Origin of the sequence: Pseudomonas hefeiensis (assembly GCF_030687835.1) — a bacterium.
Lineage (GTDB): Bacteria > Pseudomonadota > Gammaproteobacteria > Pseudomonadales > Pseudomonadaceae > Aquipseudomonas > Aquipseudomonas hefeiensis.
The window spans coordinates 3,560,637-3,675,979 of the sequence record NZ_CP117449.1; the positions used below are offsets into that span (position 1 = coordinate 3,560,637).

Sequence of the window (115,343 nt, forward strand, 5' to 3'; positions counted from 1 at the left end):
TGCGGTGTGCTTGGGTGCGTTGGCCAGGCGATGGCCTTCGTCATCCGGATCGTCGAGAATTTCCGTGTGGGTGTAGGCGTAGGTGCCGATCAGGTCCCAACGCTCGGCCAGGCGCCCGGTGATGTCGAGTTCCAGGCCTTGGGAGCCGACCTTACCGGCGGCTTCTGCCAACGTCACACCATTGACCGTGGAGGACGTTACGACGTTCTTCTTCACGATGTCATACAGCGCAAGATTGATGTTCAAGCCCGGTAGCGGGTCGTATTTGGCGCCGATTTCATAGCTGCGGCCCTCCTCTGGATCAAAGGTGTTACCAGCGTCATCCACGTCATCGTTGGGCTTGAAGGAGCGACTGTAGTTACCGTACAGCGACAGGGCATCGGTGGCCTTGTAAACCAGCCCCATAAACGGTACGAAAGCGTCGCCGTTGTCATCGCGGTTGACTACATAACGGCTGCCCAGGCCTTGATCGCTGTACTGATCGTAATGCTGGTAGCGGCCGCCCAAGACCATGATCCAGCGATCATCGAGGTGCCAGTTGTCCTTGAGGTAAACGGAACTGGAGGTCAACTGGTTACTCAGGTCGCTTTGGGGAGCACTGATCTGGCTTGGCTCTGGCAGGTTGCCGTAGACCGGCGAAGTGATGTCGAAACCACCCTGAGCGGTATTGCGGTAGGTCTTGCCACGAAACTGGTCAGACACCTGATTATCAACCCCAACCAGCAGGTCATGACGCTGACCGAACAATTGCTGCTTGCCTATGAAATCCCAACTGGCGTAGCGGGTTTCATCGTCGTAGTGAGCACCGTTGGCGGCACGGCGCAAATTATTACCCGTCAGCGAGTTGGGTTGGGCAATCGAAAGGCTGTACCGATCATTGTTCCAACCATAGATCACGCGGGTCTTCCACGCCTCACTCAGCTCATACTCAAACCGCGCTGTCGCCGTTTCGCGAATCCCCACGCTTTTGGCCCACGGCTCATCCAGGCGCTTGTTGTAGTCAATGTCGGCCGGATGCCCATCGGTGAACACTGTACCCCGGTCAAACGGATTGGAATATTCGTTGTACTCATAACTCAGGTTCAATGAGGCCCGCTCGCCCGTCCAGGCCAGGGACGGCGCCACCAGCGTGCTCTCGTTGACGCCATAGTTGCGCCAATAATCCTCATGCCCACGCTCGGCAATCAACCGATACGCCAGGCCGGTATCGCCCAGCGGCCCGGTGGTGTCCAGGGCCATGGTGCCGCCGCCTTCGCTGTAGGCCGAACCGCTCAGCGTCGTGCTCTGGGTGTATTCGGGCTTCTTGCTGATGATATTGACCAGGCCACCGGGCTCCAGCGCGCCGTACAACATCGAGGCCGGGCCCTTGAGCACTTCGACCCGCTCGGTGGTGGCGCTGAAGTTGCGCCCCAGGTTCGAACGCACGCCATCGCGCAGGATCGAGCCGTCATCGTTGGTGCCAAAGCCGCGTTTGACCAGCGAATCCCGCGAACCGCCCAGGGTGTTGCCCTGGCTGACGCCGCTGACAAACTTCATCGCATCGCCCAGCGAGCGCACCTGATAGTCCGCCAGGGTCTGCTGGGTCACCACGTTGATCGACTGCGCCTCTTCCTTGATCGGTACATCGCTTTTGCTCGCCGTGCTGGCTTGCGACGCCGTATATCCTTCGTCCTGAGTGATGCGACTGCCCTGAATGTCCGTGGTTGGCAGTTCGAGGATGTCCTGCGCCCATAAAGGGTTTGCGATAAAACAGCAGGACAGCGTTGGCAACACGCGTTTGAAAAGGGCTTTGCGGATAGCGAGAGAGGTGGAACGATTCAAGACGCAGCACTCACAGAGGGATGTTAATGAGAGAGAATATACTTTGAGAATGATTCCCAGTAAATATTTCTCACGCTTTCCCGCTTGACCCGCGCAAAAAAAAGACGCCGGATTGCTCCGGCGCCTTCATCGTTGCCCCCTTTTATCAGGGGTTACCGCACATCAATGATCGACGGCCGCACCAGCCCCCCTAGGAACCCGGATATCTTCTACCAAGTGCTGGATATGCTCCGGCGGTGGCGCGGTAAAGCGTGACACCACCAGCGCGGCCGCAAAATTGAAGAGCATCCCCAGGGTACCGATGCCCTCCGGCGATACGCCCAGCCACCAGTGATCGGCGGTGTTCATCGCCGGATTGATGAATTTGAAGTAGACGATGTAGCTGAACGTGAAGGTCAGCCCGACGATCATCCCGGCGATCGCGCCTTCGCGGTTCATGCGTTTGGAGAAGATCCCCATGACAATTACCGGGAAGAACGAGGACGCCGCCAGTCCAAAGGCGAACGCCACCACCTGGGCCACGAATGCCGGCGGATAGATGCCGAACAACCCGGCGATCAGTACCGCTACGCCAGCGGCCATCCGGGCGGCCAGCAACTCTTGTCTTTCGCTGATCCGGGGCATGATGTTGCATTTAAGCAGGTCATGGGAAACCGATGTGGAAATCACCAGCAGCAAGCCCGCTGCTGTCGACAGCGCCGCCGCCAGGCCGCCAGCGGCAATCAGGGCGATCACCCAGCCTGGCAACCCGGCAATCTCCGGGTTGGCCAGAACCATGATGTCGTTGTCGACATACAGTTCGTTGGCCACTGGTGAAACCTGGTTGCTCAGCAGCCGCTGCTCGTTCGCCCCGCGTTCACCCGTGAAGCTCGGCGCGCCGACCAGGGCCGCCCCCGGGCCATACTGGATGATGCCGTCATTGTTCTTATCTGCCCAGGCGATCAGACCCGAGTTTTCCCACGTCTTGAGCCAGGCCGGCGCGGTGGCGTAGCTGACGTTGGGGATCGAGGTCAGCAGATTGGTGCGCGCGAAAGCCGCCACGGCCGGCGCTGTAGTGTAGAGAATGGCGATGAACAGCAGTGCGTAGCCTGCTGACTTGCGCGCATCACGCACGGTCGGCGTAGTGAAGAAGCGCACAATCACATGAGGCAGGCCCGCGGTCCCGACCATCAACGCCATGGTGATGAAAAACACGTCGATGGTCGATTTGGTGCCGTCGGTATAGGCCGTGAAGCCCAGCTCCGCACCCAGCCCGTTGAGCCGCTCGATCACACTTTGGCCGGAGCCGGTGACCTCGCTGATGAAGCCCAGTTGCGGGATCGGATTGCCGGTGATCATCATCGAGATATAAATCGCCGGCACCATGTAGGCAAAAATCATTACGCAGTACTGCGCCACCTGGGTGTAGGTGATGCCCTTCATGCCGCCCAGCACGGAGTAGAAGAACACGATGGCCATACCGATCATCACGCCGGTATTGATATCCACCTCCAGGTAACGGGAGAACACGATGCCCACGCCACGCATTTGCCCCGCCACATACGTGAAGGAAATGAAGATCACGCAGATCACCGCCACCACCCGCGCCGTCTGCGAGTAGTAACGCGCACCAACGAACTCCGGCACGGTGAACTTGCCGAACTTGCGCAGATACGGCGCCAGACACATCGCCAGCAGCACATAGCCACCGGTCCAGCCCATCAGGTAGACCGAGCCGTCATAGCCGGCGAAGGCGATGATCCCGGCCATGGAGATGAATGAGGCGGCCGACATCCAGTCGGCCCCGGTGGCCATGCCGTTGAGTACCGGGTGCACGCCTTTGCTGGCCACGTAGTACTCGCTGGTGGAGCCGGCGCGCGTCCAGATGGCAATGCCGATATAGAGCGCAAAGGACGCACCGACGAACAGGTAGATCAGGGTTTGGGTATCCATGCTCGTCGGCCTCAGTCTTCGTGGACGTCATACTTGCGATCGAGCTGATTCATCTTCCAGACATAGAAGAAAATCTCGAGCACAAAGACATAGATGGACCCCTGCTGGGCGAACCAGAATCCCAGGGGCGTACCGAAGAAGCTGATGGTGTTGAGCTGGTCAACCAGCAAAATGCCAAAGCCGAACGACACCAAGAACCAGATTGCCAGCAACATCAGCATCCAGCGCAGGTTTTCCGTCCAGTAGGCACGCGCAGCCTGTTGTTTTTGAGCGGACATGAAATCAACTCCCGTTGTTTTTATTGTTTTCCACTCAAACCGTAGCAGTCACCGGGCAGAGCGCTAGTACGACTTTCGTCTAACCTCCCTCCCCTGAATATTGACATTCGCCTTCCCCCCTTAACGGGACGGGTTAAAGACCGCGGAAACCCTCGTCGTGATATCAAATCGCCCATTATCCTAAAGCTTTGCCGTACGCGGTCGAATGTATGCCATCGAAGTATTTTTTACCCGGGAGCAACGGATGCAGACGCTAAAGGCCTTGTACGAGTCTATCGAGATGCAGTTTTTCGATACGCTCACCAAAAAGCTGTCGAGCCTTTTCCTGCTGGTCGTGGTCAGTGGGCTGCTTTATTGGGTGGCGGTCAGTGCCCGCGCCGACATTGTGCTGCAGTTGCACACAGCTCAACTGGACCCCGTGCTACTGGGGCAAGTCGAGGGCCGGCTCGACAGCCTCACCCATGCCCTGCTCTTCGGCGCGCTGCTGACGCTGTGCATGATCAGCTTCATGGTCTGGTACTTTCGCCACCTCATCGTGCGCCCCGTCACGGCCATGACCAAGGCCCTCGAGGAGATCGCCAGCGGTGAAGGCGACCTGTCCAAAGACCTGCCCCTGGTGACCCACGACGAAATCCGCGTGCTGGCCGACACCTGCAACCGTTTCCTGGCCAAGCAGCGGGAGATCATCAGTAATGTCCAGGCGCTGACCGTGCACATTGCGGTCGAATCGGCGCGCTCGTTGAAAAACATCAGCGACTCCAGCGACAGCGCTACCCACCAGGCCCGCTTCGCCAAGGAAGTGATGGACCAGAGCAACACCGCCGTGGGCCGCATCGAAGAAGTTTCACGCCAGACCCAGGGCATCTCCAGCACCACCGCCCAGAACCTGAGCATGGCCCGCGACTCCTATGCCGAGCTGCTGGAGGTGACGGGTAACATCAGCGAAATATCCAGCAGCCTCAATGAGTTCGCCACGCTGGTAGGCGCCCTGAACCAACGCTCTTCCAGCATCAAGTCCATCGTTGGGCTGATCCAGCAGATCTCTGCCCAAACCAACCTGCTGGCCCTCAATGCGGCCATCGAAGCCGCCCGGGCCGGTGAAAGCGGCCGGGGTTTTGCCGTGGTGGCCGATGAGGTGCGCACGCTGGCGCAGAATGTCAGCCGGGCCACGGACGATATCTCGCGCAACATCGACGCCATGCTCGAAGAAGTCAGTTCCACACATGAACAGACCAACCAGATCAGCCACAGCGCCCGGGAAACCCAGAAAGTCGTGGAGCGCGCCTCGGGCCATTTCGAAAGCATGATCGGCGACTTCGAATCCACCAATGGCAAATTGGCCGATATCGCTTCCCATATCCAGTTGTTCGCCGAATCCAACACAGGCATCAACGAACGGGTCACGCAGATCCATGCCGACAGCCAGTCGATAGACCAACGCATGCAGCATTCGGCAACGGCGACCCGCGACCTGTCCGGTGTCGCTGAAAAGGTCCAGGCATTGTTGGGCCGGTTCGTGCTCGGTCATGGCAAGCTGGATGCCGCCATCACCCGGGCCAGCCAGTGCCGCGATAGCCTCCAGGTCCAGCTGGAGGCGCTGCAGCAGGATGGTCTCAACCTGTTCGATCAGAACTACCAACTGATTCCCGGCACCGATCCCAAGCAATACATGACCAGCTACACCGAACGCTTTGCCCAGGTGTGCCAGGAGCAATGCGACAAACTCACCCGCAGCACCCCGGGCGGTAAAGTCTCATTCATCGTCGACACCAAGGGTTATTGCCCGGTGAACAACAGCTGGGTTTCCAAACAGCCGACGGGCGAGCGTGCCGTCGACCTGCCGGTGTGCCGCAACAAACGGATCTTCAACGACCCGATCGGCCTGCGCGCGGCGGGCAACACCCAGCGCTTCCTGCTCCAGACCTACCTGCGCGATACCGGGGAAATCATGACCGAGATCGACGTCCCGTTTTTCTTCGGCGGCCGCCATTGGGGCAACTTGCGGGTCGGGTTCGATGCGGCGGTGTTGTTGGCAGAGTGATGCATTGCAACTGGTTCGGTGGTGAAGCAAATCCCGAGGCTATCCTAAAACAACTGTGGGAGCGGGCTTGCTCGCGATAGCGGTGTGTCAGCAAACATCAATGCTGCTGACCTGACGCCTTCGCGAGCAGGCTCGCTCCCACAAGGGGATCGGTGGTGTTTCCGAATCCCGAGGCCACTGCAAAACAACTGTGGGAGCGAGCCTGCTCGCGATAGCGGTGGATCAGCAAACATCAATGCTGCTGACCTGACGCCTTCGCGAGCAGGCTCGCTCCCACAAGGGTTCTGTGGTGATGCAAATCCCGAGGCCACCGCAAAACAACTGTGGGAGCGGGCCTGCTCGCGATAGCGGTGGGTCAGCAAACATCAATGCTGCTGACCTGACGCCTTCGCGAGCAAGCCCGCTCCCACAGGGGTACCTCAACCCAAGCGGTGCTTCAACAGCACTTGGGCCCCGCCTTGCCGCCGTAACGGGCTTCCTGGCGTTCGCGGAAGAACGCCTCGTAGTCCATCAGCGGTTTGTCCGGGTGTTTGCTTTGCATGTGCTCGACGTAGTTGTCGTAGTCGGGCATGCCGACCATCAGGCGGGCGGCCTGACCGAGGTATTTACCGAGGCGACTCAAGTCATTGAACATCGTTGCAATCCTCTATTCAGGCGTCCGGCAGGGCCTGGAAGGGCGCTTCTTTATCCGTGCGTTCCTTGTGACCCCAGGCGGCGATACCGACCTTGAGCGCGTAGAACAGGATGCTGAAGACCACCAGCAGGAACAACACCGTCAGCGTTGCGTTGGTGTAGGCGTTGTACACCACATGCTGCATCTGCTCGATGCTCTTGGCCGGGGCCAGGATCTGGCCGGCGGCCAGGGCATCGTTGTATTTGCGCGCCAGGGCCAGGAAGCCGATCGCGGGTTAGCATCGAACAGCTTGATCAGGCCCGCCGTGGTGGTGCAGATCAACACCAGACCGCCGGCAGCATGGTCACCCAGACGTAGCGCTGGCGCTTCATCTTGATCAGTACCACGGTGCCGAGCATCAGGGCGATACCGGCCAGCATCTGGTTGGAGATGCCGAACAGCGGCCACAAGGTGTTGATGCCGCCCAGCGGATCGATCACGCCCTGGTACAACAGGTAACCCCACAGCCACGCAGCCGGCGGTGGCGATCAGGTTGGCGGCCCAGGATTCGGTGCTTGAGGGCCGGACGAACGACCAGCATCCTGCAGCATGAAGCGCCCGGCACGGGTGCCGGCGTCGACCGCGGTGAGAATGAACAGCGCTTCGAACAGGATCGCAAAGTGGTACCAGAACGCCATGGTGTTCTCACCCGGCAGCACCGAATGCAGGATCTGCGCGATCCCCACCGCCAGCGTTGGCGCCCCGCCGGCACGGGCCAGCACGGTGGTCTCGCCGATGTCATTGGCCACCGCCTGCAGTGCTTCGGGGGTGATTGCAAAGCCCCAACTGCTGACGGTCTGCGCCACGCTCACCACATCGCTGCCGACGATCGCCGCCGGACTGTTCATGGCGAAGTACACGCCTGGCTCGATCACCGAAGCGGCCACCATCGCCATGATCGCCACGAACGACTCCATCAGCATGCCGCCGTAACCGATGTAGCGGGCGTTGACTTCGTTATCGAGCATCTTCGGCGTAGTGCCCGAAGAGATCAGTGCGTGGAAACCCGAGACCGCGCCACAGGCGATGGTGATGAACAGGAACGGAAACAGCCCGCCCTTCCACACCGGCCCCGTGCCGTCGGTGAACTGGGTCAGTGCCGGCATTTTCAGCTCGGGCATGGTGACCAGAATGCCGATCGCCAGGGCGACGATGGTGCCGATCTTCAAGAAGGTGGACAGGTAATCGCGCGGCGCCAGGATCAGCCAATCGGCAACACGGCGGCAACGAAACCGTAGCCGATCAGCATCCAGGTGATTTGCACACCGGTGAACGTGAAGGCCTCGGCCCAGACCGGGTCGGCGGCCACTTGTCCGCCGAGCCAGATCGAGCCCAGCAGCAACAGCACGCCGATGAGCGAGATTTCACCGATGCGGCCCGGGCGGATGTAGCGCATGTAGATGCCCATGAACATCGCGATCGGGATGGTCGCCATCACCGTGAAGATCCCCCACGGGCTCTCGGCCAGGGCCTTGACCACGATCAGCGCCAGCACCGCGAGGATGATGATCATGATCAGGAAGCAACCAAACAGCGCGATGGTGCCGGGGACGCGGCCCATCTCTTCACGGACCATGTCGCCCAAAGAGCGACCGTTGCGACGGGTGGACAGGAACAGGACCATGAAGTCCTGCACGGCACCGGCCAGCACCACCCCGGCGATCAGCCAGAGCGTACCGGGCAGGTAACCCATCTGCGCCGCCAGCACCGGCCCGACCAGCGGCCCGGCACCGGCAATGGCCGCGAAGTGGTGGCCGAAAAGGATGTGTTTGTTGGTCGGGACAAAGTCCAGGCCATCGTTGTTGAGCACGGCGGGGGTGGCCCGGCGCGCATCGAGTTGCATCACGTTATTGGCGATGAACAGGCTGTAGTAGCGGTAGGCGACCAGGTAGATGGCCACGGCTGCGACGACGATCCAGAGGGCGTTGATCGGTTCGCCGCGGCGCAAGGCCACGACACTCAACGCACAAGCTCCCAGAACAGCCACGGCAAACCAGGCAAGGTGTTTAACCAGACGGGTTGTCATTGCGTGTCTCCTGCCGATATCCAGTGGATTGCGGCGATTGTTTTTATAGTGTGCCCCGACTATTCGGAGCCGGCTCAATATCCGTGGAAGCCGTCAATAAATAAATCCGCAGTACTACGTACGGGCCATCTACGTAGTTCTACGTAGACTCTTGTCGGATCCCTCTGTGAGAGCCCATGCAAACCCAATGCAGGCCAACGACTGTGGGAGCCGATGCAAACCCCATGCAGGCCAACGACTGTGGGAGCAAAGCTTGCTCGCGATAGCGGTGGGTCTGTCAGCAACAGCAGGCTATCCGACGCGATCGCGAGCAAGCTTTGCTCCCACAGCGTTATGATGCCGACCATTCGCCTCCCACCATTGAGTCTGGCCAGGAGTACACATGCTGCTCAAACACAAAATCGTCGCCCTGGGAATTCTGCCCCTGGTCCTGGCGATTGCTGTCATCTGCGCCTTGGTGATCTCGCTCAATCGCCAGTTGGGTGATCAACAGGCGCAACTGATCGAAGACAGCATCCTGGCCAGCAAGCGCGCCGAGCTTAAAAACTATGTCGAGATGGCGCAAAGCCTGATCGCCCCGCTGTATAACAACGGCCAGGGGGATGCGCGCGCGCAGCAGCAGGTGCTGGAGGAGCTGCGCAAGCTGAGTTTCGGCATCAATGGCTATTTTTTCGTCTACGATCGCCAAGGCCGCAGCCTGATGCACGCCCGGCAGTCCGAACTGGTGGGCCAATACCTCTGGGACATGAAAGATCCTCAGGGTCTGCCGGTGATCCAGGCACTGCTCAAGAGCGCCGAATCCGGCGAAGGTTTCCAGCGCTACGCCTGGAACAAGCCCTCCTCCGGCCAGGTGACCGACAAGCTCGCCTATGTGGTGATGCTCGATCGCTGGGGCTGGATGCTCGGAACCGGGATTTACCTGGAGGATGTCGAGCGTGCCACCCAGCAAGCCCGCGCGGAAGTGGCCCGGGGCATCCACACCACCATGCAGGCCATCGCCGCCATCGCGCTGGTGGCAGTGCTGCTGGTGTTTGCCGGCGGCATGACCCTCAACGTCAGCGAACACCGCCTGGCCGACAAAAAGCTGCAACGGCTGAACCAGCGCATCGTCAGCTTGCAGGAAGAGGAACGCTCGCGAGTGTCACGCGAGCTGCACGACGGCATCAGCCAATTACTGGTGTCGATAAAATTCCAGTTCGAACTGGCCAGTCATGTCCTCGAAAAGGGGCAGGAAAACGGCCTGGGCATCCTGAAAAACGCGACAGATCGGCTGGGGGAAGCCATTGGCGAGATCCGCAGCATCTCCCACGACTTGCGCTCTTCCCTGCTCGACACCCTGGGCCTGTCCGCCGCCATCGGTCAGCTCGCGGCCGAATTCCAGCAACGCAGCGGGCTTGAAGTGTCATACAAAAGCAACGAATTCGATTGCCGCCTGGAAAATGGAGCGCCCGTTTCGCTATTTCGCATTGCTCAGGAAGCCTTGACCAATATCGAGCGTCACGCCGGAGCGAAAAGTGTCGGCATCACCCTGTTCGGCTCCGGCGAGTCTTTGCGCCTGACGGTGGTGGATGACGGGATGGGGTTCAACGTGCCGCAGGTCGAACGTGGCCACGCCGGCATCGGCCTGCGTAATATCCGCGAGCGGGTCGAGCATTTCGGCGGACGGCTGGAAATGACCTCGGCGCCGGGACGAAGCGAGCTGGATATCCTGCTGCCCATGAACATGCCGGCGATACAAAGCTGATGCGCGCCCAACCTGACAAGAGCACCTGCCGATGAACCTGCCCCCTGTGATCCGCGTCGCGCTGGTCGACGATCATTCCCTGGTCCGCGATGGCATCAGGGCCCTGCTGTCCGTCATGCCCCAACTGGACGTGGTGGGCGAAGCCGAGAATGGCGCACAAGCTATCGAGATGGTCGGACGCTGCCAGCCGGACCTGCTGCTGATGGACATCAGCCTCAAGGACATGAACGGGCTTGAACTGACCCGCCTGCTGGGCAAGCAATACCCCAGCCTCAAGATCCTCATCCTGAGCATGTATGACAATTATGAGTATGTGAGCGAGTCCGTGCGCTCCGGCGCCAGTGGCTACGTGCTCAAGAACGCCCCTTCGCGGGAAATCATCGCGGCCATCGAAGCCATCATCAGCGGCGGCACCTTCTACAGCGCCGAGATCGCCCAACGGCTCGCCACCGACCAGACCACCGACAACGAGCTGACGCCGCGCGAGAGTCAGGTGCTGTACAAAATGGTCCAGGGATTGAACAACAAGGAAATGGCCCGGGAACTGGACATCAGCGTGCGCACCGTCGAAACCCATCGCCTGAGCATCCGCCGCAAGCTCAACATCGACAAACCCGCGGCCCTGGTGAAATACGCGATCGATCACGGGATCATTTCGCGCTAGGGACCCGGCTCGCGCTCGCGTTTTATGATTGAACCTCAGTCTGTCTATCGATCCGACTCGGCAGATCATCGGCGACCGTTCGATTGCGCCCGGTTCGCTTTGCCTGGTAAAGCAGCAGATCCACACGCTTGTAGAGCCCCTTCCAGGTTTCCTTGGGGCCCAGACTGCCGACACCGAAACTAGCGGTGACCGGCCCGACAGCGTCCAGCGTGACAGGCGTACCGTTCTCGATAGCCGCTCTCAAGCGCTCGGCGCATTCGTGGGCTTCCCGGGCATCGGTATCCGGCAGGAGCACAGCAAACTCTTCACCGCCGAGCCGACCGACGATGTCCCGTTTGCGCGCCGAGGTGCGCAGCAGGTGGCCAACTTCGCGCAAGACGTTATCGCCTACATCATGGCCATAGGTGTCGTTGATGCTCTTGAACTTGTCGATATCGCACAGGGCCAGGGACGTCGTTCCACACCGGTTCTTCATCAACATCGTCACCCGGTCTTCAAAGCCGCGCCGGTTCAAGACGCCGGTCAACGGGTCGAAATCGCGCTCGCGTCGCAAGTCATCGATCACATCGGCAATGGCGGCGGCCAGAATCGCAAAAGCGAGCCCAACGCCGAGCACCGCCAGGGACAACTGCAGGGCCTGCCAGAACACCGAGTTGGCGAAAGCAACCCGGTCGACGGGCGCCGAAAGCCCGACGGTCAACAGTGTCCGCGGAAAGAAATGCAGCGCGAAGGCCAGCAACACCCAGAACAATGCCTTGTCGACGAGCCGGCCGCGCACCAGCGATCTCAACTTGAGCGCCGCCACAAGCAGAATCGCGCCATAACCGAAGTTCTGGATGTAAATGCGCACGAGAAGGTTACGATCGATATAGAAGAACCAGGCCAGCGCCAGGGTAATGGCGCACACCACAACAACGTCCAGTCGCCAGCCGAGCCGTTGATGCGAGCGCAGCAAAACGCCTTCGGCCACCGCCAGGACCGCTGCGGTATACAGCGCGCCGGACACCACGGCATTGGGCCCGTGCCCAGGGGGCAGGCCGAAAATCTGCGATGTCGCGCCACACGCGAACAGAGCGCAGCCACCGGCCAGCAGCAGCAAATAATCGCGTTTTTTGTCGATAAACCACGCGCAGACGAACGCAACCCCAAAGACCGAGAGGATCCCGGGGACCATCAACATAAGTGTGATTCTGACGACTGATGGGTCCATCTGAAACTGGCTTCTCGCCGATCAAGGTCTGCAATGGCCCATGATGACAGAGCCGGGGACAGGAAACCTGCGAAGTTTGTCCGACCCACTGATGGCATAGCCTAAAGTGACAGCCTGCAAACACTTTTACTACACTGGCCCGCGTTGACTCTTTCCCACCCGAGACGTCCCATCCCATGAAAAACATAACAAGCACGATGACGTTCTGTGGCCTGCTGGCCTTGTGCGGCAGCGCGTTGGCCGAGCCAGCCCCTTCGCATCTGGATCAGGTCCTGCAACGCGGCGAACTGAAAGTATGCACGACGGGCGACTACAAGCCCTACACCTACAAAGCCGAAACGGGCGAATACGAAGGCATCGACATCGACATGGCGCGCTCGCTTGCCGCCAGCCTGGGCGTCAAGGTGCAGTGGGTACAAACCACCTGGAAAACCCTCATGCCGGATATGGTCGCGGGCAAATGCGACATCGGCATGGGCGGGATTTCCGTGACCCTGGAGCGCCAGAAGAAAGCCTACTTCAGCACCACCCTGGACGTGGATGGCAAGATCCCGCTGGTACGTTGCGAGGACCAGGCGCGCTACCAGACCATCGAGCAGCTCAACCAGCCTTCGGTGCGCCTGGTGGAACCGGCCGGTGGCACCAACGAAGCCTTCGTCCGGGCGTTCTTGCCCAAGGGACAACTCAAGTTCCACGACAACGTGACCATCTTCCAGGAGCTGCTGGACAAACGAGCCGACGTGATGATCACCGATGCGTCAGAAGCGCTCTATCAGCAGAAACTCAAGCCCGGTCTTTGCGCCGTCAACCCCAGTCGCTACTTGCAGTATGGCGAGAAGGCTTACCTGCTGCCACGCGATGACACCACCTGGAAAATGTACGTCGACCAGTGGCTGCACCTGAGCAAAGCAAATGGCAGCTACCAGAAGGTCATCGGCCAATGGCTGGCGGTTCCCCAGCAACAGTGACAGCACCTGCGCCGCACACGACTCACTCACCCAGGGTTTGTGTGCGGCCCCTGGAACTGGCATGTTGGTCGCTCAATTGATCAGCCACGAGGTTCCATGCAGATCGAGTTACTGGAAATCAGCGAACACCTGCATCGCTTTCCGCCTTTCGATGCCCTGCCCCAGCAAACCCTGGAGGCCATAGCGCAGCGCGTCGAGGTCAGCTACTTCAAGGCCGGCAGCGATATTCTCGAAACGGGCGCCATCGTCCACGACCTGCACTATGTACGCAGTGGCGCGGTCGAGATCTACCGGCGTAACGGCCAGCTATACAACCGTCTGGTGGAAGGCGACATCTTCGGTCAGGCCAGCCTGTTGCGCAGCAACAAAGTGCGCTTTCCCGCACGAGCCCTTGAAGACAGCCTGATCTACTTCATCCCGGCCGATGTGTTTGCCCAACTGTGCGAGCGGCATGACAGCTTCGCCGACTTTGTCGAGGCCGAAGGACACTCCAGGCTCAAGTCCGCCGTCGAGGCCCAGGGCCGCGCCAGCGAACTGATCCAACTGAAATCCCGCGCGCTGATTTCCCGGGACCTGGTCTGGGTCACCCCACAAACCAGCGTTCACGAAGCGGCACGGTTGATGTCCCAGGAAAGCGTTTCCTGCATCGTCGTCCTGGAACCAGCCGGACATCACCCGGAAAAAATGCTCGGCATCGTCACCGACCGCGACTTGCGCACCCGGGTAGTGGCCGCCAACCGCAGTGGCGATACCTGCATCGGTGAAGTGATGTCGACCGATCCGGTGGTCATCCAGGCGGATGACTCGTTGTTCGAAGCCATGTTGTGCATGCTTCGCAGCAACATCCACCACCTGCCGGTGATTCATAAGGGGCGCACGCTGGGGTTGATCAACCTGTCGGACATCATCCGGCACGAGTCCCAGAGCAGTCTGTACCTGGTCAACAGTATCTCCAACCAGACGTCTGTCGACGGCTTGCGATCATTGTTGCGGGATCTGCGCGGCACCTACATTCGCATGGTGCGCGACGGTGCGACAGCTCACATGATCGGCAGCGCCATCTCGGGTATTGGCCGCGCCTTCACCCAGCGGCTGCTCGAGTTGGCCGAACGGGAACTGGGGCCGCCGCCGGTTCCGTACTGCTTCATGGTGCTGGGATCGATGGCGCGGGACGAACAACTGCTGGTGACCGACCAGGACAACGCCCTGGTGCTGGATGATCGTTTCGACCCGGCCCTGCACGATGAATACTTCAAAAGCCTGGCCACTTTCGTCAGCGACGGCCTGGCAGAGTGCGGCTACAGCTACTGCAAGGGCGGTATCATGGCCACCAACGCGCAATGGCGTCAGCCATTACGAGTATGGCGCGAGTATTTCAGCCAGTGGATCGAGAAGCCCAATGCCGCCACCCTGCTCAACAGTTGCATCTTCTTTGACCTGGACGGGGTCTATGGCCAGCTGGAAATGGTGAACGAGCTCAAGGCGCTCTGCGCTGAAAAATCCAGGGCGACACCCGCCTTCCTGGCGGCGATGGCCCGTAATGCCTTGAACCGCACGCCCCCCTTGGGCTTCTTTCGCACCTTCGTGATGGAAACCGACGGCAAGCAAAAACAGATCATCAACCTCAAGGGCCGTGGTACGGCGCCGTTGACCGATCTGATCCGTATCCACGCCCTGGCCTGCGGGACCACGGCACAGAATTCCTTTGATCGTCTCGAAGCCATCAGCACCACACAGCTCGTGCAACCGCAGGCCATTGAGCATCTGCGCTACGCCTTGGAGTTCCTGTCGATGGTGCGCATCCGACACCAGGTAGAGGCCATCGAACAGGGCCAGAAACCGGATAACTACATCGAACCGGAACGCTTTTCCACCACTGAGCGGCACAACCTCAAGGAAGCGTTTCAGGTATTGAGTAATGCGCAGAAATTCCTGCGATTCCGCTACCCCGGTCACGCACGGCCATCACGATGAACACGCCGAAGAGACAAGAAACGCTGGATTGGGCGGCACGCTTCAAACGTCTGGCAAAGCAAGCCCGGCACCCGCTTCTGCAACGGTTCTACCAACACGGGGTCGTCGACGCCACGACGGCGCTGGAACAGGTAGAACTACTGGCCATGGACCTTGAAACCACCGGGTTGAACGCGCACACCGACAGTATCGTCAGCATCGGCCTGCTGCCATTCACCCTTAAGCGCATACGCTGCGGCGAAGCCCTGTACTGGGTGATCAAGCCCTCGCAGCTCAGTCATGAGTCGGTGACGTTTCATCACATCACACACTCCGACATCCGTCATGCTCCCCGATTGCCGGACGTCATGGAGAAAGTGCTGGAAGCCATGGAGGGGAAAGTCATGGTGGTGCATTACCGGGCCATCGAACGCAACTTCCTGGATCAGGCGTTACGCAACCACCTTGGGGAGGGCCTGCATTTTCCGGTGATTGACACGATGCAGCTGGAAGCGCGACAGGTGCGCGGTCAGCGCCGTTGGCTGGACCGACTGTTACGCCGTCCGCCCGAGTCCATCCGGCTGGCGGACAGTCGCTTGCGCTACAACCTGCCGCCCTATCACGCCCATCATGCCTTGACCGATGCCCTGGCGACGGCCGAGCTGTTGCAAGCGCAAATTGCCACTCACTACAGCCCGTCCATCCCCATCGGCCAACTGTGGGATTAAAGCTGTGGGATCAAAAGGTCAGGCGCGCGGCTCCGACATCAATCCCTTGACCAGGGAAATACAGCCCAGCAGCAGGACAATGGCAAACGGTAGACCGGTGGAAACCGCCATCGCTTGCAACGCAATCAAACCGCCGCCCAACAACAGCGCAATAGCGATCACGCCTTCAATGATGGCCCAGAACACCCGCTGTGGCACGGGCGCATCGACCTTGCCACCCGCTGTGATGGTATCGATGACCAGCGAGCCGGAATCCGAAGAGGTGATGAAAAACACGATCACCAGCACGATACCGAGCAGTGACGTGATCTCCTTGAGCGGGAGTCCTTCGAGCATCGCAAACAGCTTGAGCTCCAACACCGCATCCTTGACCCCGCTCAGCCCCTGGAGGGTGGCCTGGTCGATGGCGGTCCCGCCAAAGGTGGTCATCCACAATACCGACACCAGCGAAGGCACCAGCAGCACCGAGATCAGGAACTCACGAACGGTACGGCCGCGACTGACGCGGGCAATGAACATCCCCACAAACGGCGACCAGCTAATCCACCAGGCCCAGTAGAACGCCGTCCAGCCTTGGGTGAATTCAGTGTCCGTGCGACCGAAGGGGTTGGACAATGCCGGCAGATACTCGGCGTAGGTCACCAGGTTCTTGAAGAAGCCGGTGAGGATCGCCACGGTTGGCCCCACCACGATAATGAACAAAAGCAACAACAGGGCCAGGCCCATGTTGATTTCGGACAGCAGCTTGACGCCCTTCTCCAGCCCGGCGAGCACCGAGCACAGGGCAATCAGGGTGATGCCGATGATCAGCACGACTTTGCTCACGCTGGTCGACTGAATGCCAAACAGGTGTTCAATCCCCGCAGCGGCCTGCTCGGCACCGATGCCCAGCGAAGTCGCGAGCCCGAACAGCGTGGCGAATACCGCCAGGATGTCGATGATGTGGCCAGGCCATCCCCAGACGCGCTCACCCAGCAGCGGGTAAAAGATCGAGCGTATCGAAAGCGGCAAGCCTTTGTTGAAGGAAAACAGGGCCAGGGACAACGCGACGATGGCGTAGATGGCCCAAGGGTGCAGACCCCAGTGGAAAATGGTCGCGGCCATGGCCAGGTCTGCGGAGGCTTTCACATCGCCCGCCGCACCGCCCAGAGGCGCCCAGTCGGTACGTGCGCCGCTGGCGTCGAGCGTGACACCGCCCATAGCGGCAGAGTAATGGGACATGGGTTCTGCCACGCCGTAGAACATCAGGCCGATGCCCATCCCGGCGGCAAACAACATGGAGAACCAGCCCACATAGGTGTGGTCCGGCGTGGCATCGCGGCCGCCCAATCGAACCTTGCCCAAGGGCGAGACGATCAGCGCCAGACACAGTACGACGAAGATATTGGCCACGCTCATGAAGAACCAGGCCAGATGCTTGGTCAACCAACTGCGCATGGCGCTGAAAAGCGGTTCGACTTCATTCTGCAGTGCAAGCGTCACGATGACGAACAGCAGAATAGTCGCCGCGGAGATGATGAAAACTTTGCCGTGGATATCCAGAGAGAAAGAAAACTGACCTCGGATATTGTCTTGCCCGATCACGTAGTCGGTGTCGATGAGATTGGCTTTGCCGCTGGGGGCTGGTATCCCCTCTGTGCCGGTTGACTGGGGTTGTCCTGATAGATCGTCTACAGGGTTTTTTCCCACGAGAACCTCCTTTTATTATCCGCACGCTTGGGCGCGCAATGGTCTGATAAGCCCCGCTGTTCCTATGGTAAAAACGAGATGTGTGCGCATGTATCTTACAAGCTTATGAGCTTGTCTGGGACATTGTGGCCGTTCAAGCGTTCCCCTGCTGGGAAAATGGCCCCTGCGCCGGCCCTCGGCGGCGGCTTCACGACAGGAAAAACCTGAATCGCAAACGAAAAAAAGGCACCGGGATTGCCCCAGCGCCCTTTGTTCAACCTCTATGGATCACCCGATTCAGCTCACTGTGCGGCGCGCACCTTGGCAATTTCGTCGTACATCATCTTCACCAGATTGGCATCCAGGGACTTGGCGAATTTGTCGATCACCGGTTGCACACGCTCGCGGAAGCGATCTTTCTCGGCCGGGGTGATTTCGTTGACGGTCATCGCGCCGGCCAGCGTTGCTTTGGCCTTGTCCATGCTCGCGGCGGTGACGTCGCGCTGGAACTTCTGCGCCTCGGCGGCGGCCTGGCGGATCAGGTTTTTTTCATCGTCATTCAGACGGTTCCAGGTTTTCTGGCTGATGATCAGCGACTGGGGATTGAAGATGTGGCCGGTCACCGACAGGTACTTCTGCACCTCGAAGAACTTGTTGCCTTCAATCACCGTGTAGGGGTTCTCCTGGCCGTCGATCGTGTGCTGCTCAAGGCCGGTGTAGACCTCGGGGAACGCCATCGGCACCGGATTGGCGCCGAGGGCGGAAAAGGTTTCCAGGTAGATGGGCGACTGGATCACGCGAATCTTCAAACCTTGCATGTCTTCAAGCTTGGTCACTGGATGCTTGCTGTTGGTCAGGTTGCGAAAACCCAGGTCCCAATAGCCCAGGCCAACCAGCCCTTTGCTATCCAGTTGCGCCGCCAGTTTCTGGCCGACCGGACCGTCGATCACTGCGTGAGCTTCTTCGGCGTTGTTGAACAGGAAGGGAAAATCGAGCATCGCGAAATCCGCTGCCTGGGCGGCCAGGATGCCGGAGTTGAGCACGGTGATGTCCAGCGTGCCGCCCTGCAAGGCCGAGACCGTCTGCACGTCACCACCCAACGTTCCACCGGGGAACAGACGGACCTTGATCTTGCCGCCGCTCTTCTCGCTCAGCAGGTCGGCGAACTTCTGTGCGCCCTGCCCTTGTGGGTGCTCCTTGACGTTCTGGAACGCGAATCGCAGGGTACGCTCGCGGATCTCGTCCGCGTGGCTGACCACGCTGCCCAGCAGCAGCCCCGTTGCACATGCCCCGGCCAACAGGGTTTTCATCAGTTGTCCCATGTCACTCTCCGATCATTATTGTTTTAGAAGTCGAGCTACTACCGCTTGCACCGGCGTCAACCGGTGAAGAATTTCAAAGGCCCCAGGACCAGTTGCGGGAACAGGACCAGAAGGAACAGCACCACCAGTTGCGCGAGCAGGAACGGCCACACGCCACGAACGATCTCTTCGATATTGAGTTTCGAAACCCCGCTCACCACATTGAGCACCGTGCCCACCGGTGGGGTAATCAGTCCGATGGCGGTGTTGATCAGAAACAGCACGCCGAAATAAACCGGGTCGATACCTGCCTGGGTCACCGCTGGCATCAGCACCGGGGTGAGGATGAGGATGGTGGGCGTCATGTCCATGACCGTACCGACCATGATGATCAACAGCATGATCACCACTAACAGCAGGGTCGGGCTGTCCATGAACGGTTCGAGCACCGCCGCCAACTGGCCCGGCAAGTCGGCAATGGTCACCAGCCAGGAAGACACCATGGCCGCCGCCACCAGGAGCATCACCACCGAGGTGGTCTTGGCCGAGGACAGGATCACGTCGTACAACTGGCTGACTTTCATTTCCCGGTAGATGACCAGGGACACAAACAGCGAATAGACCGCCGCGACCACCGCCGCTTCCGTCGGGGTGAAAATGCCGAACTTGAGACCCAGGATGATGATCAGCGGCAGGCCCATGGCCCAACTGCCCTCGACCAGGGCCCGCATCACTTCGGCCCGCGAGCGCTTGGGCGGTGTCTGCACATGCTCGCTGCGGGAGATGAACCACCAGGCAATGGCCAGGGCGGCACCGAGCATCAGCCCCGGCACGATCCCGGCCAAAAACAGCTTGGAAATCGATACCCCGGATGCCACGCCAAACACAATGAAGCCAATGCTCGGTGGAATGACCGGGGCAATGATGCCTCCAGCGGCAATCAACCCGGCCGAACGCGCCCGGTTGTGCCCCGCCAGCACCATCATCGGCACCAGCAAGGCCGCCAACGCCGCCGCATCAGCCACCGCCGAACCCGAGAGCGAAGCCAACAGGCAGGACGCGATGATCGCCACGTAACCCAGGCCGCCACGCTTGTGCCCCACCAACGCCATGGCAATGTTGACGATGCGTTTGGACAGGCCGCCGGAGTTCATCACTTCGCCGGCCAGCATGAAGAACGGCACAGCCATCAGCGGAAAGCTGTCGGCGCCGTTAAGCAGGTTCTGGGCGATGATTTGTGCGTCAAACAGATCCAGGTAAAACATCAACGCCACGCTGACTACCAGCAAGGCAAAGGCAATGGGAATGCCCAGCGCCATGCTGCCTATCAATGACCCGAGGAAAATAACCAGTGTCATGGGCGGGTACTCTTGATGGGGTTATGTGCATTCACCTCGGCGTCGCTGTCCTTGACCATGACCATTTCGTCATCCCTGAGCTTGCCGAACAGCGCCAGGTAGAGCTCATAGACCAGGATGGCAGCGGCGCTGGCGCCGAACACCAGGCCGGCGGCGTAGAACAGTGCCATCGACAAACCCGAGGCCGGCGCGACCACATCCAGGTTGATCACCGCCTGCTGCCAACTGCCGCTGAAGATCAACCAGCAGATGTACAACATCATCAGGTGCCCGATCACCAGGCAGACGCGCTTGCCTGCCGGTGGCAGGCGTTTGACCAGACTGTCGAGCCCCAGATGGGCACGGTCCTTGAGCGCCACCAGGGCGCCGAGAAAAATCATCCAGACGAAGAACCAACGCGACAGCTCCTCCGAGACGCTGATACCTGAGTTGAAGGCATACCGCAGCACCACATTGCCGAACACCAGCACGATCATTGCGACCATGCACAGCACAATCAGCAGTTTGAGCAGTTTGAAATACAGATCGACGACCTTTGTCATCTTGAAGACCTCCCGGACTTGTCGAGCGCCGGCATCCAGCAACCGGCGCGATAGGACCGCAACGATGGGCGGTGGCTATCGGGTCAGGATAGAAGCGCTGAAGGTTGTTCCGGGACTGGAGCAACGGATGGAGGGATAGATATTGATGCTTGCAGACGGGTACGCATGGGGGTTCCTCAATTTTTTATTATGGTCTTGGTCAAGCTGAGCAAGAGGTGCTGCGCCTAAAATGTACCAACCGGTTAGTTCGGTCAATCACCTTGGCAGAAGGCACACACAAAGCGTGCGATTATCGGATAAGCGTCTGGGCCGGCTTGTCCGGTATTTTTCGTGTTTGACACCGTGCCCGAGTGCGTTTTCTTATTTATCAACCGACAACTTTATTTATGAACTAGCGCTACACAAAACTGTTCAACTCCACTGATCTGAAAATCCAATAATAAAATTGAACCTTATTTAACTTCCGCACTTCAGTGACAACCATCCAGCCCGACAATACTTCCAGTCTCGACAACAAACAGGCGTCATTTCAATGACAAATATATAAGCACCTTTATATAAAGCGGCGCCAAAAATAAGACCTCGCTGGACTTTGCGTGATCAAGCCGCCCTTACCAGGGCGCAAAAAACCAACAAAAATCCTTAATATTCAGAATCTTATGTGATATTCCCTCCAGAACAAGAGCGCAACTTTTCAATCCCCTTTCAACCCTTATTAGTCAAAACAACAAAACACCTTTCAAATAAAACTTTGCGCCCGCGCCCTTCGGTGTTATTACTTCGCCGCTCCAAACTGCAATAGGCCATTACGCAACTTTCCGCGTGCGTAACGCGCCTGCCTGATATTGGATCCCACTTAATTCAACTCGCTTGTTTACTCAAACGCATGATCGCGTTTGGGCGAACAGTTGTGCGGCGCAGCAAACTGCGCGAGGAAGGGCGTCATCGCTACTCATCAGTCACGGATCAGGATTCTTTCGATCTTCGGTACCCGTCCGGAAGCTATCAAGATGGCACCTTTGGTCAAGGCCCTCGCCGCCGAACCGGGCATTGAGTCGCTGATCTGTGTCACCGGCCAGCATCAAAGCATGCTTGAGCAGGTGTTGGATCTGTTCGACCTCAAGGCCCATTTCACCCTCAACGTGATGACGCCGCACCAGACGCTCAACTCGCTGACGGCTGCGTTGTACGGCGCGATCGACCCGGTACTGGAACAGACCCGGCCGGATCGGGTGCTGGTCCATGGCGACACCACCTCGGCCATGGTGGCTTCGATGGCGTCCTTTCATCGACGCATTCCCGTGGGCCATGTGGAAGCCGGACTACGCACTGGCGACATCTACAGCCCATGGCCGGAAGAAATGAACCGTCGTTGCATCGATCTCAGCGCTGACCTGTTGTTTGCCCCCACCGCACAATCTCGCGCTAACCTGCTGGACGAACGTCTGCAGGGCCGCTGCCTGGTGACAGGCAATACCGTCATCGATGCGTTGCAGATGACCGCCCGGCGCATCGAGCAGGATGCACAACTGCGACAAACACTGGACCAACAGTTCCCGTTCCTGCAAACCGGACGCAAGCTGTTGCTGGTCACCGGCCACCGCCGGGAGAACTTTGGCGAAGGCTTCCTGAACATCTGCAAGGCCTTGCGCCACCTGGCACAGCGTCCCGACATCCAGATCGTCTACCCGGTGCACCTCAATCCCAGTGTATTGGGCCCGGTGACTGAACAACTGGGTGACCTGCTCAACGTCCACCTGATCAAGCCCCTGGATTACCTGGCGTTCGTGCGCCTGATGCAACACGCCCACGTCATCCTCACTGACTCCGGTGGTGTACAGGAAGAAGCGCCGTCCCTGGGCAAACCGGTGCTGGTGATGCGCAACGTCACCGAACGCCCCGAAGCCGTAGCTGCAGGCACGGTGCGGCTGGTCGGCACCACCCCGGCCTCGATCATTGCCGGCGTCGACGCACTGTTCGACGACAAGGCCCTGTGGCGCCGCGCGTCACAGGCGGCCAACCCCTATGGAGATGGCAAGGCCAGCCAGCGCATCGTCGAAACCCTGATGGGGCGCCCGGTGGACGAATTTTTTGTGGGCCAGTCGCAATTGCCTCAAGGCTGGGCTCCCGCACCGATGTACGCGCCTCGGCAGTTGCTCGCCTCCTAATCGCTGCTCCCCCTTATCAGACTCGAGATTTACCTGAATGAAGCCTTCCGTTGCTATCTCTACGGGTGCGCTCAGCGCCCTTGCCTGTGGCCTGAGCCTGCTTGCGCTCATGCCAACCTTTGCCTTGGCTGCCGATAGCCCGCTCACCCAGGCTATCCATCGGCTCAACGCCGATACCCGTCAGGAGCGCGAAGTCCGCTTGAGCGACCTGGGCATCAGTGCGCCGATCCTGCTGGGCGCCAGCGATTCCCGACGGGAACTGTATTTGCCGGTGCCGGCCGGGGTTGCCCTCAATGAAGCGACGCTGCAACTGGACGCCAGCTATCTCAATGGCGAAGGGGGCCGCAATACCCTGCTGCTGTCGCTCGATGGTTATCCGGTGCGCGCCGAAGGACTCAGCGAGCCTCAGGGCAGTGCCAGCGCCACACTGGGCGTCGACAAGGCCCCGCGCGACAACGGTCTGGTGCGGCTGGGCATTGCCTGGTCTTCGGTGGTCTCCCGGCCGTTGTGCGAAGACGACCGGGTCATCGGCAACGTGCTGCGCATCCAGCCCGACACGCGCCTGAACTACAGCTACGACGCCCGCCAACTGCAGGATGTCGGCGTCGCCTGGACGGCATTACCTGCCGAACCCGGGATCCTGGTCGCACCCGGTTCGTTGTCCGCCGACAGCTACGACGCGGCCTGGCGATTGGGTGTGGCCCTGGAGCGAATGGGCAAGCACAGCCGCATCTTGCCGTTCCCTGCCGTACAAGACCGTGTGGACTTGAGCGCCCTGCGCATCCCGGCCGAACTGTTGAGCCTCCCCGCCTTCGCCAGCCTCAACGCGCAGGGCCAGCACCGCCTGGCCAACCCGGCTGAGATCGGCGCGTTGCTGATGCTGGGCCAAACCCCGAACGTACAGGCCGACCTGGCCATCAACGACCCGCAATTGCTCCAGGCCATCAATCAGTCCCTGGATGCTTTGCAAAGTCAGGTCCAGAGCGTCGACCCAACGGCGGCCAGTGCATTGACCCAATGGCGCGAACAACACATCAACGCAGCCACGGCAGGCACTGGTCCTGACGATGTGCGCCTGGCGCTGCTGGGCACTCGCCCGGTCCTGATGATCGCCCCGCCCGCCACTGGCAAAGCCCTGTCGTTGCTCGGTTCGGCCTGGAACAAATTGGCGCGCAGCCGTCAGTTGACCGTCAGCGAAGCGCAAACGCCTTTGAGCAACGATGGCCGCGTGGCCCTGTCGCGACTGGGCGGCGCACCCGGCACCTATGACGTGGCCTCCCGATTCGACTGGAGCACCTCGTTCCCCTTGGGCAGCGTGGCGTATGACGGTCGCTTGCCGGTGACAGCCGTGGTGGATCTATCCGCAGCACCGGGTGCTTCACACACCCCGCCCGTGGCCTCGCTGTTTTTCAACGATTTCCTGATCGGTGCCCAGCAGTTGACCACAGATGGTCAATCACAACGTATCCGGGCCCATATCCCCAGCTATGCCCTGGGTTCAAAAAACGTATTGCGCGTCTCGTTCCAGCGCCAGCCTGTCAGCGATCGCTGCCTGGAAACTCCCCAGGCCTTCCCGGTAGCGGTGCTGCCGAGCAGCCATATCGTGCTGGAAAAAATCGCCCTGGACGACGGTTTCTCCGGCATGGCCGCGCGCTTCGCCGTTGACGCCCAGATCCTCGTTCCCCAGGCATACCTCGACCAACCGGCCGCCAGTCTGCCCCGGGTGATCTCGGTGGCCGATGCCGCCGGTGTTTCACCGTCGCGCGCGCAATTGAACGTCAGCTCCGATCCCAAAGCCGTGGTCAGCCCGGACAAAGCCTTCCTGGCGTTCGAACTGCCGCTTGAGGACAGCAAGGAATCGGTCCTGGTCGACGAACAGGGACGTCTGCGCATCAACCATAAAGATCACTTGCTGCTGGATGTGCAGCCCCTCAACCACCTGGCTTCGCTACAAGTGGTGCAAGCCTCGGAACAGCACGGCCTGGTGTATCGGACCCTGGGCAGCCAAGCACCCGACTTCGCCCAGCCGATTGTACTGACCCGTGGCGATGTGGCGATTCTCGGCGACAGCGGTGCCGTGACGATCATCGACAGCAAGGACCCCAGCGGCAGTCGGTTGATCGGCCGTGAAGAACCCAAAGGGCTGGATGCCTGGCGTAAACCTTCGCTGCTCTGGCTGATCCCTGGGGCCATTGTGTTGTTCCTCCTCCTATTGCTGGCTGGCCGTAGCGCCCGTCGCAATCGCCAGTAACGGTAACCTTCGATGACGTCGCTTTATTGGCCCTATTGGCTGGCCCACTACTACAACTACCTGGAAGCGGCGACCATCGTCGTCGCGGTGGTGATCCTGATCTCCAGCCTGGACGACCTGATCATTGACCTGTGGTACTGGTCTCGCCGCCTGTACCGCAAGCTCACCGCGGACCGCAAATACCGCTCGCTGACCGTCGACCAACTGCTGGCCAGGGACGAACAACCCCTGGCGATCATGGTGCCGGCCTGGCTGGAATATGACGTCATCGCACCGATGATCGAGAACATGGTCTCGACGCTCGATTACCAGAACTACGTGGTCTTCGTCGGCACCTATGTCAACGACCAGCGCACCATCGACGAAGTCGAGCGGATGCGCCGGCGCTACAAGCAACTGCACCGCGTGGAAGTGCCCCATGCCGGACCGACCTGCAAGGCCGACTGCCTGAACTGGGTGATCCAGGCGATCTTCCTGCACGAGAAAACCCATGGCATGACCTTCGCCGGGGTGGTGTTGCACGACAGCGAAGACGTGCTGCATCCATTGGAATTGCGGCTGTTCAACTACCTGCTGCCGCGCAAGGACATGATCCAGTTGCCCGTGGTGTCGCTGGAGCGCAACTGGTACGAATGGGTGGCGGGCGTCTACATGGACGAGTTCGCCGAATGGCACGGCAAGGACCTGGTGGTGCGCGAAAGCATGACCGACACCGTGCCCTCGGCCGGCGTCGGCACCTGTTTCTCCCATCGCGCGTTGCGGGTACTGGCCGGCGAAACCGAAAACCAGCCGTTCAACACCGACAGCCTCACCGAGGACTACGACGTCGGCGCGCGGCTGGCCAAGGTCGGCATGAACGCCATCTTCGTGCGTTTCCCGGTGCAGTTTCGGGTGCTGCGAAAATCCTGGTTCCGCAAGCCCTACGAATCGACCCTGACGATGCCACTGTGCGTGCGCGAGTTCTTCCCGGACACCTTCCGCACGGCGTTCCGACAAAAGGCTCGCTGGACTCTGGGCATCGGCCTGCAAGGCTGGGAACAGATGGGCTGGAGCGGCTCGTTGGCCAACCGCTACCTGCTGTTTCGCGACCGCAAGGGCGTCGTGACGGCGTTCGTCAGCGTCATCGCCTACGTGATTCTGGTGCAGTTGCTGGGCTTGATCATTCTGCGCAACAGCGGCTGGTGGGACGTCACCTTCCCGACGCCCTTTGAAACCAACGACCTGATCAAATACCTGCTGGTGGCCAACGGCATTGCCCTGCTCTGGCGGATCCTGCACCGTTGTTATTTCACCACCGTGCTGTACGGCTGGCAGCATGGCTTGCTGTCGATCCCGCGCATGCTGGTGGGCAACTTCGTCAACTTCATGGCCGCGTCCAGAGCCTGGCGGATGTTCCTGGTGGGCAAGGTGATGAATCGCAAACTGGTCTGGGACAAGACCATGCACGACTTCCCTTCCACCGACCTGGTGGCCATCGCGCCGCGCCGCCTGGGCAGCGTGTTGCTGTCCTGGCAGGCTATTACCGACAGCCACCTGCAAAGCGCCCTGGACCAACAACAATCGCGCAACATGCCGCTGGGGCGCATTTTGCTCAATAACGGCTGGCTGGACGACGAGACCCTGGCCGAAGCCATCGCATTCCAGAATGACCTGCCCCGGGTCTTCGACGTGGCGCAAAAAGCCGCCGCCTCAACCTCGTCATTGACCGGCGAGTTTGCTCTGCGCTGGCGGGTCATTCCCCTGGGCCGCAACGCTGACGGCTGCGAACAGATCGCTGTTGCCAACCCCCTGTCCGACGAAGGCCTGCAACAGATCGCCGCTGAACTGGGCAGCGAACCGGTGCAACTGATTGCCAGGGAAAGTGAGATTCTCGCGCTGTTGCGCCAATTGCCGGAACGCAACGGCCACGCCGTACCAAATGCCAGTGCACCGCTGCTGGGTGACTTGCTGATCGAAATGGGCCTGCTCGATCGCGATCAGTTCAGCCGCGCCATGTTGCAGTATCGACCGCAGCACCACGGTCGGATCGGCGATTACCTGGTCGACAGCGGCGTGCTGCCCCGGGCCACTATCGAACAGGTGGCGGCGCGTCAGCACAGCGTCTACCCCATGGAGCTTCCGGCATGAACCGCGCCCTTCTGACCCTCTTGGCCACGGGGCTGGGCCTGATACCTGCCCTGGTTGCTGCCGAAACCTTGCCGCTGCCGTTGTCCGGCCCGGCCTACACCGCCGCCAACCAAGCTTACAGCGCCTACGAGCGCAAGGACTACGACCTGGCCATCGCCAAGGCGCGCGAGGCCCTGCGCCTGCGCGCCGACGTGACGCGTCTGAACACCCTGATCGCCATGGCCGAACGTGACAAGGAACTGCGCGACCAGCCCCGGAGCGCCGCTTCCTCCGCCGTGGCCGCGGCCCCGGGTTTCATGGCCGCCACCCAAGGTTTCAGGGCCTATGATCGCGAACGGTTCGGTCTGGCTGCGCAATCGGCTCGCAAAGCGATTGCCCAGGCTCCCCGACGCCGGGAGTACCGGCTGTTGCTGATCGACGCCTTGCAGCGCCAGCATCTTCTGGTCGAAGCCGACCAGGCTGTCAGCGATGCGCTCGGGGTCTTTGCCAACGATGACGCGCTCCTGATGCGTCGCAAGGCGATTCGTCGCCAACTGGCGGCGCCGCTGGCGGTCCAGGGCTACCGTGCCTTGCAGCAGGGCGATGCGGTGCTGGCCGTGGACAAGGCTCGCCAAGCCGTGGCTTGGGCTCCGGAAATCGCCGCCAACCAGCAACTGCTCAACAGCGCGCTGCTGACGGCCGATGATCGCGACGCAGCGATTCTCGAGTGCCAGGAAAGTACCTTCGGCCTGACGTGCGCCACCAGGAACACCGAGGGACGGGCACCGGTCAGTGATTTGCAGTTGGCCTATGATTCAGTCCGGGCCGGTGACGACGAGGCGGCCCATGCCGCGTTCCGCAGAGCCGATGCCAGCACCCGGCTCGCCCCGGCAGCGGCTCAGGATGCAGCCTACAACGCCATGCGCGTTCATGAGGACGACGAAGCGGTGGCGTATTTCAAGCGCGTCATCGATGCCCAGGCAACCACTGAGTCGCCCATGTCTGCACAACAGCTGTTCGATACCCGTCGTGCCGTGGGCGACATTTCACGCACCCTGGGCCTGACCAGCACCACCAGCTATCGCGGCAACAGTTCCAGTGGCCTAAGCGCCGCCCCGGGCACCAGCAGCAGCGGCAGCCAAAGCAATGACCTGCTGCAGAACAGCACCGAGTTGTCCTGGCGCCCGCTGGGGTATCGCAATGCGCGTTTCGTCGAACTCTACGGGCGCGTCACCGACACCCTGTGGAGCAAGAACAGCGACTCGGACACCGGCGCGGATGCCTTGCAAGGTGCGCTGGGGGTACGGATCAAACCGTTCAGCTCCATCAACATCATGGCCGCCTTTGAACGCACCTTCCCCCTGGGCTCCTCGAACGTCGACGGCGACTGGCTGGCGCGCCTGGGCTACGGTTCGAGTATCGGCACCGACCTGCGGGTCGATGCGCCCAGTTGGTGGACCTCGCAGCTGTACGCCGAAGTTGGGCGATACATCAACGACTCACGCAATTATTTCAACAGCGAATGGCAAGTGGGACGCAGCTATGCCATCGGTGGTACCGGCTCGCGCTGGGTGACCTTCCCCCATGTCGTGGCGGCGCTCGACTACGATTCCAAGATGAAGAGCGGCGCCGACGGAGACTTCTCGTCCGGCAACGCTGGCGGGATCGGGGTGGGCAACAACGTACGCTACTGGTTCCGGGAAGACGCTTACAACGCCCCGCGTTCCTATGTGGATTTCTCCCTGCAGTACAGGGCCAGGGTATTTGGCGAGGAACGAGCCAAAGGCGTGTTCGCTCGCTTGACCTACTCCTATTGAGGCCGTTGATGTGATGTGCAATTGCAGGAAGCCGCTCGCTTGAAAATCTTCGGCCATATCATCCGTCGCACGGCCGTGGCGGCACTCTCGCTGGCAACGGCCCTCGGCGCAGGCACAGGGACGTATTACATGCTGAACAAAGAGGTTGCACCGGACATTGTTGGCATCGTCTGGCAGCCAGACAACCAGACCGTGGGAATCAAAGGCAACTGGGAAAAGCTGGGGGTACGCGAGCTGCTGGTGCAATGGACAGTGGTGGATGACCAGGCCTTCGTACCCGGCGCCGGCCTGCCCAGCGTGCCGCTGCTGCCTGACTGGGCGCGCATCGCCAAGGCGCCCTGGGCCCAGGATGTCATCCTCGGGCTAGCCGGTCATTTCAGTGAAAACCGCTCCAGGGACAATATTGAGCAACTGGCCGCGGTGTCGGCGCGCATTGCCCGGTTGCCAACGCCGCTGCACGTGACCGGGTGGTATTTTCCGGCCGAGGTCGATCCCAGCTGGTCTCGCGCCAAGGAACTGCCCGCCTTGCTGGCCAAGCTGCCGCGCCCGTTGTGGATCAGCGTTTACGACGGCGCCAATATTGGCCCCGCCGCCACTGCCGACTGGCTCAAGCAATGGTTGCCGGACGACATTGGCGTGTTCTTCCAGGACGGCGTCGGCGTCTACGCCCCGCACCGCCCCGGTGGCCCGCGACTACGCCGACACTCTGCGTGACCGGCTCGGAAAGGATCGCGTGCGGATCATCGTCGAAGCCTTTCGCCCCAAGTTCGGCGGTGGCTTCCGCTCGGCCACGGTAGCCGAACTCAAGCCGCAACTGGACGCCTATGACGGCTATCCGCTGTACCTGTTCGACGGCCCACATTACGTGACGCCTGAGTTGGTGGAGCAATTGGAGCAATCCTTGGCCAAGCCATGATCATGGTTCGAGGCCTTCGCACCAGGCCTGGCCTCAGAGATTTGTATCACTGTGTATATGAACTGCGGATTGATACGAAACCGTTGACTTCGAGCCTTGCCGACACACAACGTCGATACACCTTCGCGTTTAACTGTGATCACCGGACAGCAGCACACCCGCTGCCACTGGCCCACTCAATCAAACGCAAGGAGAATCATCATGTTCAATCTCTCGAAAGTTTCCTCCCTGGCAATCGCCCTGACACTGGTGGGCGGTCTCGGCCTGTCGAACATCGCTTCGGCCACGGCCATGAGTGCAGCGGCGAATGGTCAGACTGCACAGTTGGTGGTTGAAGGCGGCTCTCCGATCGTCTGAGCCAGAACCGCGTCGCCGAGGGTGGCTCCGATCGCCTGCTTCAGAACCGCGTCGCCGAAGGTGGCGCTGATCGCCTGCTTCAGAACCGCGTCGCCGAAGGTGGCTCCGATCGCCTGCTTCAGAACCGCGTCGCCGAGGGTGGCGCTGATCGTCTTCAGGAACTGCACGAACGCAACGCTTAAGGGTTGCGGATAGCCGTGCCGCTCACACCAGGTACTGCTTGAACCACTCAAGGGTTCGCCCCCACGCCAGCTCGGCAGCCGCTTCGTCATAGCGCGGTGTCGAGTCGTTGTGGAAGCCATGGTTGACGCCCGGATAGATATAGGCCTGATAGGTCTTCTTCCCGGCCTTGAGCGCTGCTTCATAGGCCGGCCAGCCTTCGTTGATGCGGGTGTCGAGTTCGGCGTAGTGGATCAGCAGCGGTGCCTTGATTCGCGGTACGTCCTCAGGCTTGGGCCCGCGTCCGTAGAATGGCACCGCCGCACCGAGCTCGGGATACGCCACGGCGGCGGCGTTGGCCACCCCGCCGCCGTAGCAGAAACCGGTGATGCCGACTTTCTTGCCGCCGATGGCGTCGTGTTTCATCAGAAACTCAACGGCAGCGAAAAAATCGTTCATCAGCTTCTCGGGGTCGACCTGCTGCTGAAGCTCGCGCCCCTTGTCATCGTTCCCCGGGTAACCGCCCACCGAGGTCAGGCCATCCGGCGCCAGCGCCACGAAACCGGCCTTGGCCACGCGCCGGGCGACGTCTTCGATGTAAGGGTTCAAGCCACGGTTTTCATGGGCCACCACCACACCGGGCACCGGGCCACTGGCCTTGGCTGGCCGGACCAGATAGCCGCGCACCTGACCATGACCGTTGGGTGAGGGATAAGTGAGGTACTGCGCCACGATGTCCGGGTCGGTGAAGTTCACCTGCATGGCCTGGGCATAGTTGGGGCTCAACGACGCCAGCAATGCGCCGGCCGTCAGCCCGCCCACCGCGAACTGACTGGCCCGTTCCAGGAAGACCCGTCGGGATATCTGGCCGTGGGCGTAAAAATCGTAAAGCTCGAGCAGTTCGGGGGCAAAGTCCTTGGCGGTCAGGCGAGTCATGGTTTGATCCTCTTCGGGGATCGAAAAATCATAGACGAAAAAAAACGCCGCTCGATGAGCGGCGTTTTTTATTTCACCAGACAGCGTCCGGTTTACAGCGCCATGTCGGCCGCCGGGTTGCTTTGCGGGGCAGCGGCCGGCTCGATCGGTGCAGGAGCGGAGCCCTGCTGGCTGATCGTCGGTGGCGTGTCCAGTTGCAGGACTTCGCTGGTGTAAGCCCACTCCTGAGCCACACGCTCAGGGCTTTCGTTGAGCTTGCTGCCGTAGCTTGGCACGATCTGATGCAGTTTTTCCTGCCAGGCCGGGGTGGCGACCTTGTCCTTGAAGACCTTCTCAAGCACCGTCAGCATGATCGGCGCGGCGGTCGAGGCACCTGGCGAAGCACCCAGCAGAGCGGCGATGCTGCCGTCCTGGGAGGCGACCACTTCAGTACCCAGCTTCAGGACGCCGCCCTTTTCTTCATCACGCTTGATGATCTGCACGCGCTGGCCGGCCTGCCACAGACGCCAGTCTTGCTGCTTGGCGTCCGGGAAGTACTCCTTCAGGGCGTTGAAGCGGTCTTCGTCCGACTGCATCAACTGGCCGGCCAGGTATTCAACCAGCGGGTACTGTTCGATACCCACCTTGGTCATCGGCCATACGTTGTGGGTCGTGGTGCTGGTCAGCAGGTCGAAGTACGAACCGTTCTTCAGGAACTTGGTAGAGAAGGTGGCGAACGGGCCAAACAAAATCACCCGCTTGCCGTCGAGCACACGGGTGTCCAGGTGCGGCACCGACATCGGCGGTGCGCCAACCGAAGCCTTGCCGTAGGCCTTGGCCAGGTGCATCTGGGCGATGGTCGGGTTCTCGGTCACCAGGAACGAGCCGCCTACCGGGAAACCGGCGTATTCACGAGCTTCCGGGATGTCGGTTTCCTGCAGCAAGTGCAAGGCACCGCCGCCAGCGCCGATGAACACGAACTTGGCGTCGGTCTCGGTTTCGCTACCGTCCTTCAGGTTCTTGTACGAAACGCGCCAGGTGCCGTCTTCGTTGCGGGTGATGTCGCGCACTTCGCTGGACAGCTTGAGGGAGAAGTTTGGTTTGGTTTGCAGGTGAGCAGCAAACTGACGGGTGATTTCGCCGAAGTTCACGTCGGTGCCCAAAGGACTCCAGGTGGCCGCGACTTTCTGGCTCGGGTCACGCCCTTGCATCATCAGCGGTACCCATTTGTTGATCTGCTCGCGATCTTCGGAGTACTGCATGCCGGCGAACAATGGGCTGGCCTGAAGGGCTTCGTAGCGTTTCTTCAGGAACGCGATGTTGTCCTCGCCCCAGACAAAGCTCATGTGCGGCGTAGAGTTGATGAACGAGCGCGGGTTCTTCAGCACGCCGTTCTTGACCTGCCAGGCCCAGAATTGACGGGAAATCTGGAACGCCTCGTTGATCTCGATGGCCTTGGTGATTTCGACCTTGCCATTCTTGTCTTCGGGCGTGTAGTTCAGCTCGGCCAGCGCGGAGTGGCCGGTACCGGCGTTGTTCCAGCCGTTGGAGCTCTCTTGGGCAACACCGTCCAGGCGCTCGACCATTTCCATGGTCCAGTCCGGTTCCAGCTCATTGAGCCAGACGCCGAGTGTCGAGCTCATGATGCCGCCACCAATGAGCAAGACATCCACTTTTTTTGCCTCGGCGGCGTGCGTGGTCGCAAGACCCATCGCCATCGCCAGGCCCAGCAGCGCCGTGTGTGTTTTCTTCAACATGTGTGTATCCCTAGGGTAGAACGCCATTCCGCCCGCCAGTCCGGCAATGATAGACCACGCCATGGCCTGCATACGGCATGACGGGGGTCGAAACGAGACTGGAGGATGGACCTACAGGGGCCGAGAATCATCGGCCTCGCATTTATGTCTCTCCGGCGCTGACTTCTTGTAGGTCTTGGCTTCAGCTGGGTGAGGGACACTGCAAAACGCTTGTAATCGGGCCTGACATGGCCGTGCCCGATTGTCGCAGCGGGGGGAGTTTACAGAATGAACTAAACAGACCGAAGCCCCTTTTTTCATTCAAGGGATAAACACCGACCAAATGAAGGCGTTTTGATAGCGCACTGACTCGAAAATGTGGGAGCGGGCTTGCTCGCGAAAGCGGTGGATCAGCCTGCATCCACATTGAATGTGCCGCCTTCGCGAGCAAGCCCGCTCCCACAGGGGACTTGTGGTGAATGCCGATGAGTTGACCTGCACCTCTCCACTCGCTACCCGAGCAACTGACTCAACACCGCCCGCAATTTGCCGGGCTTGAGCGGTTTGTTGAGCAGTGGTGCATTGAGTTTGCGCAAGGCGCGGCGGCACTGGTCGCTACGATCGGCGGTGATGATCACCGCCGGTATCGTCTGTTGGAAATGCTCGCGCAAGTGCTTGACCACTTCGCACCCGACCACGCCATGATCCAGGTGAAAATCCGCCAGGATCAGTTCCGGCGCACGCCCTTGCAGCACGGCAAAGGCACCCGCCTCGTCCGTGGCGGTCAACACATCACACCCCCACTGCCCGAGCAGCGCAGCCATGCTTTGCAAAATGCTCAGCTCATTGTCGATGACCAGCAGACGGCGTCCAGGCAGTGGGTTTCCGGCGACCATCTGGATGGGGCCCTGGGACATGGGCAGCAGTCTTTCAGCCGACAACGGCACCTCAATGCTGAATACCGAACCGCGCCCCGGCCGGGAACGCACCTGGACCCGATAGTCGAGGATATGGGCGATGCGCTCGACAATCGCCAGCCCCAGGCCGACGCCCTTGCGGTCCGCCGCCCGGCCCACGTCCAATTGGTTGAATTCCAGGAATATCGACTCCAGGCAGTCGGCGGCAATGCCACGCCCCGTGTCCCAGACCTCCAGGCTCAACCGCTCGCCCCGACGCCGCGCAGCCAACAGGATGCCGCCATGGGCGGTGTAGCGACAGGCGTTGCTGAGCAGGTTGCGCAAGATCCGGGTCATCAGCCGCAGGTCGGTCATCACCGTTTCGTCGCCGAAACGTACCCGTAGCTCCAACCCGGCGGCGCCAGCCACTGATTGAAATTCCGAAGCCAGTGGCGCGAGCAGCTCATCCAGCCGATACGGCGCCAGGTCCGGCTTGACCGCAGCCTGGTCCAGCCGGGAAATGTCCAACAGGTCGGTGAGCAGGTCTTCCGCCCCTTCGAGCGCCTGGTGGGTACGCTCCACCAGCACCTGCTCGGACGTGGGCAGCGAGCGTTCGCGTAATGTGGATATCAGCAAACGTGCGGCATTGAGTGGTTGCAGCAGGTCGTGACTGGCGGCGGCCAGGTATTTGTCCTTGCTCCGGTTGGCTGCCTGCGCAGCGTCCCGGGCGTCGCGCAGCTGTTGTTCGATCAGCTCACGCTGGGTGATCTGTTGCTGCAGATTCAGGTTGGCCTCCATCAGCGCGTCGGTGCGCTCGGCCACCCGCTGTTCCAACTGATCGTTGAGCTGTTGCAGGTGTTGCCGGGCCTGTTCCAGTTCATCCAGGCGTGCGGCCAGTTCCGGATAGTGGCTCTTGCGCGTCGAGTGATTGCCCAGTCCCAGCAACCCGGCCAGGGCTTTTTGCTGTTCGTCAGAGGGCTTCGCCATAGACGACCTCGACATCCCGCTGGCTCGACTCCCGAGGGTTGGTGAGAATGCACGGGTCATGCATCGCATGTTGCGACAGGAACGGAATATCCGAAGTGCTCACCCCATGCAGCCCCAGGGTTTCGTGAAAGCCGATGGTGCGTTTGAGGGCAATCAGGTGTTCCACCAGCCGGGTACGGATCTGCCGGTGATTGAGGCCACGGCAATCAATGCCCAGCGTCTGGGCAATCACCTTGAAACGGTCGGGTGCCGAGTTGTAGTTGAACGCCACCACATGCTCCACCAGCACTGCGTTGCACAAGCCATGGGGCAAATCCAGGAAACCGCCCAGGCTGTGGGACATCGCATGCACCGCACCCAGAATCGCGTTGGAGAACGCCAGCCCGGCCTGCATGCTGCCCAGCATGATCTTTTCCCGCAGGGCGACGTCCGCCGGGTTGGCGATCATCTGCACCAGGTTGCCGTTGATCAGGCGCATCGCCTCCAGCGCATGGGGGTCGGTGAGCGGGCCGTGGCCGGTGGAAACAAACGCCTCGATGGCATGCACCAGCGCATCGATGCCGGTGCAGGCTGACAGGAACGGGTCCATGCTCAGGGTCGTTTCCGGGTCGATCAGCGACACGTCCGGCACCGCGGCCTTGCTGACGATGGAGAACTTCATGCGCTCTTGCTGGTTGGAAATGATCACGAACTGCGACACGTCCGCCGAGGTGCCGGCGGTGGTGGGAATCAGGATCAGCGGTGGACTGGGCACGTGCAAGGTGTCCACGCCTTCGAACTCCAGGATATTGCGACCATGGGCAACGACGATGCCGATGCCTTTACCGCAATCCATGGGGCTGCCGCCACCGACCGCGACGATGACATCGCAGTGGTTTTCCCGGTACAGCTCGGCACCGAGCATGACTTCTTCGACCCGGGGATTGGGTGAGACGGCACTGTAGATACAGTAATCGATGGCCTGGGCCTGGAGGCTGGCTTCGACGTCGGCGACCCATCCCGCAGCGATCACGCCGGGATCGGTGACGATCAGCACCTTGCGCGCGCCGAACGTCTTGGCGTAATTGCCGACATTGTGCCGGCAACCGGCGCCAAACATGATTTCAGGTGAAACGAACTTGCGCAGCGGACTGAGACTATGGCTCATCGGTAAGCCTGTTCTTATTGTTCCGGGAATACCCTGAGCCTAAAGCATCCCACCGTGATTGCAATCAGACCAAATGGGTAGCCCGGCCTGAACCTCTCAGGCCGGGCCAACGCTCATCGGTTGGCGAAGTACATCGTCACTTCAAAGCCTATACGCAGGTCGGTGTACGCGGGTTTAGTCCACATGGGTCTTTCCTCTTCTTGTACCGGGCCATTCCGGCAAGGTCATTAATGCACAGGGCGCCCAGAGCTCGAATGCTACTTTCGAAGCGGTGGGTGGGGTGCGTTGGTAGCAATGCTTGGCCTGTACAAATCCAATGTGGGAGCGGGCTTGCTCGCGAAGACGGTGGATCAGGCACTGATCGAGTGACTGTGCCGCCGCTTTCGCGAGCAAGCCCGCTCCCACATTTGGTTTTGCGGTGCTTCTTGGTTAGAAGAACCCCAACGGATTAATGTCGTAGCTCACCAGCAGGTTCTTGGTCTGCTGATAGTGGTCGAGCATCATCTTGTGGTTCTCCCGACCGACGCCGGACTTCTTGTAGCCGCCGAACGCAGCGTGGGCCGGGTACAGGTGGTAGCAGTTGGTCCACACACGCCCGGCCTTGATCGCCCGGCCCATGCGGTAGGCGCGGTTGATGTCGCGGGTCCACAAGCCGGCACCGAGGCCGAATTCGCTGTCGTTGGCAATCGCCAGGGCTTCGGCTTCGTCCTTGAAGGTGGTGATGCCTACTACCGGGCCGAAGATTTCTTCCTGGAACACACGCATCTTGTTGTGGCCCTTGAGCAGGGTCGGCTGGATGTAATAACCACTCGACAAGTCCCCCTCAAGGCGCTCTGCCGCACCGCCGGTGAGCAGCTCTGCCCCCTCTTCCCGAGCAATCTCCAGGTACGAAAGGATCTTGTCGTATTGCTGCTCGGAGGCCTGGGCGCCCACCATGGTGTCGGTGTCCAGCGGGTCGCCACGCTTGATCCTGGCGATCTTTTTCATGACCTCGGCCATGAACGGTTCATAGATCGACTCCTGCACCAGTGCCCGGGACGGACAGGTGCAGACTTCACCCTGGTTGAAGAACGCCAGCACCAGGCCTTCGGCGGCCTTCTCGATGAAGGCCGGCTCGGCCTGCATGATGTCTTCGAAGAAGATGTTCGGCGATTTGCCGCCCAGCTCCACGGTGGACGGGATGATGTTCTCGGCCGCGCATTTCATGATGTGCGAGCCCACCGGGGTGGAGCCGGTAAAGGCGATCTTGGCGATCCGCTTGCTGGTGGCCAGGGCTTCACCGGCTTCGCGACCAAAACCATGGACAATGTTCAGCACACCGGCTGGCAGCAGGTCGGCAATCAGTTCGGCGAAGATCATGATCGACAGCGGCGTCTGCTCCGCCGGCTTGAGCACGATGCAGTTTCCGGCGGCCAGGGCTGGGGCGAGTTTCCAGGCGGCCATCAGCAGCGGGAAATTCCACGGAATGATCTGCCCGACCACGCCCAGCGGCTCGTGAAAATGATAGGCGGTGGTCAGCTCATTGATTTCGGCTGCGCCGCCCTCTTGGGCGCGGATGCAGCCGGCAAAGTAACGGAAGTGGTCGGCCGACAGCGGCACGTCGGCGTTGAGGGTTTCGCGCACCGCCTTGCCATTGTCCCAAGTCTCGCTGACGGCAAGGATTTCCAGGTTCTGCTCGATGCGATCGGCGATCTTCAGCAGCACCAGGGAGCGGTCCTGGGCTGAGGTCTTGCCCCAGGCATCGGCCGCGGCATGGGCTGCATCCAGGGCCTTGTCGACATCCGCGGCGCTGGAGCGCGGGAATTGCGCAATGACTTGGCCATTGACCGGGGACGTATTGGTGAAGTATTCGCCATTGACCGGCGCGACGAATTCGCCGCCGATGAAATTGCCATAGCGCGGCTTGAAGGTAACGACGGCGCCTGGGGTTCCGGGTTGTGCGTAGATCATAATGGGCCTCTGCCTGGTCGATGCCTGTCACGGGACAGGCGATAGGCCGATGGTAGAGAGCCTCGCGCGGTGGACGAATGCGTCGTTGGCAGGGGGGCTCTCGTTATTTGGTCGTAGATTTGTGGATTTTTCAGGACACGAAAAGCGGGAACAAGCGCTGCCTTTGTGGCGAGGGGATTTATCCCCGCTCGAGTGCGCAGCGCTCGCAAAGATTTTGGGGCCGCTTCGCAGCCCAGCGGGGCGGTGCGACGTTTCGCTAAATCCCCTCGCCACAAAAGCAGCACCCGGCTCAATGACAACTCAGCGCTTGGCCACCAACTCTTTCGGCAACTTGAAGGTCCAGAGCATCCCGCCCTGATTGAAGTCCTTCACGCGCTTGGCCACTTCGCCCCCCCACAACGGCACCGCGCCACCCCAGCCCGAGAGCACGGAGACATATTGCTCGCCGTCCATTTCCCAGGTGATGGGCGAACCGAGCACGCCGGAGCCGGTCTGGAATTCCCAGACCTTTTCCCCGGTCTTGGCGTTGAAGGCCTGCAGGAAACCTTCAGGCGTGCCGGTGAAGACCAGGTTGCCCTTGGTGGTCAGCACCCAACCCCACAGTGGCGCGTAGTTCTTGTGGCGCCAGACTTCCTTGCCGGTCTTGGGGTCGATGGCCCGCAACACGCCAATGTAGTCTTCGTTCAGCGGTTTGATGGTGAAACCGGCCCCCAGGAACGCCGCGCCCTTCTTGTAGGCGATGCCTTCGTTCCAGATGTCCATGCCCCACTCGTTGGAGGGCACGTAGAACAACCCGGTGTCCTGGTTGTAAGCCATGGGCATCCAGTTCTTCGCCCCGAGGAAGGCCGGCGCGACAAACACCGAGCCGCCCTTGGCTTCGCTGCCTGGCGCGCCCGGACGGCCGGCCTCGTTGTAGATCGGCCGCCCGTCCTTGTCCAGGCCACTGGCCCAGGTGATCTTGTCGACAAACGGGAAGCCACGGATGAACTTGCCGTTGGTGCGATCGAGCACGTAGAAGAAGCCGTTACGGTCGGCGGTGGCCGCGGCCTTGATGTCCTTGCCCCCTTCCTTGTAGTTGAAGGAGATCAGCTCGTTGACGCCGTCATAGTCCCAGCCGTCGTGAGGAGTGCTCTGGAAGTGCCATTTGATGCTGCCGTCGTCCGGGTTAAGGGCCAGGCGCGACGAGGAGTAAAGGTTGTCGCCGGGGCGCAGATGGGAGTTCCACGGTGCCGGGTTACCGGTGCCAAACAGCAGCAGATTGGTTTCCGGGTCGTAGTAGCCGCCCAGCCAGGGCGCGGCACCACCGGTTTTCCAGAGATCTCCCGGCCAGGTCTTGCCGGCTTCACCACCGGAAATGCCATTCTCGATAGCCTTGCCGTCCTTGTAGACATAACCCATGTGCCCTTCCACGGTCGGGCGGGTCCACAGCAGCTCGCCGTTTTTCGGGTCGTAGGCGCTGATCTTGCCCACCACGCCAAACTCACCGCCCGCCACGCCGGTGATCAACTTGCCGTTGATGACCATGGGCGCGGCACTGATGGAATAACCTTCCTTGTGGTCAGCGACCTTCTTGCTCCACACCACTTTGCCGGTGTCTTTGTTCAACGCCACCAACTTGGCGTCCAGGGTGCCGAAGTACACCAGGTCGCCATACAGCGCCACGCCACGGTTGATCACGTCGCAGCAAGGACGGATGTCATCGGGCAGGCGCGCGTCGTACTGCCAGAGTTTCTTGCCGGTGCGTGCATCCACCGCGAACACTCGCGAATAGGAGCCGGTGAGGTACATCACCCCATCCTTGACCATCGGCTGCGCCTGCTGGCCGCGCTGTTTCTCACCGCCAAAGGAAAACGCCCAGACCGGCCGCAGCTCCTTGACGTTATCGGTATTGAGGGTCGCCAGTGGACTGTAGCGCTGGCCCTGAACGCCCAGGCCGTTGGTCACAATCTGCTGGGGGTTTTTCGGATCCTGGAAGATCTCCTGATCGGTCACGGCGGCGAGGGCCGAACCGGACAGCAGCATGGCACTGAGCAGCAGGCTCACGGCGAAGGGTTGGCGACGTGCGGGATGACTCATGACGGCTACCTCTGCGGTTATTGTTATACCCGGGAAATTTTCCCGGTCTGTCGCAGATTCTTGGGCCCACAGCCCCTGGCAACAATTGCCCGCTGTGTTGAGTTTTCTAGTTCCTTGGTACATGTGGGGGGGGGGACAGTGCCTGTATCCACACTCCCTGCGGCATGTACCAACCCTTGTGGCGAGGGGATTTATCCCCGCTGGGCTGCGCAGCAGCCCCCTGAGTCAGTTCGGTCACCCCAACAGCCAGAAAAGATAGAGGGCCGCTTCGCGCCCCAGCGGGGATAAATCCCCTCGCCACAGGGGTATGCCTTCAGTCAGGGTCGTGGGCATCCACCCGCGTCATCCCCGCCCGCTCATAGCGCGGATACAGATGGCTGACACTGCGAATCAGCTCATAGCGACTCAGGCTGATCCCGGCAAAACGTTGGGGAATGGGGCTGCGGATCATCTCGGCCATGTCATCGCCACGGGCCGCGCCGTCGCGCATCAATTGGTCGAGCCAGCCCAGGTAATCGCGCATCTGCGCAAACGGCTGCGGGTCAGTCGCGACCGGGCCATGACCGGGGACGATCTGCTTCCAGGGCAAGGCTTGCAGGGTGTCCAGGTCCTGGCGCCACACCTCAAGCCCCGGGCTGTTGGGGGTGGTCAGCGCCCGCTGGTAAAACACCAGGTCGCCGGCGAACAGCACGCCGGTGGTTTCATCAAGGATCGCCAGGTCCGCCCCGGTGTGCCCGGCCAGTTCCAGCAACCGCAAGGAATGACCGCCCACCTTCAGCGGCCCGGGAACCAGCACCTGGTTCGGCAACACCACTTCGGTGCCACGCATCCAGTCACCAACCAGCCGATACATGTTCTCGGCCATGGCATCGCCCTGCTCGCGCAACAGCTGCGTGGTCCCCGCCAGCGCCCCGATGGACACGTCGCTGAAAGCCTGGTTGCCCAAGACATGGTCGGGGTGATGATGAGTCAGCAATACCTGGATCACCGGTTTATCGGTGGTCGCGGCAATCGCCTGGCGCAAGGCCTGCCCGTAGCGCCGGGACGGGCCGGTGTCGATGACCACCACGCCGGCCTCGGTGACAATGAAAGCGGTGTTGACGATGTTGCCGCCGTTGTCCTTGGCAAAATTGTCCGTGCTGCCTTCCAGCAGCCAGGTGCCGTCGGCGATCTGCCGGGGCGTGAGTGCATAGTCCGGTCCGGCCCATGTCGGCAGGCACAGGCCCAGCCAGATCAGCAACAACCAACGCATGGCGCGCTCCTTGTGGTCAGGGGACCGTTGCCTCGAATTCATTGCCGCTGTTGTCACGCAACAACAGGCGGGTCTGCCCGGGGCCTTGAATATCGAAGCTCAGGTTGGGGTTTTCACTGACGGCCGGGAACAGCTCCAGGCGCGCCAGCACCTGGCCGTCGGCGTCCAGCAACTGCGCCTGGTTGAGGTAAAACTCAGGGATGCCGCTCACCAGCCCATTGTCCATCGGGTGGGCCACTTGCAGGCGCAGGCGACTGTCTTCACCTCGGGGGTAACGGGCTCCCAGCACTTCGCCCAGGTGTTCTTCCCAGCCCGGTTGGGTGCGCACAACGCTTGGCGCGGTGCAGCCGCCACCGGCCGCGTCGATCAACGTCGAGCCGACGTGCCACAAACCATCACGGGTCTGCACGGCAGCGCGCAACGGCGTGGCCTGCTCGATACGAATACGGATCGACAGCCAGGGCAGCACCCGCTCCCCCGGCTGGAAATCGACGATTTTGGGCAACGGGTTCAGCTCGGCCCAAACCAGCATGCGCACCACATCGCCGGTGAATGCGCGGGCATCGATCTGCAGCGGCACCTGGCGCGCGTCTTCAGCAAAAGGGGGCGCCAGCAACCGGACCCGGTCGTCGAACACGAAGGGCGCCTCACCCAGCAGTTGTTTGTGGTAGAAGGCCCACATCACCGAGGGCACCGGGTCCTTCCCGGTTTCGAGCGCCGGCGCCGTCAACGGCAGGCAGCACAACAGCAGACCAAACGCTCGCCAGTTCATCCCTGCACTCCTATTGATACATGTCGGGCACTTCGTAACGCAGGCCGTAGTGGGCATAGATGGTTTTGAGACTGCCGTCGCGGATCAACCCTTCCAGCGCTTCTTCCACCGCATAAGCCAACTGCCGGTTGCTCTCATGCACCGCCATGCCGATTTCCCAACGTTGCTTGCCCATGTTCGGGTAAGCATTTTCAGCCAATGCCAGTTGTGGATCGGCCGCCTCGTGAAGTTGCCAGTCGATCTCCCCGCGCATGGCCATGACGGCGTCGACCTGCCCGGCCCGCATGGCCTTGAACGCCTGGCCTACGCCGGGGAAGTGATGGGTCCTGTCGCTGAGCATGCCGTCGAACACCGAGGTCAGGTAGAACGACGGCACGCTGTCGACCTCAACGCCAATGGGATGCTGCTGGAATACTGCGACACTGGCTACGCTCTCAAGCCGTCGGCGGTCGTACGCCACTTGCCAGCACTCCTGCTGATAAGGCCCGAACATGGCGACCTGGGCATTTTCCAGTTCGCCGATGTCGTTGCGCTTTTGCACGTAGTCACGATCGTAAGGCACGCGCATCATCAGGTCGGCCAGTTGCCGACCATGCAACGCGCTGCTGCGCCAGATGTAATCGCGCAGGTCGTCATCGAGCTTTTCGCCGGGCGGTGCCCAGATCAATCGCAGGCGCACGCCAAGGGCTTTGGCCAGGGCCTGGGCCAGCTCTACGTCCACGCCCCGGGGCTGGCCGTGGTCTTCGAAGCTATAGGGGGCGAAATCCTTGTACACCGCCACCTTCAGCTCGCCGGCGGCGATCATTTCGTCGTAGTTGCGCACCTGTGCCTGAACCGTCTGGCCACACAGCAACAGGCTGCAGAATATCCACGCGAACAGGCGCATGGCGATCACTCCTCGACGTGCACGCTGTCGAGATAGGTGCGCACCGCCCATAAGGCTTCCTGGCTCAAATAGTCCGCCATTTTCGGCATGTAGACCCGGCCGTCGCGCACCGCGCCATGGCGCACGCGCTCGACAAACCACTCATCTCCGGCTTCGGCGGCGTCCAGCAGGCGCAGGTCCGGCGCGATCCCGCCAGACTTGGCTTCCAGGCCGTGGCACGCGGCACAGTTCTGGTTGTAGGCCGAGGAGCCGATTTCCACGGCCTTGTCCCGCTCAGGAGAGCTGCGATAGGGGTTCTGGGCGACCCAACCATCCCCGTCCAACGGCAGGCCGGTGTCCTTGATCGCGGTCAGCCCTTTGGTTTCCACTGCCTGGGGCACTACGTTGCCATGGGCCCACACGGAGCCTGCGCCGGTCAGCCCTATCAGCAATGCGGTAGCGATGATGGCGTTGCGTTTTGTTGTCATTGTTATGCCCTCGAATTTGCACGCAAGACCTCTCTACAGAGGCCGTGCCGTCATCTTAGGAACGCCTGCGCCCCGGCCGAATGCTGCTTTGGTGGCCGCACTCTAGTTCCTTGGTAGCGGGTCATCCGGCGCGGTTCGCAAAGACAGCCCGTTCGGGAAGTCTTCCCGGCAAGGGCGGGACTTTTTCCGTATCGGTAGAGCCCTGGCGCGACCCAACCTAGTCAGGCCAAAACCTCACTGGGAATGCCCACCATGACAATAAAAACGCTCCCCGCCCTCTCTTCCCTGACCGTCGCCTTGTTGCTGGCCGGTAGCCTGTCGTTGAGTCCCCTGGCCAACGCCGCAGCGCCCGGGGTCACCTGGGAAGACATCGCCAACGACCACCTGACCACCCGCGACGTATTGCAATACGGCATGGGCACCAATGCCCAGCGCTGGAGCCCGCTGGCCCAGGTCAATGACAAGAACGTGTTCAAGCTCACGCCGGCCTGGTCTTACTCATTCGGCGACGAAAAGCAGCGCGGCCAGGAATCCCAGGCCATCGTCAGCGACGGCGTGGTGTACGTCACCGGCTCTTACTCGCGGGTGTTCGCCCTCGACGCCAAGACCGGCAAACGCCTGTGGACCTACAGCCATCGACTGCCGGACAACATTCGCCCGTGCTGCGACGTGGTCAATCGGGGCGCGGCCATCTACGGCGACAATATCTACTTCGGCACGCTGGATGCGCGGGTTGTCGCCCTGAATAAAAACACCGGCAAAGTGGTGTGGAACAAGAAGTTCGGCGACCACGCCGCCGGCTACACCATGACCGGCGCCCCGGTGCTGATCAAGGACAAAACCAGCGGCAAGGTGCTGTTGATCCATGGCAGTTCCGGGGATGAGTTCGGCGTGGTCGGCCAACTGTTCGCCCGGGACCCGGACACCGGTGAAGAGGTCTGGATGCGACCTTTCGTCGAAGGCCACATGGGCCGTCTCAATGGCAAGGACAGCACGCCGACCGGCGATGTGAAAGCCCCGTCCTGGCCCGACGACAAAACCACCGAGACCGGCAAGGTCGAGGCCTGGAGCCACGGCGGCGGCGCGCCTTGGCAGAGCGCCAGTTTCGACCCCGAGAGCAACACCATCATCGTCGGCGCCGGCAACCCGGGGCCATGGAACACTTGGGCGCGCACGGCCAAGGATGGCAACCCGCAGGACTACGACAGCCTCTACACCTCCGGCCAGGTGGGGGTTGACCCAAGCACTGGCGAGGTGAAGTGGTTCTACCAGCACACGCCCAACGATGCCTGGGATTTCTCCGGCAACAACGAGCTGGTGCTGTTCGACTACAAGGACAAGGACGGCAAGCTGGTCAAGGCCACCGCCCACGCCGACCGCAACGGTTTTTTCTACGTCGTGGACCGCAACAACGGCAAGCTGCAGAACGCCTTCCCTTTCGTCGACAACATCACCTGGGCCAGCCACATCGATCTGAAGACCGGCCGCCCAGTGGAAAATCCCGGTCAGCGTCCGGCCAAGCCACTGCCGGGTGAAACCAAGGGCAAACCGGTGGAAGTTTCACCGCCGTTCCTCGGTGGCAAGAACTGGAATCCCATGGCCTACAGCCAGGACACCGGGCTGTTCTACATCCCTGGCAACCAGTGGAAAGAGGAGTACTGGACCGAAGAAGTGAATTACAAGAAAGGCTCGGCCTACTTGGGTATGGGCTTTCGCATCAAACGCATGTATGACGATCACGTCGGCAGCCTGCGGGCGATGAACCCCACCACCGGCAAGGTGGTCTGGGAGCACAAGGAAGCCTTGCCGCTGTGGGCCGGAGTGCTCGCCACCAAGGGTAATCTGGTGTTCACCGGCACCGGCGACGGCTTCTTCAAGGCCTTCGACGCCAAGACCGGCCAGGAACTGTGGAAGTTCCAGACCGGCAGCGGCATCGTCTCCCCGCCCATCACCTGGGAACAGGACGGCGAGCAATACATCGGCGTGACCGTCGGCTATGGCGGCGCCGTGCCGTTGTGGGGCGGCGACATGGCCGAGTTGACCAAACCGGTGGCCCAGGGCGGGTCGTTCTGGGTGTTCAAGATTCCGAGTTGGGATAACAAGGTAGCCCGCCAATAACCCTTGCGGGAGCAAGCCTGCTCGCGATAGCGGTGGTTCAGTTGGCAGTGATGTTGAATGTGCCGACGGCTTCGCGAGCAAGCCCGCTCCCACAGTTGATGGTTGTCGGACACAGAATTTGTGTCCGCCGCAGATCCCTTGTGGGAGCGAGCCTGCTCGCGATAGCGGTGGTTCAGTTGCCAGTGATGTTGAATGTGCCGCCTGCTTCGCGAGCAGGCTCGCTCCCACAGTTGATGGTTGTCGGACACAGAATCTGTGTCCGCCGCAGATCCCTTGTGGGAGCGGGCTTGCTCGCGAAAGCGATGGTTCAGTCAGCGCTGATGTTGAATGTCCCTCCGCCATCGCGAGCAGGCTCGCTCCCACAGTCAACCGAGTTTACTGCCATGAGATTTCTCCCTCTGCTGCTTCTGCTCATCGGCGCCCATGCCAGCGCCGAAGACCCCGACACTCCCCTGACCATCAACGGCTGCATCATCGCCGAATCCAGCCAATGCCCTGGCGCCGACCTTCGCGGTGCCCGGCTGGCCAACCAGGACCTGCGCAAAATGAACCTCAGCGGCGCCGACCTGCGCGACGCCGATCTGCGCCATGCGCGCCTGGACCTGGCCAACCTGGAAAAGGCCCGTCTGCAAGGCGCCAACCTGACCCGCGCCAGCTTGCAGCAAAGCAACCTGCGCCTGGCGAACTTGCGTGGTGCCACGCTCAAGGCGATCCAGGGCTGGGGCCTGTTTGCCCAGGGCGCCCAGTTCCAGAAAGCAGACCTGAGCGCCGCGTACCTTCAATTCGCCCGACTGTCCGGCGCCCGAATGCACGAAACCAACCTGCAAGCCGCCGACCTGGAGATGGCCTGGCTGAGCAAGGCAGACCTCAAGGGCGCCGACCTGCGCGACGCCAACCTGCAGGAAGCCAAGCTTGGCGAAAGTAACCTGGAAGGCGCCAACATGAGCGGCTCACGCCAGCATTACGGGAATTTTCAGGATGCGAATATGCAAGGGTGTACGGGCTGCCCGGTGTCCTGGGATCAATGAAGTCTCCAGATACACACAAAGCCTTGTGGCGAGGGGATTTATCCCCGCTGGGCTGCGTAGCAGCCCTAAAGCCTGAAGCCTCGGTGTGCCAGGTCTATTGAGCTGGCTGTTTTAGGGCTGCTACGCAGCCCAGCGGGGATAAATCCCCTCGCCACAAATGGGTCATTGCTCAGGAATCCGGGATTTACCCCGCTACCCGCACCACGCCCATGTCGATCCCCAGGTGGACCAGTTCGGCATGGGAACTGACCTGCAGCTTGCTCTTGAGCAGCGTCAAGTGATTGGACACGGTCTTGGCGCTGATGCACAGCTGTTCGGCAATGGTGCGCGCCGGGGTGCCTCTGGCGAGCATGACGAAGATCTCCAGCTCACGCTGGGTCATGCATTGCAAGCGCGGGTCGGTGTTGTGCCGAGTGCTGGCGCAAGCCAACTGGGTAGCCAGGGATTGTTCAATGTAAGCATGGCCGGCCAGTACCCGGCGCACGGCCTCCACCAGCACCTGGGGCGCCGAGTTTTTGGTCAGGTACCCCGAAGCACCGGCGTCCAGCGCCTGACGGACCAATGGCAGTTCATCGTGCATGCTGAAGAACAACACTCGCAGTTGCGGCAGGCGCTGGCGCAGGCGCCGGGTGGTTTCCAGCCCACTGATACCGGGCAAGCCAAAGTCCATGATCACCAGATGAGGCACCTGCTCCAGCACTTGACTCAACGCCTCTTCACCGGTGGCGGCTTCCCGCACGTGCAGGTCCGGCATCAGTGCCCGCAAAAGGCTGGCATAGCCCTGCCGAACCACCGCATGATCGTCTACCAACAAGATGTTCATCACGCCTCCAGAGGAATATTCAAGGCCAGCGCCCAACCGGCGCCGGGCTGGCTGATGATGCGCAGTTCGCCACCCAGGCTGCGGGCACGCTCGGACATCGAATGCAGGCCGACGCCCGGTTGATGGGGCGCGGTCGCTCCCCGGCCATTGTCACGCACCAGCAACCGCAAGCGCCCGGCCCGATGTTGCAGGCGAATCCGCACCTGCGTGGCGCCGGCATGCCGGACGACATTGGTCAGGGCTTCCTGCAACAGGCGATACAGGTGGGTCTTGTTCGAGCCGGACAACGGCGGCAACGGCGCGTTGATCCGCAGCTGACAGGCGATGCCCTGGTTTTGCTGCCACTGAGCCACCAGCAATTCGAGGGCCTCGGACAGCGGCAAGTGCTGGAGCACCACCGGATACAGGTCTTGCACCAGCGCACGGAATCCCTGTTGCAGATGCTCGCAATGATCCTCGAGCTGGCTGACGGTCTGCTCCAGCATCGGCGGCTGATCAATCACCAGCCGCAGCAAGCACGCCCGGGCGCGGATTCCTGCCACGTATTGGCCCAGGTCATCGTGCAGGGTCCGGGCCAACTGCGTGCGCTCCTGCTCCTGCACGGCCAGCAGGGCTTGGGTGAGCCGGGTGTTATCGACCTGCGACTGGGCCAGGGCGGCGGTCATGCGATTGAAATGCCCCGCCAATTGCCGGGCCTCCGGGATCGCGTCAGCGGCCAGCCGCACCTGCAGATCGCCGGCAGAGACCTGACGCAGGGCCCGCAGCAATTCATCGAGCAATCCCATGCCCCGGCGCACCGCCCAACGGATCACCAGCAGGCTGACCAACAGCGCCAGCGCACAGACGCCCAGCAGTTGCACCAGGGAATCGAGGATTTCTTCGATTTCGTCCCGAGGATCTACCGCGATCCAGGCCCGTCGACCGTCGCGCAAATCCACCACCTCGGCAGCGGGACCGTCGGCCAGCAACCAGCGGCCAAGCCAGGCGTTCACCCCGCCCTCGATATTCACCGGATGCATCTGCCCCGCCGCCAGCCAGTGAACCCGCACATGACGCAGACTGCCGGTCAACCGCGACTGGAGACTGGCCGGGTTGCGCTCGGCGGTTTCGCTCAGGTAATGCACCACGGACTCGGCCGATTGCAGCTCGCGTTTCACATCGGCCGTGGCTTGATGCAGCAACAGGACCGCACAGGCCAGGGTGACCAGGGCAAAAAACGCCGTCACCCAGAGGTTGATTCGCCAGAGGGCTGACATGGTTAGCAGCCCATTCCCTGGACAACACCACAAAGCAGGTGTCCACCACACTCCCATTGTGGGAGCGGGCTTGCTCGCGAAAGCGGTGGATCAGCTTGCATTGATGTCAATGGTGCTGCCGTCTTCGCGAGCAAGCCCGCTCCCACAATTCCACCGTACATCCTTGGTTGCGCTGACAACCGGTCCACGCCAATCAGACTCAAGATCAGCAGCAACGGCAGAAGCAGGGCTTTGAGAATCCGCACGGTCTGTCCGCTCCTGATGAATGACGATGACTGGCATCCTAAAACCCCAGCGTCGACAGCGGGTTACTACCTTGGTACTGGCCCGGCGGTACTTTCTGCATATTTCCCCCTGGCCACAGGCTTCCTATGCTGGCGCTACCCGCAAATGGAGGTGTTATGCGCCGGCTCGTCAGTTACGCCTTGATCCCTTTGCTCGCAGCAGTCAGCGCCGGCTTGCCGGTCGCCACCCAGGCTGACAACGCCGCGCCGCTGCAAGTGCGCATCGGCTACCTGGGTTACCGCCCCGATCCGGGGCCGCTGCTGTCCAACGTCATTGAAGAGCCCGCCGATGCCGGGCTGCGCGGGGCGCAGTTGGCGATTGTCGACAGCAACAGCACCGGGCGTTTTCTCAAGCACGATTACCAGCTGCAAAGCGCCAGCGTCGACAGCCCGGAAGCCTTGCTCCAGGCCGCCCAAGCGCAGCATGACCAGGGCCTGCGGTTGTTTGTGGTCAACGCGCCGTCCGCCAGCTTGCGCCAGCTCAGTGCCGCCCTGCCCGACAGCCTGCTGTTCAACGCCGGCAGCGCCGACGACAGCCTGCGCACCACCGACTGCCTGGGCAACGTGCTCCACAGCCTGCCCGACCGGGCGATGCTCGCCGATGCCCTGGTGCAGTTCGGCGTCGTACGCAAATGGCAGCGGGCATTACTGATCGTCGGCCAGACAGCCGAGGACCAGGCCTATGCTGCCGCGCTACGACGAGCCATGAAGCGTTTCGGCATGAAGGTCGTCGCGCAAAAAGACTGGCAGTTCGACAACGACCAGCGCCGCAGCGCCCAGGCCGACATGCCTTTGTTCACCCAGACCGCCGAATACGACGTGGTGCTGGTGGCCGACGAGCGCGGCGATTTCGGCGAATACGTGCCCTATCAGACCTGGTACCCGCGTCCGGTGGCCGGCACGCAAGGCCTGACCCCCACTGCTTGGCACAAGACCGTGGAAACCTACGGCGCGGCACAACTGCAAAAACGCTTCGAAGCCCTGGCCGGGCGCTGGATGAACGACCGCGATTTCGCCGCCTGGATCGCCGTGCGCAGCATTGCCAGCGCCGTCAGCAAACTGCGCCAGGACGACCCGTTCGCCATCCGCCAACTGGCGCTGAGCGAGCAGTTGCCGCTGGACGGTTTCAAGGGCCGCAAGCTCAGTTACCGGCCGTGGAACGGGCAACTGCGCCAGCCGATTCCCCTGGTTCAGCCGCGGGCGCTGGTGAGCACCTCGCCCCAGGACGGTTTTCTGCACCCAACCAACGAAATGGACAGCCTGGGCTATGACCGGCCCGAAGTGAGCTGTCGCTACCCCTGATCCCTTCCAGAACAACAATAAGGAAACCGCCATGCGCCGCCCCCTGCTTTACCCGACCCGGTTCCAACCTGCGCTGCTTTGCCAGGCCCTCACCCTGGCGGCGGCGTTGTTCGTCGCCGGCCCCGCCGCCGCCAGTATCGCCTGGGTTTCCAATGAGAAAGACAACAGCCTGAGCCTGATCGACATGCAGAGCCTGGAGGTCATCGAGACCTTGCCGGTGGGCCAACGCCCCCGAGGCCTGTTGCTGTCCCACGACAACCGCTTGCTGTACATCTGCGCCAGTGATTCGGACCGGGTCCAGGTGATGGACGTCGCTACCCGCAAGATCATCAAGGAATTGCCCTCCGGCAAGGACCCGGAGCAATTCGCCTTGCACCCCAATGACCGCTGGCTCTACGTGTCCAACGAAGACGATGCCCTGGTGACCGTGATCGACACCCAGACTTCCGAGGTGCTGGGACAGATCGGCGTCGGCGTCGAGCCCGAAGGCATGGCCGTCAGCCCCGATGGCAAATGGGCGGTCAACACCAGTGAAACCACCAACATGCTGCACTGGATCGACACCAGCACCCAGACCTTGGCCGACAACACGCTGGTGGACCAGCGGCCGCGTTTCGTCGAGTTCAATCGTGACGGTTCGCAGCTCTGGGCCTCGGCGGAAATCGGCGGCACGCTGACGATTCTCGATGTCGCCAGTCGCCAGGTGCTCAAGACGCTGACGTTCCAGATCAAGGGCGTTCACCCCGACAAGGTACAGCCGGTGGGCATCAAGCTCAGCGCCGACGGCAAACTCGCCTTCGTCGCCCTGGGCCCGGCCAATCACGTCGCCGTCATCGATGCCAAGACCTTCGAAGTGCTGGACTACCTGCTGGTGGGGCGGCGCGTCTGGCAACTGGCATTCACCCCCGATCAACGCCAACTGCTGACAACCAATGGCGTCAGCGGCGATGTGTCGGTGATCGACGTGCAGAGCCGCAAGGTGCTCAAGTCGGTCAAGGTCGGGCGTTATCCCTGGGGCGTAGTGGTGACGCCATGAACGCCCTGGAGGTCAGCGACCTGAGCTTCGCCTACGGCGCACGCGAAGCTCTCAGGCAGGTGAATTTCAGCCTGGCACCCGGGGGCTTCGCTGCGTTGCTGGGGCCCAATGGAGCCGGCAAATCGACGCTGATTGCCTTGCTCACGCGCCTGTACGATCTACAGCGCGGTGATGTCCGCGTCGGCGGCCATTCGTTGCAGACCTCGCCGCGGCCGGCCTTGCGCCAGTTGGGCGTGGTGTTCCAACAGAGCACCCTGGACCTGGACCTGAGTGTCGAACAGAACCTGCGTTACCACCTCGCGCTGCATGGTCTGTCGCGGCGCCAGGGCAGTGTGCGCATCGACGCCGAACTGGCCCGCCAGCAGTTGACCGAACGACGCCACGAACGGGTGCGCGCCCTCAATGGCGGCCATCGTCGCCGGGTGGAAATCGCCCGGGCGCTGCTGCATGAACCACGCTTGTTACTGCTCGATGAACCCAGCGTCGGCCTTGATCCGGCCAGCCGCCTGGCCCTGAGCCAACACGTCCGCCAGCTGTGCCGTGAGGGCATCAGTGTGTTGTGGACCACGCACCTGCTGGACGAAGTACAGCCCAGCGACGATCTGCTGATCCTGCATCAAGGCCGCCTCGTTGCCAGCGCACGCGCCGACGCCGTGAGCCAGGCACACGGCGGCACCCTCGGTTCGGCCTTCACCCACCTGACCGCAGCGGGAGTTCACTCATGAATGCGTATTGGCAATGCTTCAGCGGCATCGTGGTGCGTGAATGGCTGCGTTTCGTGCTGCAACGCACACGGTTTCTCAGTGCCCTGGTACGGCCGCTGTTGTGGCTGCTGGTGTTCGCCGCCGGCTTTCGTGCGGCACTGGGCATCGCCATCATTGCCCCCTATGACACCTACATCCCCTACGAGGTGTACATCGTGCCTGGCCTTGCCTGCATGATCCTGTTGTTCAATGGCATGCAGGGTTCGCTGGCGATGGTCTATGACCGGGAAATGGGCAGCATGCGCGTGCTGCTCACCAGCCCCCTGCCGCGGGCCTTCCTGCTGGCGAGCAAGTTGCTGGCCACCTCGTTGATTTCGCTGTTGCAGGTCTACGCATTTCTCGCCATTGCCTGGCTGTACGGCATCCAGCCACCGGCCATGGGCCTGGTGCTGGCGTTTCCGGCGCTGCTGCTGGTGGCCCTGATGCTCAGCGCCCTGGGCCTGCTGTTGTCCAATGCCATCCGGCAACTGGAAAACTTTGCCGGGGTGATGAATTTCGTGATCTTCCCGATGTTCTTCCTGTCCTCGGCACTGTATCCGTTGTGGAAAATGCTGGAGGCCAGCCCTTGGTTGTACTGGTTGTGCGCGGTGAATCCGTTCACCCATGGAGTGGAGCTGGTGCGTTATGCGCTGTATGAACGGTTCAATCTGCTGGCGATGCTGGTGTGCGCGGGCTTGACCCTGGTGTTCGCTCTACTGGCGGTGTGGACGTTCAATCCGCAGCATGCGGCGTTGCGTAAGGCGGGTTGACCCGGCCAATGCCAAACTCCGGTGGGAGCGGGCTTGCTCGCGAAGACGGCGGCACATTCAACATAGATGCAAGCTGAACCACCGCTTTCGCGAGCAAGCCCGCTCCCACAAGGGTTATGTGCATGCCTTCACTATCGCGCGGGCCTTTAACACTCAAATTACGACTTTAGTACCGGTTTTCCTGTCTATGGTCGCATTCACAAGACCTCGACCCTGGCATGTAATGGGCGCATAACAAAAAGGATAAATTCCTATGCCCCGTTTGCTGGTGATCGTCTTGCTGGGCCTGTCGCTGACTGTCGCCCAGGCTGATACTGCGCTGTTCTCCGCACAGGGCTATCGCATTGCCCAGTATCGCAGCCCGACGCCCGCGGCCGTGGATGGCGCAGAAACGCTCGATACCCAGGCACTGCAACAGCTGATGGAGCACACACCGTCTGCGATCCTGATCGACGTCTACCGCCGCCCCTGGCTCCAGGGACGCTTCATCGACAACGAGCCCCACGCCAACCTCCCCGGCAGCCTGTGGCTGGCCAATACCGGCGACGGCGACCTCGACCCGACCTGGCAAAATTACTTCAACCATCACCTGGGAAAAGCCACTGGCGGGCGGGCGGATCAACCATTGGTCTTTTATTGCCGCTCTGATTGCTGGTTGAGCTGGAACGCGGTAAAACGCGCCGCCGCCATGGGCTATAAACAGTTGTATTGGTACCGCGACGGCCTCGACGCCTGGGAGGCGGCCCATCTGCCCCTGCAAGCGGCCCGACCCGAACCCTTTCCCTGATCCAAATGAGTGCGTGCACCCGCCCCCCACACGACAATAACGAGGTGAATGGCCATGTATAAAATCCTGATAGCCGACGATCACCCACTGTTTCGCGAAGCCATCCACAACGTCATCAGCGACGGTTTTCCTGGCAGCGAGGTGATGGAAACCGCCGATCTGGACAGCGCCCTGGCGCTGACCCGCGAGCACGATGACCTCGACCTGATCCTGCTGGACCTGAACATGCCCGGCATGCACGGCCTCAACGGCCTGATCAACCTGCGCAACGAGGCGCCGACCATCCCCGTGGTGATCGTCTCCGCCGAGCAGGACAAACAGGTGGTGCTGCAAGCCATCACCTACGGCGCGGTGGGGTTCATCACCAAGTCCTCACCGCGCTCGCAGATGACCGACGCCATCGAGCAGATCCTCAACGGCAATGTGTACCTGCCACCGGACATCATCCGCACGCAAAAAAGCCCGATGGGCCGCCGCCTGAACGAAACCCGGGCCTTTGCGCCCGAGCTGCTCCAGGCCCTGACCCGCAAACAACTGCTGGTGCTGGAACGCATGACCAAGGGCGAGTCGAACAAACAGATCGCCTACACGCTGGAAATCGCCGAAACCACGGTCAAGGCGCACGTCTCGGCCATCCTGCGCAAGCTCAATGTGCACAATCGGGTGCAGGCGATTCTCAGTGCCGGGGACATTGATTTCGGGGCTTATCTGCGTCGTTGAACCGCTGACACACATCCCTGTGGCGAGGGGATTTATCCCCGCTGGGGTGCGAAGCGGCCCTAAAACCTAAGAACTCGGTCTGCCTGGCAGATCCAGGGGGCTGCTTCACAGCCCAGCGGGGATAAATCCCCTCGCCACAACAGCGTTCGGCTCAATGGCCCTGGGTTTGGCCCAATAAATGACTCATCGCAATCTTCAGTTTCATTGGTCGCACCGGCTTGTGCATCAGGGTGTGGCCGCGTTCGCGGATCTGCTGCTTGAGTTCGTTGCTGTAGTTGGCGGTGATCATCATGGCCGGGATCGCCGAGGCCCGGCGGGCGTTGATCCGGGCCACGGCGTCGACGCCGTTCTGCTCGTTGTCCAGGTGATAATCGGCAATCAGCAGGTCAGCCTCGGCATGGTAGTTGTCCACCTGGCGCGCCAGGTCCTGCTCCGACAGCGCGGTCACCACCCGACAACCCCAACCTTCCAGCAGCGTGCGCATGCCGGCGCAGATGGCTGCGTCGTTATCCAGCACCCAGACCCGCGCCCCGCGCAGGCGCTCAAGCATCGGCTCGCTCATCTCCAGGCTCGGTAACGGCTTGGGCGCGGTGGCGCTCAGGGGCACGTCGATGGAGAACACCGAGCCCTTGCCCGGCCATGAACGCACCTGGATCCGGTGCCCAAGGATCCCGGCGATTTTCTCGACGATCGCCAGCCCCAGGCCCAACCCTCGATCCTGATCCGGGCGCTGCACATCGCCGCGCTTGAACTCCTGGAAGATCTCCTCAAGGCGGTTTTCGGCAATGCCGATGCCGCTGTCCCAGACCTGGATGGACAGGCGCTGACGGTGCCGGCGACAGCCCAACACCACCCGCCCGCTGGGGGTATAGCGAATGGCATTGCTCAGCAGATTGCGCAGGATCCGCGCCAGCAACTGCATGTCGCTGCGCACCAGGGCCGAACACGGCACAAAGTGCAGTTCCAACCCCTCACTGCGTGCGACCTGGACGTATTCGGCAGCCAGGTTGTCGAGCAACTCGCTGAGGGCGAATGGCGCGATATCGGCCTTGATCACCCCGGCATCGAGCTTGGAAATGTCCACCAGCGTGCCCAACAGGTTTTCCACGTCCTGCAACGAGTGGCTGACGTTGCGCACCAGTTGCGCGTTCGCCACCGGCTCCCGGCGCTCGAGCAAGGCGCTGGTGAACAGCCGCGCGGCGTTGAGCGGTTGCAGCAGGTCATGGCTGACCGCCGCGAGGAATTTGGTTTTCGACAGGTTGGCCTGTTCGGCCTCGCGCTTGGCCTCGCGCAAGCGCAACTCCACGCGGCTGCGCTCGTCAATTTCGCGCAATAGCTGGTCATTGAGGGTGGTCAGTTCGGCGGTGCGCTCCTGGACGCGCTGCTCCAGGTTCTGGTAGGCCTGGTGCAGCGCCTCGGCGGTACGACGCCGTTCGGTAATGTCGCGGATCAGCACGAAGATCCCCACCACTTCACCATTGGCCAGCCGATTGGGCACGTAGGAGCGCAGCATATAGCGCTCCTGGTTGTTGATATTGGTTTCGGCAAACTCGAACGTCACGCTCTCACCGGCCAAAGCCCGGGCCACGTAGGCCTCCAGGCGCTGGTAATGCTGTTCGCTGTGGGCCTCGCGCAGGCTCTGGCCGAGCATCACGCCACGGGGCCAGCAATACCATTGCTCGTAGACTTTGTTGGTAAATTCGTAGACCAGGTCGGCATTGAGGTAGGCGATCAGCGCCGGCACGTGGTCGGTAATCAGGCGGATCCAGCGCTCGCTTTCGCTCAGGGTCTCAGCGTGCTGGTAGCGCTCAGTGATGTCGGTGAAGGTGTTGACGTAGCCGCCGGTGGGTAGCGGATGGGTGCGAATCTCCAGGACCCGACCATCCGACAGACGCTGCTCGCTTTCGTGGATAAGCCGGCCATTGCTGTCGCGACTGGCCGGGGTCAACAGTTGCAGTTCACTGTCGGCGATCACCTCGGAAAACGGCCGATGGGCCGCCACCGGCGCCAGACCGCTGAGTTCCAGGAAACGACGGTTCCACAACTCCAGCACACCCTGGGCATTGACCATGGCAACACCCTGGGAAAGGTTGTCCACTGCCCGTTGCAACAAGTGCGATTTCTGCGCGATGGCCTGTTCGCGACGCACGGTTTCACTGAGTTTGACGTCGGTGATGTCGGTAAACAGGATCACCCGTCCGCCTTCCTGGGTTGGCCGCTCGCTGACTTGCAGCCAGCGCCCGTTCTGCAAGCGGTAGAGCACATGCTCATCAGCCTGGCCACGCGGTTCTTCGCTGAACAACCCGTTGGCGGTCATCAGCCGCTTGACCTCGGAAATGCGCATCCCGGCGATAATGCGCACGCGACTGTGGGCCCAAAACGCCTTGAAGCGGCTATTGAACAGGACAATGCGTTGCTGCTCGTCGAACAGCACAAACGCATCGGAAATGCTCTCAATGGCATCGATCAGGTGCCGGTGGGCGGTTTCCGCACGCAACCGCGCTTCGCCCAGCAGGTGATTGCCGGCCTTGAGTTCGGCCATGGCCTGGTTCAGGGCGTCGGTGCGTTCGCGAACCTGCTCGGCCAGCACCACTGAATGCTGGAACGCCGCATACGGGTCGTTGCCCCGCGTCACGCCGGACTCCACCCGTTCGATCAGTGCATCGTTGATGCGCCGCAGTTTGTGGTTTTCGTGCTGGAGGCTGGCGATCTGAGCCTGCAGGTCAGCGATGGCCGGGGACGCGATGGCGGGCAATGGCAACTCCGGTGAAGGTCTGGTTGATGTGCATGCCATTGAACTGTTCTCCATAGGTGTTGAAGCCCATCACGCGATGGTCGCGCAGGAACTGGCCGATCTGCTCCAGGCCACCGCGGTCTTCCAGCTCCAGGCGCCGAAGAAAACAGTCACAGCCGATGGTCAGCAGCAAGTCACCCAGACGCTCCTGCAAGCCGCTGAACAGTTCTTGCAGGTTGTGCAGCAAAGGGCCTGGGGTCATCGCCGTGAGCACGATGCCGTTCTCCACCGCGCAGTAAAAACTCAGGCTCAGGTCCGGGTGCACCTGCTGGATCGCCCGCACGTAGTACTGGTCGTTGATGCGCACCGCCAGCGGATGGGCGGCGAAGACCCGATAGTTCAGCGCGCTCACCGGCACGCCGATGTGCCGGGCATACTCCTCGGCGGCGGGCTCGGCGTTGAGCTCATATACACGCCGTGAGGTGCTGTCGGCCCCGGTCACGACCAACTTCTCCTCCCGAGGCAGGATGTGATGGGTGGTGAACACCTCAAAATCCAGCCAGGTGTTGATCAGCACCACCACGGCCGCGCCGCTGTGGAACTGACCTTCGTAGTACACATGGGTGTGGGTCAGGTAGTTGTCGTCGCCGGCCGAACCGCCGAAATGCGGAATGTCTCCCAGGGCCGCGCTCAGCGCCGCCAGCACCATCTCCTCGCGACTGGACAGGCCATCGAGCAAGGTCAGGGCAAAACTGTGGCCCTTGATCGGCGCCAGCGCATTGCTGCGGCAACCGCTGGCCAGCCGTTCGACCATTTGCTGGGCGTCGATCAGGCTAAAACGCTCCATTTCCCCGATCAGCTCGGCGGCAATGGAAAAATGCCGGTGATCGAAACCCACCGCTGTGACGCAGTTGCGGCCATAGCCTTGGCTGGTGATTTCTCCGGCGCTGGTGCAGCCCACCAGGCGAATCCCGCCGAAGCTCTGTGAGAGCGCCTGGCCAAGAGCCGGTAAATCGTATTCGGCGGAGCAGAAAAACAGCACGAAACCCAAGTGCGGGTGCAGCAACTGCCGCGCCAGCTCCTGGGCAACCTGCTGGACGTTCGTTGCCTGGGACATGGCGCTCATCACACCTTCGCTCTGGGCCTTTAGCATCTTCGCCTCCGACGGGTGCGTGACAGAAGCCTTGAGTGTACGAAGCGGCGCCCGACTCACGAATGCTACTTGGGTAGCGGGTAGACGCTTCCATGGGAGGAGAACAGTGGCGGCCCCTGCCGCGATGCGCACGGCTGGGGCCACCACAAACTCCTCCAGGCTTACTCTGAACCGCTATTGTGGCGAGGGGATTTATCCCCGCCGGGTTGCGCAGCAACCCCCAATACCTGGCACCTCGGTGTGCCAGGTACAACGCACAGGCCGGGTTAGGGCCGCTCGCGGCCCAGCGGGGATAAATCCCCTCGCCACAGGGTTGTGCATTGCTCCCGATGGATCGTCTTTACCAGGTCAACACCGCCCCCACCGCAAAGGTGTCGGTGTCTTCGTTCTGGGCGCTGGTGTCGTGGCCGGCGATTTCGAACTGGTTGTATTCGGCCACGAGCTTGAGGTTGTCGTTGACGTCATGGAACAGCGCGATGCCACGGGTTTCATAGTCGGCGCCGCTGCCCACCACGCCATTGCCGTCATCCTCGGTCTTGCCGTAGGACAGCGCCAGGCGGTTCTTGCCGAGTTTGTAGGAGCCCTGCAACAGGTAGCCGGTGCTGTCGACATTGCGCAACGTCGCTTCGCCGGCATTGTTGGTGAAGAACGGGTTGATGCCCTTGGCCTGGAACCCCGACCCGGTGAGCGACAACCCGCCCATCTTCGCCTGTACGCCATAGCCCAGGCCTTTGGAGGTCACTGAATCGACCGTGGTGTCGGTGTTGTCCGAGGTCTGGTAGCTGCCGTTGAGCCAGCTGTAGATCTTCGCCCCGCCCAGGTCGAACTGGTAGGTCACCTCACTTTCAGTACGCGGATTCTCCTGGTAGGCCTTGCCGGTGGCACTGCTGTCGTTGGTGTCCACCGGGTCCATGATGCCCACCGCCACCCGCAGACCGTCCATCACCGGTGTACGGTAGGTGATCTGCGAGGTCGGGAACGGATACGGATAGCCGCTGCCGATGTTGCCGAACGACACGCCGCCACCGTCCACCAGCCCAAGCGTGTCGCTGACCTGGCCGTAACCGGCCAGCAACTCGTCCAGCAGAATGTTGGAGCGGGCGAACAGACCGAAGTCCTTGCCGATCAGCACTTCGCCCCACTGTGGGTTGGCGACGGTGCCGTAGAACTGCCGCACGTCGATGGCGGTGTCGGTGCCGTTGGTTTCGCTGTCGTTGATGGTCACCCAGAACGAGGCACGGGCGCCGAGCTTGAGGTCATCGACCTGCTTGCCCATGTTGAAGCCCAGGTAGTTGGGCAAGAAGCCCATCTTGACCCGCGACTGTCGACGGTCGAACTGTTCCCCTGCCCGGTCAACATCGCTGTTGACGTAAAAGGCGTTGATGTAGCCGTCGGTGGAAAAGGTGGTCTGGTCCTTGTCGTACAGCATGATTTCGGCCTGGGCCCACGGCGTCAGGCCAAGGGTCGAAAGACCGGCGATGACTGCAGGCAAAAAACGGTGGCGAGTATTTTTATTGTTGTGCATGGCGCGCTCCGCAACATGAGACGGGATGTCGGAGGCGATTATCGAAAGGCGTCAGGCCGCGTCATACGCTGCCTTGGAGGCAATTGGCGGATGCTTTGGAAGCGCCGGCCCGGCGCGGCAGTTTGGGTGTAAGACTGCGATGCCGACGGGCGCGGTACTTTGGGTGCGGGCCGCAGGGGGGGGCTGAGGAATGTAGGGTTGGTGCTGGAGTAGCACCGACTTGTAGCAAGGGGGTATCTGTGAGAGCAAGACCTGTAGGAAATCTGTGGGAGCAAGGCTTGCAGGAAGTTTGTGGGAGCAAGACCGGTAGGAAGGCTGTGGGAGCAAGGCCGGTAGGAAGTCTGTGGGAGCAAGGCCGGTAGGAAGTCTGTGGGAGCAAGGCTTGCCCGCGATGAACGATAACGCGGTTCAGCTGTTCGACCACGGCGCGGCTATCGCGGGCGAGCCTTGCTCCCACAGACCTTGCTCCCGCTGGCCTGTGCAGCTGGCCTGTGCAGCAGGCCCCTCTGCGGTGTATCAGAACCTCGGTTTGACGGCTTTCCAGTCCGGCTTGTAGCGCTGCATCTGCCGCACGTCGTCGCGCTGGCGGATGCCGCACCTGAGGAACTGCTCATGCAGCTTGGCCAGTTGATCGCGGTCCAGCTCCAGCCCAAGTCCCGGCGCACGGGTGATTTTCACGCAACCGTCGACAATCGGCAGCTTGCCGCCCTTGATCACCTCTTCATCCGGTTCCTGCCACGGGTAATGGGTGTCACAGGCGTAGTCCAGGTTCGGCACCGAAGCCGCGACGTGGGCCATGGCCATCAGGCTGATGCCCAGGTGGGAGTTCGAATGCATCGACACCCCCAGGCCAAAGGTGTCGCACATTTTCGCCAGCGCCTGGGTGTCTCGCAGCCCGCCCCAGTAATGGTGGTCGGCCAAGACGATCTGCACGCTGTTCAGCGCCACGCTACGACGAAACTCGTCGAAATCGGTGACCACCATATTGGTCGCCAGCGGCAGGCCGGTGCGTCTGTGCAGTTCGGCCATGCCCTCGAGCCCCGGCGTGGGATCTTCGTAGTATTGCAGGTCATCGCCCAGCAGCTCGGCCATGCGAATGGAGGTTTCCAGCGACCAGTTGCCATTGGGATCGATGCGCAGCGGGTAGCCGGGAAAAGCCTGTTTCAACGCCTTGATGCAGGCCACTTCGTGCTCCGGCTCCAGGGTGCCGGCCTTGAGCTTGATGCTCTTGAAGCCGTAGTCCTGGATCATGCGCCGGGCCTGGGCAACGATTTGCTGTTCGTTGAGCGCCTCGCCCCAACTGTCCGGCGGATACGGCGAATCAACGTGCTCGGCGTACTTGAAAAACAGATAGGCGCTGAACGGAATCTCATCACGAATCGCCCCGCCCAGCAGATCCACCAGCGGCACGTTCAGGTAATGGGCTTGCAGGTCCAGGCAGGCCACCTCAAACGCCGAGTAAGCATTGCTCACCGCCTTGCTCGCATGGGAACCCGGCGCCAGCTCCGCACCGGCAACGCTGGCGGGCCGGTGGGCGGCCACAGTGGCCTGGACGATGGCCCGCAACTGGTTGAGGTTGAACGGGTCCAGCCCGATCAACTGGCTTTGCAGTTGCTGCTGGATCGCCAGGGCCGGCGCATCGCCGTAACTCTCTCCCAGGCCGATGTAACCGTTGTCGCTCTCGATCTCGATGATCGAACGCAGCGCGTAGGGCTCATGAATGCCGCTGGCGTTGAGCAGCGGCGGATCGCGAAAGGCGATGGGTGTGACGGTGACGCGTGTGATTTTCATGCAGCGGCTCCGATCATTGTTTTTGTAGAGAACGGGCCGATGATGGACGGTGGGTATTGTTCCCGTCTAATCTAACTTGGCACTTGATTGATACCTGGATTGAATCAATGTTTGAACTGGCCCAGCTACGCTGCTTCACCACGGTGGCGACCGAACTCAATTTCCGTCGCGCCGCCGAACGTCTGAACATGACCCAGCCTCCGCTGAGCCGGCAGATCCAGTTGCTGGAACATCACCTGGGTGTCGAACTGTTCACCCGCAGCACTCGCAGCGTGGCGCTCACCGCCGCCGGGCGGGCGTTTTTCATCGAAGCGCAGAACCTGCTGGAGCAGGCGCAACAAGCCGCCGTGGCCGCCAAGCGGTTTGCCCAGGGCGACATCGGCTCGGTCACCATCAGCTTCGTCGGCAGCGCGGTGTATGAGTTTCTACCCAAGGTCATCGCCGAAGCCCGCCTGAAACAGCCCCAGGTAAAAATCGTCCTGTCGGAGATGAACACTTACCAGCAACACGAGGCCCTGCGCGCCCGCCGCATCGACCTGGGGATCGTCCGCTCGCCACTGCTGGAAACCGGCTACGCCACCGAGTGCCTGGTGCGCGAGCCGTTCGTCCTGGCAGTGCCTGTCGGGCATCCGCTGGCCAGTGCCGATTCGGTGGGCGTCGAGGATCTCGACGGTGAACCCTTCCTGATGTACTCCCACTCCGCCTACCCGCCCTTCAACGAACTGCTCACCGGCATGCTGCGCTCGGCCCGGGTCGCGCCACAGTTCGTGCAATGGCTGGGGTCCTCGCTGACGATCCTGGCACTGGTCAACGCCGGCATGGGCCTGGCGCTGGTGCCCCGGTGCGCTACCAGCGTGGTGTTCAGGCAGGTGGTGTTTCGCGAGATTGATCTGGGTGAAGGGGTGCAGAGCGAGTTGCACCTGGTATGGCGCCAGGACAATGACAACCCGGCGTTTGCCATGCTGCTGGAGGGGATTCGCGGGGCGGTTCGGGAAGGGTTGTGAAGGCGAAGCCACATTGCCCGTGCTGCTGGCTGACTCCGCAAGATGCACAGCGAGCCGTAAACCTTTTACTTGAAAAGCGGCTCAGACCTGCAGGTGAAGCGCATCCGCCATGGCTTCAATCTCTTGTCGCATCCACAATTTCTGCAACCAATGGGAGGGAATAGCCTGCACCCCATAAAATGCCCCTGCCACCTGACCGACAATGGCAGCGGTGGTGTCAGCGTCGTCGCCCAGGTTCGTCGCGGCCAGCACCGCATCAGTGAAACTGTCCGTCTGATGAAAGCACCACAGCGCCGCTTCCAAGGAAGCCACCGAATAACCAGTGCCTGACACTTCACTACGACCTTTTCCCTGATATGCCCCTTGGGCGAGCGCTATCACTTTAGCCTCGGTCAGTTGCTCGGACGACACATGCAACACATCCGCCTTTGAAGCGCCGGTCAATGCGTTGCCAATAACTTCGGCCAACACCTGGCAACACTCCACCGCCTCTGCTGCCCCATGGGTTGTGCGTGAACTCAGAGCCGCAAAATCGCGAATGCGTTTGCGATCCGGATAAAAGAACAGCACGACCGGTGCCAGTCGCATAAGCGAGCCGTTGCCAGCTGTATCAGGAGCGGTATCCCCCGCGAATGGGTCGCCATGGGACTGATAGCGTTCCAGTGCACCGCGCACGGTAAAACCAATGTCAAAACAATCACCCGTGGAACTCAGATAACCCCAATGCCACCAATTGAGGTATCGGCCCATCTGGTCAGCCGCATCAAAACCACGCTTTTGCAACAGGCTCTCAGCCAGACACAAAGCCATCGATGTGTCATCGGTCCATTGGCCAGGCTTGAGATTGAAGGGGCCGCCACCGACCATGTCGGTCACCGGGGTAAAGGAACCCCGTGGCTGGAATTCAACAGTCGTGCCAACGGCGTCACCACACGCCAAGCCCAGTAAGCATCCGCGATAGCGGTCTGAAAGTGTCGCAGACATCCTGATTCCTTCTGTTTCGAGTTCGTTCACACATGAGCTGCATGCAACCAGCGAGATGATAACGGCTGGACATGCCCAAGGAGCCGGAACGCAATCTTTTTTACGAAATCGAAACGTACATTCACTCGGCTGTTCCCCCACTCGAAGACAAGTTGTACGATGACGTACGAGCGCACTTCGCTCGCGTTCCTGATACCTACAACAACAAGGAAATCTCCATGAAAAAAGCCACATTGGTCATCAGCTTTCTGTGCCTGTTCAGCGGTTATGTAACCGCTGCCCCTTCACCGGCCGAACAGGAAGTGGCCCAGGCCGTCGACCATCTGACCCAAGCCATGCTGCACAAAGACATCCCACAACTTCAGGCACTGGCTGCCGAAAACCTGACCTACGGGCACTCCAGCGGGAAGATTCAGGACAAGAAAGCCTTCATTGCCGACATCGAAACTGGCAAGAGCGCGTTCAAGACCCTGGAGATGAAGGATCAGAAAATCACCCTGTCAGGCGATGTGGCCCTGGTGCGCAACCACTTCTCCGCGCAGGCGCTCAAGGGCACCGAAGTGGTCCCGACGGAAATCGAGAACTTTCTGATCTGGCAGAAGCAGAAGGATGGCAAGTGGTTGCTGATTGGGCGGCAGGCGTTTCGGTTCTGACCTAAAAATCTCCGTGGGCGCCGTTAGTTAACTTGAAGCGGCTGGGATTCAATGTGGCGAGGGGATTTAGCGAAACGTCGCACCGCCCCGCTGGGCTGCGAAGCAGCCCCAAACTGGCGATTCAGGTGTATCAGACAGAGCGCCAGGGGCCGCTTCGCGCGCCCAGCGGGGATAAATCCCCTCGCCACAGGTCACAGTTACTTCAATCCGCCGCCCATTGCTGGCGGTACTGCAGCAAGAAATCGACAAAGGCGCGCACCCGCTGCGGCACGTACCGACCGTGGGGATACAGCAAGGTGAACGGACGTGAGCGCCCCGCGAAAGGCGCAAGTACCTCCACCAATTGCCCGTTGGCCAGCTCCTGCTCCACGATGAATTTGTAGGTCTGGAACAAGCCGGCACCATGTTTGGCCAGCGTCACGCCGCCGAGCACATCGTCCGAACAGCAATAACCCCCTTCGCCGAACACCTCCTTTTCCTTGCCTTCGACATTGAACAACCAGGAAATCCGCCGCCCGCTGCTGGGCAATTCGAACTGAATGCACTCGTGATCGTCCAGGTCTTCAAGGACCTGCGGCGTGCCGGCCTTGCGCAAGTAATCCGGGGACGCGACCACCACCAGTTTCGCGTCTTCGAGCAGCCGGGCGATCATGGAGGAGTCTGGCTGGGCCCGCACCCGGATCGCCAGGTCATAACCCTCGGCCACGAAGTCGATGTTTCGGTTGCTCAGGTGAATGTCCACGGTCACTTGCGGGTACAGCGCCCGAAATGCCGGCAGCAACGGCAGGATCCGGTGATGAGCGTAAGTGGTGGGAAGACTGATGCGCAGTTGCCCGGACGGCACCGATTGAGCGCCCATCATTTCCTGTTGCGCCTCCACCAGTTGCGTCAGCGCTTGCCGGCATTGCTCGAAGTAGGTCTTGCCGGCTTCCGTCAGCCGGATGCTGCGTGTGGTGCGCACGAAAAGACGCGAACCCAGGCGCTCCTCCAGACGGAAAATCGAGCGACTCACCGCCGCCGGAGTCACCCCGGCTAGCTGGGCCGCCGCAGTGAAACTCCCTGCCTCCGCCGCCAGGCAGAACAGTTCTATGCTGCCCAACTGCAGGTCTTCGAAATGACGCTTCATGATTCGTTACACCGCGTATCAACTGAAGTTTCCAGACACCTGTTTATCAGCCGCAGGCGTATAAATATAGTGGCCCTCGTGGCGCGGGAACCGTCCTGCGCTCATTTCTCATCAGCAGGAGTGCATCATGCCTTTCGTCAACGTGCGTATTACCCGCGACGGCGTCACTCGCGAGCAGAAAGCCCAAGTCATTTCCGAAATCACTGAAACCCTCCAGCGGGTGCTGGGTAAGGATCCGCACTTGACCCACATCGTGATCGAGGAAGTCGATACCGATAACTGGGGTTACGCGGGTATGACGACGACGCAATACCGAAGCCTTCCCAAAGAGTGACGGTTCTACATTCCCGAGCCCGGTCCAACTGACCGGGCTTTCTTGTGCCTGGTGATTAACCCTGTGGGAGCGGGCTTGCTCGCGAATGCGGTGTATCAGTCAAAACTTCGGTGGCTGACCCACCGCATTCGCGAGCAAGCCCGCTCCCACACTAGCTGGTGGTGATCAAACAATTGATTACATGACGTATCAACTCAAGTACCAGCCCCCGTATTTATCAAACCAAAGCGCACCAATACCCTGATCTCAACCACCGCCAACATCGGCGCAACGGTTTCAATTCAACTGATCAGGAGTTCAATCATGAGCCTCAACAAAACCGTCATCATCACCGGCGCGTCCAGCGGCATCGGCCTGGGGCTGGTCCAGGCGTTCCTGGATCGGGGCTATAACGTGGTGGGCAATGCCCGCTCCCAATCCGGCCTGGACAGCGCCGCGCAACAGCTCGGCCATCAGGAGAATTTCATTGGCGTGGCCGGTGATATCGCTGACCCGGCCACTTCAACCCGGCTTATCGCCAAGGCCATCGAGGCTTTTGCAGCGGTTGACGGGCTGGTGAACAATGCCGGTTTCTTCCTGCCAAAACCCTTCATCGAATACAGCCCCCAGGACCTGGAAGCGCTGCTGGACACCAACCTCAAGGGTCTGGTCTTCGCCAGCCAGGCGGCTGCCGCGCACATGATCGGTCGTCAGCAAGGTTTCATCATCAACATCTCGGCCGCCGTGGCTCTGCAACCGAACATCCAGGTGCCGGCGGCGCTGCCGGTGTTGATCAAAGGTGGTGTCAACCAGATGACGCGTGCCCTGGCGCTGGAGCTGTCGCCTCACAACATCAAGGTCAACGCGGTTGCACCGGGCATCATTGACACGCCCATGCATGACCCGGCCCATCGCGAGTTTCTCAACCACCTGGCACCGGCCGGTCGCGTGGGTACCATCGAGGAAATTGCCGAGGCCGTGTTGTACCTGGCGGGCGCTGATTTCACGACGGGCGCGATACTGCCGGTAGACGGCGGGATGAGCACAGGCAAGTGGTAAACAGGCAAAAGAAAAACCCCGCAGGCACAACCTCCGGGGTTTTTATGAAGCACAGAACTTAGAGCGTGTAGGAGATGCCGGCCTGCACGGTTCGCGGTGCGCCTGGGTAGGCATAGACGTTACCGAAAGCGCCTTCTTCGTAGTCGGCGTCGAACAGGTTCTTCAAGTCCAGGTTGAGGCGGATCCGTTCGTTGACCTTGTAGTAACCGAGCAAGTCCACCACGGTGTAGCTGTCCATGGAGAACGCATTGGCTGCCGTCTGGCCGGCCCGCTCATCGACGTACTTGGCGCCCAGGCCGAGGCCCAGGCCTTTGAGGCCACCGTCCTGGAATTCGTAGACGTTCAACAGGCTGAAGGTGTTTTTGGGCACGTTGAGCAAGCGGGTGCCGGACGGGATATTGATGTCCTTGGTCACTTCGGCATCCACATACGCGTAACCACCAATCACGCGCCATTGCGGCGTCAAATTGCCCGCCACGTTCAGGTCAAAACCACGGCTGCGCACTTCGCCAGCGGCCACGCTAAAGGTGGAATCCACTGGGTCAGTGGTGAGCACATTACGTTTTTCGATCTGGTACACCGCCGCATCGACACTCAACTGACGATCCAGGGCTTCCCACTTGACCCCCATCTCATAAGACTTGCCCTCTTCCGGCTTGAACCCGCCGCCTTCGCGACTGGCACCGTTGTTGGGTTTGAACGAGCGTGCGGTATTGGCATAGACAGCCACGGTGTCGGTCAGATCGTAGATCACACCCAGGCGCGGGGTGACGGCGCTGTCGGTGACGTCCCAGTTTCGACTGCCAGGCGGGTTCTGAGGGACAAAACTCTCGTACTGATGCTCGAACCGCTCAAAACGCGCCCCGGCCAACAGCTTCAAGCGCTCAGTCAGCGCCACCTGATCCTGCACGAACACACCAAACGTCTTGAGGTTTTCCTGGTCATCTGTGGGTGTGCGCGTTAACGCCGGGCGTGGCTGGCCATACACCGGATCGAAGATATCGATCGGATAAGCACTGCTCCCCGCGGCGGAACGTTTGATGATGGACTGGTAGTCGTAGTCTTCATACTCGATGCCGGTCAACAGCGTGTGCTCGAACCCTCCCGTGGAAAAATGCCCGGTGAGGTTGAGTTGGGTGTCCCGGTCAGTCCACTCCAGTTTGCGATAGTTGAAATTGCGCCCCAGGGTACGCCCGTCGGCGGCGATGCCGTTGCCTTCCACCGCGTTGCCCTGCAGGGTGCCGTCGAGCCATTGGGTACCGCCGGCCAGGGTCCAGTCGTCGTTGAGCATGTGCTCGAAACGCACCTGGAGCATGTTGTTGTCGTTGTGCAATTTGCCAGCGTCTTTTTCGCCGAAGAACGTATCGCGCGAGGCGGTGCCGCGCTGGCCAGCGTAATGGGTCAGGCCACGGTCCAGCGGCGCATTGTTGCGCATGAAGTCGCCTTCGAAGGTCAGGCGCGTGGTGTCGTTGACCTGCCAGGTCACCACCGGCGCGATGCCGTAGCGCTCGGTCTCGACGTGATCACGGAACGTATCGCCGCCCTCGCCCACCACGTTCAGGCGATAAGCCAGGCGCCCTTCTTCGTCCAGCGGGCCTGAGGCATCCAGGGTGCCGCGGCGCATGCCCTGGTCGCTGACCTGGCTGCCCAGGGTCACGGTGCGTTCGGCCAATGGCTGCTTGGACACCACGTTGAAGGTGCCGCCCGGATCGCCGCGACCGTACAGCATCGTCGCTGGGCCGCGCAGCACTTCCAGGCGCTCGATGGTGTTGGCATCTGGCATGTTCGGGTAACCGCGGTTGATCGGAAAACCGTTGCGGTAGAACTCGCCCGTGGTAAAGCCGCGGACCGTGAATGTGGTCAGGCCCTGGCCGCCGAAGTTGTTCGCCCTGCCGACCCCGCCTGCGTAATCAAGCGCGTCTTGCAGCCGGGTGGCGCTGAGGTCTTCCACCACGTCGCGCGAAACCACGGAAATGGACTGTGGGGTTTCATGAATCGCCGTGTCGGTACGTGTCGCGCTGGCCGAACGGGTGGCGCGATAGCCCTTCACCGGACCTTGTGCCGATTCATAGTCGGCGTTACCGACGATATCCGTGGCTTGCAACTCAAGGGAGGCTGGTTTGGCAGGGACTGGCTGTTCGGCCCAGGTGGAAACGGAATAAGCCTGAAGCACACACAGTGAAACGAGAATCCGACGCATCGATGCACAATCCTAATGGAAAAAAGCCTCCACACCGGGAGGCTGACAAGAATGTGTCGCGAAAGATACAGCAACTCATTACTGTTTGATATTTATTCCCATTAGTGCCGGGTGTGTTTGTGACTGCTTAGTCAGCCATCGCGAGCAAGCTTTGCTCCCACAGGGATCTTCGGCGGGTACAAGTCTTGTGATTGGCCCCTGCTCTCCCCTGTGGGAGCAAAGCTTGCTCGCAATGGCGCCAGAACAATCTCCCACGGCTGAACACAAACCCTTGCCTGCCAGGCTGCAGGAGTGGTGTAGGAGCGGTGCAGAGTCCCCTGGGACACTACGCCCGGCAAAGTCGTATACCATATCCCCAACCAAGCCAAACGACCGCCGCCGTGACCTTATCCAAGTTCAATCTGCCTGACCTGGGCAACACCCCTTCCACTTCGGAAATCATCACCCGCCATCTGCGCGAAGCCATCGTGGCCGGGCATTTTGCCGAGGACGAGCCCATTCGCCAGGACGACATCGCCCGGCAGTTCAACGTCAGCAAGATTCCCGTACGCGAAGCCCTCAAGCGCCTCGAAGCCGAGGGACTGGTGATGTTCCAGCGCAATCGCGGGGCGATGGTCACGCGCATTTCCGAAGCGGAGCTGGCGCAGATGTTCGAGGTGCGAATGCTGCTGGAAGACAAGGTGCTGCGCCTGGCAATTCCCAACATGACCGAAGCGACGTTTGCTCGCGCCGAGGGCATCTGCCAGGAATTCATCGGCGAGGACGACGTGGGCCGGTGGGCCGAACTCAACTGGCAACTGCATGCCTGCCTCTACGAGCCGGCGCAACGGCCCTTCCTGGTGAATTTGATCCGCTCAGTCCACGACAAGCTGGAACGCTACCTGCGCATGCAGATGAGCCTTTCGGCCGGCAAGGAGCGCGCTGACCACGAGCACCGGGAAATTATTGCGGCCTGCCGCGCCGGTGATGTGGAGCGGGCGGTGAAGTTACTGGACGAACACATCGCCGGTGTTTGCAAGACGCTGTTCGAGTTCCTGCCCTCCAGTCATTGATGCGCCGCTACTGTGCCGATTTCGTCATGAGCGCTGGCTAAATTCATCAAGCCGCCAGGCTCCTGCACGGGCCACGCTTACCGTCATTCATCTGAACGGACGTGGCCCCCCATGAAACGCATCACCGTGATCGATTCCCATACCGGCGGCGAACCGACCCGCCTGGTCACCGACGGTTTTCCCGACCTGGGCCAAGGCAGCATGGCCGAGCGCCGCCAGCGCCTGGCAACACAGTACGACGCCTGGCGCACCGCTTGCGTGCTGGAACCGCGGGGCAGCGATGTGCTGGTGGGGGCGCTGCTCTGTGAACCGCAGGATCCGAGCGCCTGTGCCGGGGTGATCTTCTTCAATAACAGCGGCTACCTGGGCATGTGCGGCCACGGCACCATCGGCCTGGTGACGTCACTGGCACACCTGGGCAAGATTGGCCCTGGCGTACACACCGTCGAAACCCCGGTGGGCACGGTACAAGCGACCTTGCATGAGGATCGTTCGGTCAGCGTACGCAATGTGCCGGCCTACCGTTACCGCAAGGCCCTGAGCCTGGAGGTGCCCGGGATCGGCCCGGTGGTGGGCGATGTGGCCTGGGGCGGCAACTGGTTTTTCCTGATCGCCGATCATGGCCAGCGCGTGGCGGGCGACAATCTCGACGCGCTGACCGCCTACACCTACGCCGTGCAGCAGGCCCTGGAGCAGCAAGGGTTACGGGGTGAGGACGGTGGCCTGATCGATCACATCGAACTGTTCGCCGATGACCCGCAAGCCGACAGCCGCAACTTCGTGCTCTGCCCCGGCAAAGCATATGACCGCTCCCCATGCGGCACCGGCACCAGCGCTAAACTGGCGTGCCTGGCCGCTGACGGAAAACTGCAACCCGGGCAGATCTGGCGCCAGGCCAGTGTCATTGGCAGTGAATTCGAAGGCTCCTATGAACTCGACGGCGAGCGCATCGTGCCGACCATTCGCGGCCGCGCCTATATCAGCGCCGAAACCACGCTGGTCATTGAGCCGGATGATCCCTTCGCCTGGGGCATCACTCCGTGAACGCAGACCACGTCGCCGATGTGATCATCATCGGTGCCGGCATCATCGGCGCCGCGTGCGCCCGGACGTTGGCCCGGCGAGGCTTGAAGGTCCTGGTACTCGATGCCGGTTGGCACGGCGCCACAGCCGCCGGCATGGGCCACTTGCTGGTGCTGGACGACAACCCGGCGGAACTGGCCCTCAGTCAATATTCCCTGCAGCGCTGGCGTCAGTTGGCCCCGGCCCTGCCCGACGCCTGCGCGTGGCGTAACAACGGCACCCTGTGGCTGGCGGCCAATGCCGAGGAAATGGCCGTCGCCCATAGCAAGTACCTGAACCTGCTGGCCCATGGCGAAGACTGCGAGCTGATGGGTCGTGCGGCCCTGCAGCAGCGTGAGCCGCAACTGCGCGAAGGTCTGGAGGGCGGCCTGCTGATCAAGGGCGACGCAATCCTGTACGCGCCGGCTGCCGCGCGCTGGATGCTGGACGCGGCCAATATCGATCAGCAGCGCGCCCAGGTCGTTGAAGTGGACGGCCATCGGGTGCGTCTTGAGGATGGTCGCTGGTTGAACGCAGAAGCGGTGATTCTCGCCAATGGCATCCAGGCCACCGAGCTGTGCCCGGAGTTGCCGATCGAAGCCAAGAAGGGCCATTTGTTGATCACCGATCGTTACCCCGCCACCGTCTCCCACACCCTGGTGGAGCTGGGGTATGTCACCAGCGCCCACAACGCCAGCGGTCCATCGGTGGCGTGCAATATCCAGCCGCGCCCGACCGGGCAACTGTTCATCGGTGCCTCGCGGCAGTTCGGCACCGTCGACCCGCAAGTGGAAGGCTGGATGCTGGCAAAGATGCTCAAGCGTGCCGTCGATTACCTGCCAGGCCTGGCACACCTGAACGGCATCCGCGCCTGGACCGGTTTTCGCGCCGCCAGCCCCGACGGCCTGCCGCTGGTGGGGCAACATCCGCAACGCCAGGGTTTGTGGCTGGCAGTGGGGCACGAAGGGCTGGGCGTAACGACAGCCCTCGCGACGGCCGACCTGCTGGCCGCGCAACTGTTCAACGAAACATCGCCGCTTGCGGCGCAACCGTACCTGCCACAACGTTTTCTGGGAGAACCGGCTCATGCCTGATCTGTTTCTGGACGGTCGCCCGCTCACTGTCGTCAGCGGCACCAGCGTCGCCGCCGCCCTCGCCCTGGGAGCCGACGGTTGCAGCCGCACTTCGGTCAGCGGCCAGCGCCGCGCGCCCTTGTGCGGTATGGGCATTTGCCAGGAATGCCGGGTGATGATCGATGGCCATCGGCGCCTGGCCTGCCAAACGCTGTGCCGCGAGGGCATGCAGGTGCAAACACGACCATGAACGAAACCACCGACCTGTTGATCATCGGCGCCGGCCCCGCCGGCATGGCTGCCGCCCTGGCCGCGGCAAACAGCGGCACGCGCATTGTGCTGCTGGACGATAACCCGTTGCCGGGCGGGCAGATCTGGCGCGACGGCCCCCAGGCTCACCTCCCCGCCGAGGCCCGACGTCTGCGCAACGCATTACAGGCCTGCGCCAATGTGCGCTGCCACGCCGGCACCCGAGTCATCGCCTGCGCCGCCGATAAAACCCTGTTGGTGGAAGATGCCGAGCGCGGCTGGCAGATTACCTACGAGCGCTTGATCCTGTGTACCGGCGCGCGCGAACTGCTGCTGCCCTTCCCCGGCTGGACGCTGCCGGGGGTGACCGCTGCCGGTGGTTTACAAGCGTTGATCAAAAGTGGTCTGCCAGTGCGCGGCGAACGGCTGGTGATCGCCGGCAGCGGGCCGTTGCTGCTGGCCTGCGCCGCCACCGCCAAGCATCAAGGAGCGCAGGTGCTGCGGATCGCCGAGCAGGCCAGTCGCGGCGCCGTCGCCGGTTTCGCCGCACAGTTGCCACGCTGGCCGGGTAAGTTTTTGCAGTCGTTCAGCCTTTTCGATCCACACTACCGCACCGGCACTCATGTGCTGGAGGCCCTGGGTCGCGAGCGGCTTGAAGGCGTGCGCTTGCTGCACCAGGGCCAGACGCTTGAACTGGCCTGCGACCGTCTTGCCTGTGGTTTCGGGCTCATTCCCAATACTCAGCTCGGCCAGGCCCTGGGCTGCGGTCTTGAAGGCCAGGCATTGGCTGTTGACGCCTGGCAAGCGACCACCCGCCGCGATCATTACGCCGCCGGAGAATGCACCGGGTTCGGTGGCAGCGAACTGGCGCTGGTGGAAGGCGCCATCGCCGGCCACAGCGCCGTCGGCAATAACGTCGCCGCCCAACGCTTGTGGCCTCGCCGAGCACGCTGGCAAGGTTTCGCCCGGGCTTTGAACAAGGCCTTCGCCCTGAACGCGCGACTCAAGACCCTGGCCCGGGACGACACGCTGGTGTGCCGCTGCGAAGACGTGCCGTATGGCGAGTTGGCCGGCCACCAAAACTGGCGCGCAGCAAAATTGGCGAGCCGGTGCGGCATGGGCGCCTGCCAGGGCCGGGTCTGCGGTGCCGCGCTGGAACATCTGTTCGGCTGGACCTCACCGACGCCGCGCCCGCCCTTCAGCCCGGCGCGGATCGAGACGTTGCTGCATCTGGAAGAACCCCCGACAACCTGAGGCCACACCAAATCCTTCTGTGGGAGCGGGCTTGCTCGCGAATGCGTCGGCATATCCGGCATCGATGCAAGCTGACCCACCGCTTTCGCGAGCAAGCCCGCTCCCACAGTGGACCGCGTTAGGCCTGGACTTCCTGCCTCGATGACTTTGCCCCTATGATCCCTGCGTCCCCTCAGAAACCTGACGCCATGTACCCCACGCTCACGTCCTTCGCCCCCTGCGATCTGCCTACCCTGCTCAGCAGCCTGCAACCCATCGCGCCGTTGCTCGACACCCTGTCGGACGTGGTGTTTTTCATCAAGGACAGGCAAGCCCGCTACGCCTTCGTCAACCAGACCCTGGCCCGGCGTTGCGGCTTCAAACAAAGCGCTGACCTGCTGGGGCTCACCGCCGAGCAGGTCTTTCCCGAGCGTTTCGGCCCGCTGTACACCGAACAGGACCGACGGGTGCTGGCCAGCGGTCGGGAACTGGCCGACCAGCTCGAATTGCACCTGTATTACGGCAATCAACCGGTGTGGTGCCTGACCCATAAACTCGCCCTGCACGAGCCGAACGGCCAGATCGTCGGCCTGGCCGGCGTTTCCCGGGACCTGCAACTGCCACAGTCAAGCCACCCGGCGTTCCAGAAACTGGCGGCGGTGGATGCCCATATCAAGCAGCACTTCGCCCACCCCATCAGCCTTGCCGACCTGACCACCATCGCCGGATTGTCGGTGGCGCAATTGGAGCGCCACTGCAAGCGCATCTTCCAGCTCACGCCCCGGCAGATGATCCACAAAGCGCGGTTGGAAGAAGCCTCGCGGTTATTACTGGACCACGACCTGCCCATCACCGAAATCGCCTTGCGCTGCGGCTATACCGATCACAGTGCGTTCAGCCGGCAGTTCCGCGCCTTGACCAGCCTTTCGCCCAGCCAGTATCGCGAAAATCAGCGCTGATCGGTGTTCCCTGGTGGGGCATAGAGCCCCGCGACTGCTCCTATCTGTAACACCGCACTGAAGCATTAATGGCGCCCGGCGCAGCACCGTGTCTTTTAATGCAAGCACATCAATGCCTTACCGATGGCCACCGAGTCTATCTCAAACAGGCACGCTGATTGCTTAATCTAATATCGTATACGAAATCCTCAATACGATATCTCACCGCATTTATTCGACAGCGAGGCATTTATGAAAAACCCTGCACTGGCCGTAGCCCTGAGCGTTGCCCTCACGCCCCTTTTCATCGCCACCGCTCACGCCGACAAACTCGACGACATCATCGGCACCGGCAAACTGCGCTGCGCCGTGACCCTGGACTTTCCGCCCATGGGTTTTCGTGACGCAGGCAATAAACCGGCTGGTTTTGACGTGGACTACTGCCACGACCTGGCGAAAGTCCTCGGCGTGGAGGCCGAAGTGGTGGAAACGCCGTTCCCGGACCGCATCCCGGCGCTTATTTCCGGCCGTGCGGACGTAATCGTCGCCTCCACCTCCGACACCCTGGAACGGGCCAAGACCGTGGGCCTGACCGTGCCCTACTTCGCATTCCAGATGGTGGTGCTGACCCGCGACGACACCGGCATCAACAGCTACGACGACCTCAAGGGCAAGCCCTTGGGTAACACCAGCGGCACCTATGAAGCCATCGCCCTGGAAAAAGACCAGAAAAGTTGGGGCAGCGGCAGTTTCCGCGCCTACCAGTCGCAGAACGACACGCTGCTGGCCGTCGCCCAGGGACACATCGATGCGACCGTGGTGACCAACACCGTGGCGGCCGCGACCATCAAGTCGGGCAAGTACAAGAACCTGAAAATCGCAGGCAACGCGCCCTATGTCATCGACTACGTGTCCCTTGGCGCCAAGCGCAACGAGTACGGGCTGATCAACTACCTCAACCTCTTCGTCAACCAGCAGGTGCGCACCGGCCGTTACAAGGAGCTGTTCGTCAAATGGGTGGGCAGCGACATCCCGCCGGCCGACCTGGTCGTGCCGCAGGTTTACTACTGAGGATTGGAGCATGCCAAGCACGCCTACCCGTGTGACGGGCCGAAGTCTGGTGGAGGGTGCCGCCCAGGGCGCCCTGCTGTACGCCGAGGTGGGCCTGAGCTTCTGGGGCGGGGTCGATCCGGCCAGCGGCGAGGTCATTGATCGCCATCATCCGCTGAGCGGCGAACGCCTGGCCGGGCGCGTGCTGGCGATTCCCAGCGGGCGCGGCTCCTGCACCGGCAGCAGCGTGCTGATGGAGCTGATCAGCAACGGCCACGCACCTGCCGCTCTGGTGCTGGCCGAGGCCGATGAAATCCTGACCCTGGGCGTGCTGATGGCGCAGGTGATTTTCCAGCGTTCCCTACCGGTGGTGTGTGTCGGGCACGAGGCCTTCAAGCGGTTGCGCGGCCAGGGTTTTGTGCGCATTGAAGGCGCTTGCCTGACCTTGTCGGGTCAGCGTCCCCACGATGGCTGGCATGGGGCGGACGTCCCAATAACCGCACTCAACTGTTCAACCATCAGCCTCAGTGAACAGGACCAGGCGCTGCTGGACGGCACCCACGGCAAGGCGGCCCAGGTCGCGATGCACATTGTATTGCGCATGGCCGAGATCCAGGGTGCCACACAACTGTTGGATGTAACCCAGGCCCACATCGATGGCTGCATCTATACCGGCCCGGCCAGCCTGCGTTTTGCCGAACAACTGGTGCAGTGGGGCGCGAAGGTGCGCGTGCCCACCACCCTCAATTCAATCTCCGTGGACCAGCGGCGCTGGCGGGAACTGGGTGTCGACCCGGCCCTGGGTGAGCCGGCCAGCGCCTTGGGTGATGCTTACATGGCAATGGGTGCGCAGTTGAGTTACACCTGTGCCCCCTACCTGCTCGACAGCGCGCCCAAGGCTGGCGAGCAAATCGTCTGGGCCGAATCCAACGCCGTGGTCTACGCCAACAGCGTGCTCGGTGCCCGCACGCAGAAGTACCCGGACTTCCTGGACATCTGCATCGCCCTCTGCGGCCGCGCGCCATTGACCGGCTGCCATCTTGACGCGCAGCGCAAAGCCACGCTGATTATCGACGTGCCACCGCCGGGCCTCGTGGACGACAGTTTTTATCCGCTGCTGGGCTATCACATCGGCAGCCTGACGGGCCGGCGCATTCCGCTGATCCGCGGCCTGGAGCACGCGGCCCCCACGCGGGATGACTTGAAAGCCTTCGGTGCCGCGTTCGCCACCACCAGCGCCGCGCCGCTGTTCCACATCGCCGGGGTGACGCCCGAGGCCCTCGACCCTGCCGACGTCCTGGCGCCGGGTATCAGCTTGGCGCAGGACACTGTCAGCGCTGCCGGCCTGCTCGCCAGTTGGCGCGAACTCAATAGCGCCCGGCACCGCCATGTGGACGTGGTCTCCCTGGGCAACCCGCATTTTTCCCTCAGCGAATTCGCCGCCCTGTCGGCCCTGTGCGCAGGCCGCCACAAACATCCGGAAGTGGTGCTGGCGATCACCTGTGGCCGAGCGGTACTGGAACAGGCTCGCGAGGCGGGCCATCTGCAGGCCATCGAAGCGTTTGGTGCGCTGCTGGTCACCGACACCTGCTGGTGCATGTTGGGTGAGCCGGTCATTCCGCCCGACGCCACCACCCTGATGACCAACTCCGGCAAGTACGCCCATTACGCACCGGGCCTGGTCGGTCGCGGCGTTCACTTTGCCAGCCTCGCGCAGTGCATCGAAGCCGCGTGCAGCGCAACGGCCAACGGTCAACCGCCGACGTGGCTGCAACCGACTGTTCGCACGGGGAGCCCTACCGATGTTTGACTACAGTTTCCAGTGGCGCCCAGCCTTGCGTGCCCTGCCCGACATGCTCGCCGGGGCCTGGGTCACCTTCGAGACCGCGGCGTTGTCGATGATCTTCGGCGTGCTGATCGCCCTGATGTTGACGGTGATGCGCCAGGCCCGCCATCCCCTGTTGCGTGGCGTGGGCAATGGCTGGGTGTCGATCGCCCGCAACACGCCCTCGCTGTTCCAGATCTACATCCTCTACTTCGGCCTCGGCTCCCTCGGGCTGCACATCAGTTCCTGGCTGGCGTTGCTGGCCGGGATCACCTTCAACAACGCCGGTTACCTGGCGGAAAACTTTCGCGGCGGCCTCAAGGCCGTGCCCAGTACACAGATGCGCGCCGCCCGCTCCCTGGGCATGAGCGCCTGGCAGGCCTACCGGATGATCATCGTGCCGCAACTGCTGCGCATCGTGTTCTACCCGCTGACCAACCAGATGGTCTGGGCAGTGCTGATGACCTCCCTAGGTGTGGTCGTGGGCCTGAACAACGACCTCACCGGTGTGACTCAGGAATACAACGTCAAGACTTTCCGCACCTTCGAATACTTCGCCCTCGCGGCGGTGCTGTATTACCTGATCGCCAAGCTGATCGTCGGGCTGGCCCGGCTGTTGTCCTGGCGCCTGTTCCGTTATTGAGTGTTTCGTTATTGAGGGCTCGTCATGTTTGAAACCAGCCTCACCGTTAACGACCTGCTGTTCTTGCTCGACGGGGCCTGGGTCACGCTGCAACTGACCGCCTGGTCGATCCTGCTGGGCTCCCTGGCCGGCTTGCTGTTCGGCCTGCTGCGGGCATTGCTGCCGCGGGCCAGCCTGCCACTGGCCTGGGTACTGGACGTATTTCGCAGCGTACCGCTGCTGATCCAGTTCGTGCTGTTCAACGCCCTCAAGAGCATCGTCGGCCTGAACCTGAGCGCCTTCGCGGTCGGGTGCATCGTGCTCGGGGTCTACGCCGCTGCGTACTTCACCGAGATCGTGCGCGGTGGTGTGCTGGCGGTGCCGTTGAGTACACGGCGGGCCAGTCGCTCCCTGGGCCTGAGTTACCTGCAGGATCTGCGCTACATCGTCCTGCCGATTGCCACGCGGGTTGCCTTCCCTGGCTGGCTGAACCTGGTGTTGGGCGTGATGAAAGACACCGCGCTGGTGATGTGGATCGGCATCGTCGAACTGCTGCGCGCCTCGCAAACCATCGTCACCCGCATCCAGGAACCACTGCTGGTGCTGTGCATCGCGGGCCTCATTTACTACGTCATGAGCCTGGTGGTCGCCCGCCTTGGCGCACGTCTGGAAAGAAGGTGGCAGGAAAATGATTGAGATCGAGAACGTACACAAATCCTTCGGCGAGGCTGGAAGTAGTCAAGGGCGTGAGCCTGACGGTGGACAAAGGCGAAGTGGTGTCGATCATCGGCGGCTCCGGCTCCGGTAAATCGACCCTGCTGATGTGCATCAATGGTCTGGAGCCGATCCACAAAGGCAGCATCCGCGTGGACGGCATCGAGGTCCACGACCGCGCCACCGACCTGAACCGCTTGCGGCAAAAGATTTGGCATCGTGTTCCAGCAATGGAACGCTTTCCCCCACCTGACGGTGCTGGAAAACGTGATGCTGGCACCGCGCAAGGTGCTGGGCAAAAGCAAGCAGGACGCCGAAGCGCTGGCGCTGCAACAGCTGGAGCATGTGGGCCTGGGGGACAAGCTCAAGGCCTTCCCCGGAAAGCTTTCCGGTGGTCAACAACAGCGCATGGCGATCGCCCGGGCCCTGGCGATGTCCCCAGACTACATGCTCTTCGACGAAGCCACCTCGGCCCTGGACCCGCAACTGGTGGGCGAAGTGCTGGACACCATGCGCATGCTCGCCGAAGACGGCATGACCATGGTGCTGGTGACCCACGAGATCCGCTTCGCCCGGGACGTGTCCGACCGCGTGGCGTTCTTCTGCGACGGGCGGGTCCATGAAATCGGGCCGCCGGACCAGGTGATTGGCAACCCTGTGCAGCCGGAGACGGCGGCGTTTCTCAAGTCGGTGAAATAGCGGATGGCCCCATCGCGAGCAGGCTCGCTCCCACACTGATTTGTGTACGCCACAGACCTCTGTGGGAAAGGCTTGCCCCCAGCCACAGAACGCTGTGGGAGCAAGGCTTGCCCGCGATGAGGCCCTATAAGACAACACAAGGATCGCCCCCATGCGCTCATCGAAAATCATCCATGTAGTCAGCTGCCATGCCGAAGGCGAAGTCGGCGACGTCATTGTCGGCGGCGTCGCCCCGCCGCCCGGCGCCACCGTATGGGAACAGTCACGCTGGATCGCCCAGGACCAGACCCTGCGTAACTTCGTGCTTAACGAGCCCCGTGGTGGCGTATTCCGCCACGTCAACCTGCTGGTGCCCGCCAAAGACCCACGGGCGCAGATGGCCTGGATCATCATGGAACCGGCCGACACACCGCCGATGTCCGGTTCCAACTCGTTGTGCGTCGCCACCGTGTTGCTGGACAGCGGCATCCTGCCGATGACCGAACCCCAGACGCGCTTGGTCCTCGAAGCGCCCGGCGGGCTGATCGAAGCGGTGGCCGACTGCCGCGATGGCAAAGTCCAGCGCGTGGAAATCAGGAACGTGCCCTCCTTCGTCGACCGCCTCGATGCCTGGATCGAAGTCGAGGGGCTGGGTTCGCTGCAGGTGGACACCGCCTACGGCGGCGACAGTTTCGTCATCGTCGACGCCCAGCGCCTGGGTTTTGCCATCCGCCCCGATGAAGCGGCCGAGTTGGTGGCCGCGGGGCTGAAAATCACCCGGGCCGCCAACGAACAACTGGGCTTTGTGCATCCTTTGAACCCCGACTGGTCGCATATCTCGTTTTGCCAGATCGCCGCGCCTATCGTCCTGGAGCACGGCATCGCCAGCGCTGCCAACGCCGTGGTGATCCAGCCCGGCAAGATCGATCGCTCCCCCACCGGCACCGGTTGCTCGGCGCGCATGGCGGTGTTGCACGCCAAGGGGTTGATGCAGGTGGGTGAGCGCTTCATCGGCCGCTCGATCATCGGCTCCGAGTTCCACTGCCGTATCGACTCGCTGACCGAAGTGGCCGGGCGTCCGGCGATTTATCCGTGCATCGCCGGGCGCGCGTGGATCACCGGCACGCATCAGTTGCTGCTCGACCCAGCCGATCCGTGGCCCGAGGGCTACCGGCTTTCGGATACTTGGCCGGGCGCATGACTTTCGAACTTTGCACATCCCCCTGTGGCGAGGGGATTTATCCCCGCTGGGCTGCGAAGCAGCCCCTCTGGATTCCACTGACACACCGAGTTGCCTGTATCAGGACCGCTTCGCGGCCCAACGGGGATAAATCCCCTCACCACATACCCATAACCGGAGACAACCATGAGTAAACGCATCAACTGGAGCGGTGTATTCCCTGCCGTCACCACGCAGTTCAACGATGACTTTTCCATCAATCTGGAAAAAACCCATCAAGTGATTTCCAACGTCATCCGCGATGGCGTGTCAGGCCTGGTGGTCTGCGGCTCGGTGGGGGAAAACACCTCCCTGAGCGCCGAGGAGAAAATTGCCGTGACTGAAGTGGCGGTGGATGCTGCCCGGGGCCGGGTGCCGGTGATCTGCGGCGTGGCCGAGTTCACTAGCGTGCAGGCGGCCAAGGTCGCCAACGCGGTGCGCCAGGTTGGCGTTGACGGCGTGATGCTGATGCCGGCGCTGGTCTATGGCTCCAAGCCGTTCGAGACCGCCGAGCATTTCCGCTACGTGGCCCGGCATGCCGACGTGCCGCTGATGGTCTACAACAACCCGCCGATCTACAAGAATGACGTGACCCCGGACATCCTGATTTCCTTGGCCGATTGCGACAACGTAGTGTGTTTCAAGGATTCGTCCGGCGACACCCGGCGTTTCATCGACGTGCGCAATGAAGTCGGCGACCGGTTTGTGTTGTTCGCAGGCCTGGACGACGTGGTGCTGGAAAGCCTGGCCGTGGGTGCCGAAGGCTGGGTCTCGGGGATGTCCAACGTGTTCCCCCAAGAAGGCGAAACCATTTTCCGCCTGGCCCGCGCCGGGCGTTTTGCCGAAGCGATGCCGATCTACGAATGGCTGATGCCGATCCTGCACCTGGACGCCCGCGCCGACCTGGTGCAGTGCATCAAACTGTGCGAAGCCATTGCCGGTCGCGGCAGCGCCCTCACCCGCCCACCGCGCCTGGCGCTGCCGGAGGAGGATCGCGTGTATGTCGAGCAGATCATGGCCAAGGCCCTGGCCAATCGGCCGGTGTTGCCGGATGTGGGGCTTTAAGGTCCGCCTCTTCCCGAAGCGGATGAAATCCATGTGGGAGCGAGCCTGCTCGCGATAGCGGTCTGTCTGATATGACTATGCTGCATGTGTCGCCGTCTTCGCGAGCAAGCCCGCTCCCACAGGATGGGTGGTGGATACCGAATCGTGAACACACGCAATAAAACTGTGGGAGCGGGCTTGCTCGCGATAGCGGTCTGTCTGATATGACTATGCTGCATGTGCCGCCATCATCGCGAGCAAGCCCGCTCCCACAGGATGGGTGGTGGATACCGAATCGTGAACACACGCAATAAAACTGTGGGAGCGAGCCTGCTCGCGATAGCGGTTTGTCTGAATCGACTATGCTGGATGTGCCGCCATCATCGTGAGCAAACTCGCACACAAGGTGCCCCATGAACTATTTCCTGGCCCAGGCCCTGAACAATCAGTGGGCCAATCACCGACTACTCATTGCCTGCGCGCAGTTGAGCGAGGCCGAATATGAGGCACCGCGCACGGGGTTCTTCCCGTCCATCCAAGCCACGCTTTGCCACATCCTGGAAGTGGACCGCTATTACCTCACCGCACTGGAAGGCGACCGTGACGGCCAGATAAAGGACTTCTCCCAGACCCTGGCCTTTGCCCAACTGCTGCACAACCAAACTCAAACCGACCAGCGGCTGGTGGCGTTCTGCAAGGCCCTGCGGGTAAAAGACCTCGCCCGCTTCGTCAATCTGGTGCGTGTCGACGGTGTGGTGCGCGAACGAATCGACCGGCTGCTGTTGCACCTGTTCGAACATCAGATCCATCATCGCGGACAGGTCCACACCATGCTCAGCGCCGCCCATGTCAAGCCGCCGCAACTCGATGAATTCTTCCTCGACTGCGACCGCAAGTTTCGCGAAGAAGAGGAGCAGCCACTGCAACTCGGCGAAGACCGCGTCTGGCGCAACTACCTGCCAGACTGAACCGATGATCCAACAGGAGACCTGCCATGAAACACATACTGGGTTGCATCGGCTTATCGTTGATGCTGGTGACAACGACAGTCCTGGCCCATCACGGCTGGAGCGAGTACGACACTGACAACGCCCTGCAACTCAACGGAACGATAGAAGAATCCGGCTATTCGCACCCCCATGGCTTCGTGCGCCTGAAAACGGCGGACAAAACCTGGACCGTGGTCCTCGCCCCGCCGTCACGCATGGAGAACCGAGGCCTGAGCAAGGACATGCTCAAGCCTGGCAATCAGGTGAGCGTGGCCGGCTATGCAAACCGCAACAAACCCGATGAGTTGCGCGCAGAACGCATCACCGTCGACAACAAGACCGTCGAGTTGCGCTGATGCAGGCCATCGAGACAGGCACCGACCCGCAGGGCTGGCTAGACCAACTGGAGGGTTCGTCCCTGGCGGTGGCCATGCGCGGCGAACTGTGGCTCTACCCGTTGGTGGAGGTGGTACACATCATCGGGTTTTCGCTGTTGGTGGGCGCGGTGGTGATGTTCGATCTGCGGGTACTTGGGGTGTCCAAGGACATTGCCGTGACGGCGTTGGCCCGCCATCTACTGCCGTGGGCCCTTGCGGCCCTGTTATTGATCGTGCCCGCCGGCTTGATGATGTTCAGCGCCCATCCCCATGACTTCGCCGGCAACGGCGTGTTTATCCTCAAGCTGTGCCTGATTGCGACAGCGGGCCTCAACGCCCTGGTGTTTCACCTCGGCATTTATCGCACGGTCAGCCAATGGAACACCGCCAGCGCGGCACCAGGACTGGCGAAAGCGCAGGCGGTGCTGTCCGTGGCGGTATGGTTCGCGGTGGTGTTGTGTGGGCGCTTGCTGGCCTATACCTGAGATAAAAAGTGCGATGGCCTTGCCAGCCATCGCCAATCGCCCACCTCAGGCGCGCTCAGACCCGTGCGGGTGACACGATGATTTTCACGTTGTGCTCCTTGTTATTGACCAGTTCCTCGAAGCCCTGACCAACGATCTGCTCCAACTGGATGCGCCCGGTCACCAGCGGCGAGATGTCCAGGCGCCCATCGGCGATGAAGGCAATCACGTCGGCGAATTCACCGTTGTAGGCCAGCGCGCCGAGCACCTGCTTCTCGGTGGAGACCAGTTCAAAGAAGTTGAACTCGCTCGGTTCCTCGAAAATGCCCACCAGCACACATTTACCCGCCTTGCGGATCAGGTCGATGGCGAGTTTGGCGGTGTGCTTGTTGCCGATGCATTCGAAACTGACATCGGCCCCCAAGCCAGCGGTCAGGCGACGGACTTCGGCCAGGGCGTCGCACTCGTTCGGATCGATCACATGGCTGGCGCCCACTTCCAGGGCCTTGGCCTTGCGCGCGCCGGACATCTCCAGGGCAATTACCTGCGCCGCGCCGGCGGCCTTGGCGCACATGATGGTGCACAGACCGATGGTGCCGGCGCCGACCACCACCACGTTCTGGCCCAACAGGCTGCCGGCCTTTTTCACCGCATGCATGCCCACTGCCAACGGCTCGATCAGCGCACCGGCTTCGGCGGGAAAATCAGCAGGCAGTTTGTACAGCAGATTGGCCGGTACGTTGACCAACTCCGCAAACGCACCGTTGTTCATCAGCCCGGTGAACGCCAGGTTTTCGCAGATGTTGTAGAGCCCGTGGGTGCAGTAATAGCAGGTGCCACAGTGCTGACAGGCATCGGCCGCCACCGGCTCGCCGACGCTGAAGCCCTCGACACCGGCCCCCAGCTCGACGATTTCACCGCAGAACTCATGGCCGAGAATGCACTGGCCCTTGATGCCGGTCAGCGGATGCGGTGCGTCCACCGGAATGAACACCGGCCCGGCCACATATTCATGCAGGTCAGAGCCACAGATGCCGCACCACTGCACACGGATCTGCACCCAACCGGCGGGTGGCGAAACCGGCAGTGGCACGTCTTCGACGCGAATGTCGTTGCGGCCATGCCAGACGGCGGCGCGCATGCTGCGGGTAGGCTTGATTGAAACGTTCATAACGTTGCCTCCAGAGTTTTGTAGGAGCGACGAATCACCTCGCCGCCCGCTTGATCAGTGCTGCTCAATGAACCCGAGGATGAGCTGGTTGACCTGCTCGGCCGCCTCCATTTGCACCATGTGGCCCTGGCCGGGCAGCACCTGGACCTGGGCACTCAGCCCGTCGCTGTGGGCCGCCGGGATGATTGCGTCGTCGCTGCCCCAGATCACCAGCGTCGGTACGTGGCCGGCCTGCACTACTTCGCGCAAATCCACCTGCTGGCGACCGTCGGCAAACAGCGTCGCTGACAGTTGCAACAGCGCAGCGTCCACCCCCTCCAGGCGCTTGTACTTGAGCATGTCATCGAGCATCTGGCGGTTGACCAGCTCGGCATTGGAGAACAGTTGCACCAGTTGCGGCTTGAGAGCGTTGCGGTTGGCTGCTTCGACAAAACCTTTCAGGTAGCTGCCATTGATCTGCGCGCCCAGCCCGGCACTGCCGATCAAGGTCAGCGACCGTACCCGCTGGGGCATCAGGCGCGCGGCGTTCAGCGACACCGCCCCGCCCATGGAATGCCCCACCAGATGCACAGCATTGATGTCCAGGTGATCGAGCAAGGCCAGCACCACCCCGCTCAGTTCGTCCAGGTCGCCGCGTTGCAGTGTCTTGGCGGATTCGCCGTGGCCCGGCAGGTCCAGGGCGATGACCCGACGCCCGGCCGCCAGTGCTTGGTGGTTGAACAGCCAATTGTTCAGGTCGCCACCGAAACCATGCACCAGCAGCAGCGGCGTGCCGCCCTCGCCACGCTCGAAAAAGCGAATCACCCGGCCGTCCAGTTCGACTTTCTGAGGTTTCGGGCCGCTGTCTTCGTCGGCAGCGTCGCCGGGCACAAAAGACGACTGGAACTGCTCGATGAGCGCATCGATCTCGGCATCGCTGGCTTCGCCGTCGACGACAATACCGAGCAAGGCGCCGACCGCCAGGGTTTCGTCCTGCCGGGCGATCTGCCGACGCAAGATCCCGGAGAACGGCGCTTCGACGCTGCTGGAAATTTTGTCGGTTTCCACGTCCATCACTTCATCACCCTTGGTGATGGCCTGGCCCTCCTCCTTGAGCCAGGCATCTACCCGGCCTTCGGTCATCGACAGGCCCCACTTGGGCATGGTCAGGGTATGAATCTGGCTCATCAGCGCTTGCTCCACTCGATCACGTTGAGCACGGCCTGTTCGATCTTTGCCGCGTCGGGGATGTACAGGTCTTCCAGGGCATCGGAGAACGGCACCGGGGTATGGGGCGCGGTGACCATTTCAATCGGAGCCTTGAGCGCGCCGAAGGCTTTTTGCGCGACCAGCGCCGAGATGTCCGTGGCCATGGAACAGCGCGGATTGGCCTCATCGATGACCACCAGGCGCCCGGTCTTCTCGACGCTTTCCAGGATGCTGTCCTCGTCCATCGGGCTGGTGGTGCGCAGGTCGATGACCTCGCAGTCGATGCCGCGCCCGGCCAGGCTGCGCGCCGCGTCCATCGCGGTGTTGACCATGCGCCCGTACGAGACCAGGGTCACGTCCTTGCCGTCGCGCAGGAAGTTGGCTTCGCCAAAGGGAATGGTATAGAGCTCTTCCGGCACCTCGCCCTGCATGCTGTAGAGCAATTTGTGCTCGCAGAAGATCACCGGGTCGTTGTCGCGGATCGCCTGGATCAGCAAGCCCTTGGCGTCATAGGGCGACGACGGGCACACCACTTTCAGCCCCGGAATGTGCGTCCACAAGGAGGTGAGCATCTGCGAATGCTGGGCGGCGGCGCGCAGGCCCGCGCCGACCATGGTGCGGATCACCAGCGGTGTGGAGGCCTTGCCGCCGAACATGTAGCGAAACTTCGCCGCCTGGTTGAGGATCTGGTCCAGGCAGCACCCGGCGAAGTCGACGAACATCAGTTCGCACACCGGGCGCACGCCACAGGTTGCCGCGCCGACCGCCGCGCCGACGTAACCGATTTCCGACAGCGGCGTATCCAGCACACGCTCGGGAAACTGGTCGTAAAGCCCCTTGGTGACGCCGAGCACACCGCCCCAGGCGTCGTTTTCACCGGGCGCGCCGGCGCCACCGGCGACGTCCTCGCCCATGATGAAGACGCTGGAGTCGCGGCGCATTTCCTGGGCCAGGGCTTCGTTGATTGCCTGCTGATAGCTGATTTTTCTCGCCATGATGGGATTCTCTGTTCTTGTTTTATGAAGAGCGTTCAGGGATAGGAGACGTAAACGTCGGTCAGCAGGTCCGCCGCGGTGGGCTTGGGATCGGACTTGGCCTTGTACACGGCGTTTTCGATCAGCGACTCGACCTCCTTGTCGATCAGGTCCAACTGCTCGACGGTGAGCAATCCGGCCCGTGTGGTGCGCTCGCGAAACTGCATCAGGCAATCCTGGTTCTCGCGAAAATGCTTGACCTCGTCGGGTGCCCTATAAGTCTGGGCGTCACCCTCGAAGTGGCCGTAGTAACGGGTCAGCTTGACCTCGATCAGCGAAGGCCCCTCTCCGGCACGGGCGCGTTCGACGGCGGCCCCGGCGGCTTCATGCACGGCAAAGAAGTCAAAGCCATCCACCGTCACCCCGGGCATGCCGAAACCGGCGGCGCGATCGGCGATGTGATCGCAGGCCACCGACCAATTGGACGCAGTGGCTTCGGCGTAGCCATTGTTTTCAGCGATGAACAGGCATGGCAGGTTCCACACCGAGGCCATGTTCATGGCTTCGAACACCGCGCCCTCGTTGGAGCCGCCGTCGCCAAAAAACACCACGGCGACGCTGTCGGTGCCCTTGAGTCGGGCGGCCAGCGCGGCGCCCACTACCAAGGGCGCGCCAGCCCCGACAATGCCATTGGCGCCGAGCATGCCTTTCTCGAAATCGGCAATGTGCATGGAGCCGCCCTTGCCTTGGCAGACGCCGGTCTTCTTGCCGTAGATCTCGGCCATCATCCCGTACACGTCCACGCCTTTGGCGATGCAATGGCCGTGGCCACGGTGGTTGGAGGCGATGCAATCCTCATCGCCCAAATGGGCCATGACGCCGGCGGCCGACGCCTCTTCGCCGGCATACAGATGGACGAAACCGGGAATCTCGCCGGTGGCGAATTCCACGTGCAGGCGCTCTTCGAAGGCGCGGATGGTGCGCATCACCTGATAGGCGTGCAGCAGTTGATCGTGGGTGAGCGGTGTCGACATTTTTATTCTCCTGGGGTGTCTTCTTGAAGATTCAGTGGGTGTTGCGGGTGTTCGCGGCCGATCGCCAACAAACGGTGTTGCGCGGCGTAGGCCAGCACCGCGTTGACATCGATGCTCAGCGGGCCGCCGGCATCGAGAGTGACCGTGGGCCGGTCCTGCGCGTTGAATTCGATTTCCCGTTCCCCATCCAGGGCCAAGGTGCCGCAAGACAGCGACAGGCCATGGGCGATGCCAGGCTCCAGGGGCCCGGCGGCGAGCACGCCACAGCCTTGCAACAGACCGGGGGCCAGCGGCACCAGCAACGCTTCGGGCGATTGCGGGTCCAGGCGCATCCAGGCGCCACCCGCTGCCTGGCGTGATACCGGGAACCACAAGCCGCAGAGCGCCGACAGACCGATGGATTGCGGCTCGGCGAAGGTCACGAAGACTTCGGCCAGGTCCTGTGCCCGACTGATGGCCCGGGCGCCGACAAAGCGCAGCGGTGACACGGCGACGTCCACCAGAGCGATCTCACGCAAGCCGCGACCGGCGTCGCAGACCAACAGGCGCTTGTTGCGACGCAGGCCGATCTGCGCCGGTATCCTGCCGCTGGCGTACAACCCACCGGCCAACCCGGCGCTGGTGGCTTCGCGCAGTTCGGGAAAGGCGTTATTGGTGCCCGTGGAGAGGGTCAGTAACGGAATGTCAGCGACTTCGGCGGCCACGGCCTTGTGGGTGCCGTCGCCGCCAAGCACGGCGATCAGGCTCACCCCGCGCTCGACCATCAGACGCGCGGCCTGACGCGTATCTTCGACGGTCTGGCGCAACGTCAGGTCAAGAAACTCCAGGGTTGGCCAGTGGCTGCTACGGGCCTGACGGCTGTGGCTATTCTTTAGAACGGCGGCGGCAATGCCGGTCATGTCGGTCGGCATCAAGACCTGCTCGACACCGGTGGCACCGAAGGCAGCCAACAGCCGCTGGATCACCGAAACCTTGTCGGTGCTGGAAAACAATCCGGCGTTGGCGGTCAGGCGTCGCACATCACGCCCCGACGCCGGGTTGGCAATGATGCCCACGGTCAGTGGACGGCGGCTCATGGCGCCACCGGCAGGTGGGTAGAGGGATGACCTGGGCAGCAGAACCCTCGGTGCAAAGACATAGGACACCTCGTTTTTATTATTGGCAGTCCGGACGGGCCGGCTGCAGACGCTAGAGCAAGGGCGGTGCCAGTTGCCGATAAAACCGGCGGAACGCCCGGAATAGAGCCCGCTGAGCGCGCCCGCTGATGGAATCAACCCAGGCGCTGTGAGACGCGACATGTCAGCCTGCACGAGGTTCTGGCGAGACCGTGAGACGTGGCGTCTCACACCTGCCGGTGCGGCTCGCCGAGCTTGTCTGCGCACAACGAACGGCGCTTAATGAGCGCACAACGATAAGAAGCTGAAACGGAGGCCCGTATGCTTTCCGCTCACTCCCGGGCGCATGTGGATTGCGTCAGCCGCGTACTGAAAAACGCGGCGCAACTGCCACAGCTGCCCGTCCCGGACCTGATCCTCGACTCCTGGCGTCGCTCCATGGAGCAGCATCATCTGGACCCCGGTTCGCTGCAGGGCCCGCGCATCCTGTCCCAGGACGTGCTCAAGCAATGCCGTGAGCGCTCAGAACTGTTCCTTAATATCGCCAGCGAAGAAGTCGCCCGGCTGCATGGTCGTGTGCGGGATGCCGACTACTGTGTGCTGCTGACCGATGCCCAGGGCCAGACCATCGATTACCGGGTGGAAACCACCATTCGCAATGACTGCCGCAAGGCCGGGCTGTACCTGGGCACCTGTTGGTCGGAGGGGGAAGAAGGCACCTGCGGCGTGGCGGCGGTGCTCACGGCCAAAACCCCGGTGACGGTGCACAAGCGCGATCATTTCCGGGCGGCGTTCATCGGCCTGACCTGCTCTGCCGCGCCGGTTTTCGACCCGCAGGGGCAGTTGCTCGGGGTTCTGGACGTCTCGGCGGTGCGTTCACCGGATGATCGACGCTCACAACACCTGATCCGGCAGATGGTGGTCCAGAGCGCTCGGGAAATCGAACAGGCGTTTTTCATGAGCAGCGCCCAGGGCTACTGGGTGCTGCGGGCCCATCGCAACGCCGGCTACGTCGACAGCCAGCCGGACTTGCTGTTCGCCTGGGACGACGACGGTTGCCTGCAAGCCCTGAACCCCGCCGCCCGCCAGTATCTGCTGCAACACTACGGCCAACTGCCGCAACACATCAGCCAGGTGTTCGACCAGCAACTGCTGCACCGTGCCCGCGACGAGGGTCTTTATCCTTTTTCCAGCCCCGGCATCGGGCCGCTTTTGCATGGTCGCTTGAGCGCGCCGCGACAGCGGGCCAATTCGCGCCCCCGGGTTGCCATGACCCCGGTGGAACTGGACCCTCGATTGGCCGACAGCCTGCGCCTGGCAGTACGGGTCAAGGATCGCAACTTGCCGGTGCTGATCCAGGGCGAAACCGGCTCCGGCAAGGAGGTGTTTGCCCGCCAACTGCATCAGGCCAGCCAGCGCCGTGACCGGTCGTTCGTGGCCTTGAACTGCGCGGCGATTCCCGAAAGCCTGATCGAAAGCGAGTTATTCGGCTACGTTGCCGGGGCCTTCACCGGGGCGTCGACCAAAGGCATGCAGGGCCTGCTGCAACAGGCCGATGGCGGCACATTGTTTCTGGATGAAATCGGTGACATGCCACTGGCCTTGCAGACGCGCCTGCTACGGGTATTGGCCGAAGGTGAAGTGGCCCCCCTGGGTGCGTCACGGCGCAGGGCCGTGGACATTCAGGTGATCTGCGCCACCCACCGCGACCTGGAAACATTGGTCGCCGCCGGCGGGTTTCGCGAGGATCTGTACTTTCGCCTGGGCGGTGCCCGCTTCCAACTGCCGCCGCTGCGTGAGCGCAGTGACCGGCTGGCGTTGATCAACCGCATCCTTGAGGAGGAATCGGCGCTGTGCGGGGGCATGGTGCAACTGAGCGGCGCGGCTCTGGAATGCTTGCTCGGCTATCACTGGCCGGGCAATATCCGCCAGTTGCGCCATGTGCTGCGCTACGCCTGTGCGGTGAGCGAGGCAAGTGTGATCCAGCTCAGTCATCTGCCCGAATCATTGCACAGCGCACAAGCGCCTGCAGATGCACCGCAACCCAGCGCCAGCCCGGAGCGTCAGGTGCTGCTCGATGCGCTGGTGCGCCATCGCTGGAAGCCCACTGCGGCTGCACGGGCGCTGGGCATTTCCCGAGCGACCCTGTATCGAAGGGTCCACCTGCATGGCATCGAAATGCCCGGCAGAAGCCCGGCGTGAAGCAACGCTTATCTTCGCGCCAGCGCATGCCGAGCGCACTGTTCGTAGTAAGTCTGTTTGATGGCGGCGGGCTTGAGACGTGAAGCGCTGTTATAGGTCTGCTCGGTGATACCCAGGGCGGTCATGCGCATCCATGGCCGGGAAAACTTGCGCACCTGCAACCTTTTGCGCGCGCCGTACAAGGTGATCCCGGAAAGCTTCGACGCCTGGGCCCCTGCGGCAATGTCCGAACCCCAGCGGCATACCGACTGCTGATTTTTCGTCAGCGCCTTGGCCTGAGCCTCAAGCGAAACGGCGACCAGGAGAAACGTCACCACGAACCACATAGAAATCCGCATAGGTATGTCGCCCAACTTTCTGAAATAAAAGAAGTTTGACCACATGAGAATGAGCAAGGGGCCAGCACGGCTACGCAACGCCATATAGAGAGGTTTTTTCTCTGTGGGAGCAAGGCTTGCCCGCGATAGCCGCACCGTGGTCGAACAACTGAACCGCGTTATCGTTCATCGCGGGCAAGCCTTGCTCCCACAGATCCCCTCACCACAAGCAAGCTCCCTCGTCACGGGTTACTGGCTTGCCTTGGCTTCCTGCAACAACTGCTGAATTACCTGCTCCTGCTCACCATAGCGTCCCTCGCCAAAGTGGCTATAGCGCACCTGTCCCTTGGCATCGATGAAGTAGTGGGCTGGCCAGTACTGGTTGTTGAAGGCGCGCCAGATTGCATATTGGTTATCGATGGCCACCGGGTAGTTGATCCCCAGTTTGCGAACCTGCTTGCGCACGTTGTCGATGATTTTCTCGTAGCCATACTCAGGTGTGTGCACGCCGATCACCACCAGCCCATCCTTCTCATACTTGCGTGCCCAATCATTCACATAGGGCAGCGTGTGCTGGCAGTTGATGCAGTCATAGGTCCAGAAATCCACCAACACCACCTTGCCCCGCAGCGACTCGCTGCTCAAGGGTGGCGAGTTCAACCATTGCACTGCGCCTTCCAGCGACGGCATGTTGCCCTGAGGCTGAAGCGATTCCATGGATACTGCGCCGGCCTTTTCGACCAGGTAATCGATGGCTTTGGGCACATTCTTCAGTAAACCCTGCTCCAGGGTCGCAGCCCCTTGGGAGGAGATACTGGCCAACAGGCGGTCATCGGCACCCGTACCAATCGCCACGGCCGCCAGCAATACCACGACACCGGTACCCCGACGCAGCCAAGTGGTGATCGGCAATGACAGCTTGAGGCGGTCGGCCAATCCGCGTCCGGCCAGGATCAGCACACCCAGCGACAAGGCACTGCCCAGCCCGTAAGCGAGCAACAGCAGGCTGGTTTCAGCGCTCGCGCCTTGCAGCATGGCCCCGGTCAGAATCACCCCGAGTATCGGCCCGGCGCACGGCGCCCAGAGCAACCCGGTGGCGACCCCGATCAGCACCGAGGCCACAGGCCCGGCCATCCGTCCGGCGCCGGCATCGATACGGTTGCCCAGGCTCACCAGCGGCCGCGCCAGCCATATACCGACGCGGCTGAACATCAGCGACAAGGCAAACAGCACCATCACCCACAGGGCAACTTGCCGGCCAACGCTGCTGGCTCGCACGACCCACTCACTGCTGACCACCGCCAGGCTCGAAACCAGGGCAAACGTCAGCACCATGCCGGCCAGCGTCAGCAGGACCGAGCCCCGCGAGCGATTGGCCCGGGCAAACAGAAACGGCACCACTGGAAGAATACAGGGGCTGAGGATCGTCAGGATCCCGCCCAGAAAAGCGATCAGAAGCATGGCAACACCTCAACGGTAGGCAGATAGACAGAACACACCCAATCGGGCAGCGCCTCTGTGGGAGCAAAGCTTGCTCGCGATGCAGGCGCCTCGATTCCTGGCAATAACCGCGTCATCGTTGATCGCGAGCAAGCTTTGCTCCCACAGATTTACTGTCACCCGTTGGCTCACACGGCGACTCAGTTACCGTCATTGCAGTTGTCGGCCAACTTGCGATAGTCCAGCGCCTGCTTGTGGCCCGCTGAGTCGAGGTAGGTCATGCGGGCATTCACCACGCCGCAGGCCGGGTTCGGATCTTCGCTGAAGGACAGGACCTTCTGGATATCCAGGTGGGTGCCGTAGGCGTAGGTCTGAGCCTGGACGTGACTCTCGGCCCGGGCCGACAAGGTGCAGATGTTCAGCGCGACGAAGAGGCAGGCGGCGTAGACGGCTTTGGTGTTCATGGCGGTATCCTCGATGCATTCAATGGGTGTGTTTTTCGGCCGGGGCGTGTTGTGCCGCCTCGATGGATGCCATTGAATGCCCTTGAGGTATCGCTTCTGTATCGGGTAACGCGGCTTTTTGAATCCCTGTGTATCCGCCGCGCGCCAGATACACTGCAATACAAACCGTCGCGAGCCGGGCCGGCCGGCGTCTGTAGACTGATCACAACGAAACGCCAAGGGGCAGAACACCATGGATCACGTCGATCATGTGTTGATCGTGGATGACGATCGCGAAATCAGAGAGCTGGTAGGCAACTACCTGAAAAAGAACGGCCTGCGTACCACCGTGGTTGCCGATGGCCGGCAGATGCGTGCCTTTCTGGAAACCACCCCGGTGGACCTGATCGTGCTGGACATCATGATGCCGGGCGATGATGGCCTGGTGCTGTGCCGGGAACTGCGCGCCGGCAAACACAAGGCCACACCGGTGCTGATGCTCACCGCCCGCAACGATGAAACCGACCGCATCATCGGCCTGGAAATGGGCGCCGACGATTACCTGGTCAAACCCTTCGCCGCCCGGGAACTGCTGGCGCGGATCAATGCCGTGTTGCGGCGTACCCGCATGCTGCCGCCCAACCTGGTGGTCACCGAAAGCGGTCGCCTGCTGGCGTTCGGCCGCTGGCGCCTGGACACCACCGCCCGGCATCTGCTGGACACCGACGGCACGATGGTCGCCCTGAGCGGCGCCGAATATCGCCTGTTGCGGGTGTTCCTCGACCACCCGCAGCGGGTGCTCAATCGCGATCAGTTGCTGAACCTGACCCAGGGCCGGGACGCCGATCTGTTCGATCGCTCCATCGACCTGCTGGTCAGCCGCCTGCGTCAACGGCTGCTGGATGATGCCCGGGAGCCGGCCTACATCAAGACCGTGCGCAGCGAAGGCTATGTGTTCTCGCTGCCGGTGGAGATCCTTGAGGCTTCGGTATGAGCCTGTCGCTGCGCTGGCCGCGCACCCTCGCCTCGCGCCTGTCGCTGATCTTCCTGATCGGCCTGATCCTGGCCCAGGGCCTGTCGTTCGGCGCCCAGTACTACGAGCGCTACCAGAGCGCCAAGACCACCATGCTCGGCAACCTGGAAACCGACGTCTCGACCTCCGTGGCCATTCTCGATCGTTTGCCGGCTGCCGAGCGCCAGGACTGGCTGCCGAAACTTGCCCGACGCAACTATGGCTACCTGCTCGATGAAGGTCAGCCAGGCCAGCGAATGCTTCCTGACAACGCGCCGGTGTCGGTGAGTTCGATCCTGGAGGCCATCGGCCAGGCCTACGCCCTGACGTTCACCAACATTCCCGGACCGCAGCAGCACTACCAGGCCCACCTGCGCCTGGCCGACGGCAGCCCGCTGACCATCGACGTGCGGCCGGCGATGATGCCCCTCTCCCCCTGGCTCCCGGTGGTGTTGCTGGGGCAATTGGCGCTGTTGATCGGCTGCACCTGGCTGGCCGTGCGCATCGCCGTCGGTCCTCTGACCCGGCTGGCCCAGGCAGTGGAAACCCTGGACCCGAATGCTCACAGCGTACGCCTGGACGAAAAAGGCCCGACCGAAGTGGTCCATGCCGCCAAGGCGTTCAATGCCATGCAGGACCGTATCGCCGCCTACCTCAAGGAGCGCATGCAGTTGCTGGCGGCGATTTCCCATGACTTGCAGACGCCCATCACACGCATGAAGCTGCGCGCCGAATTCATGGACGATGGCATCGAGAAGGACAAACTGTGCAGCGACCTGAGTGAAATGGAGCATCTGGTGCGCGAAGGCGTGGCCTATGCCCGCAGCATTCATGGTGCCATCGAAGCCAGCTGCCGCATCAACCTGGATGCGTTTCTCGACAGCCTGGTGTTCGACTACCAGGACACCGGGCAGGACGTGCAGTTGTCCGGGAAAAATGCCGCGGTCATCGACACCCGGCCCCATGCCCTGCGCCGGGTGCTGGTCAACCTGGTGGACAACGCATTAAAGTTCGGTGGAGCGGCGCAAATCCAGGTGCAACCTGCCGACAACGGACAACTGATGATCCAGGTGCTGGACCGTGGTCCCGGCATCAATGAGCAGGAGCTGGCCGAGGTGCTCAAACCGTTCTATCGGGTGGAAAACTCGCGCAACCGGGAGACCGGTGGAACCGGATTGGGGCTGGCCATCGCCCAGCAACTGGCGATCGCCATGGGCGGTTCGCTGACCTTGAGCAATCGTGACGGCGGCGGGTTGTGTGCCGAGTTGCGGCTAAGGGTCGAAAGTTAACGGGCAACCAAACTGTGGGAGCAACTGTCTTGGATGGTTTATTTAGCCATCTTTTTCAGAGGCAGCGAGCCTCCCACAGCTCTGGGCTATGCAATTGTCTGAGGGAACCGGAATCACAATCTACGCGACGTCTCCCTTCCACTCAGAACCATCCCGGATCATTGCGTTTAGACGTATCAACAAGATCCGCATACATGCGATGAGCGCAACCTTCGCGCATTTGCCTTTCTCGCGCAGCGCCTTGTAGCGTGCATTGAAGTCAGGCTGATACCTGATCACTGACCAGCAGGCCATGTACAGAGCGCGCCTGGCGGAGAACCTACCGCCGCTGATATGGCGTTGGCCTTTGTGCGTGCCGCTATCGTCGTTGTAGGGGGCGATGCCTGCTAATGCGGCTATCTGATGTCGCCCAACCTCGCCGAGCTCTGGAAGATAGGCCATTACGCTGGCTGCCGTGACGAGACCGATCCCCTTGACCGAGCACAGGCGAGTGACTTTTTCACTGTCCAGGCTTTCAGCGCTTTGACGGATCATCTTTTCTATCAACTTAATGGCTTCGCACAGGTAGTCGATATGACTCTGCAACGCGGGTTTAACGGCCTCAGATGAGGCCGTTTTAAATCTGCGTTTGTCGTCATCTCTCTGCTGAGTAAAGTTTTCCCGTTGCTGGACCAGTGCGCGCAAGTCGTCCTGTTCGGCACTTGTGATCCGGCTGTTAGCCGATTTGATGACCGCTGCAAATTGCGCCAGGAGGCGCGCATCTATCGGGTCGGTTTTAGCTTGTTGTCCCATTGCTTTGGCAAAGCTCTTGGCTCGGCAGGGGTTGATCCGAATGACCTCAAAACCTGCAGCCTGAAGCGCTTTCATGACGTTTCGCTCGTAACCGCCAGTGGCTTCCAACAACACACGGGTGACCTGATGGAGCAGCAGCCAACCAATTAATCCAGGAAAATCATCTTCAGCGTTAGGGCAACTCACCCCAACATCTAAGAGATCAACCTGAACCTGAAGACTGTCTTTTGAAACATCAATACCTGCTGGATAGGAAAACATGGCCAAACCCTCTTACACTCAAGGTGAGAGCGCTCTGGCTTGGCCCACGCTTGTAACTGTTCGAGGTGGGCTCGTTCAACTGTTCGGGCTCAATGACCAGAGTGGAGAGGTGAGTGGCAGCATGGGCTCCCACACGTGCTTTAAGCACTCCGGGCATTCAGCTTGCCACCCACCGCTCTCACCTTCAGTCTAAACGTAGCGCAAGACACAAGCGGGCTTGCTCGCGAAGGCGTCGGCACATCCAACAATGATGTCGCCTGACAATCCGCTATCGCGAGCAAGCCCGCTCCCACAAGGTTCAGCCCCAGGCTTCAATGTTATCGGGCTTTGTATGCCAATGTGTCCGCCACAGGCAGGGGTACACAGGCTTGCAAACGGCCGCGTTGCAGACACACCCCACTTACAGCCGTTTGAAAAACTCCCTCGTGTCCCCGGTCGCTATTCACGACCGGGCCCTCACCCCAAGGAGCCTTCTCATGCCTGCTTCCACGTTTCGTTTCCAGGGCTGGTCGCTGTTCAGCCTGCTCGCCGCCCTGGTGCTGTTGATGACCGCACTGACCCTGGCGCTCAACCCGGACCTGACCGAGGGTGTGCGCAGCGCCATCCGCGCCACGGCCCGCTCATCCTTCGCCCTGTTTCTGCTGGCCTTCACCGCCTCGGCGTTCGCCGTGCTGGTGCCGTCGCCCCTGAGCCGGGCCCTGGTCCGCGAGCGACGTTTCATCGGCTTGGCCTTCGCGTTTTCCCATCTGGTGCACGCCGTGCTGATCTACAGCTACGGCCAGCTCAACCCCGAGTTCTGGCCGGGTCGCACCACCCTTGGCAATGTCCCCGGCTCCGTCGGCTACGTGTTCATCCTGCTGCTGGCCCTGACCTCCTTCAAAAGCACCACGCGCCTGATTGGCGCCAAAGCCTGGAAATGCCTGCACGTCAGCGGCATGTGGGTGCTGGTGGCGATCTTTGCTTACTCCAACTTCAAGCGCATCCCCATGAGTGCCTGGTACGTGTTGCCCTTCGGCCTGACCTGCGCCGCCATCGCGATCCGTCTGGTGGGCAAGCTCGCCCAGGCCAACTCGCGCCGAAAGAATTCCTCCCCGTTGGATCGCGCAGCAGCCGCTCCGGTTGCCACTGACAAACCGAACTGAGCCCCGGGAGATCGATCATGTCTGCAGATGTTTTGAAAGGCCTGCGCATAACGCTCGAACAGGCCGGGACATGGCTCGGGCCATTGGGCCTGCGCCTGTTCCTGGCCTGGGAGTTTTTTGAATCCGGGCGGGAGAAATGGCAGGGCGAAAACTGGTTTGCCCAAATCCAGGCGGCATTCCCCTTCCCCTTCAACCACCTGCCGGCCAGTTGGAACTGGGAATTGTCGATGTGGGCCGAACTGCTCTGCGCCATCGCCCTGCTGATGGGCCTGGGCACCCGCCTTTCGGCGCTGGTGTTGATGGTGGTCACAGTCGTCGCCACCGCTGCCGTGCACTGGCCGGCGGATTGGTCAACCTTGAGTGAACTGGCCCAGGGGTATGCCATCACCAATAAAGGCCACGGCAACTTCAAACTGCCGTTGATCTATCTGGTGGCGTTGTTGCCGTTGGTGTTGCAGGGGGCCGGGAAGTTGAGTGTGGATGCTGTGCTGAAGATCGGCCTGCACCGCCAATAGTGCAATTGGCGCATAACCTTGTGGGAGCGGGCTTGATCGCGAAGGCGGTGTGTCAGTCGACTTAGTTTTGACTGACACACCGCCTTCGCGAGCAAGCCCGCTCCCACAGGTGTTGGCATTTCAAGTGGGCGGATTACGGCTGCACCCCGACAACCCCTTCCCTGTGCATCTGGCGCAACAACATCACCGCGCTGTCCATGAATTCGCTTGAATCCACCCCCGCCTCCCGTGCCAGCGCCAACAACTGATCGCGCCCAGCCAACCCGGGAAACTGCCCGATACGCTGCAACAGCCGCCAGGCCAACGGACTGAGCTCAGAAAAGCGCACCGCAAACCCAGGCGTTCGCCGCACCAGCAGCAGCGTCGGTTGCGGCGGTGGCGTCGATGGCTGGTAGCCGGGCGCCAGGCGATGGACCGGCCAGAGGTACGCCAGCGGCCAGGCCAAAGGTGAAACACGCAAAGACCGATCGAGCAATGCTGCCTCGTCACTGGCCGGCAGCGACTCGACTTGCGCTTGCAGCAGCGCCATTTCGACCCACTCGTAGTGAGCCAGCTCGGCCATGAACGCCGGTTCGTCAGGCGACTGCCGGGCCGCGAGATAGCCCACGAACTCCCCGGCAATGTCTGCGAAGCGCGGTGCGAGGCAACGATGCTCACGCAGGAAACGGCGTACGCAGACCCGCCAAGCCTCCGGCCCCAGCACGCTCACCAACACCGGAAAAGTGCCGCTGAGCAACCCACGCATGTTCTCGAAAATCAGGTCGCGATATACCTGCGCCCGGGCCACGTCCATGCCGGGCGGAATCGGGCAGTGATCAGGGTCACGCAGGTAGCGGGTCAACGCCTGTTGCTGTTGCTGCAGCGTCTGCATGATTTCAGCCATGGGGCACCGCCTGCCCTGGGTCGGCCTGATGTTGCAATTGGCGCAGGGTCTGCAGTTCGGCGGCCAGCACGGCGTAGGGCGGGAAATTGAAGTCCCGTTCGAGCAAGGTCGGCTGGATACCGAAACGTGCGTAGGCCTGGGCCAGCAACACCCAGACCACCGGTTTGACTGGCGCACCATGGCTGTCGATTTTCAAGGTATCGGACTCGTCGTAATGCCCGGCCACGTGCATGCCCACCACCCGCCCAGGCTCAAGGCCGGCCAGGAATGCCTGGGGGTCGAAGCCGTGATTGACCGAGTTGACGTAGACGTTGTTGACGTCCAGCAGCAGGTCGCAATCGGCTTCGTGCAAGACCGCGCGGGTGAATTCCAGCTCCGTCATGTCTTGTTGCGGTGCGGCGTAATAGGAAACGTTCTCCACGGCCAGGCGCCGCCCCAGAACGTCCTGGGCCTGCCGGATCCGTGCCGCCACGTGATGCACCGCTTCCTCGGTAAAGGGCAACGGCAGCAAGTCATACAAGTGCCCTTCATCGCCGCAGTAGCTCAGGTGCTCGCTGTACATCGGTACGTTGAAGCGTTCCAGGAAATCGCGCACCTGCGTCAGAAACGCCAGGTCCAGTGGCGCCGGCCCGCCCAGAGACAACGACAGGCCATGGCACGACAACGGATAGCGTTCGGCCAGCCAATGCAAAGCGGCGCCGTGAGCGCCGCCAATGCCGATCCAGTTTTCCGGGGCCACTTCAAGAAAGTCGAAATCCCCGGCGGGCGCCTCGCGCAGGTCATCGAGCAAGGCGCGGCGCAGGCCCAGGCCTACCGAGGGTTTGGAAATTGAGGGTGTGGACAGTATGGCGCGGCCTTTCAGGCCTGAATGTTGAGGCATGGCACATCTCCTTGGGGTAAGAGATGGGAAGCCTTGAAGGACGATTGCCAATCAGTCTGTAAGAACCAAACCCTGTGGCCAGGGAGCGGCTCCCTCGCCACAGTTGTTCGCGCAACAGGGCATCGCTGTGACTGGCGCCCGCCCCATCAGGCTTCCCACCGGTGAAAGTCAGGACTCGATAGCCGCCCCACACTTGCCCTCGCCGCATTTGCCTTCGGCGCCCTTGGCCTGGCCTGCCAGGTATTTCTCGGCTTCAGGCAACGAGATGCCGCCGTCATGGTTGGCGTCGATCTTGTCGTACTCAGCCGCGCGCTCTGGCGCCGCCGCGATGAACTCGTCGCGCGAAACCTTGCCGTCGTGGTTGGTATCGGTCTTGGCAAATTTATCTTCGCCGCACTTGCCCTCAGCGGGTTTCTTCACCGTATCGGCCGCCGCCAGGGTGTAGCCCTGGGCCAGGTCGTTCATGGTCAATGCCGAGGCTGCGGTGGAAAGGCCAAGGCCGCCAACCAGGGCCAAACCGAGTGCAAGAGAGGAATTGCTGGAGAAGTTGAGCATGGGGGTGTTCCTCGAAAGATCAAATATGCCAATCACCAGCACCGGGGATCGGTGCGGCTGGCTGGCGTAGTTAACCGTCGATGTGTATCCGGGCTGTGTCGCCAGCCGAGGTGAAGACAAGCAGGTGTATCCAGGCCGCTCTGATACACACTGGGATACACGCCCACGTCGGGCCCGCCCGCGAAAAAATCTAAACCTTGAACGGCCTGCGTCGGTCCAGTCCTGTATGACCGTCAACGCTGCAGACCTGCTGCGGCCGATTAAGCGAGGGACAGACATGACCATGACCGTGGGTGACTTTCTGGTTGAACGCCTTTACCAATGGGGGGTTCGTCGCATTTATGGCTATCCGGGCGATGGCATTAACGGCGTTTTTGGTGCATTGAACCGCGCCAATGGAAAAATCCGCTTCATCCAGGCGCGTCATGAGGAGATGGCGGCTTTCATGGCCTGCGCGCATGCCAAATTCACTGGCGAGCTAGGGGTGTGTATTGCCACCTCGGGGCCGGGCGCGTCTCACCTCATAACAGGCCTCTACGACGCCCGAATGGACCACATGCCCGTCCTTGCCATCAGCGGCCAGCAGGCCCGCGCCGCACTGGGCGGGCACTACCAACAGGAACTGGACCTGGTCAGCCTGTTCAAGGACGTCGCCGGGGCCTTCGTCCAGCAAGCCAGCGCACCGTCCCAAGTGCGCCATCTGATCGACCGCGCCGTGCGCACGGCGGTCGGCGAGCGTCGGGTCACGGCGCTGATTCTGCCCAATGACCTGCAGGACATGGAGTACACAGCACCACCCCACAAGCACGGTACGGTCCATTCCGGCGTCGGCTACCGCAAACCCAAGGTCGTGCCCTATGAAGAGGATTTGCGCAAAGCTGCCGACGTCCTCAATGCGGGCAAGAAAGTCGCGATCCTGGTCGGCGCCGGCGCGCTGCAAGCCACCGATGAGGTGATTGCCATCGCCGAGAAACTGGGCGCCGGCGTGGCCAAGGCCCTGCTGGGCAAGGCTGCCGTGCCGGACGACCTGCCTTGGGTCACCGGCGCCATCGGCCTGCTGGGCACCGAGCCCAGCGACAAGCTGATGGCCGGCTGCGATACATTGCTAATGATCGGCTCCGGCTTCCCCTATGCCGAATTCCTGCCGCCCGAAGGCCAGGTCCGTGGGGTGCAGATTGACATTCAGCCGGACATGCTCAGCCTGCGTTACCCCATGGAGGTCAATCTGCAAGGTGACAGCACCGACACCCTGCAGGCCCTGCTGCCGCTGATCGAAGAAAAAACCGATCGCGCCTGGCGCAAGAAAATCGAGCATTGGCGAGCGGACTGGGACAAAACCCTGGAAAACCGCGCCCTCGTGTCGGCCAAGCCCATCAACCCACAGCGGGTCACGTTCGAGCTGTCCCCCCGCTTGCCGGATCGCGCCATCATCACCTGCGATTCCGGGTCTTGCGCCAACTGGTTCGCCCGGGATATCAGGATTCGCCGCGGCATGATGTGTTCGTTGTCCGGTGGACTGGCATCCATGGGTGCCGCCGTGCCCTATGCCATCGCCGCGAAATTCTGCCACCCTGATCGACCGGTGGTCGCTCTGGTGGGAGATGGCGCGATGCAGATGAACAACATGGCCGAACTGATCACCGTCGCCAAATACTGGCGTACCTGGGCCAATGGCACCTGGATCTGCGCGGTATTCAACAACCAGGACCTGAACCAGGTGACTTGGGAACAGCGCGTGATGGAGGGCGATCCTAAATTCGAGGCATCCCAGAACATCCCTGACGTGCCCTACCACCAGTTCGCTGAATCCATTGGCCTGAAGGGCATCCTGGTGGAGCATGAAGACAATGTGGCTGCCGCCTGGGAGCAAGCGCTAGCTGCGGACCGTCCGGTGCTGATTGAGTTTCGGACCGATCCCGACGTGCCACCGTTGCCGCCACACATCAAGCTGGAACAGGCGAAGAAATTTGCCTCGACTTTGCTGCAAGGCGATCCGAACCAGCGCGGCATCGTTGTGCAGACCGCCAAACAGGTACTCAGCAACCTGCTGCCGGGTCATCGCCAAGACAAGGAGTGAGGCGCCACCCTGAAACGGTCGTTTTGCCTGAAGGCCAATAGCCAGGCGCCTCTGCGCCGTGTCAGCTGTCGGATCGGTTAAGTTAATTGAGCCGACCGCCGATACAGAGACGTGCGGGATATTTCGCGTTTAGCTGATGGCTTGTTTATGACTGAAGATGCTGGCAACGACTCCACCGTTTCGCCCCCAGGCCTGCCCAGCCAGAGCTTCACCCGTCGCACCTTCCCGACCATCATGCTTCTGCTGTTTGTCATGTCAGCACTGGCGATCGCACTGTTGCTCAACATTACCGGGGCCCAGGATGAGCGCGCCCGTGAACAAAGCCAGTTTTTCGCCCAGCGCGCCATCGACGGTATTCGCGCCGGCATCGGACGGGACTTGAGTGACTATTCCAAGTGGAGCGACGCCTACCGGCATCTGCACGTCGAAATGGATAAAGACTGGGCCTATGACCAGGAGAACGTCGGCAGCAGCGTTTTCGGGCTCTACGGCTACCAGGCGGTGTTTGTCATTTCCCCGACAGGCAAAACCGTCTATTCGGTCATCAATGGCGATATGAGTGAGGTCGACGCCGGCACATGGCTGGCCGGTGACCTGCAAGCGCTGGCGAAGAAAGCCAGCGCCCCGCAGAACCGCGATGAAGTCATCGTCGAGCTGCTGCATCACGACGGCGCGCCCGCGTTCGTCGCCGCCTCGGCCCTCACCGTCGGCACCGACGACAGCGTGCCCGAAATCCCGGGCCCACCCAGTTTGCTGCTGTTCGTGAAAGTCCTTGATGCCGCCTCTTTACAAAACCTGGCGCGGGACTTTGCCCTGCCGGGTGCCCACATCACCGATGCGCCGGAGCAGATCGGCACAGCCCGGATATCCCTTGACGGCCAGACCGAGGAGGCTTTGGCGTGGCGCCCGGAGACCCCTGGCAACGATCTGCGCAAGGCACTGCTGCCCTTGCTGGTCCTGGCGCTGCTGGTCCTGGCCATCCTGGCGCTGGCCGTGCTGCGCCATGCCCTGGTCATGCTTCGCGCCCAGGAGCGTCAATACGCCAGCCTGTTGGCCCACCGCAAGGCACTGGAACGTAGCGAAGAACGTTTCCGGGACATTGCCGAAGTGTCCTCCGACTGGTTATGGGAAGTGGATTCGACCGGGACGCTGACCTACCTGTCGGAACGTTTTGAACAAGTGACCGGCTTCAACCCCACCCAATGGCTGGGCAAGCCCCTGCACAGGCTGCTCCATCCCCACGGCGGCTCGATTTCGATTGCCCAATGGCTGCTCGGCGGAGCCAACAGCGACTCGGCGGCCCCGTTGTTATGCGAGTACACCGCGCGCAATCAACGCATCCGCACTTGCAAGCTTTCGGTGCGGGCCATTGAAGCCGGTGCCCAGGGTTTTCGGGGCACCGCCACCGACATCACCGAGGAGCTACGGGCGCTGGCCCAGATCAAGCACCTTTCCCTGCACGACCCGCTGACCGGGCTGGCCAATCGAAACCGCCTGTTTGATTGCCTCAGCGAACATCTGGACCCGGCCGATGGCGCACCGCTGGCGGTGCTGAACCTGGACATGGACCGGTTCAAGCCGGTCAACGACTCCCTGGGGCATGCCGTGGGCGACAAGGTGCTGCGGGAAGTGGCCCATATCCTTCAGCAAAACGTGCGCAGTTCCGACCTGGTGGCCCGTCTGGGCGGTGATGAGTTTGTCATCGTCATGCCCGATCCCGGCAGTGCCCAGGACCTGGAGCAACTCTGTGAACGCCTGATCGATTGCATGCAACGCCCCATGCACCTGGACGGCAATACCTTGTACCTGGGCGTGAGCATCGGTGTGGCCTGGTCGCAACCCGGTGACGAACGCGCCACTGAACTGTTGCGCCACGCGGACATCGCTTTGTATGCGGCCAAGGCGGCGGGTCGCAACACCTGGCGGGTCTATGAGGAGGCCATGGGCAACATGGCCCGCGACCGTCGGCGCTATGAGCAGCAACTGCGCGACGCCATGCAACACGAGCAACTGGAGCTGCGTTACTTGCCTCGCTTCGATGTGTGCGCCGAACAACTGCACGGCTTCGAGGCCCAGACTTTCTGGCATCATCCCGAGAAAGGTGAACTGGGCGGAGCGGACTTCATTCCGATCGCCGAAACGTCTGGCCAGCTGGAAGAACTGGGAACCTGGATGTTGATCAACGTCTGTGAAGAAGCCGTGACCTGGCCCACCGCTGTCAACGTTTCCATCGCGGTTTCGCCCAAGTGGTTCAGCAGCAGCTTCTTACTCAAACAGGTGCGAACGTCCCTTGAGACAAGCGGCCTGGCCCCCCACCGCCTGACCCTGGAAGTGGCTGAAGGGGTTCTGCTGAGCGACCATAAAACGGTCGCCAGTACCCTTCATGCGCTCAAGGACCTTGGCGTGCGCATCAACATCGACAAGTTCGGCACCAGCATCGCCTCCCTTCGCGAGGTATTGAACCAGCCGTTCGATGGCATTCGCTTCGATCGCAACATCCTGGCTCAACTGGGCCTTGAGCATGATCAGGAAGGCGTCCTGGCGATGATCCGACTCAGCCGCAGCGTGGGGCTGATGGTCACCGCCGAAGGCATCGAGAACGCCCGGCAATTCAGCCAGTTGCGCAGCGTGGCCTGCGACCACGTTCAAGGCCCCTACTTTGGCTCGGCCCTGGCCCGCTCGGAAATGGCCTCGTTCTTTACCACCCCCAGATGGCTCTAAAAAACTCGCCAGCGCAAGTCGTGCACGCGTTAGAACAGGCTTTGCACCTGCTCCAGGACCGCGCGGTTCATCTGGCCGGTGTGGGTGTGCAGGCTCACATAGCTTTGCAGCATGTCGAGCTTGGTGTTGAGCAAATCTCGACGAGCCTGGAATAACCGTTGTTGCGCATCAAGGATGTCCACCGTGGAGCGCACACCGCCCTGAAAGCCTTTTTCCGTCGATGCCAGCGCCCGCCGGTTGGACTCCACCGCCCGTTGCATCGCCTTGCTTTTGGCGAACCCGGCTACCACGCCCAGATAATCGGTTTCGATGGCCTCGGCCAACTGCTGGCGCTGCACGTCATAGTCCGACTGCGCACCGGCCAGTTGCGCCTGGGCCTTGGCCACCGACGCTCGCACCGCCCCGCCGCGATACAACGGAATATCCAGCTGCAGCCCCACGTAATAGGTGTCCTGGCGCGGGTCGAGTTCCTGGTACTGGCGGGTTTCCCGGCGGGTCAACTGAGTGGTCAATGCCAAGGTCGGATAATGCCCGGCACGCTGGCTGTCGGCTTGGGCCTCAGCCACTTTCACCGCCGCCAGCCGCGCCGCCAGTTCGGGGCTGGCCTCACGGGCAATCGCCGTCCAGTACGGCAGGTCCTGCTCCGGCGGGATCGGGCTACCGGCGGCAAGCTCCTCGCGCATCGGCAAAATGTCATCAATGGGCACACTGGCACGACCGGACAACGCCCGCAGTGCCGCCACGCGGCCGGCCTGGGCTTCGGCCTCCTGGGCCTCGACCAGATCAAGCCGCGCCTGGGCTTCATCGATGTCGGTGATCGCGCCCTGGCCACCCTCGAAGAGTTTTTTGCTCTGGATGACCAACCCGTGGATGGCGGCTTTTTGCTGGGCGATCAACTTGATCTCGTTTTCCGCCCGGGCGACGTCGAAGTAGCCCTTGGCAACCCGGTCGAACAGGGTCTGGCCGGCGACGTCGAAGAGCTGAATGCCCAGTTGCCCTCGCGCCTTGCCTTCCTGATACGCCGCCCAGCGTGCCTTGTCGTAGAGCGCTTGCTGCGCCGCCAGGGTGACGTTGTTGGCCTGGTAATCGTTGCTGTTGACGTAGCCGCTGTCGTCACCGCCATCGGTCCGTCCGCCGCGGCCATAACGCGAAGTCAGCGACACTTGCGGATAGAGGCCGCCACGGCCAATCGCCTCTTCCTGTCGAGAAGCGTCATAGGCATGGGTGGCCGATTGCAAGGTAGGGTCGTTGAGGCGAGAGGCATCGTACGCCGCGGTCAGGCTCAGGCCGCCGTCGGCAGCCCAGGTGAAGTTGATCATCGCCCAACTGGAACACAGGCTCAGCAGCACGCGAGCGCTGTAACGGCATCGGTCGGTCATGCTCATTCCTCTTTGAAGGCTGCCAACAAGCGTTCGCGCAAAGGTTTCATCAGGTAATTCATAAAGGTGCGCTCACCTGTTACCACCGTCACATCGGCCAGCATGCCCGGGCGCACCCACAACCCGGCGGCCTGCAACGAGGCGACCGTGTCGGCGGGAATTTCGACCTTGGCGGAGAAGTACGGCAAGTGCGTCTGCTCATCGATCAACTGGTCGGCCGAGACCGTACTTACGGTGCCGGTTGCCGTCGGCGTATCCACCCGTTGCAGCGCGGTGAAATGCACATGCACCGGCAACCCCGGACGCAACTTGTTGGCCATCAACGGCTCGAAACGCGCGGTAATCGCCATTGGCGCATCCAGCGGTACCACCTGCATCAGGGTTTGTCCGGCCTGGGCAACGCCGCCGACGGTATGCAGGCTCACGTCCATGACCTGCCCGGCCACTGGCGCACGGATAGCGCCGTTGTCGACTTCAAACTGCAAGGCACGCATCTGATCGGCATAACCGGCGGCCTCGGCGGAGACCTCGCTGAGCTGGGTTTCAGCATCACGACGAAACTCCTGTTGCACCTGCAACGCCTTGAGCCTGCTCTCGTTGATGGCCTGGCGGGTCCGGCCGACATCACCCACGCCGGAGGCAATCTGGCCTGCCAGTTGCGCGGCGTTGCGCTCGGCCTCGAAGAGTTTGTTGCGCGGAACATACCCCTCACGGGCCAGTTCGCGCAGACCTTCGAGCTCTTGCTGCTGAAAGCGCATTTGTGCGTCGTAGTTACGCTTGACGCCTTCATAGCCCTGCAATTGCTGCTGCAACGCCGCGACCTCGTGTTCGATGATCTGCAAGCGGCTGCCCAGTTCGGCACGGCGGGTCAGAAACAACTGGTTTTGCAAGGCCATGGCGGCCTTGACCCGCGGTTCGTCGGCGCGCTCCAGCAGTTCAACCGGCCACTGGATCTCGGCACTGCCCAGACGCTCGGCAATCAACCGCGCCTCGATGCTGCGATCGTTGAGCAACTTGCCCAGGGTCACGTCCAGTTGCGACTGCGCCTGCACGGTATTGAGCTGCACCAGCAACTGCCCCTGGCTGACACGATCGCCGTCGCTGACCAGCAGCTTGTCGACGACCCCGCCGACCAACGACTGCACCGCCTTGCGCTCGCCCGCCACCACCACGGTGCCACTGCCCAGGACACCCTGGTCGAGGGGCGCCAGGAAGGCCCAGAGCAAAAAACCGCCCAGCGTCAGGACCAGGAAGCCCACCCCATAACGCGCCGCACCGCTGGCGTCGGTACTGGCGCAGGGTAAGGTATTGGCGTTGAGCACGCTCACTTGCTGCTCGCTGTGCGCCGATGAAGCCGGGGTCAGATCACGCATCTTCGCCAGCCTCCCTCACCGCAGCGGGCCTGGGCCCCGGCATCAATGCCTTGAGCACCCGGTCCCGTGGGCCGAAGGCTTGTTGAGTGCCGTCCTTGAGTACCAGGATGTGATCGACCACGGCCAGCACATTGGGTCGATGGGTGATCAGCACCACCGTACTGCCGGCGGCCTTGAGCGCATTGATCGCGTGTACCAGCGCCAGTTCACCCGCTTCGTCGAGGTTGGAATTGGGCTCGTCGAGCACGATCAGCGACGGCCGCCCATACAATGCGCGGGCCAAGCCCAGGCGCTGTTTCTGCCCGCCAGACAAACCGAGCCCGCCGGGCCCCAGTGGCGTGTCATAACCTTTGGGAAATCTGAGGATCATCTCGTGAATGCCAGCGTGACGAGCGGCGGCAATGATTTTGTCGGCATCCTGCTCGCCGCCGAAGCGGGCGATGTTATCGGCAACGCTGCCATCGAACAGCTCGATGTCCTGCGGCAAGTAACCCAGGTACGGACCCAGGGCATCATGGGACCACTGGCTGATCTCGGCGTCATCCAGACGCACCGAACCGCCCATGGCCGGCCATACCCCGACCAGCGCCCTGGCCAGCGTCGACTTGCCACTGGCGCTGGGGCCAACTACGGCAAGTACTTCGCCCTTGGCCAGGCTGAAATTGATCCCGCGCACAATCGGTTGCGAGGCCCCGGGCGGGCCAACATACAGTTGCTCCAGGCGCACCGCGCCGGTGGGCGGCGGCAAGGGGCATGCGCAGGCGCTCGCGGGGGTGCTGGGTAAGGAGCTGGCTCAAACGCTGGTAGCTCTGGCGCCCGGCGTTGAACTGTTTCCAGGAGCCGATGGCAATTTCCACCGGTGCCAGGGCACGTCCCAGCAGCAGCGACATGGCGATCATCATGCCCGCCGACATCTGCCCTTCGAGCACCAGCAACGCCCCCAGGCCCAGGGCCAAGGACTGGCCCGATATGCGCACGAAACGAGTCGCGGAGGTGATACGCGCACCGCGGTCGCTGGCATGGGCCTGGGCGGCAATGATGCGTTGTTGCAGCAAGCTCCAGCGCTGGCGCAACGGCCCGAGCATGCCCAGCGCCTGAATGACCTCGGCATTGTGGAGCGTGCTGTTGACATAGACAGACGACTGCACGCCCAGGCGATTGGCTTCACCCAGCCGGGCGCGAGTCGCCAACTCCCCCCACAATGCCAGACCGATCAGCACCAGGGCGAGCACCAGGGTCAGTACCCCGAACCAGGGGTGAAAGATGAACGCCACCAACAGGAAGATCGGCAACCACGGCGCATCGAGCAACGCGATCAGGCCCTGGCCGGTGATCAACTGGCGCAACGTCGCCAAATCAGTCAGAACCTGCGCCGGGTTGGCGTTGTGCTCGCGCAGGCTGCGGGCGAAGGCGGCGTCGAAAATTCGCTCGCCGAGGGCGTCGTCCAGCCCCGCACTCATACGAATCATCACCTCGCCGCGCACCCACTCGATCAGGGCACTGAACAGAAACAGGGCCAGGGCGATCAAGGTCAGCATGAACAGGGTGGTTTCGTTGCGACTGGTGAGGACCCGATCGTACACCTGCATCATGTACAGCGATGGCACCAGCACCAACAGGTTGATCACGCCACTGAACAGCGCCAGCGACCAGAACACCCGGCGATAACTTAATAAGGCAGCATCAATGTCATGACGCGGATCGAGTAGAAAGCGCATAGAGAATCAACCCGCAAAGGAATAGTCGGTCCCGGCGCAATCCATCGCGAGTTATTTGCCCGAAGGCGTCAAAAAAAAGAGCGTCATGTCGCTGACGTGCAGCTATCTGGGTCGATCCTCGCCGCTACAGACGCCAAGTACTGACAACGTAACCACGGGTTAGTGCCAGCATGGGGCCGGTGTTTTCACCTCAATATGGGCAGGATGGGGCGTTCAAGACAGACGGTGTGCGATCTTGAGCCGCCCCCTCAGTGGCTAGTCGTAAAACGGCTCAACCAAAGTCCGACTGCCAAGAAAGAAGCTGTCCGCCACCAAGCGCAACGGCTGCAGATCCAGGTCGCTGGTTTGGTCAGCAATCAGTTGTTGGAAATGCCGATACACCGCCGCGTATTCACCCTCTTGGGAAACGGTCTGGCGAACGCCGTCGATACTCAGCAGTGCCCCACCGTTGTCCAGGCGCAAGGTGCCTTCGGTGCAGCGAATCTCGATGCTCCAGAGTTCGTCATGACCGTGGTCGAAATCGAACTCCGCACGGACATCGAGGTGCTGTGCATCGGACATCTTGAGGCTGGCGGCGATTGGCGATTGGCAGTTACTCGGCACGCGCAGTTCTGCGCACTCAACGAACAGCGGCAGCGCCAGCAGATGGGTCACGATTGAAAACGCATTGATGCCGGGATCGAATACACCCAGCCCCCCAGGTTGCCAGATCCAGGTTTGGCCCGGGTGCCACTTGCGCACGTCTTCCTTCCAGTCGATCTTGACGCTTTGCAGGGTCCGGCTGGCCAGCCAGTCACGGGCGGCGTCGATGCCCGGTGCGTAGCGTGAATGCCAGGCGAACAGACCGCTGACACCCTGCTCGCCTACCTGATCCACCAACGCCATTGCTTCACCCAGCGTGGCGCATGGCGGCTTTTCTACCAGAACGTGTTTGCCTGCGGCCAACGCTTGTTGCACCAATGCGAATCGACCTTGCGGCGGTGTGCAAAACGCAATCGCATCGACCTGCGGGCCGTTTTCAAGCAGCTCGCCCAAAGATCGGAAATTCTCCACCCCGGCGCAGGGCTGCCCTTGGGTAGCGACAGACACCAGCTGGAACGCAGGGTTGGCGAGGATAGCGGGAACGTGTTGATCCTGGGCAATCTTGCCGTAGCCCACCAGACCGAGACAAATCGGTTGCATCGATGACTCCTGATTATTTTTGTACTTTTGATGGGCCAGCAAACTAGCGGTAAATCGCGTGGCGGACAATGGCTCGCCGCACATGCGCTTGATTGTTGTGGGCGCTACAGCAAACGCTTCACGCCTGCCGCGGTTCGCAAGGCGCGCTCATGACGTTGGCAATCCTGCCCAAGAACGGCTCCAGGCGTTCGCCCGGCGCGTCGTGCTCCACCACCAGGGCGGCGACTTCTTCACACGACGCCACCTGATAGTGGGCAATGCTGGAGAGTTTTTCATTGGTCACGGCCACCACCACCTGACCGCTCGCCGCGACGACCGCGCGCTTGAACTCAGCGTCATCCAGGCCGAACGCTGTGATGCCATTGTCCGGGTCGATGGCGCAAGCGCCGAGAAAACACAGGTCAACATTGAACTGCCGCAGTTGCTGCACAGCCGCCAGCCCGATCACCCCGCCCGACGCCGTGTTCACGCGCCCGCCCAACAGGATCACCTCAGCGCAGGGCAGCTTCATCAATTGCACGGCAATCAACGGCGAATTGGTGCTCAGCGTCAACTTAAGGCGTGGATCGATGGCGCCGGCAATCGCCAGGTTGGTCGAGCCGGCATCGATGAACACGTGCTGGCCCGCCCTCAGCAACGAGGCCGCCGCCAGACCGAGACTGTCCTTACGCTCGACGTTTTGCCGTACTCGAACGGCCATAGGCCCTTCAACGGCGGGCAACAGGATGGCGCCGCCATAGACGCGCTTGCATAACCCCGCCGCGGCCAATACGCCGAGATCGCGCCGTATCGAGTGCTCGGAGACATTAAATTCGTTGGCCAGATCGGCGGCAATCACCCGGCCATACAGGGCCAGACGCTCGCTGATCCGTTGCTGGCGTTCGCCAGGAAACACTTCGTGAGTTGAAGTCATTGCGCTTACAACCTTCATAAACGAGCATTAATTATCATCAACGAGCAAATATGCCGATTACAGGGCCTCTCGTCAAACCTCAACGCCGGGGCCAGCCACCGCCCTTTGGTAGCGGACTCAAATGAATCTGCCCCCTCTTTTTTCAACGCAAAAAAAACCCCGCCACCGAATTCGGTGCGGGGCAAAAAATTGGTTGGTTGCGGCCAACCAAAGGAGCACTGTGAAAAACGTGTAAGGGCCGGGCTCAAATGCAGTCCTGCGCGGCCCGTTCAAAACTCGAAGGCAGGAAGCTGGAGGCCAGCAGATGCCGTTCGTAGATGAATACCTTGCCGCCGGTCCCGGCCTTGTAGGCTTCCAGTACGTTGTCCGCCGAGACTTTGCTCGGCACCACGATCCGGTAGCTGCGCTGGCTCTGGGAGACTGTCGGGCTCATCGCGTTGTCCTGCAATTTCGGCACAACACAGTCGGCGTATTGGGCCGGCGTCTTGCTGGTCTGCAAGGTCAGGGTCGGGTCGTTTGGCGCGGAGGCACAACCGGCGAGCAACAAGGAGGCAAACGCCATGGAAGGCGCAAATAAAAGGCGCATCGGTCTGGTCCTGAAAACAAAAGGTTCGGTTCATCAGGCAACGGAGCTGCGTTACGGGTTGCCGCCACTGCCAGGTGCATCTGGTGTGTGGTCAGCGGATGAGTAAACCTCATCGTCCCTGCTGCTTGAGCCGCCTGTTCGATGGGAGGGATTTTCCAGGCATTGCCGACAAAACAGAACTTGTGTTTCGTAATGATCACTATTGCTGCCAGCAATAGTTGCGAGCGATGACGGCCGGTTCAGTGACCGGTGCCGCCCCCCTGCTGATATTCGCGTGGCGTACAGCCAAACTCTCGACGAAACACCGTGTGCAGGTACTGCGCCGATTTGAAGCCGCAGTTCTGGGCGATGTCGGCAATCGCCGAGTCCGTATTTTCCAAGCCCTGGGCGGCGGCGGCCAGTTTGAAGCGCAGGATCTCATCGTGCACGCTGCAGCCCCGCGCCTTGCGAAAGTGCGCCTCCAGGGATGAACGCGACACGCCCACATACGCCGCCACCTGCGCGGTCTTGATGCCCTGGCAGGCGTATTGGCGGATGAACAGCAGCGCCTGCATGACGTAAGGGTTGCCCAACGGTTGATGCAGACTCGAGGCCTGTACGTTGATCGCATCCGGGGGTATCAGCACCTGCGTGCCCGTGGACGGCATGCCGTGCAGCATCTGATGGAGCAGGCGCGCGGCGGTCCGGCCCATGGTTTCGGTGCCCTGGATCACCGAACTCAGCGGCACCCGCGTCAGGGTGCGGGTCAGGGGGTCGTTGTCGATGCCGATCAATGCCACCTGCTCCGGCACGGCGATTCCAGCGGTCAGGCAGGCCTGCAGCAGTTGCCGGGCGCGGGCGTCACTGACGGCGATGATACCGATGGGTTTGGGCAGGCTTTGCAACCAGGCGATCTGCTGTTCCACGGCGCTGTCCCAGAGCGGCGCGCTGGTGCCCATCCCGCGATAGACCTCGGCGTGCAAACCATCGCGCTGCAGCAGCCGGCGAAAGGCGTTTTCCCGCTCCTGCGCCCAGCGATTGGCCTGCGCTTGCGGCAGGCTGAAGCAGGCAAAGCGCGTCAACCCGGCTTCGATCAAGTGCTCGTACGCCAGCTTCATCAACGCATCATTGTCGGTGGCGACATAGGGAATGCCCTTCGGATAGGCACGCTCATCCTGGTAAGAGCCGCCCACCGCCACCACTGGCAAGCCGATCCCGGTCAGCGCCTCGCCGATCAGCGGGTCGTCGAAGTCGGCAATGATCCCGTCGCCCTGCCAGCGCTCGATGCCTTTCAACCGACAAAGAAAATCTTCCTCAAGGAACAGGTCCCAGGAGGCGCGGGTGCTGCTCAGGTAGTTGCCGATGCCGCTGATGATGCCGCGGTCGTAGATTTTGCTGCCGTTGAACAACAACGCGATGCGGTGAACGGGCGGGACGGTTTTCATGGTTTTTACCCTGGGCCGATGACCACAGACTAGGCGCGTGACCGTCGGATCTCAATACTCAAAATCGCACTGCGCCTTGGTGATTTTCATAATCAGCGGCCACCAGGCCGGCGTTAGTATCGATACACCGCCAAGAACAATAAGGAAATCGCCAATGTCGTACTTCCCCGCCATCGACAAGGTTCGCTACGAAGGCCCCGCCAGCGACTCGCCTCTTGCTTTCCGCCACTACGACGCCGACAGGCTCGTGCTCGGCAAGCCCATGCGCGAGCACCTGCGCATGGCTGTGTGCTACTGGCATACCTTTGTCTGGCCGGGATCCGATGTGTTCGGCGCCGGCACCTTCCAGCGCCCGTGGCAGCATGCCGGGGACCCGATGGAACTGGCCATCGGCAAGGCCGAAGCGGCCTTCGAGTTCTTCTCCAAACTGGGCATCGACTACTACTGCTTTCACGACACCGATGTCGCCCCGGAAGGTCACTCGCTGAAGGAATACCGTAACCAGTTCGCGCAGATGATCGACCACCTGGAGCGTCATCAGGAACAAACCGGGATCAAGCTGCTGTGGGGCACCGCCAACTGCTTCAGCAACCCGCGCTTTGCCGCAGGCGCCGCCAGCAACCCGGACCCGCAAGTGTTCGCCTGCGCCGCCGCTCAAGTGTTCAGTGCGATGAACGCCACCCAACGTCTCAAGGGCGACAACTACGTGTTGTGGGGCGGTCGCGAAGGTTACGAAACCCTGCTCAATACCGATCTGAAACGCGAGCGCGAACAACTGGGCCGCTTCATGGGCATGGTGGTCGAGCACAAGCACAAGATCGGTTTCAAGGGCGATCTGCTGATCGAACCCAAGCCGCAGGAACCGACCAAGCACCAATACGATTACGACAGCGCCACGGTGTTCGGCTTCCTGCAACAGTTCGGCCTGGAGAAGGAGATCAAGGTCAACATCGAGGCCAACCACGCCACCCTGGCCGGGCACAGTTTCCATCAT

The 115,343-nt window shown here is 61.7% G+C and carries 93 protein-coding genes and 5 pseudogenes (2 of these 98 cut by a window edge); 48 read left to right on the plus strand and 50 right to left on the minus strand.

The genetic code is table 11. From position 1 onward, the window contains the following. The 3 genes from PSH57_RS15855 to PSH57_RS15865 form a co-directional block, all read right to left on the minus strand. Positions 1-1,821, minus strand: partial view of a TonB-dependent siderophore receptor gene (locus PSH57_RS15855; protein WP_305384050.1) — the 5' portion only. It extends 306 nt beyond the left edge of the window; only the first 1,821 of its 2,127 coding nucleotides appear in the window; it begins with the start codon at positions 1,819-1,821; its stop codon lies beyond the left edge, outside the window. Positions 1,822-1,983: 162 nt separating this feature from the next. Then, positions 1,984-3,753 (minus strand): sodium:solute symporter family protein, encoded by a 1,770-nt coding sequence (locus PSH57_RS15860; protein WP_305444680.1) that lies wholly within the window; start codon positions 3,751-3,753, stop codon positions 1,984-1,986. An 11-nt stretch (positions 3,754-3,764) separates the two neighbouring features. Continuing rightward, positions 3,765-4,031, minus strand: coding sequence for a DUF4212 domain-containing protein (locus PSH57_RS15865; protein WP_305384054.1), 267 nt, complete (start codon positions 4,029-4,031; stop codon positions 3,765-3,767). Positions 4,032-4,275: 244 nt separating this feature from the next. Here PSH57_RS15865 and PSH57_RS15870 point away from each other — a divergent pair, with 244 nt between their 5' ends. Next, on the plus strand, positions 4,276-6,072 hold the full coding sequence (locus PSH57_RS15870; protein WP_305384056.1) for a methyl-accepting chemotaxis protein: 1,797 nt from the start codon (positions 4,276-4,278) through the stop codon (positions 6,070-6,072). 436 nt (positions 6,073-6,508) lie between these two features. Here PSH57_RS15870 and PSH57_RS15875 read toward each other — a convergent pair whose 3' ends face one another. The 3 genes and pseudogenes from PSH57_RS15875 to PSH57_RS15885 all read right to left on the minus strand — a co-directional run bounded on the left by PSH57_RS15875 (position 6,509) and on the right by PSH57_RS15885 (position 8,771). After that, on the minus strand, positions 6,509-6,706 hold the full coding sequence (locus PSH57_RS15875; protein WP_047230563.1) for a YbdD/YjiX family protein: 198 nt from the start codon (positions 6,704-6,706) through the stop codon (positions 6,509-6,511). 16 nt (positions 6,707-6,722) lie between these two features. Then, on the minus strand, positions 6,723-6,890 hold the full coding sequence (locus tag PSH57_RS15880) for a hypothetical protein (protein ID WP_305444681.1): 168 nt from the start codon (positions 6,888-6,890) through the stop codon (positions 6,723-6,725). A 133-nt stretch (positions 6,891-7,023) separates the two neighbouring features. Beyond that, positions 7,024-8,771, minus strand: a pseudogene (locus PSH57_RS15885) (carbon starvation CstA family protein). Positions 8,772-9,153: 382 nt separating this feature from the next. On the opposite strand from PSH57_RS15885, the gene PSH57_RS15890 reads away from it, so the two are divergent. Together PSH57_RS15890 and PSH57_RS15895 are read left to right on the plus strand one after the other, a co-directional pair. After that, on the plus strand, positions 9,154-10,515 hold the full coding sequence (locus PSH57_RS15890; protein WP_305384058.1) for a cache domain-containing protein: 1,362 nt from the start codon (positions 9,154-9,156) through the stop codon (positions 10,513-10,515). A 31-nt stretch (positions 10,516-10,546) separates the two neighbouring features. Next, positions 10,547-11,179 (plus strand): response regulator, encoded by a 633-nt coding sequence (locus PSH57_RS15895; RefSeq protein ID WP_256231957.1) that lies wholly within the window; start codon positions 10,547-10,549, stop codon positions 11,177-11,179. 22 nt (positions 11,180-11,201) lie between these two features. Here the strand turns inward: PSH57_RS15895 and PSH57_RS15900 are convergent, their stop codons facing one another. Beyond that, positions 11,202-12,359 (minus strand): GGDEF domain-containing protein, encoded by a 1,158-nt coding sequence (locus PSH57_RS15900; protein ID WP_305384060.1) that lies wholly within the window; start codon positions 12,357-12,359, stop codon positions 11,202-11,204. Positions 12,360-12,565: 206 nt separating this feature from the next. Here PSH57_RS15900 and PSH57_RS15905 point away from each other — a divergent pair, with 206 nt between their 5' ends. The 3 genes from PSH57_RS15905 (at position 12,566) to PSH57_RS15915 (ending at position 16,038) form a co-directional block, all read left to right on the plus strand. Further along, complete coding sequence (locus PSH57_RS15905; protein ID WP_305384061.1) at positions 12,566-13,357, plus strand: transporter substrate-binding domain-containing protein; 792 nt, start codon at positions 12,566-12,568, stop codon at positions 13,355-13,357. Positions 13,358-13,453: 96 nt separating this feature from the next. After that, the gene (locus PSH57_RS15910) at positions 13,454-15,331 is read left to right on the plus strand and encodes a DUF294 nucleotidyltransferase-like domain-containing protein (protein ID WP_305384063.1); all 1,878 of its coding nucleotides are present in this window, start codon (positions 13,454-13,456) and stop codon (positions 15,329-15,331) included. Further along, complete coding sequence (locus tag PSH57_RS15915) at positions 15,328-16,038, plus strand: 3'-5' exonuclease (protein WP_305384065.1); 711 nt, start codon at positions 15,328-15,330, stop codon at positions 16,036-16,038. The genes PSH57_RS15910 and PSH57_RS15915 overlap by 4 nt, the downstream gene beginning before the upstream one ends. A gap of 18 nt (positions 16,039-16,056) precedes the next feature. Here the strand turns inward: PSH57_RS15915 and PSH57_RS15920 are convergent, their stop codons facing one another. From PSH57_RS15920 to PSH57_RS15935, 4 genes are all read right to left on the minus strand, one after another. Beyond that, entirely contained in the window at positions 16,057-17,727 is a 1,671-nt protein-coding gene (locus PSH57_RS15920; RefSeq protein WP_305384066.1) for a BCCT family transporter, read from the minus strand. 281 nt (positions 17,728-18,008) lie between these two features. Next, the gene (locus PSH57_RS15925; RefSeq protein WP_305384067.1) at positions 18,009-19,028 is read right to left on the minus strand and encodes a TRAP transporter substrate-binding protein; all 1,020 of its coding nucleotides are present in this window, start codon (positions 19,026-19,028) and stop codon (positions 18,009-18,011) included. A 56-nt stretch (positions 19,029-19,084) separates the two neighbouring features. Next, on the minus strand, positions 19,085-20,365 hold the full coding sequence (locus PSH57_RS15930; RefSeq protein ID WP_305384068.1) for a TRAP transporter large permease subunit: 1,281 nt from the start codon (positions 20,363-20,365) through the stop codon (positions 19,085-19,087). After that, positions 20,362-20,907, minus strand: coding sequence for a TRAP transporter small permease (locus PSH57_RS15935; protein ID WP_305384069.1), 546 nt, complete (start codon positions 20,905-20,907; stop codon positions 20,362-20,364). The genes PSH57_RS15930 and PSH57_RS15935 overlap by 4 nt, the downstream gene beginning before the upstream one ends. Before the next feature lie 1,010 nt (positions 20,908-21,917). Here PSH57_RS15935 and wecB point away from each other — a divergent pair. From wecB to PSH57_RS29320, 6 genes and pseudogenes are all read left to right on the plus strand, one after another. Beyond that, positions 21,918-23,075, plus strand: a complete 1,158-nt coding sequence (gene wecB / locus PSH57_RS15940; protein ID WP_305384070.1) for a non-hydrolyzing UDP-N-acetylglucosamine 2-epimerase — start codon at positions 21,918-21,920, stop codon at positions 23,073-23,075. 37 nt (positions 23,076-23,112) lie between these two features. Further along, the gene (locus PSH57_RS15945) at positions 23,113-25,326 is read left to right on the plus strand and encodes a hypothetical protein (protein WP_305384071.1); all 2,214 of its coding nucleotides are present in this window, start codon (positions 23,113-23,115) and stop codon (positions 25,324-25,326) included. Positions 25,327-25,338: 12 nt separating this feature from the next. Next, positions 25,339-27,453 carry a glycosyl transferase family protein gene (locus PSH57_RS15950; RefSeq protein WP_305384073.1) on the plus strand — a complete coding sequence of 705 codons (2,115 nt, stop codon included), beginning with the start codon at positions 25,339-25,341 and terminating at the stop codon, positions 27,451-27,453. After that, positions 27,450-29,249: a bacteriophage N4 adsorption protein A gene (locus PSH57_RS15955; protein WP_305384075.1), complete on the plus strand. Its 1,800-nt coding sequence runs from the start codon at positions 27,450-27,452 to the stop codon at positions 29,247-29,249. The genes PSH57_RS15950 and PSH57_RS15955 overlap by 4 nt, the downstream gene beginning before the upstream one ends. A gap of 39 nt (positions 29,250-29,288) precedes the next feature. After that, a pseudogene (locus PSH57_RS15960) lies at positions 29,289-30,165 on the plus strand (alpha-amylase family protein). Positions 30,166-30,366: 201 nt separating this feature from the next. Further along, positions 30,367-30,704 (plus strand): annotated as a pseudogene (locus PSH57_RS29320) (hypothetical protein). A gap of 22 nt (positions 30,705-30,726) precedes the next feature. Here the strand turns inward: PSH57_RS29320 and yghX are convergent. The 11 genes from yghX to pedF form a co-directional block, all read right to left on the minus strand. Beyond that, the gene (gene yghX, locus PSH57_RS15975) at positions 30,727-31,617 is read right to left on the minus strand and encodes a YghX family hydrolase (protein WP_305384080.1); all 891 of its coding nucleotides are present in this window, start codon (positions 31,615-31,617) and stop codon (positions 30,727-30,729) included. Positions 31,618-31,709: 92 nt separating this feature from the next. Then, complete coding sequence (gene mqo / locus PSH57_RS15980; RefSeq protein ID WP_305384081.1) at positions 31,710-33,353, minus strand: malate dehydrogenase (quinone); 1,644 nt, start codon at positions 33,351-33,353, stop codon at positions 31,710-31,712. 491 nt (positions 33,354-33,844) lie between these two features. Further along, positions 33,845-35,215 carry a hybrid sensor histidine kinase/response regulator gene (locus tag PSH57_RS15985; protein ID WP_305384083.1) on the minus strand — a complete coding sequence of 457 codons (1,371 nt, stop codon included), beginning with the start codon at positions 35,213-35,215 and terminating at the stop codon, positions 33,845-33,847. After that, positions 35,199-36,362, minus strand: coding sequence for an alcohol dehydrogenase-like regulatory protein ErcA (gene ercA / locus PSH57_RS15990; protein WP_305384084.1), 1,164 nt, complete (start codon positions 36,360-36,362; stop codon positions 35,199-35,201). The genes PSH57_RS15985 and ercA overlap by 17 nt, the downstream gene beginning before the upstream one ends. 113 nt (positions 36,363-36,475) lie before the next feature. Then, positions 36,476-36,547, minus strand: a complete 72-nt coding sequence (pqqA, locus tag PSH57_RS15995) for a pyrroloquinoline quinone precursor peptide PqqA (protein WP_003243383.1) — start codon at positions 36,545-36,547, stop codon at positions 36,476-36,478. A gap of 244 nt (positions 36,548-36,791) precedes the next feature. After that, positions 36,792-38,312, minus strand: a complete 1,521-nt coding sequence (exaC, locus tag PSH57_RS16000) for an acetaldehyde dehydrogenase ExaC (RefSeq protein ID WP_305384085.1) — start codon at positions 38,310-38,312, stop codon at positions 36,792-36,794. 300 nt (positions 38,313-38,612) lie between these two features. After that, positions 38,613-40,388, minus strand: a complete 1,776-nt coding sequence (locus PSH57_RS16005; protein WP_305444684.1) for a PQQ-dependent methanol/ethanol family dehydrogenase — start codon at positions 40,386-40,388, stop codon at positions 38,613-38,615. Positions 40,389-40,701: 313 nt separating this feature from the next. Beyond that, a complete protein-coding gene (locus PSH57_RS16010) occupies positions 40,702-41,640 on the minus strand; it encodes a quinoprotein relay system zinc metallohydrolase 1 (RefSeq protein ID WP_305384088.1) in 939 nt (312 codons plus the stop codon). Positions 41,641-41,656: 16 nt separating this feature from the next. Then, on the minus strand, positions 41,657-42,412 hold the full coding sequence (locus PSH57_RS16015; protein ID WP_305384089.1) for a quinoprotein dehydrogenase-associated SoxYZ-like carrier: 756 nt from the start codon (positions 42,410-42,412) through the stop codon (positions 41,657-41,659). Positions 42,413-42,422: 10 nt separating this feature from the next. Next, on the minus strand, positions 42,423-43,298 hold the full coding sequence (locus PSH57_RS16020; protein WP_305384090.1) for a substrate-binding periplasmic protein: 876 nt from the start codon (positions 43,296-43,298) through the stop codon (positions 42,423-42,425). A 5-nt stretch (positions 43,299-43,303) separates the two neighbouring features. After that, a complete protein-coding gene (gene pedF / locus PSH57_RS16025; protein WP_305384091.1) occupies positions 43,304-43,765 on the minus strand; it encodes a cytochrome c-550 PedF in 462 nt (153 codons plus the stop codon). A gap of 252 nt (positions 43,766-44,017) precedes the next feature. Here pedF and exaA point away from each other — a divergent pair, with 252 nt between their 5' ends. Next, on the plus strand, positions 44,018-45,883 hold the full coding sequence (gene exaA / locus PSH57_RS16030) for a quinoprotein ethanol dehydrogenase (protein ID WP_305384093.1): 1,866 nt from the start codon (positions 44,018-44,020) through the stop codon (positions 45,881-45,883). A 383-nt stretch (positions 45,884-46,266) separates the two neighbouring features. Beyond that, on the plus strand, positions 46,267-46,911 hold the full coding sequence (locus PSH57_RS16035; RefSeq protein ID WP_305384094.1) for a pentapeptide repeat-containing protein: 645 nt from the start codon (positions 46,267-46,269) through the stop codon (positions 46,909-46,911). Between the two features lie 184 nt (positions 46,912-47,095). Here PSH57_RS16035 and PSH57_RS16040 read toward each other — a convergent pair whose 3' ends face one another. Both PSH57_RS16040 and PSH57_RS16045 read right to left on the minus strand, forming a co-directional pair. After that, positions 47,096-47,734: a response regulator gene (locus tag PSH57_RS16040; RefSeq protein ID WP_305384096.1), complete on the minus strand. Its 639-nt coding sequence runs from the start codon at positions 47,732-47,734 to the stop codon at positions 47,096-47,098. After that, positions 47,734-48,990, minus strand: coding sequence for a HAMP domain-containing sensor histidine kinase (locus PSH57_RS16045; protein ID WP_305384098.1), 1,257 nt, complete (start codon positions 48,988-48,990; stop codon positions 47,734-47,736). The genes PSH57_RS16040 and PSH57_RS16045 overlap by 1 nt, the downstream gene beginning before the upstream one ends. A 401-nt stretch (positions 48,991-49,391) precedes the next feature. Here PSH57_RS16045 and PSH57_RS16050 point away from each other — a divergent pair, with 401 nt between their 5' ends. From PSH57_RS16050 to PSH57_RS16075, 6 genes are all read left to right on the plus strand, one after another. Continuing rightward, complete coding sequence (locus PSH57_RS16050) at positions 49,392-50,576, plus strand: ABC transporter substrate-binding protein (RefSeq protein WP_305415914.1); 1,185 nt, start codon at positions 49,392-49,394, stop codon at positions 50,574-50,576. A gap of 31 nt (positions 50,577-50,607) precedes the next feature. Continuing rightward, entirely contained in the window at positions 50,608-51,612 is a 1,005-nt protein-coding gene (locus tag PSH57_RS16055; RefSeq protein ID WP_305384100.1) for a YVTN family beta-propeller repeat protein, read from the plus strand. Beyond that, complete coding sequence (locus PSH57_RS16060) at positions 51,609-52,337, plus strand: ABC transporter ATP-binding protein (protein ID WP_305384101.1); 729 nt, start codon at positions 51,609-51,611, stop codon at positions 52,335-52,337. Before PSH57_RS16055 ends, PSH57_RS16060 begins: the two co-directional genes overlap by 4 nt. Continuing rightward, entirely contained in the window at positions 52,334-53,125 is a 792-nt protein-coding gene (locus PSH57_RS16065; RefSeq protein ID WP_305384102.1) for an ABC transporter permease, read from the plus strand. Before PSH57_RS16060 ends, PSH57_RS16065 begins: the two co-directional genes overlap by 4 nt. 253 nt (positions 53,126-53,378) lie before the next feature. Next, positions 53,379-53,912: a PQQ-dependent catabolism-associated CXXCW motif protein gene (locus tag PSH57_RS16070; protein ID WP_305384103.1), complete on the plus strand. Its 534-nt coding sequence runs from the start codon at positions 53,379-53,381 to the stop codon at positions 53,910-53,912. A gap of 54 nt (positions 53,913-53,966) precedes the next feature. Beyond that, positions 53,967-54,632, plus strand: a complete 666-nt coding sequence (locus tag PSH57_RS16075) for a response regulator transcription factor (RefSeq protein ID WP_305384104.1) — start codon at positions 53,967-53,969, stop codon at positions 54,630-54,632. 151 nt (positions 54,633-54,783) lie between these two features. On the opposite strand, the gene nahK is transcribed toward PSH57_RS16075, so the two are convergent. The 4 genes from nahK to PSH57_RS16095 all read right to left on the minus strand — a co-directional run bounded on the left by nahK (position 54,784) and on the right by PSH57_RS16095 (position 61,835). Continuing rightward, positions 54,784-57,426, minus strand: coding sequence for a hybrid sensor histidine kinase/response regulator NahK/ErcS' (gene nahK, locus PSH57_RS16080; RefSeq protein WP_305384106.1), 2,643 nt, complete (start codon positions 57,424-57,426; stop codon positions 54,784-54,786). After that, entirely contained in the window at positions 57,356-58,519 is a 1,164-nt protein-coding gene (gene nosP / locus PSH57_RS16085) for a nitric oxide-sensing protein NosP (RefSeq protein ID WP_305384108.1), read from the minus strand. Before nosP ends, nahK begins: the two co-directional genes overlap by 71 nt. 340 nt (positions 58,520-58,859) lie before the next feature. After that, positions 58,860-60,044 carry a porin gene (locus tag PSH57_RS16090; RefSeq protein WP_305415918.1) on the minus strand — a complete coding sequence of 395 codons (1,185 nt, stop codon included), beginning with the start codon at positions 60,042-60,044 and terminating at the stop codon, positions 58,860-58,862. A 516-nt stretch (positions 60,045-60,560) separates the two neighbouring features. After that, positions 60,561-61,835, minus strand: coding sequence for a glucarate dehydratase family protein (locus PSH57_RS16095; protein ID WP_305415920.1), 1,275 nt, complete (start codon positions 61,833-61,835; stop codon positions 60,561-60,563). Positions 61,836-61,942: 107 nt separating this feature from the next. On the opposite strand from PSH57_RS16095, the gene PSH57_RS16100 reads away from it, so the two are divergent. Then, on the plus strand, positions 61,943-62,839 hold the full coding sequence (locus PSH57_RS16100; RefSeq protein ID WP_047228988.1) for a LysR family transcriptional regulator: 897 nt from the start codon (positions 61,943-61,945) through the stop codon (positions 62,837-62,839). 81 nt (positions 62,840-62,920) lie between these two features. Here the strand turns inward: PSH57_RS16100 and PSH57_RS16105 are convergent, their stop codons facing one another. Further along, a complete protein-coding gene (locus tag PSH57_RS16105) occupies positions 62,921-63,823 on the minus strand; it encodes an ADP-ribosylglycohydrolase family protein (protein ID WP_305416698.1) in 903 nt (300 codons plus the stop codon). Positions 63,824-64,041: 218 nt separating this feature from the next. Here PSH57_RS16105 and PSH57_RS16110 point away from each other — a divergent pair, with 218 nt between their 5' ends. Next, on the plus strand, positions 64,042-64,476 hold the full coding sequence (locus PSH57_RS16110) for a nuclear transport factor 2 family protein (protein ID WP_305384111.1): 435 nt from the start codon (positions 64,042-64,044) through the stop codon (positions 64,474-64,476). 202 nt (positions 64,477-64,678) lie between these two features. Here the strand turns inward: PSH57_RS16110 and PSH57_RS16115 are convergent, their stop codons facing one another. Next, entirely contained in the window at positions 64,679-65,602 is a 924-nt protein-coding gene (locus PSH57_RS16115; protein WP_305384113.1) for a LysR family transcriptional regulator, read from the minus strand. 127 nt (positions 65,603-65,729) lie between these two features. On the opposite strand from PSH57_RS16115, the gene PSH57_RS16120 reads away from it, so the two are divergent. Both PSH57_RS16120 and PSH57_RS16125 read left to right on the plus strand, forming a co-directional pair. Then, positions 65,730-65,936 (plus strand): tautomerase family protein, encoded by a 207-nt coding sequence (locus PSH57_RS16120; protein ID WP_003202537.1) that lies wholly within the window; start codon positions 65,730-65,732, stop codon positions 65,934-65,936. Between the two features lie 303 nt (positions 65,937-66,239). Next, positions 66,240-66,974, plus strand: a complete 735-nt coding sequence (locus tag PSH57_RS16125; RefSeq protein WP_305384115.1) for an SDR family NAD(P)-dependent oxidoreductase — start codon at positions 66,240-66,242, stop codon at positions 66,972-66,974. Positions 66,975-67,032: 58 nt separating this feature from the next. Here PSH57_RS16125 and PSH57_RS16130 read toward each other — a convergent pair whose 3' ends face one another. Beyond that, on the minus strand, positions 67,033-69,174 hold the full coding sequence (locus tag PSH57_RS16130) for a TonB-dependent siderophore receptor (protein WP_305384116.1): 2,142 nt from the start codon (positions 69,172-69,174) through the stop codon (positions 67,033-67,035). Positions 69,175-69,554: 380 nt separating this feature from the next. Here PSH57_RS16130 and PSH57_RS16135 point away from each other — a divergent pair, with 380 nt between their 5' ends. The 16 genes and pseudogenes from PSH57_RS16135 to PSH57_RS16210 all read left to right on the plus strand — a co-directional run bounded on the left by PSH57_RS16135 (position 69,555) and on the right by PSH57_RS16210 (position 83,784). Beyond that, positions 69,555-70,226 (plus strand): GntR family transcriptional regulator, encoded by a 672-nt coding sequence (locus PSH57_RS16135; RefSeq protein WP_305384117.1) that lies wholly within the window; start codon positions 69,555-69,557, stop codon positions 70,224-70,226. 111 nt (positions 70,227-70,337) lie between these two features. Beyond that, positions 70,338-71,270: a 4-hydroxyproline epimerase gene (locus PSH57_RS16140; protein ID WP_305384118.1), complete on the plus strand. Its 933-nt coding sequence runs from the start codon at positions 70,338-70,340 to the stop codon at positions 71,268-71,270. Continuing rightward, positions 71,267-72,382, plus strand: coding sequence for an NAD(P)/FAD-dependent oxidoreductase (locus PSH57_RS16145; protein ID WP_305384120.1), 1,116 nt, complete (start codon positions 71,267-71,269; stop codon positions 72,380-72,382). The genes PSH57_RS16140 and PSH57_RS16145 overlap by 4 nt, the downstream gene beginning before the upstream one ends. Further along, positions 72,375-72,611, plus strand: a complete 237-nt coding sequence (locus PSH57_RS16150; protein ID WP_305384121.1) for a 2Fe-2S iron-sulfur cluster-binding protein — start codon at positions 72,375-72,377, stop codon at positions 72,609-72,611. The genes PSH57_RS16145 and PSH57_RS16150 overlap by 8 nt, the downstream gene beginning before the upstream one ends. Further along, positions 72,608-73,864, plus strand: a complete 1,257-nt coding sequence (locus PSH57_RS16155; protein ID WP_305384123.1) for an NAD(P)/FAD-dependent oxidoreductase — start codon at positions 72,608-72,610, stop codon at positions 73,862-73,864. The genes PSH57_RS16150 and PSH57_RS16155 overlap by 4 nt, the downstream gene beginning before the upstream one ends. A gap of 188 nt (positions 73,865-74,052) precedes the next feature. Beyond that, on the plus strand, positions 74,053-74,802 hold the full coding sequence (locus tag PSH57_RS16160) for an AraC family transcriptional regulator (protein WP_305384125.1): 750 nt from the start codon (positions 74,053-74,055) through the stop codon (positions 74,800-74,802). 231 nt (positions 74,803-75,033) lie between these two features. After that, entirely contained in the window at positions 75,034-75,852 is an 819-nt protein-coding gene (locus PSH57_RS16165; RefSeq protein WP_305384126.1) for an ABC transporter substrate-binding protein, read from the plus strand. A 10-nt stretch (positions 75,853-75,862) separates the two neighbouring features. After that, positions 75,863-77,641, plus strand: a complete 1,779-nt coding sequence (lhpI, locus tag PSH57_RS16170; protein WP_305384127.1) for a cis-3-hydroxy-L-proline dehydratase — start codon at positions 75,863-75,865, stop codon at positions 77,639-77,641. Further along, on the plus strand, positions 77,634-78,299 hold the full coding sequence (locus PSH57_RS16175) for an amino acid ABC transporter permease (protein ID WP_305384128.1): 666 nt from the start codon (positions 77,634-77,636) through the stop codon (positions 78,297-78,299). The genes lhpI and PSH57_RS16175 overlap by 8 nt, the downstream gene beginning before the upstream one ends. 24 nt (positions 78,300-78,323) lie before the next feature. Beyond that, positions 78,324-78,974, plus strand: a complete 651-nt coding sequence (locus PSH57_RS16180) for an amino acid ABC transporter permease (RefSeq protein ID WP_305384129.1) — start codon at positions 78,324-78,326, stop codon at positions 78,972-78,974. Beyond that, positions 78,967-79,691: pseudogene (locus PSH57_RS16185) on the plus strand (amino acid ABC transporter ATP-binding protein). The gene PSH57_RS16180 and the pseudogene PSH57_RS16185 overlap by 8 nt, the downstream one beginning before the upstream one ends. A gap of 151 nt (positions 79,692-79,842) precedes the next feature. Further along, a complete protein-coding gene (locus tag PSH57_RS16190; RefSeq protein WP_305384132.1) occupies positions 79,843-80,871 on the plus strand; it encodes a trans-3-hydroxy-L-proline dehydratase in 1,029 nt (342 codons plus the stop codon). 165 nt (positions 80,872-81,036) lie between these two features. Beyond that, positions 81,037-81,954: a dihydrodipicolinate synthase family protein gene (locus PSH57_RS16195; RefSeq protein WP_305384133.1), complete on the plus strand. Its 918-nt coding sequence runs from the start codon at positions 81,037-81,039 to the stop codon at positions 81,952-81,954. A gap of 392 nt (positions 81,955-82,346) precedes the next feature. Then, positions 82,347-82,901: a DinB family protein gene (locus PSH57_RS16200; protein ID WP_305384134.1), complete on the plus strand. Its 555-nt coding sequence runs from the start codon at positions 82,347-82,349 to the stop codon at positions 82,899-82,901. A 26-nt stretch (positions 82,902-82,927) separates the two neighbouring features. Beyond that, positions 82,928-83,278, plus strand: coding sequence for a DUF6152 family protein (locus PSH57_RS16205; protein WP_305384136.1), 351 nt, complete (start codon positions 82,928-82,930; stop codon positions 83,276-83,278). Continuing rightward, positions 83,278-83,784 carry a DUF6644 family protein gene (locus tag PSH57_RS16210; protein WP_305384137.1) on the plus strand — a complete coding sequence of 169 codons (507 nt, stop codon included), beginning with the start codon at positions 83,278-83,280 and terminating at the stop codon, positions 83,782-83,784. The genes PSH57_RS16205 and PSH57_RS16210 overlap by 1 nt, the downstream gene beginning before the upstream one ends. 55 nt (positions 83,785-83,839) lie before the next feature. Here PSH57_RS16210 and PSH57_RS16215 read toward each other — a convergent pair whose 3' ends face one another. From PSH57_RS16215 to PSH57_RS16235, 5 genes are all read right to left on the minus strand, one after another. Then, complete coding sequence (locus tag PSH57_RS16215; RefSeq protein WP_305444924.1) at positions 83,840-84,904, minus strand: 2,3-butanediol dehydrogenase; 1,065 nt, start codon at positions 84,902-84,904, stop codon at positions 83,840-83,842. An 84-nt stretch (positions 84,905-84,988) separates the two neighbouring features. Continuing rightward, positions 84,989-86,101 carry an acetoin dehydrogenase dihydrolipoyllysine-residue acetyltransferase subunit gene (locus PSH57_RS16220; RefSeq protein WP_305384138.1) on the minus strand — a complete coding sequence of 371 codons (1,113 nt, stop codon included), beginning with the start codon at positions 86,099-86,101 and terminating at the stop codon, positions 84,989-84,991. Beyond that, the gene (locus tag PSH57_RS16225) at positions 86,101-87,117 is read right to left on the minus strand and encodes an alpha-ketoacid dehydrogenase subunit beta (protein WP_305384140.1); all 1,017 of its coding nucleotides are present in this window, start codon (positions 87,115-87,117) and stop codon (positions 86,101-86,103) included. The genes PSH57_RS16220 and PSH57_RS16225 overlap by 1 nt, the downstream gene beginning before the upstream one ends. Positions 87,118-87,152: 35 nt before the next feature. Next, positions 87,153-88,130, minus strand: a complete 978-nt coding sequence (locus tag PSH57_RS16230) for a thiamine pyrophosphate-dependent dehydrogenase E1 component subunit alpha (RefSeq protein ID WP_305384141.1) — start codon at positions 88,128-88,130, stop codon at positions 87,153-87,155. Positions 88,131-88,132: 2 nt separating this feature from the next. Further along, on the minus strand, positions 88,133-89,206 hold the full coding sequence (locus tag PSH57_RS16235) for an ATP-NAD kinase family protein (RefSeq protein WP_305384142.1): 1,074 nt from the start codon (positions 89,204-89,206) through the stop codon (positions 88,133-88,135). Positions 89,207-89,566: 360 nt separating this feature from the next. Between PSH57_RS16235 and PSH57_RS16240 the strand changes: the two genes are divergently transcribed. Continuing rightward, positions 89,567-91,447, plus strand: coding sequence for a sigma-54-dependent Fis family transcriptional regulator (locus PSH57_RS16240; protein WP_305384144.1), 1,881 nt, complete (start codon positions 89,567-89,569; stop codon positions 91,445-91,447). A gap of 8 nt (positions 91,448-91,455) precedes the next feature. Here the strand turns inward: PSH57_RS16240 and PSH57_RS16245 are convergent, their stop codons facing one another. The 3 genes from PSH57_RS16245 to PSH57_RS16255 form a co-directional block, all read right to left on the minus strand. Continuing rightward, positions 91,456-91,785 (minus strand): hypothetical protein, encoded by a 330-nt coding sequence (locus PSH57_RS16245; protein WP_305384145.1) that lies wholly within the window; start codon positions 91,783-91,785, stop codon positions 91,456-91,458. A 228-nt stretch (positions 91,786-92,013) separates the two neighbouring features. Next, positions 92,014-93,225, minus strand: coding sequence for a cytochrome c biogenesis protein DipZ (locus tag PSH57_RS16250; RefSeq protein ID WP_305384146.1), 1,212 nt, complete (start codon positions 93,223-93,225; stop codon positions 92,014-92,016). A gap of 179 nt (positions 93,226-93,404) precedes the next feature. Then, a complete protein-coding gene (locus PSH57_RS16255) occupies positions 93,405-93,668 on the minus strand; it encodes a DUF2790 domain-containing protein (protein WP_305384147.1) in 264 nt (87 codons plus the stop codon). A gap of 232 nt (positions 93,669-93,900) precedes the next feature. On the opposite strand from PSH57_RS16255, the gene PSH57_RS16260 reads away from it, so the two are divergent. Both PSH57_RS16260 and PSH57_RS16265 read left to right on the plus strand, forming a co-directional pair. Next, positions 93,901-94,641, plus strand: a complete 741-nt coding sequence (locus tag PSH57_RS16260; RefSeq protein WP_003202589.1) for a response regulator — start codon at positions 93,901-93,903, stop codon at positions 94,639-94,641. Next, positions 94,638-95,948, plus strand: coding sequence for an ATP-binding protein (locus tag PSH57_RS16265; RefSeq protein ID WP_305384148.1), 1,311 nt, complete (start codon positions 94,638-94,640; stop codon positions 95,946-95,948). The genes PSH57_RS16260 and PSH57_RS16265 overlap by 4 nt, the downstream gene beginning before the upstream one ends. A 120-nt stretch (positions 95,949-96,068) precedes the next feature. Here the strand turns inward: PSH57_RS16265 and PSH57_RS16270 are convergent, their stop codons facing one another. Further along, positions 96,069-97,001, minus strand: coding sequence for a transposase (locus tag PSH57_RS16270; RefSeq protein WP_305384149.1), 933 nt, complete (start codon positions 96,999-97,001; stop codon positions 96,069-96,071). Between the two features lie 476 nt (positions 97,002-97,477). On the opposite strand from PSH57_RS16270, the gene PSH57_RS16275 reads away from it, so the two are divergent. Together PSH57_RS16275 and PSH57_RS16280 are read left to right on the plus strand one after the other, a co-directional pair. Then, entirely contained in the window at positions 97,478-98,143 is a 666-nt protein-coding gene (locus tag PSH57_RS16275) for a ferric reductase-like transmembrane domain-containing protein (protein ID WP_305384151.1), read from the plus strand. Between the two features lie 17 nt (positions 98,144-98,160). Next, complete coding sequence (locus PSH57_RS16280) at positions 98,161-98,658, plus strand: HvfX family Cu-binding RiPP maturation protein (protein ID WP_305384153.1); 498 nt, start codon at positions 98,161-98,163, stop codon at positions 98,656-98,658. A 133-nt stretch (positions 98,659-98,791) separates the two neighbouring features. Here the strand turns inward: PSH57_RS16280 and PSH57_RS16285 are convergent, their stop codons facing one another. From PSH57_RS16285 to PSH57_RS16295, 3 genes are all read right to left on the minus strand, one after another. Beyond that, the gene (locus PSH57_RS16285; protein WP_305384154.1) at positions 98,792-99,541 is read right to left on the minus strand and encodes an HvfC family RiPP maturation protein; all 750 of its coding nucleotides are present in this window, start codon (positions 99,539-99,541) and stop codon (positions 98,792-98,794) included. Beyond that, entirely contained in the window at positions 99,534-100,421 is an 888-nt protein-coding gene (locus tag PSH57_RS16290; RefSeq protein WP_305384155.1) for an HvfB family MNIO-type RiPP peptide maturase, read from the minus strand. The genes PSH57_RS16285 and PSH57_RS16290 overlap by 8 nt, the downstream gene beginning before the upstream one ends. A gap of 168 nt (positions 100,422-100,589) precedes the next feature. After that, complete coding sequence (locus PSH57_RS16295; RefSeq protein WP_305384156.1) at positions 100,590-100,976, minus strand: EF-hand domain-containing protein; 387 nt, start codon at positions 100,974-100,976, stop codon at positions 100,590-100,592. Positions 100,977-101,253: 277 nt separating this feature from the next. On the opposite strand from PSH57_RS16295, the gene PSH57_RS16300 reads away from it, so the two are divergent. Both PSH57_RS16300 and PSH57_RS16305 read left to right on the plus strand, forming a co-directional pair. After that, positions 101,254-103,053, plus strand: a complete 1,800-nt coding sequence (locus PSH57_RS16300) for a thiamine pyrophosphate-requiring protein (protein WP_305384157.1) — start codon at positions 101,254-101,256, stop codon at positions 103,051-103,053. A gap of 147 nt (positions 103,054-103,200) precedes the next feature. Further along, positions 103,201-105,774, plus strand: a complete 2,574-nt coding sequence (locus tag PSH57_RS16305) for a bifunctional diguanylate cyclase/phosphodiesterase (RefSeq protein WP_305384158.1) — start codon at positions 103,201-103,203, stop codon at positions 105,772-105,774. A 29-nt stretch (positions 105,775-105,803) separates the two neighbouring features. On the opposite strand, the gene PSH57_RS16310 is transcribed toward PSH57_RS16305, so the two are convergent. The 7 genes and pseudogenes from PSH57_RS16310 to PSH57_RS16340 form a co-directional block, all read right to left on the minus strand. Beyond that, positions 105,804-107,153 carry a TolC family outer membrane protein gene (locus PSH57_RS16310; protein WP_305384159.1) on the minus strand — a complete coding sequence of 450 codons (1,350 nt, stop codon included), beginning with the start codon at positions 107,151-107,153 and terminating at the stop codon, positions 105,804-105,806. Between the two features lie 2 nt (positions 107,154-107,155). Then, entirely contained in the window at positions 107,156-108,526 is a 1,371-nt protein-coding gene (locus tag PSH57_RS16315; RefSeq protein ID WP_305384160.1) for an HlyD family type I secretion periplasmic adaptor subunit, read from the minus strand. Then, positions 108,519-110,244, minus strand: a pseudogene (locus PSH57_RS16320) (type I secretion system permease/ATPase). Before PSH57_RS16320 ends, PSH57_RS16315 begins: the two are co-directional and overlap by 8 nt. A gap of 255 nt (positions 110,245-110,499) precedes the next feature. Continuing rightward, complete coding sequence (locus PSH57_RS16325) at positions 110,500-111,426, minus strand: Gfo/Idh/MocA family protein (protein WP_305384162.1); 927 nt, start codon at positions 111,424-111,426, stop codon at positions 110,500-110,502. Between the two features lie 118 nt (positions 111,427-111,544). Further along, positions 111,545-112,339: a DeoR/GlpR family DNA-binding transcription regulator gene (locus PSH57_RS16330; protein WP_305384163.1), complete on the minus strand. Its 795-nt coding sequence runs from the start codon at positions 112,337-112,339 to the stop codon at positions 111,545-111,547. Between the two features lie 244 nt (positions 112,340-112,583). Further along, on the minus strand, positions 112,584-112,925 hold the full coding sequence (locus PSH57_RS16335) for a hypothetical protein (RefSeq protein ID WP_305384165.1): 342 nt from the start codon (positions 112,923-112,925) through the stop codon (positions 112,584-112,586). Positions 112,926-113,164: 239 nt separating this feature from the next. After that, on the minus strand, positions 113,165-114,349 hold the full coding sequence (locus PSH57_RS16340; protein WP_305384167.1) for a XylR family transcriptional regulator: 1,185 nt from the start codon (positions 114,347-114,349) through the stop codon (positions 113,165-113,167). A gap of 154 nt (positions 114,350-114,503) precedes the next feature. Between PSH57_RS16340 and xylA the strand changes: the two genes are divergently transcribed. Continuing rightward, on the plus strand, positions 114,504-115,343 hold the 5' portion of the coding sequence (gene xylA, locus PSH57_RS16345) for a xylose isomerase (RefSeq protein WP_305384168.1). The gene runs 477 nt beyond the window's last position; the window shows 840 of its 1,317 coding nt (coding positions 1-840); it begins with the start codon at positions 114,504-114,506; the stop codon falls past the right edge of the window.

What these genes read in the sequence shown, in the direction of transcription:
- PSH57_RS15860 (WP_305444680.1), bottom strand. Translation starts at nt 3,753, where the DNA reads ATGGATACCCAAACCCTGATCTACCTGTTCGTCGGTGCGTCCTTTGCG.
- PSH57_RS15865 (WP_305384054.1), bottom strand. Translation starts at nt 4,031, where the DNA reads ATGTCCGCTCAAAAACAACAGGCTGCGCGTGCCTACTGGACGGAAAAC.
- PSH57_RS15870 (WP_305384056.1), top strand. Translation starts at nt 4,276, where the DNA reads ATGCAGACGCTAAAGGCCTTGTACGAGTCTATCGAGATGCAGTTTTTC.
- PSH57_RS15875 (WP_047230563.1), bottom strand. Translation starts at nt 6,706, where the DNA reads ATGTTCAATGACTTGAGTCGCCTCGGTAAATACCTCGGTCAGGCCGCC.
- PSH57_RS15880 (WP_305444681.1), bottom strand. Translation starts at nt 6,890, where the DNA reads ATGCAGCATGTGGTGTACAACGCCTACACCAACGCAACGCTGACGGTG.
- PSH57_RS15890 (WP_305384058.1), top strand. Translation starts at nt 9,154, where the DNA reads ATGCTGCTCAAACACAAAATCGTCGCCCTGGGAATTCTGCCCCTGGTC.
- PSH57_RS15895 (WP_256231957.1), top strand. Translation starts at nt 10,547, where the DNA reads ATGAACCTGCCCCCTGTGATCCGCGTCGCGCTGGTCGACGATCATTCC.
- PSH57_RS15900 (WP_305384060.1), bottom strand. Translation starts at nt 12,359, where the DNA reads ATGTTGATGGTCCCCGGGATCCTCTCGGTCTTTGGGGTTGCGTTCGTC.
- PSH57_RS15905 (WP_305384061.1), top strand. Translation starts at nt 12,566, where the DNA reads ATGAAAAACATAACAAGCACGATGACGTTCTGTGGCCTGCTGGCCTTG.
- PSH57_RS15910 (WP_305384063.1), top strand. Translation starts at nt 13,454, where the DNA reads ATGCAGATCGAGTTACTGGAAATCAGCGAACACCTGCATCGCTTTCCG.
- PSH57_RS15915 (WP_305384065.1), top strand. Translation starts at nt 15,328, where the DNA reads ATGAACACGCCGAAGAGACAAGAAACGCTGGATTGGGCGGCACGCTTC.
- PSH57_RS15925 (WP_305384067.1), bottom strand. Translation starts at nt 19,028, where the DNA reads ATGGGACAACTGATGAAAACCCTGTTGGCCGGGGCATGTGCAACGGGG.
- PSH57_RS15930 (WP_305384068.1), bottom strand. Translation starts at nt 20,365, where the DNA reads ATGACACTGGTTATTTTCCTCGGGTCATTGATAGGCAGCATGGCGCTG.
- PSH57_RS15935 (WP_305384069.1), bottom strand. Translation starts at nt 20,907, where the DNA reads ATGACAAAGGTCGTCGATCTGTATTTCAAACTGCTCAAACTGCTGATT.
- wecB (WP_305384070.1), top strand. Translation starts at nt 21,918, where the DNA reads ATGGCACCTTTGGTCAAGGCCCTCGCCGCCGAACCGGGCATTGAGTCG.
- PSH57_RS15945 (WP_305384071.1), top strand. Translation starts at nt 23,113, where the DNA reads ATGAAGCCTTCCGTTGCTATCTCTACGGGTGCGCTCAGCGCCCTTGCC.
- PSH57_RS15950 (WP_305384073.1), top strand. Translation starts at nt 25,339, where the DNA reads ATGACGTCGCTTTATTGGCCCTATTGGCTGGCCCACTACTACAACTAC.
- PSH57_RS15955 (WP_305384075.1), top strand. Translation starts at nt 27,450, where the DNA reads ATGAACCGCGCCCTTCTGACCCTCTTGGCCACGGGGCTGGGCCTGATA.
- yghX (WP_305384080.1), bottom strand. Translation starts at nt 31,617, where the DNA reads ATGACTCGCCTGACCGCCAAGGACTTTGCCCCCGAACTGCTCGAGCTT.
- mqo (WP_305384081.1), bottom strand. Translation starts at nt 33,353, where the DNA reads ATGTTGAAGAAAACACACACGGCGCTGCTGGGCCTGGCGATGGCGATG.
- PSH57_RS15985 (WP_305384083.1), bottom strand. Translation starts at nt 35,215, where the DNA reads ATGGCGAAGCCCTCTGACGAACAGCAAAAAGCCCTGGCCGGGTTGCTG.
- ercA (WP_305384084.1), bottom strand. Translation starts at nt 36,362, where the DNA reads ATGAGCCATAGTCTCAGTCCGCTGCGCAAGTTCGTTTCACCTGAAATC.
- exaC (WP_305384085.1), bottom strand. Translation starts at nt 38,312, where the DNA reads ATGATCTACGCACAACCCGGAACCCCAGGCGCCGTCGTTACCTTCAAG.
- PSH57_RS16005 (WP_305444684.1), bottom strand. Translation starts at nt 40,388, where the DNA reads ATGAGTCATCCCGCACGTCGCCAACCCTTCGCCGTGAGCCTGCTGCTC.
- PSH57_RS16010 (WP_305384088.1), bottom strand. Translation starts at nt 41,640, where the DNA reads ATGCGTTGGTTGTTGCTGATCTGGCTGGGCCTGTGCCTGCCGACATGG.
- PSH57_RS16015 (WP_305384089.1), bottom strand. Translation starts at nt 42,412, where the DNA reads ATGAACTGGCGAGCGTTTGGTCTGCTGTTGTGCTGCCTGCCGTTGACG.
- PSH57_RS16020 (WP_305384090.1), bottom strand. Translation starts at nt 43,298, where the DNA reads ATGCGCCTGTTCGCGTGGATATTCTGCAGCCTGTTGCTGTGTGGCCAG.
- pedF (WP_305384091.1), bottom strand. Translation starts at nt 43,765, where the DNA reads ATGACAACAAAACGCAACGCCATCATCGCTACCGCATTGCTGATAGGG.
- exaA (WP_305384093.1), top strand. Translation starts at nt 44,018, where the DNA reads ATGACAATAAAAACGCTCCCCGCCCTCTCTTCCCTGACCGTCGCCTTG.
- PSH57_RS16035 (WP_305384094.1), top strand. Translation starts at nt 46,267, where the DNA reads ATGAGATTTCTCCCTCTGCTGCTTCTGCTCATCGGCGCCCATGCCAGC.
- PSH57_RS16040 (WP_305384096.1), bottom strand. Translation starts at nt 47,734, where the DNA reads ATGAACATCTTGTTGGTAGACGATCATGCGGTGGTTCGGCAGGGCTAT.
- PSH57_RS16045 (WP_305384098.1), bottom strand. Translation starts at nt 48,990, where the DNA reads ATGTCAGCCCTCTGGCGAATCAACCTCTGGGTGACGGCGTTTTTTGCC.
- PSH57_RS16050 (WP_305415914.1), top strand. Translation starts at nt 49,392, where the DNA reads ATGCGCCGGCTCGTCAGTTACGCCTTGATCCCTTTGCTCGCAGCAGTC.
- PSH57_RS16055 (WP_305384100.1), top strand. Translation starts at nt 50,608, where the DNA reads ATGCGCCGCCCCCTGCTTTACCCGACCCGGTTCCAACCTGCGCTGCTT.
- PSH57_RS16060 (WP_305384101.1), top strand. Translation starts at nt 51,609, where the DNA reads ATGAACGCCCTGGAGGTCAGCGACCTGAGCTTCGCCTACGGCGCACGC.
- PSH57_RS16065 (WP_305384102.1), top strand. Translation starts at nt 52,334, where the DNA reads ATGAATGCGTATTGGCAATGCTTCAGCGGCATCGTGGTGCGTGAATGG.
- PSH57_RS16070 (WP_305384103.1), top strand. Translation starts at nt 53,379, where the DNA reads ATGCCCCGTTTGCTGGTGATCGTCTTGCTGGGCCTGTCGCTGACTGTC.
- PSH57_RS16075 (WP_305384104.1), top strand. Translation starts at nt 53,967, where the DNA reads ATGTATAAAATCCTGATAGCCGACGATCACCCACTGTTTCGCGAAGCC.
- nahK (WP_305384106.1), bottom strand. Translation starts at nt 57,426, where the DNA reads ATGGCATGCACATCAACCAGACCTTCACCGGAGTTGCCATTGCCCGCC.
- nosP (WP_305384108.1), bottom strand. Translation starts at nt 58,519, where the DNA reads ATGCTAAAGGCCCAGAGCGAAGGTGTGATGAGCGCCATGTCCCAGGCA.
- PSH57_RS16090 (WP_305415918.1), bottom strand. Translation starts at nt 60,044, where the DNA reads ATGCACAACAATAAAAATACTCGCCACCGTTTTTTGCCTGCAGTCATC.
- PSH57_RS16095 (WP_305415920.1), bottom strand. Translation starts at nt 61,835, where the DNA reads ATGAAAATCACACGCGTCACCGTCACACCCATCGCCTTTCGCGATCCG.
- PSH57_RS16100 (WP_047228988.1), top strand. Translation starts at nt 61,943, where the DNA reads ATGTTTGAACTGGCCCAGCTACGCTGCTTCACCACGGTGGCGACCGAA.
- PSH57_RS16105 (WP_305416698.1), bottom strand. Translation starts at nt 63,823, where the DNA reads ATGTCTGCGACACTTTCAGACCGCTATCGCGGATGCTTACTGGGCTTG.
- PSH57_RS16110 (WP_305384111.1), top strand. Translation starts at nt 64,042, where the DNA reads ATGAAAAAAGCCACATTGGTCATCAGCTTTCTGTGCCTGTTCAGCGGT.
- PSH57_RS16115 (WP_305384113.1), bottom strand. Translation starts at nt 65,602, where the DNA reads ATGAAGCGTCATTTCGAAGACCTGCAGTTGGGCAGCATAGAACTGTTC.
- PSH57_RS16120 (WP_003202537.1), top strand. Translation starts at nt 65,730, where the DNA reads ATGCCTTTCGTCAACGTGCGTATTACCCGCGACGGCGTCACTCGCGAG.
- PSH57_RS16125 (WP_305384115.1), top strand. Translation starts at nt 66,240, where the DNA reads ATGAGCCTCAACAAAACCGTCATCATCACCGGCGCGTCCAGCGGCATC.
- PSH57_RS16130 (WP_305384116.1), bottom strand. Translation starts at nt 69,174, where the DNA reads ATGCGTCGGATTCTCGTTTCACTGTGTGTGCTTCAGGCTTATTCCGTT.
- PSH57_RS16140 (WP_305384118.1), top strand. Translation starts at nt 70,338, where the DNA reads ATGAAACGCATCACCGTGATCGATTCCCATACCGGCGGCGAACCGACC.
- PSH57_RS16150 (WP_305384121.1), top strand. Translation starts at nt 72,375, where the DNA reads ATGCCTGATCTGTTTCTGGACGGTCGCCCGCTCACTGTCGTCAGCGGC.
- PSH57_RS16155 (WP_305384123.1), top strand. Translation starts at nt 72,608, where the DNA reads ATGAACGAAACCACCGACCTGTTGATCATCGGCGCCGGCCCCGCCGGC.
- PSH57_RS16160 (WP_305384125.1), top strand. Translation starts at nt 74,053, where the DNA reads ATGTACCCCACGCTCACGTCCTTCGCCCCCTGCGATCTGCCTACCCTG.
- PSH57_RS16165 (WP_305384126.1), top strand. Translation starts at nt 75,034, where the DNA reads ATGAAAAACCCTGCACTGGCCGTAGCCCTGAGCGTTGCCCTCACGCCC.
- lhpI (WP_305384127.1), top strand. Translation starts at nt 75,863, where the DNA reads ATGCCAAGCACGCCTACCCGTGTGACGGGCCGAAGTCTGGTGGAGGGT.
- PSH57_RS16175 (WP_305384128.1), top strand. Translation starts at nt 77,634, where the DNA reads ATGTTTGACTACAGTTTCCAGTGGCGCCCAGCCTTGCGTGCCCTGCCC.
- PSH57_RS16180 (WP_305384129.1), top strand. Translation starts at nt 78,324, where the DNA reads ATGTTTGAAACCAGCCTCACCGTTAACGACCTGCTGTTCTTGCTCGAC.
- PSH57_RS16190 (WP_305384132.1), top strand. Translation starts at nt 79,843, where the DNA reads ATGCGCTCATCGAAAATCATCCATGTAGTCAGCTGCCATGCCGAAGGC.
- PSH57_RS16195 (WP_305384133.1), top strand. Translation starts at nt 81,037, where the DNA reads ATGAGTAAACGCATCAACTGGAGCGGTGTATTCCCTGCCGTCACCACG.
- PSH57_RS16200 (WP_305384134.1), top strand. Translation starts at nt 82,347, where the DNA reads ATGAACTATTTCCTGGCCCAGGCCCTGAACAATCAGTGGGCCAATCAC.
- PSH57_RS16205 (WP_305384136.1), top strand. Translation starts at nt 82,928, where the DNA reads ATGAAACACATACTGGGTTGCATCGGCTTATCGTTGATGCTGGTGACA.
- PSH57_RS16210 (WP_305384137.1), top strand. Translation starts at nt 83,278, where the DNA reads ATGCAGGCCATCGAGACAGGCACCGACCCGCAGGGCTGGCTAGACCAA.
- PSH57_RS16215 (WP_305444924.1), bottom strand. Translation starts at nt 84,904, where the DNA reads ATGCGCGCCGCCGTCTGGCATGGCCGCAACGACATTCGCGTCGAAGAC.
- PSH57_RS16220 (WP_305384138.1), bottom strand. Translation starts at nt 86,101, where the DNA reads ATGAGCCAGATTCATACCCTGACCATGCCCAAGTGGGGCCTGTCGATG.
- PSH57_RS16225 (WP_305384140.1), bottom strand. Translation starts at nt 87,117, where the DNA reads ATGGCGAGAAAAATCAGCTATCAGCAGGCAATCAACGAAGCCCTGGCC.
- PSH57_RS16230 (WP_305384141.1), bottom strand. Translation starts at nt 88,130, where the DNA reads ATGTCGACACCGCTCACCCACGATCAACTGCTGCACGCCTATCAGGTG.
- PSH57_RS16235 (WP_305384142.1), bottom strand. Translation starts at nt 89,206, where the DNA reads ATGAGCCGCCGTCCACTGACCGTGGGCATCATTGCCAACCCGGCGTCG.
- PSH57_RS16240 (WP_305384144.1), top strand. Translation starts at nt 89,567, where the DNA reads ATGCTTTCCGCTCACTCCCGGGCGCATGTGGATTGCGTCAGCCGCGTA.
- PSH57_RS16245 (WP_305384145.1), bottom strand. Translation starts at nt 91,785, where the DNA reads ATGCGGATTTCTATGTGGTTCGTGGTGACGTTTCTCCTGGTCGCCGTT.
- PSH57_RS16250 (WP_305384146.1), bottom strand. Translation starts at nt 93,225, where the DNA reads ATGCTTCTGATCGCTTTTCTGGGCGGGATCCTGACGATCCTCAGCCCC.
- PSH57_RS16255 (WP_305384147.1), bottom strand. Translation starts at nt 93,668, where the DNA reads ATGAACACCAAAGCCGTCTACGCCGCCTGCCTCTTCGTCGCGCTGAAC.
- PSH57_RS16260 (WP_003202589.1), top strand. Translation starts at nt 93,901, where the DNA reads ATGGATCACGTCGATCATGTGTTGATCGTGGATGACGATCGCGAAATC.
- PSH57_RS16265 (WP_305384148.1), top strand. Translation starts at nt 94,638, where the DNA reads ATGAGCCTGTCGCTGCGCTGGCCGCGCACCCTCGCCTCGCGCCTGTCG.
- PSH57_RS16270 (WP_305384149.1), bottom strand. Translation starts at nt 97,001, where the DNA reads ATGTTTTCCTATCCAGCAGGTATTGATGTTTCAAAAGACAGTCTTCAG.
- PSH57_RS16275 (WP_305384151.1), top strand. Translation starts at nt 97,478, where the DNA reads ATGCCTGCTTCCACGTTTCGTTTCCAGGGCTGGTCGCTGTTCAGCCTG.
- PSH57_RS16280 (WP_305384153.1), top strand. Translation starts at nt 98,161, where the DNA reads ATGTCTGCAGATGTTTTGAAAGGCCTGCGCATAACGCTCGAACAGGCC.
- PSH57_RS16285 (WP_305384154.1), bottom strand. Translation starts at nt 99,541, where the DNA reads ATGGCTGAAATCATGCAGACGCTGCAGCAACAGCAACAGGCGTTGACC.
- PSH57_RS16290 (WP_305384155.1), bottom strand. Translation starts at nt 100,421, where the DNA reads ATGCCTCAACATTCAGGCCTGAAAGGCCGCGCCATACTGTCCACACCC.
- PSH57_RS16295 (WP_305384156.1), bottom strand. Translation starts at nt 100,976, where the DNA reads ATGCTCAACTTCTCCAGCAATTCCTCTCTTGCACTCGGTTTGGCCCTG.
- PSH57_RS16300 (WP_305384157.1), top strand. Translation starts at nt 101,254, where the DNA reads ATGACCATGACCGTGGGTGACTTTCTGGTTGAACGCCTTTACCAATGG.
- PSH57_RS16305 (WP_305384158.1), top strand. Translation starts at nt 103,201, where the DNA reads ATGACTGAAGATGCTGGCAACGACTCCACCGTTTCGCCCCCAGGCCTG.
- PSH57_RS16310 (WP_305384159.1), bottom strand. Translation starts at nt 107,153, where the DNA reads ATGACCGACCGATGCCGTTACAGCGCTCGCGTGCTGCTGAGCCTGTGT.
- PSH57_RS16315 (WP_305384160.1), bottom strand. Translation starts at nt 108,526, where the DNA reads ATGCGTGATCTGACCCCGGCTTCATCGGCGCACAGCGAGCAGCAAGTG.
- PSH57_RS16325 (WP_305384162.1), bottom strand. Translation starts at nt 111,426, where the DNA reads ATGCAACCGATTTGTCTCGGTCTGGTGGGCTACGGCAAGATTGCCCAG.
- PSH57_RS16330 (WP_305384163.1), bottom strand. Translation starts at nt 112,339, where the DNA reads ATGACTTCAACTCACGAAGTGTTTCCTGGCGAACGCCAGCAACGGATC.
- PSH57_RS16335 (WP_305384165.1), bottom strand. Translation starts at nt 112,925, where the DNA reads ATGCGCCTTTTATTTGCGCCTTCCATGGCGTTTGCCTCCTTGTTGCTC.
- PSH57_RS16340 (WP_305384167.1), bottom strand. Translation starts at nt 114,349, where the DNA reads ATGAAAACCGTCCCGCCCGTTCACCGCATCGCGTTGTTGTTCAACGGC.